This is a genomic window from Pseudomonas sp. MWU15-20650 (assembly GCF_023242475.1).
In the GTDB taxonomy this organism is placed as follows: domain Bacteria; phylum Pseudomonadota; class Gammaproteobacteria; order Pseudomonadales; family Pseudomonadaceae; genus Aquipseudomonas.
On the sequence record NZ_JALJFG010000024.1, the window covers coordinates 1 to 94,042 of the forward strand.

The 94,042-nt window shown below is 61.5% G+C and carries 86 protein-coding genes and 1 pseudogene; 59 read left to right on the forward strand and 28 right to left on the reverse strand.

The window, feature by feature from the left end; translation table 11 throughout:
- Positions 1-89 precede the first annotated feature (89 nt).
- Positions 90-1,583 (reverse strand): CoA-acylating methylmalonate-semialdehyde dehydrogenase, encoded by a 1,494-nt coding sequence (locus tag M5B43_RS17920; RefSeq protein WP_248751341.1) that lies wholly within the window; start codon positions 1,581-1,583, stop codon positions 90-92.
- A gap of 39 nt (positions 1,584-1,622) precedes the next feature.
- Positions 1,623-2,972: an aspartate aminotransferase family protein gene (locus tag M5B43_RS17925; protein WP_248751342.1), complete on the reverse strand. Its 1,350-nt coding sequence runs from the start codon at positions 2,970-2,972 to the stop codon at positions 1,623-1,625.
- Between the two features lie 126 nt (positions 2,973-3,098).
- Between M5B43_RS17925 and M5B43_RS17930 the strand changes: the two genes are divergently transcribed.
- The 6 genes from M5B43_RS17930 to M5B43_RS17955 all read left to right on the forward strand — a co-directional run bounded on the left by M5B43_RS17930 (position 3,099) and on the right by M5B43_RS17955 (position 9,088).
- Positions 3,099-4,019: a LysR family transcriptional regulator gene (locus M5B43_RS17930; RefSeq protein ID WP_248751343.1), complete on the forward strand. Its 921-nt coding sequence runs from the start codon at positions 3,099-3,101 to the stop codon at positions 4,017-4,019.
- Between the two features lie 87 nt (positions 4,020-4,106).
- Positions 4,107-5,501: a nucleobase:cation symporter-2 family protein gene (locus tag M5B43_RS17935; RefSeq protein ID WP_248751344.1), complete on the forward strand. Its 1,395-nt coding sequence runs from the start codon at positions 4,107-4,109 to the stop codon at positions 5,499-5,501.
- 87 nt (positions 5,502-5,588) lie between these two features.
- On the forward strand, positions 5,589-6,248 hold the full coding sequence (locus M5B43_RS17940; protein WP_248751345.1) for a TetR/AcrR family transcriptional regulator: 660 nt from the start codon (positions 5,589-5,591) through the stop codon (positions 6,246-6,248).
- Positions 6,249-6,260: 12 nt separating this feature from the next.
- Positions 6,261-6,842, forward strand: coding sequence for a YigZ family protein (locus M5B43_RS17945; protein WP_248751346.1), 582 nt, complete (start codon positions 6,261-6,263; stop codon positions 6,840-6,842).
- 55 nt (positions 6,843-6,897) lie between these two features.
- The gene (locus M5B43_RS17950; protein ID WP_248751347.1) at positions 6,898-7,584 is read left to right on the forward strand and encodes an SDR family oxidoreductase; all 687 of its coding nucleotides are present in this window, start codon (positions 6,898-6,900) and stop codon (positions 7,582-7,584) included.
- Positions 7,585-7,729: 145 nt separating this feature from the next.
- Positions 7,730-9,088 (forward strand): 8-oxoguanine deaminase, encoded by a 1,359-nt coding sequence (locus M5B43_RS17955; RefSeq protein ID WP_248751348.1) that lies wholly within the window; start codon positions 7,730-7,732, stop codon positions 9,086-9,088.
- Between the two features lie 60 nt (positions 9,089-9,148).
- On the opposite strand, the gene M5B43_RS17960 is transcribed toward M5B43_RS17955, so the two are convergent.
- Complete coding sequence (locus M5B43_RS17960; protein ID WP_248751349.1) at positions 9,149-10,240, reverse strand: calcium:proton antiporter; 1,092 nt, start codon at positions 10,238-10,240, stop codon at positions 9,149-9,151.
- A 194-nt stretch (positions 10,241-10,434) separates the two neighbouring features.
- Here M5B43_RS17960 and M5B43_RS17965 point away from each other — a divergent pair, with 194 nt between their 5' ends.
- Positions 10,435-11,388, forward strand: a complete 954-nt coding sequence (locus M5B43_RS17965) for an adenosine deaminase (RefSeq protein WP_248751350.1) — start codon at positions 10,435-10,437, stop codon at positions 11,386-11,388.
- Positions 11,389-11,464: 76 nt separating this feature from the next.
- On the opposite strand, the pseudogene M5B43_RS17970 reads toward M5B43_RS17965, so the two are convergent.
- The 3 genes and pseudogenes from M5B43_RS17970 to M5B43_RS17980 form a co-directional block, all read right to left on the reverse strand.
- Positions 11,465-11,766 (reverse strand): annotated as a pseudogene (locus M5B43_RS17970) (hypothetical protein); the annotation flags it as partial.
- Positions 11,767-11,779: 13 nt separating this feature from the next.
- Positions 11,780-12,475, reverse strand: a complete 696-nt coding sequence (locus M5B43_RS17975; RefSeq protein ID WP_248751351.1) for a helix-turn-helix transcriptional regulator — start codon at positions 12,473-12,475, stop codon at positions 11,780-11,782.
- A 137-nt stretch (positions 12,476-12,612) separates the two neighbouring features.
- Positions 12,613-13,539, reverse strand: coding sequence for a LysR family transcriptional regulator (locus tag M5B43_RS17980; protein ID WP_248751352.1), 927 nt, complete (start codon positions 13,537-13,539; stop codon positions 12,613-12,615).
- A gap of 118 nt (positions 13,540-13,657) precedes the next feature.
- Here M5B43_RS17980 and M5B43_RS17985 point away from each other — a divergent pair, with 118 nt between their 5' ends.
- The 3 genes from M5B43_RS17985 to M5B43_RS17995 all read left to right on the forward strand — a co-directional run bounded on the left by M5B43_RS17985 (position 13,658) and on the right by M5B43_RS17995 (position 15,318).
- Positions 13,658-13,951 (forward strand): putative quinol monooxygenase, encoded by a 294-nt coding sequence (locus tag M5B43_RS17985; protein ID WP_248751353.1) that lies wholly within the window; start codon positions 13,658-13,660, stop codon positions 13,949-13,951.
- 24 nt (positions 13,952-13,975) lie between these two features.
- The gene (locus M5B43_RS17990) at positions 13,976-14,989 is read left to right on the forward strand and encodes a zinc-binding alcohol dehydrogenase family protein (protein ID WP_248751354.1); all 1,014 of its coding nucleotides are present in this window, start codon (positions 13,976-13,978) and stop codon (positions 14,987-14,989) included.
- Between the two features lie 146 nt (positions 14,990-15,135).
- Positions 15,136-15,318 carry a hypothetical protein gene (locus M5B43_RS17995; protein ID WP_248751355.1) on the forward strand — a complete coding sequence of 61 codons (183 nt, stop codon included), beginning with the start codon at positions 15,136-15,138 and terminating at the stop codon, positions 15,316-15,318.
- A gap of 8 nt (positions 15,319-15,326) precedes the next feature.
- Here the strand turns inward: M5B43_RS17995 and M5B43_RS18000 are convergent, their stop codons facing one another.
- Both M5B43_RS18000 and M5B43_RS18005 read right to left on the reverse strand, forming a co-directional pair.
- Positions 15,327-16,520 (reverse strand): multidrug effflux MFS transporter, encoded by a 1,194-nt coding sequence (locus M5B43_RS18000; protein WP_248751356.1) that lies wholly within the window; start codon positions 16,518-16,520, stop codon positions 15,327-15,329.
- 87 nt (positions 16,521-16,607) lie between these two features.
- Positions 16,608-16,805, reverse strand: coding sequence for a cation transporter (locus tag M5B43_RS18005; RefSeq protein WP_248751357.1), 198 nt, complete (start codon positions 16,803-16,805; stop codon positions 16,608-16,610).
- 146 nt (positions 16,806-16,951) lie between these two features.
- On the opposite strand from M5B43_RS18005, the gene M5B43_RS18010 reads away from it, so the two are divergent.
- The 3 genes from M5B43_RS18010 to cueR all read left to right on the forward strand — a co-directional run bounded on the left by M5B43_RS18010 (position 16,952) and on the right by cueR (position 19,998).
- Entirely contained in the window at positions 16,952-17,332 is a 381-nt protein-coding gene (locus tag M5B43_RS18010; protein WP_248751358.1) for a hypothetical protein, read from the forward strand.
- A 66-nt stretch (positions 17,333-17,398) separates the two neighbouring features.
- The gene (locus tag M5B43_RS18015; RefSeq protein WP_248751359.1) at positions 17,399-19,600 is read left to right on the forward strand and encodes a heavy metal translocating P-type ATPase; all 2,202 of its coding nucleotides are present in this window, start codon (positions 17,399-17,401) and stop codon (positions 19,598-19,600) included.
- A complete protein-coding gene (cueR, locus tag M5B43_RS18020; protein ID WP_248751360.1) occupies positions 19,597-19,998 on the forward strand; it encodes a Cu(I)-responsive transcriptional regulator in 402 nt (133 codons plus the stop codon). Before M5B43_RS18015 ends, cueR begins: the two co-directional genes overlap by 4 nt.
- A gap of 138 nt (positions 19,999-20,136) precedes the next feature.
- On the opposite strand, the gene M5B43_RS18025 is transcribed toward cueR, so the two are convergent.
- Positions 20,137-21,036, reverse strand: a complete 900-nt coding sequence (locus tag M5B43_RS18025; protein WP_248751361.1) for a PA4780 family RIO1-like protein kinase — start codon at positions 21,034-21,036, stop codon at positions 20,137-20,139.
- Positions 21,037-21,170: 134 nt separating this feature from the next.
- A complete protein-coding gene (locus M5B43_RS18030) occupies positions 21,171-22,448 on the reverse strand; it encodes an acetyl-CoA C-acetyltransferase (protein WP_248751362.1) in 1,278 nt (425 codons plus the stop codon).
- A gap of 113 nt (positions 22,449-22,561) precedes the next feature.
- Here M5B43_RS18030 and M5B43_RS18035 point away from each other — a divergent pair, with 113 nt between their 5' ends.
- The 4 genes from M5B43_RS18035 (at position 22,562) to M5B43_RS18050 (ending at position 28,708) form a co-directional block, all read left to right on the forward strand.
- Positions 22,562-23,914 (forward strand): 3-oxoacyl-ACP reductase, encoded by a 1,353-nt coding sequence (locus tag M5B43_RS18035; protein ID WP_248751363.1) that lies wholly within the window; start codon positions 22,562-22,564, stop codon positions 23,912-23,914.
- A 2-nt stretch (positions 23,915-23,916) separates the two neighbouring features.
- The gene (locus M5B43_RS18040) at positions 23,917-24,765 is read left to right on the forward strand and encodes a MaoC/PaaZ C-terminal domain-containing protein (RefSeq protein WP_248751364.1); all 849 of its coding nucleotides are present in this window, start codon (positions 23,917-23,919) and stop codon (positions 24,763-24,765) included.
- A gap of 301 nt (positions 24,766-25,066) precedes the next feature.
- Positions 25,067-26,854, forward strand: a complete 1,788-nt coding sequence (locus M5B43_RS18045; protein WP_248751365.1) for a collagen-like triple helix repeat-containing protein — start codon at positions 25,067-25,069, stop codon at positions 26,852-26,854.
- Between the two features lie 171 nt (positions 26,855-27,025).
- Positions 27,026-28,708, forward strand: coding sequence for a POTRA domain-containing protein (locus M5B43_RS18050; RefSeq protein WP_248751366.1), 1,683 nt, complete (start codon positions 27,026-27,028; stop codon positions 28,706-28,708).
- 108 nt (positions 28,709-28,816) lie between these two features.
- Here the strand turns inward: M5B43_RS18050 and M5B43_RS18055 are convergent, their stop codons facing one another.
- Positions 28,817-29,221 carry a response regulator gene (locus M5B43_RS18055; protein ID WP_248751367.1) on the reverse strand — a complete coding sequence of 135 codons (405 nt, stop codon included), beginning with the start codon at positions 29,219-29,221 and terminating at the stop codon, positions 28,817-28,819.
- Positions 29,222-29,278: 57 nt separating this feature from the next.
- Positions 29,279-29,467, reverse strand: coding sequence for a Flp family type IVb pilin (locus M5B43_RS18060; RefSeq protein WP_248751368.1), 189 nt, complete (start codon positions 29,465-29,467; stop codon positions 29,279-29,281).
- Positions 29,468-29,797: 330 nt separating this feature from the next.
- Here M5B43_RS18060 and cpaB point away from each other — a divergent pair, with 330 nt between their 5' ends.
- Genes cpaB through M5B43_RS18100 form a run of 8 tightly spaced genes read left to right on the forward strand, consistent with a single transcriptional unit; the run spans position 29,798 to position 37,231 of the window.
- The gene (gene cpaB / locus M5B43_RS18065) at positions 29,798-30,724 is read left to right on the forward strand and encodes a Flp pilus assembly protein CpaB (protein WP_248751369.1); all 927 of its coding nucleotides are present in this window, start codon (positions 29,798-29,800) and stop codon (positions 30,722-30,724) included.
- 15 nt (positions 30,725-30,739) lie between these two features.
- Positions 30,740-31,969, forward strand: a complete 1,230-nt coding sequence (locus tag M5B43_RS18070; protein ID WP_248751370.1) for a type II and III secretion system protein family protein — start codon at positions 30,740-30,742, stop codon at positions 31,967-31,969.
- Complete coding sequence (locus M5B43_RS18075; protein WP_248751371.1) at positions 31,966-33,159, forward strand: pilus assembly protein; 1,194 nt, start codon at positions 31,966-31,968, stop codon at positions 33,157-33,159. The genes M5B43_RS18070 and M5B43_RS18075 overlap by 4 nt, the downstream gene beginning before the upstream one ends.
- Complete coding sequence (locus tag M5B43_RS18080) at positions 33,156-34,424, forward strand: CpaF family protein (RefSeq protein WP_248751372.1); 1,269 nt, start codon at positions 33,156-33,158, stop codon at positions 34,422-34,424. The genes M5B43_RS18075 and M5B43_RS18080 overlap by 4 nt, the downstream gene beginning before the upstream one ends.
- Before the next feature lie 13 nt (positions 34,425-34,437).
- The gene (locus M5B43_RS18085) at positions 34,438-35,319 is read left to right on the forward strand and encodes a type II secretion system F family protein (RefSeq protein WP_248751373.1); all 882 of its coding nucleotides are present in this window, start codon (positions 34,438-34,440) and stop codon (positions 35,317-35,319) included.
- 1 nt (position 35,320) lies between these two features.
- Positions 35,321-36,214, forward strand: coding sequence for a type II secretion system F family protein (locus tag M5B43_RS18090; RefSeq protein WP_248751374.1), 894 nt, complete (start codon positions 35,321-35,323; stop codon positions 36,212-36,214).
- A 10-nt stretch (positions 36,215-36,224) separates the two neighbouring features.
- On the forward strand, positions 36,225-36,959 hold the full coding sequence (locus M5B43_RS18095; RefSeq protein ID WP_248751375.1) for a tetratricopeptide repeat protein: 735 nt from the start codon (positions 36,225-36,227) through the stop codon (positions 36,957-36,959).
- Positions 36,960-36,961: 2 nt separating this feature from the next.
- Positions 36,962-37,231, forward strand: coding sequence for a DUF3613 domain-containing protein (locus tag M5B43_RS18100; RefSeq protein ID WP_248751376.1), 270 nt, complete (start codon positions 36,962-36,964; stop codon positions 37,229-37,231).
- Between the two features lie 15 nt (positions 37,232-37,246).
- On the opposite strand, the gene M5B43_RS18105 is transcribed toward M5B43_RS18100, so the two are convergent.
- Both M5B43_RS18105 and M5B43_RS18110 read right to left on the reverse strand, forming a co-directional pair.
- Positions 37,247-38,029: a response regulator transcription factor gene (locus M5B43_RS18105; RefSeq protein ID WP_248751377.1), complete on the reverse strand. Its 783-nt coding sequence runs from the start codon at positions 38,027-38,029 to the stop codon at positions 37,247-37,249.
- A 126-nt stretch (positions 38,030-38,155) separates the two neighbouring features.
- Positions 38,156-38,629: a prepilin peptidase gene (locus tag M5B43_RS18110; RefSeq protein WP_248751378.1), complete on the reverse strand. Its 474-nt coding sequence runs from the start codon at positions 38,627-38,629 to the stop codon at positions 38,156-38,158.
- Positions 38,630-38,701: 72 nt separating this feature from the next.
- Here M5B43_RS18110 and M5B43_RS18115 point away from each other — a divergent pair, with 72 nt between their 5' ends.
- The gene (locus M5B43_RS18115) at positions 38,702-39,142 is read left to right on the forward strand and encodes a TadE/TadG family type IV pilus assembly protein (protein ID WP_248751379.1); all 441 of its coding nucleotides are present in this window, start codon (positions 38,702-38,704) and stop codon (positions 39,140-39,142) included.
- Positions 39,139-41,871, forward strand: coding sequence for an ATP-binding protein (locus tag M5B43_RS18120; protein WP_248751380.1), 2,733 nt, complete (start codon positions 39,139-39,141; stop codon positions 41,869-41,871). Before M5B43_RS18115 ends, M5B43_RS18120 begins: the two co-directional genes overlap by 4 nt.
- Here M5B43_RS18120 and M5B43_RS18125 read toward each other — a convergent pair.
- From M5B43_RS18125 to M5B43_RS18145, 5 genes are all read right to left on the reverse strand, one after another.
- Positions 41,868-43,850, reverse strand: coding sequence for a pilus assembly protein TadG-related protein (locus tag M5B43_RS18125; protein WP_248751381.1), 1,983 nt, complete (start codon positions 43,848-43,850; stop codon positions 41,868-41,870). The two genes, M5B43_RS18120 and M5B43_RS18125, sit on opposite strands and share 4 nt — an antisense overlap.
- Before the next feature lie 188 nt (positions 43,851-44,038).
- The gene (locus M5B43_RS18130; RefSeq protein WP_248751382.1) at positions 44,039-44,596 is read right to left on the reverse strand and encodes a DUF4136 domain-containing protein; all 558 of its coding nucleotides are present in this window, start codon (positions 44,594-44,596) and stop codon (positions 44,039-44,041) included.
- A 44-nt stretch (positions 44,597-44,640) separates the two neighbouring features.
- Positions 44,641-45,243, reverse strand: coding sequence for a DUF4136 domain-containing protein (locus tag M5B43_RS18135; protein ID WP_248751383.1), 603 nt, complete (start codon positions 45,241-45,243; stop codon positions 44,641-44,643).
- A 24-nt stretch (positions 45,244-45,267) separates the two neighbouring features.
- Complete coding sequence (locus M5B43_RS18140; protein ID WP_248751384.1) at positions 45,268-46,017, reverse strand: methyltransferase; 750 nt, start codon at positions 46,015-46,017, stop codon at positions 45,268-45,270.
- Positions 46,010-46,318, reverse strand: a complete 309-nt coding sequence (locus M5B43_RS18145) for a MazG-like family protein (RefSeq protein ID WP_248751385.1) — start codon at positions 46,316-46,318, stop codon at positions 46,010-46,012. Before M5B43_RS18145 ends, M5B43_RS18140 begins: the two co-directional genes overlap by 8 nt.
- A 162-nt stretch (positions 46,319-46,480) precedes the next feature.
- Between M5B43_RS18145 and M5B43_RS18150 the strand changes: the two genes are divergently transcribed.
- Positions 46,481-46,771: a hypothetical protein gene (locus M5B43_RS18150; protein WP_248751386.1), complete on the forward strand. Its 291-nt coding sequence runs from the start codon at positions 46,481-46,483 to the stop codon at positions 46,769-46,771.
- Positions 46,772-46,774: 3 nt separating this feature from the next.
- Complete coding sequence (locus tag M5B43_RS18155; RefSeq protein ID WP_248751387.1) at positions 46,775-48,118, forward strand: MATE family efflux transporter; 1,344 nt, start codon at positions 46,775-46,777, stop codon at positions 48,116-48,118.
- 175 nt (positions 48,119-48,293) lie between these two features.
- Here M5B43_RS18155 and speA read toward each other — a convergent pair whose 3' ends face one another.
- The 4 genes from speA to M5B43_RS18175 all read right to left on the reverse strand — a co-directional run bounded on the left by speA (position 48,294) and on the right by M5B43_RS18175 (position 52,579).
- Positions 48,294-50,207: an arginine decarboxylase gene (gene speA / locus M5B43_RS18160; protein ID WP_248751388.1), complete on the reverse strand. Its 1,914-nt coding sequence runs from the start codon at positions 50,205-50,207 to the stop codon at positions 48,294-48,296.
- Positions 50,208-50,417: 210 nt separating this feature from the next.
- Positions 50,418-50,789 carry a translation initiation factor Sui1 gene (locus tag M5B43_RS18165; protein ID WP_012722004.1) on the reverse strand — a complete coding sequence of 124 codons (372 nt, stop codon included), beginning with the start codon at positions 50,787-50,789 and terminating at the stop codon, positions 50,418-50,420.
- Between the two features lie 183 nt (positions 50,790-50,972).
- Complete coding sequence (locus tag M5B43_RS18170) at positions 50,973-51,509, reverse strand: NUDIX hydrolase (RefSeq protein WP_248751389.1); 537 nt, start codon at positions 51,507-51,509, stop codon at positions 50,973-50,975.
- A 2-nt stretch (positions 51,510-51,511) separates the two neighbouring features.
- Positions 51,512-52,579, reverse strand: a complete 1,068-nt coding sequence (locus M5B43_RS18175) for a DUF2333 family protein (protein WP_248751390.1) — start codon at positions 52,577-52,579, stop codon at positions 51,512-51,514.
- A gap of 298 nt (positions 52,580-52,877) precedes the next feature.
- Here M5B43_RS18175 and M5B43_RS18180 point away from each other — a divergent pair, with 298 nt between their 5' ends.
- The 13 genes from M5B43_RS18180 (at position 52,878) to M5B43_RS18240 (ending at position 69,726) form a co-directional block, all read left to right on the forward strand.
- Positions 52,878-54,548 (forward strand): PleD family two-component system response regulator, encoded by a 1,671-nt coding sequence (locus M5B43_RS18180; RefSeq protein ID WP_248751391.1) that lies wholly within the window; start codon positions 52,878-52,880, stop codon positions 54,546-54,548.
- A 53-nt stretch (positions 54,549-54,601) separates the two neighbouring features.
- Entirely contained in the window at positions 54,602-56,563 is a 1,962-nt protein-coding gene (locus tag M5B43_RS18185; protein WP_248751392.1) for a methyl-accepting chemotaxis protein, read from the forward strand.
- Positions 56,564-56,858: 295 nt separating this feature from the next.
- Positions 56,859-57,314, forward strand: coding sequence for a type II 3-dehydroquinate dehydratase (gene aroQ, locus M5B43_RS18190; protein ID WP_248751393.1), 456 nt, complete (start codon positions 56,859-56,861; stop codon positions 57,312-57,314).
- 24 nt (positions 57,315-57,338) lie between these two features.
- Positions 57,339-57,797 (forward strand): acetyl-CoA carboxylase biotin carboxyl carrier protein, encoded by a 459-nt coding sequence (gene accB / locus M5B43_RS18195; RefSeq protein WP_248751394.1) that lies wholly within the window; start codon positions 57,339-57,341, stop codon positions 57,795-57,797.
- A gap of 17 nt (positions 57,798-57,814) precedes the next feature.
- Positions 57,815-59,176 carry an acetyl-CoA carboxylase biotin carboxylase subunit gene (accC, locus tag M5B43_RS18200; protein ID WP_248751395.1) on the forward strand — a complete coding sequence of 454 codons (1,362 nt, stop codon included), beginning with the start codon at positions 57,815-57,817 and terminating at the stop codon, positions 59,174-59,176.
- A gap of 190 nt (positions 59,177-59,366) precedes the next feature.
- The gene (prmA, locus tag M5B43_RS18205) at positions 59,367-60,245 is read left to right on the forward strand and encodes a 50S ribosomal protein L11 methyltransferase (RefSeq protein ID WP_248751396.1); all 879 of its coding nucleotides are present in this window, start codon (positions 59,367-59,369) and stop codon (positions 60,243-60,245) included.
- A 30-nt stretch (positions 60,246-60,275) separates the two neighbouring features.
- Positions 60,276-61,532: a DUF3426 domain-containing protein gene (locus M5B43_RS18210; protein ID WP_248751397.1), complete on the forward strand. Its 1,257-nt coding sequence runs from the start codon at positions 60,276-60,278 to the stop codon at positions 61,530-61,532.
- 185 nt (positions 61,533-61,717) lie between these two features.
- Positions 61,718-62,731, forward strand: coding sequence for a tRNA dihydrouridine synthase DusB (dusB, locus tag M5B43_RS18215; protein ID WP_248751398.1), 1,014 nt, complete (start codon positions 61,718-61,720; stop codon positions 62,729-62,731).
- Entirely contained in the window at positions 62,728-63,048 is a 321-nt protein-coding gene (gene fis / locus M5B43_RS18220; RefSeq protein ID WP_002555375.1) for a DNA-binding transcriptional regulator Fis, read from the forward strand. Before dusB ends, fis begins: the two co-directional genes overlap by 4 nt.
- A gap of 81 nt (positions 63,049-63,129) precedes the next feature.
- Positions 63,130-64,737, forward strand: a complete 1,608-nt coding sequence (gene purH, locus M5B43_RS18225; protein ID WP_248751399.1) for a bifunctional phosphoribosylaminoimidazolecarboxamide formyltransferase/IMP cyclohydrolase — start codon at positions 63,130-63,132, stop codon at positions 64,735-64,737.
- Positions 64,738-64,833: 96 nt separating this feature from the next.
- On the forward strand, positions 64,834-66,126 hold the full coding sequence (gene purD, locus M5B43_RS18230) for a phosphoribosylamine--glycine ligase (protein WP_248751400.1): 1,293 nt from the start codon (positions 64,834-64,836) through the stop codon (positions 66,124-66,126).
- A gap of 115 nt (positions 66,127-66,241) precedes the next feature.
- Positions 66,242-69,013: a hybrid sensor histidine kinase/response regulator gene (locus M5B43_RS18235; protein WP_248751401.1), complete on the forward strand. Its 2,772-nt coding sequence runs from the start codon at positions 66,242-66,244 to the stop codon at positions 69,011-69,013.
- A gap of 116 nt (positions 69,014-69,129) precedes the next feature.
- Positions 69,130-69,726, forward strand: a complete 597-nt coding sequence (locus M5B43_RS18240; RefSeq protein WP_221809711.1) for a MarC family protein — start codon at positions 69,130-69,132, stop codon at positions 69,724-69,726.
- Here M5B43_RS18240 and M5B43_RS18245 read toward each other — a convergent pair.
- The 5 genes from M5B43_RS18245 to cobG form a co-directional block, all read right to left on the reverse strand.
- Positions 69,723-70,502: a hypothetical protein gene (locus M5B43_RS18245; RefSeq protein WP_248751402.1), complete on the reverse strand. Its 780-nt coding sequence runs from the start codon at positions 70,500-70,502 to the stop codon at positions 69,723-69,725. The genes M5B43_RS18240 and M5B43_RS18245 overlap by 4 nt on opposite strands.
- 237 nt (positions 70,503-70,739) lie before the next feature.
- Positions 70,740-72,377, reverse strand: coding sequence for a precorrin-3B C(17)-methyltransferase (gene cobJ / locus M5B43_RS18250; protein ID WP_248751403.1), 1,638 nt, complete (start codon positions 72,375-72,377; stop codon positions 70,740-70,742).
- The gene (locus M5B43_RS18255; protein ID WP_248751404.1) at positions 72,377-73,108 is read right to left on the reverse strand and encodes a precorrin-2 C(20)-methyltransferase; all 732 of its coding nucleotides are present in this window, start codon (positions 73,106-73,108) and stop codon (positions 72,377-72,379) included. The genes cobJ and M5B43_RS18255 overlap by 1 nt, the downstream gene beginning before the upstream one ends.
- On the reverse strand, positions 73,108-73,734 hold the full coding sequence (locus M5B43_RS18260; protein ID WP_248751405.1) for a precorrin-8X methylmutase: 627 nt from the start codon (positions 73,732-73,734) through the stop codon (positions 73,108-73,110). The genes M5B43_RS18255 and M5B43_RS18260 overlap by 1 nt, the downstream gene beginning before the upstream one ends.
- Entirely contained in the window at positions 73,727-75,073 is a 1,347-nt protein-coding gene (gene cobG / locus M5B43_RS18265) for a precorrin-3B synthase (protein WP_248751406.1), read from the reverse strand. Before cobG ends, M5B43_RS18260 begins: the two co-directional genes overlap by 8 nt.
- Before the next feature lie 38 nt (positions 75,074-75,111).
- Between cobG and cbiE the strand changes: the two genes are divergently transcribed.
- From cbiE to M5B43_RS18350, 17 genes are all read left to right on the forward strand, one after another.
- Positions 75,112-76,317 (forward strand): precorrin-6y C5,15-methyltransferase (decarboxylating) subunit CbiE, encoded by a 1,206-nt coding sequence (gene cbiE / locus M5B43_RS18270; RefSeq protein WP_248751407.1) that lies wholly within the window; start codon positions 75,112-75,114, stop codon positions 76,315-76,317.
- A complete protein-coding gene (locus M5B43_RS18275) occupies positions 76,314-77,033 on the forward strand; it encodes a cobalt-precorrin-6A reductase (RefSeq protein ID WP_248751408.1) in 720 nt (239 codons plus the stop codon). Before cbiE ends, M5B43_RS18275 begins: the two co-directional genes overlap by 4 nt.
- A gap of 245 nt (positions 77,034-77,278) precedes the next feature.
- Positions 77,279-77,671 (forward strand): DUF2946 domain-containing protein, encoded by a 393-nt coding sequence (locus M5B43_RS18280; protein ID WP_248751409.1) that lies wholly within the window; start codon positions 77,279-77,281, stop codon positions 77,669-77,671.
- Between the two features lie 47 nt (positions 77,672-77,718).
- Entirely contained in the window at positions 77,719-78,201 is a 483-nt protein-coding gene (locus tag M5B43_RS18285) for a copper chaperone PCu(A)C (RefSeq protein WP_248751410.1), read from the forward strand.
- Positions 78,202-78,211: 10 nt separating this feature from the next.
- Positions 78,212-78,625, forward strand: a complete 414-nt coding sequence (locus M5B43_RS18290) for a DUF2946 domain-containing protein (RefSeq protein WP_248751411.1) — start codon at positions 78,212-78,214, stop codon at positions 78,623-78,625.
- A gap of 93 nt (positions 78,626-78,718) precedes the next feature.
- A complete protein-coding gene (locus M5B43_RS18295) occupies positions 78,719-80,779 on the forward strand; it encodes a TonB-dependent copper receptor (RefSeq protein ID WP_248751412.1) in 2,061 nt (686 codons plus the stop codon).
- A gap of 116 nt (positions 80,780-80,895) precedes the next feature.
- Positions 80,896-82,278, forward strand: a complete 1,383-nt coding sequence (locus tag M5B43_RS18300) for a PepSY domain-containing protein (protein WP_248751413.1) — start codon at positions 80,896-80,898, stop codon at positions 82,276-82,278.
- A 153-nt stretch (positions 82,279-82,431) separates the two neighbouring features.
- On the forward strand, positions 82,432-84,540 hold the full coding sequence (locus M5B43_RS18305) for a TonB-dependent receptor (RefSeq protein ID WP_248751414.1): 2,109 nt from the start codon (positions 82,432-82,434) through the stop codon (positions 84,538-84,540).
- 57 nt (positions 84,541-84,597) lie between these two features.
- A complete protein-coding gene (locus M5B43_RS18310) occupies positions 84,598-85,386 on the forward strand; it encodes an ABC transporter ATP-binding protein (protein ID WP_248751415.1) in 789 nt (262 codons plus the stop codon).
- Positions 85,383-86,330 (forward strand): ABC transporter substrate-binding protein, encoded by a 948-nt coding sequence (locus tag M5B43_RS18315; protein ID WP_248751416.1) that lies wholly within the window; start codon positions 85,383-85,385, stop codon positions 86,328-86,330. Before M5B43_RS18310 ends, M5B43_RS18315 begins: the two co-directional genes overlap by 4 nt.
- On the forward strand, positions 86,327-87,337 hold the full coding sequence (locus M5B43_RS18320; RefSeq protein ID WP_248751417.1) for an iron ABC transporter permease: 1,011 nt from the start codon (positions 86,327-86,329) through the stop codon (positions 87,335-87,337). Before M5B43_RS18315 ends, M5B43_RS18320 begins: the two co-directional genes overlap by 4 nt.
- Before the next feature lie 186 nt (positions 87,338-87,523).
- The gene (gene urtA / locus M5B43_RS18325; RefSeq protein WP_248751418.1) at positions 87,524-88,789 is read left to right on the forward strand and encodes an urea ABC transporter substrate-binding protein; all 1,266 of its coding nucleotides are present in this window, start codon (positions 87,524-87,526) and stop codon (positions 88,787-88,789) included.
- A 138-nt stretch (positions 88,790-88,927) separates the two neighbouring features.
- Positions 88,928-90,430, forward strand: coding sequence for an urea ABC transporter permease subunit UrtB (gene urtB, locus M5B43_RS18330; protein ID WP_248751419.1), 1,503 nt, complete (start codon positions 88,928-88,930; stop codon positions 90,428-90,430).
- On the forward strand, positions 90,430-91,497 hold the full coding sequence (urtC, locus tag M5B43_RS18335; RefSeq protein WP_248751420.1) for an urea ABC transporter permease subunit UrtC: 1,068 nt from the start codon (positions 90,430-90,432) through the stop codon (positions 91,495-91,497). Before urtB ends, urtC begins: the two co-directional genes overlap by 1 nt.
- The gene (gene urtD, locus M5B43_RS18340; protein WP_248751421.1) at positions 91,494-92,327 is read left to right on the forward strand and encodes an urea ABC transporter ATP-binding protein UrtD; all 834 of its coding nucleotides are present in this window, start codon (positions 91,494-91,496) and stop codon (positions 92,325-92,327) included. The genes urtC and urtD overlap by 4 nt, the downstream gene beginning before the upstream one ends.
- 12 nt (positions 92,328-92,339) lie before the next feature.
- Positions 92,340-93,038: an urea ABC transporter ATP-binding subunit UrtE gene (urtE, locus tag M5B43_RS18345; RefSeq protein ID WP_248751422.1), complete on the forward strand. Its 699-nt coding sequence runs from the start codon at positions 92,340-92,342 to the stop codon at positions 93,036-93,038.
- Between the two features lie 42 nt (positions 93,039-93,080).
- A complete protein-coding gene (locus M5B43_RS18350; protein ID WP_248751423.1) occupies positions 93,081-93,920 on the forward strand; it encodes an urease accessory protein UreD in 840 nt (279 codons plus the stop codon).
- Positions 93,921-94,042: the final 122 nt, after the last annotated feature.

The following is a 94,042-nucleotide window of genomic DNA, read 5'->3' on the forward strand; positions in this document are numbered from 1 at the left end:
CTTCTTTTTCACATTTGTGTCATATCAGTCAAAAAAGCCCCAGAAACGCGAAAGCCGGCCCCTTGGGGCCGGCTTTCTACTCAGCGAGTTTAAAGGCTAGGGAAGGCAAATTGCGACGCTTCATGGCTGGCCCGCTGCGGCCAACGCTGAGTGATTGCCTTACGACGAGTATAGAAACGCACGCCATCCGGCCCGTAGGCATGCAAGTCGCCAAACAGAGAACGCTTCCAACCACCAAAGCTGTGGTACGCAACCGGAACCGGCAGCGGAACGTTAACCCCCACCATCCCGACTTCAATCTCATCACAAAACAGACGTGCAGCCTCACCGTCACGGGTGAAGATACAGGTGCCATTGCCGTATTCGTGATCATTGATCAGTTGCATCGCAGCTTCCAGGCTATTGACCCGAACCACACACAACACCGGCCCGAAGATCTCTTCCTTATAGATACGCATCTCAGGAGTCACGCGGTCAAACAGGCTGCCACCGAGGAAGAAACCGTCCTCATGCCCGGCAATACTCAAGCCGCGACCGTCGACCACCAGCTCAGCGCCTGAAGCCACACCGTCTTCTATATAGCCACTGACCTTATCTCGCGCCTGACCAGTCACCAATGGCCCCATATCCAGGCCGCAAGAAGTACCCGCACCAATCTTCAATGCCTTGACCTGCGGTACCAGCTTGGCGATCAACGCATCCGCCACCTGGTCGCCCACGCACACGGCCACCGAGATCGCCATGCAACGCTCGCCACACGAACCGTAAGCAGCCCCCATCAAGGCACTGACCGCATTATCCAGATCCGCATCCGGCATCAGCACCGCATGGTTCTTCGCACCACCCAACGCCTGTACGCGCTTACCGCGCTTGGTTGCTTCGGAATAGATGTACTCGGCAATCGGCGTCGAGCCTACAAAACTCAGGGCTTTTACTTCCGGCGCTTCGATCAATGCATCCACCGCGCCCTTATCCCCGTGCACCACACTCAGGACGCCTTTAGGCAACCCGGCCTCCTGCAACAACTGCGCGATCAGCAGCGTCGAACTAGGGTCTCGCTCCGAAGGCTTGAGGATGAAACAGTTACCGCAGACGATGGCCAGCGGATACATCCACAGCGGCACCATCGCCGGGAAGTTGAACGGTGTAATACCGGCCACCACACCCAGCGGCTGGAAATCCGACCATGCATCAATGTTCGGTCCCACATTGCGGCTGTATTCGCCCTTCAGAATCTCCGGCGCCGAGCACGCATACTCGACGTTCTCGATCCCGCGCTTAAGCTCACCCGCGGCGTCTTCCAACGTCTTGCCATGCTCTTCGCTGATCAACTGCGAGATGCGTGCTTCGTTCTGCTCCAGCAATTGCTTGAAACGAAACATCACCTGCGCACGCTTGGCCGGCGGCGTAATGCGCCACGCCGGAAACGCCGCCTTGGCCGAGTCGATAGCACTCTGAATGGTGTCGCGGCTGGCCAATGGCACTTGGTGAATCACTTGGCCGGTGGACGGGTTGTACACGTCGGCAGTGCGGCCGGTATCGTTGACCAACTGGCCATTGATCAAATGCTGGATGAGGCTCATGCAGGGCTCCTGAAAAGTTGTTCTATATAGAAGGAGAAATCAGTCGATCTTGTTCAGCACTTCGCCGACCGCATCAAACAGGCGGTCCAGGTCCTGCGGCTTGCTGTTGAACGTTGGCCCGAACTGCAGGGTGTCACCGCCAAAGCGCACGTAGAAACCGGCTTTCCACAGGGCCATGCCAGCCTCGAATGGACGTACGATGGCATCCCCGTCACGCGGGGAAATTTGGATCGCACCCGCCAAGCCGTAGTTACGAATGTCGATCACGTTCTTGCTGCCCTTCAAGCCGTGCAGTGCATTTTCAAAGTGCGGAGCTACTTCGGCTACGCTCTGCACCAGGTTTTCTTTCTGCAATAAATCCAGTGCCGCCAGGCCAGCTGCACAAGCAACCGGGTGCGCTGAGTAGGTGTAGCCGTGGGGGAACTCCACTGCGTACTCCGGCGTCGCCTGGTTCATGAAGGTCTGATAGATCTCGCTGCTGGCAATCACGGCGCCCATCGGGATCGCGCCGTTGGTGACTTGCTTGGCAATGCACATCAGGTCCGGGGTCACGCCGAAGCTGTCGGCACCGAACATCGCCCCGGTACGGCCGAAACCGGTGATCACTTCATCGAACACCAACAGGATATTGTGCTGGTCGCAAATCTCACGCAGGCGCTTGAGGTAACCCTGCGGCGGTACCAGCACACCAGCGGAGCCAGCCATTGGCTCGACAAAGACGGCGGCGATGTTCGACGCATCATGCAGTTCGATCAGTTTGAGCAGCTCATCGGCCAAGGCGATACCGCCCTGCTCCGGCATGCCACGGGAGAAAGCATTGCTTGCCAGCAAGGTATGAGGCAGATGGTCAACGTCCATCATCGCCTGACCAAAAAGCTTACGGTTGCCGTTGACGCCACCCAGGCTAGTACCCGCGATATTCACCCCGTGATAGCCACGGGCGCGGCCAATCATCTTGGTCTTGGTGGCTTGGCCTTTCAGGCGCCAGTAGGCCCGCACCATCTTCACGGCAGTATCGGCGCACTCAGAACCCGAGTCGGTAAAGAACACATGGTTCAGGTTACCCGGGGTCAGGTCGGTGATCTTTTCCGCCAACTGGAAGGACAGCGGATGACCGTATTGGAAGCCCGGGGAGTAGTCCAGGGTGCCCAATTGCTTGGCGACGGCCTCCTGGATTTCCTTGCGCGTGTGCCCGGCGCCACATGTCCATAGGCCCGACAACGAGTCGTAGACCCTACGGCCCTTGTCATCGATCAACCAACTGCCTTCAGCCCCGACGATCAAGCGTGGGTCACGCTGAAAGTTACGGTTGGCGGTGTAGGGCATCCAGTGAGCGTCCAACTTCAGTTGGCTGGCCAGGGACGATGGGGCGTTTTCGGGCATGTTCATCAGCAAAACCTCGCAAGGCAAAAGGCAGCGTAGGGATTGAAAAAGCGTTGTTGCGGCTAAATTGCCACGGGGATAAAGTCGGTGAAATCCAACTCTTCTAACCTTCAGTCAGGCCTTTACTAAACTATGAGCAGCCGCCGTCCCGACCCTTTGGCGCAAGTCAGCGACTTCGATATTCGCTTGCTGCGCATCTTTCGCAGCGTGGTGGAATGCGGCGGCTTCTCGGCGGCGGAAACCGTACTTGGCATCGGGCGCTCCGCCATCAGCCAGCAGATGAGCGACCTTGAACAACGGCTCGGGCTAAGGCTCTGCCAACGCGGTCGCGCCGGGTTCTCCCTGACCGAAGAAGGCCGCGAGGTCTATCAGTCAGCCCTGCAACTATTGAGTGCCCTGGAAAGCTTTCGCACCGAGGTCAACGGTTTGCACCAGCACTTGCGCGGTGAACTGATCATCGGCCTCACCGACAACCTCGTCACCCTGCCCCATATGCGCATAACCCATGCACTGGCGCAGTTGAAGGAGCGCGGCCCGGACGTGCAGATCCAGATCCGCATGATCGCCCCCAATGAAGTGGAGCAAGGTGTGCTCGATGGTCGCCTGCACGTCGGCGTGGTCCCCCAGGCCAGTGCGCTGTCGGGCCTGGAGTACCAACCGCTGTACAGCGAACGCTCGCTGCTTTACTGCGCCGTCGGCCACCCGCTGTTTTATGCCGATAACAAACAACTCGACGACGAACGCATCGACAGCCAGGACGCCATCGCCCCCACCTTTCGCTTGCCCGCCGAGATCCAGGCCCATTACCAGGCGCTCAATTGCACCGCCAGCGCATCGGACCGCGAAGGCATGGCATTCCTGATTCTCACCGGTCGCTATATCGGCTACTTGCCTGACCACTACGCCAGCCTCTGGGTGCAACAAGGCCGGCTACGCGCGCTGAAACCCACTACACGTTTTTACGATTTGAGCCTGGCATCGGTCACGCGCAAGGGTCGTCGCCCTCATTTGGTGCTGGAAAGCTTCCTGGAAAGCCTGGCCGCAACCCGCTAACCCGGGCCTCTCGGAAAAAGTTGAGCAGATGGACAGCTTTTTGCAAGGCACCAGGACCTTGAACCGTCCGCCTCGAGTTGACCCGCCATGCCACCAGAAGCCTCCAGCCCAAGCGACCTGATCTACGGCCTCAATGACCGCCCCAAACCACTGCCTGCCCTATTGGCCGCCCTGCAACATGTGCTGGCCGCATTCGTCGGCATCATCACCCCGCCGCTGATCATCGGCTCTACCCTGGGCCTCAGCGCCCACCTGCCCTACCTGATCAGCATGGCACTGATGGTCTCCGGCGCAGGCACGTTCATCCAGGCACGCAGGCCGTTTGGTATCGGTGCCGGAATGATTTGCCTGCAGGGCACCAGCTTTGCGTTCCTCGGTGCAGTGCTGTCTGCCGGTTTTCTGGTGAAACAACGCGGCGGGAGCCCGGAGGACATCCTGGCGATGATCTTTGGCGTGTGCTTTTTCGGCGCCGCAGTGCAGATCATCTTGAGCCGCTTCATTGGCCAACTGCGCCGAGTGATAACGCCCTTGGTGACCGGAATTGTCATCACGTTGATCGGCATCAGCCTGATCAAGGTGGGTATCACCGACCTCGGCGGCGGTTTCAACGCACCCGACTTCGGCGCCCCCACCAACCTGGCACTCGGGTTGTTCGTGGTATTGACGATCATCTTGCTCAACCGCTCGAACACCCCATGGGTACGCCTCTCGGCCATCATCATCGGCCTGGCCCTGGGCAGCCTGGCAGCGTGGTTCAGTGGCAAACTCGTTCCACAAGCATTACCCAACCTGCCTTTGATCAGCCTGCCCACACCCTTTCGTTTTGGTTTCAACTTCGACTGGAGCGCCTTCCTGCCGATCGCGCTGATTTATCTGATCAGCAGCATCGAAACCGTCGGCGACCTCACCGCCAATTGCATGATTGCCCGCCAACCCATCAGCGGCCCCTCTTATATCAGCCGGCTCAAGGGCGGCGTATTGGGCGATGGCGTGAGCTGCATGATCGCCGCCACCTTCAGCGCATTCCCCAACACCACCTTTGCCCAGAACAATGGCGTGATCCAACTCACCGGCGTGGCCAGTCGTTATGTGGGCTTATACATCGGCGCGCTGCTGTTCTGCCTCGGCCTGTTTCCACTGATCGGCGCTGTGCTCCAGCAAATTCCAAAACCGGTGCTGGGCGGCGCGACTCTGGTGATGTTCGGCAGTGTGGCCGCCGCAGGTGTACGGATCCTCGCCCAGGCGCCGCTGGACCGACGCAGCATGCTGATCATCGCCACTTCGTTCGGGGTCGGCCTGGGTGTCGCCGCTCAACCCAACCTGCTGCACTTGATGCCGACATGGGTACAGAACCTGTTCGACTCCGCCATCACCAGCGGCGGCCTGACCGCCATCGCGTTGTGCCTGTTATTGCCAGAAACCAAGGCAACCCGCGTCGCCGCAAACCACCCGACGCAAAGCGACACCCTGGAACCGCTTTGACGGTTTTATTGCATCGGGACTTGTCTGGGGCTTGAGGGTGGGTTATCTGTGCACACATCGTCTCTATCGATCTGCACGGAAACCTCCATGAGCCTCGAAGTTCCTGCCCACAGCAACCACGCCGGTAAACCCGCCAGCCGTATTCGGCAAAAGAACGAACAAGCGATTCTCCAGGCTGCTGAAGACGAATTCGCGCGCCATGGCTACAAGGGCACCAGCATGAACACCATTGCTGCCAGTGCCGGGCTGCCCAAGGCCAACTTGCACTACTACTTCACCAACAAGCTGGGCCTGTACATCGCCGTGCTCAGTAACATCCTCGAACTGTGGGACAGTACCTTCAACGCACTGACCGCCGAGGACGACCCGGCCGTCGCACTCACCCGCTACATCCGCACCAAGATGGAATTCTCGCGGCGCCAACCACAAGCCTCGCGGATCTTCGCCATGGAGATCATCAGCGGCGGCGAGTGCCTCACCGAATATTTCAGCCAGGACTATCGCGCCTGGTTCAGTGGCCGGGCGGCAGTGTTCCAAGCCTGGATCGACGCCGGCAAAATGGACCCCATCGACCCCGTGCACTTGATCTTCCTGCTGTGGGGCAGTACCCAGCACTATGCCGACTTCGCCACCCAGATCTGCCGAGTCACCGGTCGCACCAAGCTGACCAAGCAGGATATGGAAGACGCCGGTACCAACCTGATCCATATCATTCTCAAAGGCTGCGGCATCAAGCCAGCCCTATAAACGAAGCGAGTTATGTCTTTTACGCTGACAGGCCTTTGCGAATTTCGTGAAGAAATACGCAAAAGCCGCTTTATCACCTTGGCGACGCCTATCACCAGCCCGCAGGACGCCCAGGCGTTTTTCGAGCAGCACAGCGACCTGAACGCCACGCACAACTGCTGGGCCTGGAAGCTGGCCGACCAGTACCGCAGCAACGACGACGGCGAACCCGGTGGCACCGCCGGCCGACCGATCCTTGCGGCCATCGAGGCACAGGGTTTTGATCAGGTCGCGGTGCTGGTGATCCGCTGGTACGGCGGGATACAACTGGGTACCGGTGGGCTGGCCCGCGCCTATGGCGGCGGCGCGAATAAGTGCCTGCAAAATGCCGAGCGCATCGAACTGATCAGCCGTGTACCGCTGAGCTGTGCCTGTGGATTCTCGGAGCTGAACCTGGTGAAACTGCGCGTCGCAGAACTCGGCGGGTTGATAGTGGAAGAAACTTTCACCGCCAACGGTGTGCAGCTGCAGCTTGCACTGGGAGAGGCACACATCGACACCCTGCAAACCCAGCTCGCCGACCTGAGCCGTGGACGCATCCTGCTGCAACGCTGAAACTGCTACTGTTATGCGCTGAACTCCCTGAACCGCGACTTCAAAGGAAGCCCTCATGTCTACGCCAAAAACCGCACTGATCATCGGCGCCTCGCGCGGGCTGGGCCTTGGCCTGGTCAAGCAACTGCTCCAGGACGGCTGGGACGTGACCGCCACCGTACGCGACCCGAACAAGGCCGACGCCCTGAAAGCCGTTGGCCCGGTGCATATCGAGAAACTCGACATGGACGACCAGCAAGCCGTGATCGCCCTGGCCCAACGTTTGAAAGACCGTACCTTCGACCTGCTGTTCGTCAACGCCGGCGTCAAGGGCCCCGCGAACCAGGAGCCTGGCCACGCCACCCTGGCGGAAGTCGGCCAGCTGTTTTTCACCAACGCCGTGGCGCCGATCAACCTGGCCCAGCGCTTTGTCGGGCAAATCCGCAAAGACAGCGGCGTGCTGGCCTTCATGAGTTCGGTATTGGGCAGCGTGACCATTCCCGACGGGTCGGACCTGGCGTTGTACAAGGCCAGCAAGGCTGCACTCAACTCAATGACCAACAGCTTTATCACTCAACTGGGCGATCACAAGCTGACAGTCCTGTCGCTGCATCCGGGCTGGGTGAAAACCGACATGGGCGGCGAAAACGCCCACATCGATGTCGAGACCAGCGTGCGCGGCCTGGTGGATCAAGTGAACGCCTACACCGGCAAAGGCGGTCATCATTTTGTGGACTACAAGGGCGATACCATCGCCTGGTAAGCCACAAGGGATCGTTATCGACCGATTGCCGTCGATAACGATCCACGCGTAGACTGCCACCTCGCCCTAACCGGCGACCCTGGATCAGCAGACAGGGCAACACTGAGCTGGCAAACCTGAACCCATCATTCAGAGGAGCCGGCCAATGCCTGCGACCCGTATCTGGTTAAAAAACCCTCTCGCGATTTTCACTGCCAATGGCCTCGACGCCCGTGGCGGCCTGGTGCTGCAAGACGGTGTCATCACCCAAGTGCTGGCCCTGGGGCAGGAACCCGCACAACCGTGTGCGCACGTGTTCGATGCCCGAGAGCATGTTGTCCTGCCTGGGCTGATCAACACCCACCACCACTTCTATCAAACCCTGACCCGCGCCTGGGCGCCGGTGGTCAATCAGCCGCTATTCCCTTGGCTCAAAACCCTGTACCCGGTATGGGCGCGGCTCACCCCGGAAAAACTTGCCCTGGCCACCAAAGTCGCGCTGGCTGAATTGCTGCTCTCCGGCTGCACCACGGCGGCCGATCACCACTACCTGTTCCCCGACGGCCTGGAAAATGCCATCGATGTGCAAGTCGACAGCGTGCGCGAACTGGGCATGCGCGCCATGCTCACCCGCGGTTCCATGAGCCTGGGCGAAGCCGATGGTGGCCTGCCACCACAGCAGACCGTGCAACAAGGGCAGGTGATCCTCGAAGACAGCCAACGCCTGATCCGCGACTACCATCAACGGGGTGACGGCGCGCACATCCAGATTGCCCTGGCGCCATGCTCGCCGTTCTCCGTCACGCCCGAAATCATGCAAGCCAGCGCCGAGCTGGCCAACAGCCTGGATGTGCGCCTGCATACCCACCTGGCAGAAACCCTCGACGAGGAGGACTTCTGCCTGCAGCGCTTCGGCCTGCGTACCGTGGATTACCTCGACAGCGTCGGCTGGCTCGGCCCCCGCACCTGGCTGGCCCATGGTATTCACTTCAACCCGGACGAAATCGCGCGCCTGGGCGCCGCCGGCACCGGCATCTGCCATTGCCCAAGCTCGAACATGCGTCTGGCATCAGGCATCTGCCCAACCCTGGACCTGCTCGCTGCCGGTGCGCCCATTGGCTTGGGCGTAGACGGTTCGGCGTCCAACGATGCATCGAACATGATTTTGGAAGCGCGCCAGGCCCTGTACATCCAGCGCCTGCGTTACGGCGCAGAAAAGATCCCCCCCGAAGGCGTATTGGGTTGGGCGACCAAGGGTTCGGCGCAGTTGCTGGGCCGTACGGATATCGGGGAATTGGCCGTAGGTAAACAGGCTGACCTGGCGCTGTTCAAGCTCGATGAGCTGCGCTTCTCCGGCAGCCACGATCCGATTTCAGCGCTGCTGTTGTGCGGTGCGGATCGAGCGGATCGAGTGATGATTGGCGGCCAGTGGCGGGTCATCGACGGCCAAGTCGAGGGCCTGGACCTCAAAGGCTTGATCGCCGACCACACCCAGGCGGCTCGGCAGTTAATCGCCGGAACCTAAGCCGAACAGCGGTCAAACTGTGCGAGGGGGCAAGCCCCCGCACATTGGATTCTGCGGGGCTTATAGGCCCAACAGCGACAACATGATAAAAGTCGCAAACAACACAAAATGGGTCATCCCTTCGATGGCGTTGGTTTCGCCATCGTTGAGGTTGATCGCGCTGACGATCAGCGTGATCAGCACCATCACCGTTTGCACTGGCGTCATCGCCATCTGGAACGGCTGGCCGGTGTAGAGCGCCATGGCCTCCATCACCGGCACCGTCAGAATCACCGTCGACAACGATGCGCCCAGCGCGATGTTCACCACTGACTGCATGCGGTTGGCCAACGCAGCGCGCAGCGCCGTCAAGATCTCCGGCGCGGCCGAAATCGCCGCGACCACAATCGCCGTGATCACCGGTGGCGCGCCCGTGCCTTCCAGGCCCAGGTCGAGGGTCTTGGACATCACCTCGGCCAGCGCGCCAATCACAACGACCCCAAACACCAAGCTACCGATAGAGAAAGCCAGGTTGATCGGTGGTGCGTGCTCTTCTTCCGGCAGTTTTTTGCGGCGTTTTTCCGGGTAGCTGTAACTGAAGAAGTAACTGTGTGGCCCGACCTGCATGCGCAGGAACAAGGTGTAAAGCAACACCATCGCGCCAATGGTGAAGGCCGAGTAAATTTTCCAGTCGGCTTGGGGGATGAATTCCGGCACCACCATCGACACCCCCATGGCCGTGAGGATCATCACGCTGTAGCTGCGCGCAGAGTCATCGTTGTAGGGCTGTTCGCCATGCTTGATCCCGCCCATCAGCGCAGCCAGGCCAAGGATGCCATTGATGTCGAGCATCACCGCCGAATAGATAGTGTCGCGCACCAAGGTCGGCGAGGGCTCGTTACTCATCATGATCGCCAGGATCACCACTTCCACCAGTACGGCGGCGAGGGTCAGGATCATGGTGCCGTAGGGGTCGCCGACCTTTTCCGCCAGTTGCTCGGCGTGATGGGCAACGCGCATGGACGCCACCACGATAAACGCGATCAGTACCACGCCGCCGAGCAATGCCACCCGTTGCCCACTGTTGAGCATCCAGTGTTCCAACGGGTAGGCGGCGATGGCAGCAATCAGCGCCAGCAGCATGAATTTTTCTTGCTTGAGAGATGTGAGCATTCCGGGCCTTTTCGTACAGCTGATCAGTCATTGATGGAGTAAAGACTACGTCACCTTGCTAACGTTTCGTTACACCTTAGTTCACACGGCCCTTGCATAACTTGAAGCGAATACTCTCCTGCTGGTCAGGTTTTGCCGATTATTTCAGCCATGGCCTGTAGAATGCCGCCATTGCACCTGATGAGATTTTAGAAATGTACGATTGGCTCAACGCCCTGCCCAAGGCTGAATTGCACCTGCACCTGGAAGGCTCGCTGGAGCCTGAGTTGCTGTTCGCCTTGGCCGAACGCAACAAGATTGCGCTGCCGTGGAACGACGTCGAGACCCTGCGCAAAGCCTACGCCTTCAACAACCTGCAAGAGTTTCTCGACCTGTATTACAAAGGCGCCGATGTGCTGCGCACGTCCCAGGATTTCTACGACCTGACCTGGGCTTACCTGCTGCGCTGCAAACAGCAGAACGTGATCCACACCGAACCGTTCTTCGACCCGCAAACCCACACCGACCGTGGTGTGCCGTTCGAGGTGGTACTGAACGGCATCGCTGCGGCGCTTAAAGATGGTGAGCAGCAGTTGGGCATCACCAGCGGTTTGATCCTCAGTTTCCTGCGCCATTTGAGCGAAGACGAAGCCCAGAAAACCCTCGACCAGGCCCTGCCGTTCCGTGACGCATTCGTGGCCGTGGGCCTGGACAGTTCGGAAATGGGTCACCCGCCAAGCAAATTCCAGCGCGTGTTCGACCGTGCCCGCCACGAAGGCTTCCTTACCGTGGCCCACGCCGGCGAAGAAGGCCCGCCCGAGTACATCTGGGAGGCCATCGACCTGCTGAAAATCCAGCGTATCGACCATGGTGTACGCGCCATCGAAGACGAGCGTCTGATGCAGCGCATCATCGACGAGCAAATCCCGTTGACCGTGTGCCCGCTGTCCAACACCAAGCTGTGTGTGTTCGACGACATGGCCCAGCACAACATCCTCGACATGCTCGAGCGCGGCGTGAAAGTGACAGTGAACTCGGATGACCCGGCGTACTTCGGCGGCTATGTCACCGAGAACTTCCATGCGCTGTACACCGCCCTGGGCATGACCCAGGACCAGGCCAAACGCCTGGCACAGAACAGCCTGGATGCGCGGTTGGTAAAACCTTAACGGGATCAGCGCGATCCAACCTGTGGGAGGGAGCTGGCTTGCTCCCACAGGTATCCCGCGTGAGCCCTTGGATTTCGCTGAGTTCCTCCAGCGTCTTGCCCTTCTTCTCCATCCCGAACACCCACACCACCAAGGCCGCCACCGCAAAACACAGTGCGCCCAAGGCAAACACCCCGCCGCCCAACAAGGTCACGACGCATACCGGTTTACGTCCCCAGCGCTCAACCAGCCAGGCTGCCATCAGAAAGCCGGGAATACCCCCTGGGAAATGACCACCGTGTCATACACCGACTGGGTCACAGCAAAGCCCGATTGCTGCAACAGTGCACTCAGCCACGACGTCAGCCCATAGACCCCCAGCAAGACAAAGAACCACACGACGCCAACGGACCTAGGAGCTTTCGGGCGCCGCCATTCGAGCGATGTGCTCGAGCCCCGCGTCGTTGACCAGCAAGGCGCAGGACTCGTTGATCACACTGATCCAGTTAGACTGCAGGAACAGTTGCAACAACCCCGCGCCCAGTGCACCGCCCAAGTGCGGTTGCTGCTGGCTCCAGTCGAAACAGTCGCAGACCAATGGCGACGCCAGCGCCTGGGTAAAAATGCCCAGGCTCGCCAAACGCTGCGCGCCCTTGACTGTCACCTCTGTGCGCTGCTCATGGCGCTCGATCCAGCCGGCCTCCATCATCCGCTGATACAGCTGGGCCGCAAGTTCGCCACCCAGGTGCCCATGGCACAAGCGCGCACGTCGCAACAGCGGCGGCGCCACCAGCATCAGGGGCATAGCGCCCGGTGTACTGCGTACCGCGCTGGCCATGGTGGTACTGGCCAGCGCATCAATGGCAGCACTGACATCTGCCGCGGCCACGCGAAACAAACGCTTGCCACGCCGAGCCTCGGTCCGCAGCAGCCCACTCCCGGCCAGCCGCGCCAAATGCGCATTGGCTGATGCCGGCGACAACCCGGCAAGCGTCGCCAACTCTTCTGAAGACTTCGCCGAACCGTCCATCAAGGCCCAGAGCATGGCCGTGCGTTTGGGCTCGGCGAGCAAGCTGGCGATATGACTGATGCAAGGTGCTGCTTCCATGTACTCACTCCCTGTTAAATCACTTGTCTGCTGCGGTTGGCGCCAAAGTATAGGTGCGCACACCGCCGGTTCCGCGGCGTCTGACAGTGCAGAGAGGGACAAACCCTGAGTGAAATTTCCTGTAGTCGTGGAAGCTATTAAGTGGAGGCCAATCGATCCGGCCTTTGCGCAGTCAATGTCGCACAGCGAGACACAAGCATTTCCCGCAGCAGGTTAATGGGTTTGCTCAATTGCGCACGGTGGGCACACAGCAGATTAAGCGGTGTACGCTCTCCCCGTAGTTCCGGCAGCAGCAACCGCAAACGCCCCGCCATCACATCGCTGCTCACATCCAGCCAGGATTTGTAGGCAATGCCCACCCCCGCCACCGCCCAGCGACGGACAACGTCCGCGTCATCACTGAAGCGATCACCGCTGACCGTCAGGCTCACCTCACGCTTGCCGTCGTGAAAACTCCAGCGGTCATGCACGCGGCTGCCGAGCATGTACAACAGGCAATTGTGCTGGGCCAGTTGCTCCAGGTGACGCGGTTCGCCATGGCGGGCCAGGTAGCTGGGCGCCGCGCAGAGCACACGAAGGTTTTGCGGGGCGATGGGCAGCGCAATCAGGCTGGAGTCTTCTGGCTCGCCATAGCGCAGGGCGATATCCACCGGCTGACGGAACAGGTCGGCAATGCGATCGCCCAGCAACAGGCGCACGGTCAGTTGTGGGTATTCACGCTGGAACTCATCCAACCACGGCAACAGCTGGTTGCGACCGAAATCCGACGGGGCCGACAGCTGCAGTACGCCGCTGACGTGATCCTGGCCACTGGCCAATAGGCGTCGCCCCTCGTCCAGCGAACTCAACGCAGCGCGGGCGTACTCCAGGAAGCCCTCACCTTCGGCAGTCAAGCGCAGGCTGCGAGTGGAACGCGCCAGCAAGCGCGTGCCCAGTTGCTGTTCAATACGCTTCAACGCCGCACTGGCCACTGCCGGCGACAGGTCCATGACCCGTGCCGCCGCCGACAAACTGCCCAAGTCCGCCGCACGCACAAACAACTGCAAATCATCAAAACGCAGCATGCATTTCTGCCCATTATCAAAATTTCATTGAAACAGACTGCTGTTTTAGCCGCTTTTATCGGTGCGGGAAATACCTAATCATCTGCTCATGCCGTTTATCACGAGTCAGGAGTTGAATATGTCCGCTGCCTTTAACGTCATCGCCACGCTGATTGCCAAGCCCGGCCAACAGGCCACCCTCGAACAACTGCTGCGCGGCCTGCTGGAGCCCACTCGTCTCGAAGCCGGTTGCGAGCAGTACGACCTGCACCAAGACCTGCAACACCCCGAGACTTTTTACATGCTCGAACGCTGGAGCGACGACGCGGCACTGGCCGACCATGACCAGAGCGCGCATATCCAGAGCTTTCGTGCCAAGGCCGCAGAGGTGATCGAACACTTCGCCCTCAAGCGCCTGAAATTTATTGCCTGATCACCGCCCTTTTTCGGAGCCCCCATGAAAGCCGTTGCCTACTACGCCTCACTGCCCATCAACGACCCAGAATCCCTGCAAGACATCGAACTGCCAGAGCCGGTGGCCGGCCCACGCGACCTGCTGGTGGAAGTCAAAGCCATCTCGGTCAACCCGGTGGACACCAAGGTCCGCCAGAACGTCGCCCCGGAAAACGGCGCCGCCAAGGTGCTGGGGTGGGACGTGGCCGGTGTGGTCAAGGCCGTCGGTAGCGAAGTGACGCTGTTCAAGGCCGGTGACAAGGTGTTCTATGCCGGTTCATTGGTACGCCCGGGCGGTAACAGCGAACTGCACACCGTTGACGAGCGTATCGTCGGCCATATGCCCAAGAGCCTGGGCTTTGCAGAAGCAGCGGCGTTGCCGCTGACCGCCATCACGGCCTGGGAGTTGTTGTTCGAGCGCTTGCAGGTGCGTGAAAGTAAAGAAGATGAGGGCCAGAGCCTGCTGATCGTCGGCGCCGCCGGTGGCGTGGGTTCGATCCTCACCCAACTGGCCAAGCAACTTACCGCGCTGAACGTCATCGGTACCGCCTCGCGCCCGGAGACTCAAGAATGGGCCAAGACGCTGGGCGCCGACCTGGTGATCGACCACAGCCAACCGCTGAGCGAAGCGCTGAAACAGGCCAGCCACCCGCACGTGACCCATGTCGCCAGCCTGACCCAGACTGACCATCACCTGGATCAGTTGGTGGAAGCGCTGCAACCCCAAGGCAAACTGGCCTTGATTGACGATCCCAAGGCACTGGACGTGAGCAAACTCAAGCGCAAGAGCCTGTCGCTGCACTGGGAGTTCATGTACACGCGCTCGATGTTCGAGACGCCGGACATGATCGAGCAGCACAACCTGCTCAACCGTGTGGCCGAGTTGATCGACGCCGGCACCCTGAGAACCACGGTGGGCGAGCACTTCGGTGTGATCAATGCGGCGAACCTGCGTCGTGCCCACGCGCTGCTGGAAAGTGGCAAGGCCAAGGGCAAGATCGTGTTGGAAGGCTTCTGAAAAAACGTCTGTCAGTGTCGTCCATTATTCATGTGAGTCATGGACGACACCATTAGTCCGAGAGTTGACCTTTGTCATATTTGTGAGCGCATTCGGGTTTATATTGGCCGCCTTTGCCACGATTCTTTTACGTGAGGAAGTCAGCAATGAAGATCCTGATAAAAGCGTTAGCAAAATCCCCAGGCAATAAATGGCAAGTTCGCCTCGACGGCGACGCCTTCACCTTCCGCAGTGAGGCCGAGGCCCGCGCCTTCGCCGAGACCCTGCAGGCCCGGATCCAGGCGCCCCACCGCATGCCTTCAAGCCAGCAGCGCGCCACCGCTGGCTGATTCACCGATCAGACCTGCGCCTGTGCGGCCCTTGCCCGTTGCAGGCGCTGGGTCAACGTCGCGATCGTCACCGCCAACACGCCGCACAAGCTGATGACCATGGCCATCGGCATCGCCGTGCCATCGTGCAACACGCCAACCAGCGACGCAGCTCCCGCCGCCACGCCGAACTGAATACAACCCAGTAACGCCGAAGCGCTGCCGGCCCGTGCGCCCTGCCCGCTCATGGCACAGGCCGAGGTATTAGGCAAAATGCAGCCCAGGCTTGCGATACAGATAAACAGCGGCACCAGCAACGGCCACAGGGCCTCGGTGCGCAGCGCTGCAATCCCCAACAGCGTCAATGCCGCCAGCACATAGACCCACACCGTACGCGACAGCAAAAACGCCGGGCCGCGCTTGGCCAGCAATCGTGCGTTGAGCTGCGCCACCAGGATAAAGCCCGCAGCGTTGGAGCCGAACAACCAGCCGTAATGCTCGGCAGGCACGCCATAGAGTTTGATAAAGACGAAGGGGGAGCCGGCAATGTAGGCAAACATCCCGGCAATCGAGATGCCGCCGGTCAAGGCATAACCCAGGTAGACCCGGTCCGACAAGAGCGAGCCGTAACGGCGCAACGAGCCAGACAATGGTTGACGCGGCTGATGGGCCGGGAAAGTTTCCGGCAGCCCGACGGCCACGGCGATGGCCGCCATCACGCTGAACAGCGACAGCGCCAGGAAAATCGATTGCCAGCCCCACACTCCGACCATCACCCCGCCCGCCAACGGTGCCAGGATCGGCGCCAGGCCGGTCACCAGCATCAGTTGCGAATACACCTTGGCGGAGCCCACGGCATCGCACTTGTCACTGACCACCGCCCGGGAAATCACCATGCCCGCGCAGCCGCCCAGGGCCTGCACAAAGCGCGCACCGATCAGCCACTCCAAGGTCGGCGCATACGCACAGGCGAAGGACGCCAGGGTAAACAGGGTCACGCCGCTAAGCAGCGGCACGCGCCGGCCAAAGCGGTCCGCCAGCGGGCCATAGATCAATTGGCCGATGGCCAGGCCCGCGAAATACACCGCCAGGGTCAGCTGGATATGCCTTTCGTCGGTCGCAAAGGCCGTGGCCATCGCCGGGAAGCCCGGCAGGTAGAAGTCGATCGCCAACGGCGCGAAGGCGCTCAAGGCGCCCAATATCAGGATTATGCGAAGGTTCATCAGACACCCAAGTGAGTCGGCAGCCCGACAGTCTAGCCGCGCTTGGGTGCCGTGAACATTACGATAGCTCGCTAACTATCAGAAAATTCAAGCCAGCTTGACGGTATAACCCTCTTCGGTGATCACATGGATCACCTCCTCCGGGGACAGGCGGCTTTCCACGCCCACTTCCTTTGCCGCCAGGTTGACGTTCACACTCGCCGCCGGGTCCAGGCTCTGTACCGCCTGGGTCACCGCCCGCACGCAATGGCCGCAGGTCATTCCTTCCACACTGAATATTTGCATGACATGACTCCCTTAATGAGGTTGAACCGAGTCTCGACCTTGCCACGATGGCAAGGTCAAGGCTTAAAATATCGGCCGGGCTGGTATTCGGTCGCGGCGTCGGCCAAGCTTCATCACTCTTAGATTTGAACCACGGAGCATTCGCCATGCGCTGGTCGTTTTTTGCCCTTGCCGGCCTGATGAGTTTGTCTGCCGCTGCGCCCCTGGCCAGTGCCGCTGAAGACTATGCGGTGCTGATCATTTCCCGCGAACGCCTGGAAGTGCCCACCAACTGTGAGATCGGCCTCTACATTCAAGACCAGTTGGCCGGGCGCCTGTTCCAGGAACAAGCCACCTCGTTCAACCTGCCTGCGGGCAATGTGTCGCTGCGCTTGAAGCTGCTGCCAGGCCAATCGGCTGGTTGCCTGCCGGGCATGCTCGCGCCACCGGCGCAGAACATCACGTTGAAGGCCGGTGACGTTCGCAAATTGCGGATCACCCAGGGCCCGGACGGTATGTACCTCAAACCCGCGGCATTGGAATACTAAAGGCGCTTGACCTTCCCCACAGGTCAAGGTTGATCCTTGGGGCAACTTCTTCTGGAGGACTGCCCCATGAATGGATCCACCACGTTTGACCTGCCCATCAGCGGCATGACCTGTGCCAGCTGTGCCGGCCGTGTCGAGCGCGCGCTGGGCAAGGTGCCGGGGGTGCAAAGCGTCAGCGTCAACCTGGCCAACGAACGCGCCCACGTCGAAGTGTTGGGCCAGTTGGACCCCGCCGTGCTGATCGCCGCCGTCGACAAGGCCGGCTATACCGCCACCCTGCCCCAAAGCGAAACGGCGACCGCAACCGATCAAGCCCAGCGCCTGCACCGTGAGCGTTGGTCGCTGGTGCTGGCGATTCTGCTCGCGTTGCCTCTGGTGCTGCCGATGCTGGTGGAACCTTTCAGCCTGCATTGGATGCTCCCGGCCTGGGTGCAATGGGCCCTGGCCACACCGGTGCAATTTATCTTGGGTGCGCGCTTCTATATGGCTGCGTGGAACGCCGTGCGGGCAGGCGCCGGCAATATGGACCTGCTGGTGGCCATCGGCACCAGCGCCGGCTATGGCCTGAGCCTGTATGAATGGCTCACCGCCGCCCCCGGCACAATGCCGCACCTGTACTTCGAAGCCTCAGCGGTGGTGATCGCACTGGTGCTGCTCGGCAAATACCTGGAAAGCCGCGCCAAACGCCAGACCGCCAGCGCCATCCGTGCCCTTGAGGCCCTGCGTCCGGAGCGCGCCATCCGGGTGAATGAAGGCCGTGAAGAAGATGTCGCCATTAACGCCTTGAAGCGGGGTGACCTGGTGCTGGTCAAACCCGGCGAACGCTTCCCGGCGGACGGTGAAGTGGTGGACGGCCAAAGCCATGCCGATGAAGCGCTGATCAGCGGCGAAAGCCTGCCGGTGCCGAAACAGCCGGGCGATACGGTCACCGGCGGCGCCATCAACGGCGAAGGTCGCTTGCTGGTACGCACCCAGGCCCTGGGTGCGCAAAGCGTACTGGCACGGATCATCCGCCTGGTCGAAGACGCCCAGGCCGCCAAGGCACCGATCCAGAAACTGGTGGATAAAGTCAGCCAAGTGTTCGTACCGACAGTGCTGGTGCTGGCGTTGATTACCCTGGTGGGCTGGTGGCTGTACGGCGCTCCGCTGGAGGCGGCGATCATCAATGCGGTCTCGGTACTGGTGATCGCCTGCCCTTGCGCCCTGGGCCTGGCCACACCCACTGCGATCATGGCCGGCACGGGCGTGGCAGCGCGCCACGGCATTCTGATCAAGGATGCTGAAGCATTGGAACGCGCCCATGCCGTGAGCGCCGTGGTGTTCGACAAGACCGGCACCCTCACCTCCGGCGCGCCCAAAATTGCCCACTTGGCGGCGCTGGATGGCAATGAGGCCCTGCTGCTGCAACAGGCCGGCGCCTTGCAACGCGGCAGTGAGCACCCGCTGGCCAAGGCCGTGCTGGATGCCTGCAATGAACAAGGTTTGAACGTGGCCGATGTGAGCGCCAGCCAGGCCCTGACCGGGCGCGGCATTGCCGGCACCCTCGACGGTCGGCAACTGGCGCTGGGCAATCGGCGTTTGCTGGAAGAAACAGGCTTGAGTGCGGGCGAACTGAGCCATCGCGCCAACGCCTGGGAAGCCGAAGGCCGAACCTTGTCCTGGCTGATCGAACAAGGTGCGCAACCGCGTGTGCTGGGGTTGTTTGCCTTCGGTGACACCCTCAAGCCAGGCGCACCGGAGGCCGTGCAACAACTCAAGGCGCAACACATCAGCAGCCACCTGCTCACGGGTGATAATCGCGGCAGCGCCCGGGTCGTCGCAGAGGCGTTGGGCATCGACGATGTACATGCCGAAGTGTTGCCCGCCGAAAAAGCCGCCACCGTCGCCGAGTTGAAAAAAACCGGCGTGGTAGCAATGGTCGGCGACGGCATCAACGATGCACCGGCCCTGGCCGCTGCCGATATCGGTATCGCCATGGGCGGCGGCACTGACGTGGCCATGCACGCCGCCGGTATCACCTTGATGCGGGGCGACCCACGCCTGGTGCCGGCGGCCCTGGAGATCAGTCGCAAGACCTACGCGAAAATTCGCCAGAACCTGTTCTGGGCCTTTGTGTACAACTTGATCGGTATTCCCCTGGCCGCATTCGGCTTGCTCAACCCCGTACTCGCGGGCGCGGCCATGGCCTTGTCGAGTGTCAGCGTGGTGAGCAATGCCCTGCTGTTGAAAACCTGGAAACCCAAGGACCTGGAGGATCAACGTCCATGAACATCGGCCAAGCCGCACGCTCCAGCGGGCTGAGCGCAAAGATGATTCGCTACTACGAGTCCATCGGCCTGCTCAAGGCAGCCCCTCGCACCGACAGTGGCTATCGCGTGTACGGCCCCGACGACCTGCACACCCTGGCGTTTATCAAACGCTCGCGGGACCTGGGGTTTTCATTGGAAGAAGTCGGCAAGTTGCTGACCCTGTGGCAAGACCGGCAGCGGGCCAGCGCCGATGTAAAAGCCTTGGCGCGCCAGCATATCGAGGAGCTGAACCAGAAGATTCTGGAGCTTGGGCAATTGCGCGATACGTTGCAGGATCTGGTAGAGCACTGCCAGGGCGATCATCGGCCCGATTGTCCGATTCTCAAGGAGTTGGCGTCGGGGAACTGCTGTGCCTGATGCTCTGGCTCGATACACACAATCCAAATGTGGGGGGCTTGCTCCCGATGGCGGTGGTTCAGTTAAAGATCCTGAAACTGACACACTGCTATCGGGAGCAAGCCCCCTCCCACATTTTTAACCTCATCTATCCTGAGATCACTGCATCCAAGGCGGAGGCGGTGGCTCGTCCGGCACTTTGCTCGGTGGCGCATCATCGGCCGCACGAATCGCCTGGCGGCGCTCTTCATCCAGCCGCGCCGCTTCGATCTCGCGGATCACACCGCCCACATCCGCCAGTTCTTCCGGCTCGTCGAACTCGCCAGTCAGGAGGCTGGCCGGGTGCAACGTGCCGGCTTCGTACAACGCCCACATCTCTTTGGCGTACTTGGTCTTCTTCAACTCCGGGGCAAAGCGCCCGAAGTAGGAAGCCATGTTACCCACATCCCGCTCCAGCATGCTGAATGCGTGGTTGTTACCCGCCGCATCCACCGCCTGGGGCAGGTCGATGATCACAGGGCCCGTCGGTGTGAGCAGTACGTTGAACTCGGACAAGTCACCGTGCACCAAGCCGGTACACAGCATCAGTACGATCTGGGAGATCAGGAAGGCGTGGTATTCGCGCGCCTGGTCCGGGTCCAGTACCACGTCATTCAAACGCGGCGCCGCATCACCGTACTCGTCAGCCACCAGTTCCATCAGCAGCACGCCTTCCAGGAAGTCGAACGGCTGGGGCACACGAACGCCCGCACCGGCCAGACGGAACAACGCCGCTACTTCGGCGTTCTGCCAGGCATCTTCGGTTTCTTTCTTGCCGAACTTGGAGCCCTTGGCCATAGCCCGGGCCTGGCGGCTGTTCCGGACCTTACGGCCTTCCTGGTATTCGGACGCCTGACGAAAACTTCGTTTGTTCGCCTCCTTGTAAACCTTGGCGCAACGCAGTTCGTTGCCGCAGCGCACCACATAAACAGCTGCTTCTTTACCACTCATGAGTGGGCGCAGCACTTCGTCGACCAGACCGTCTTCGATCAGGGGTTCAATGCGTTTAGGAGTCTTCATCAGCTTTTATTGTGGGTCCTGTATTACCAAACACGCGTGTGGCACTCGTTATACGGCAATCGGCTCGCCGGTGGGAGGGGCTACCGACCTCTGACCACCCAAGAATGCATCTAATAGGCCAATTTTCCTGAAATTCAACGCTCGATGATCGCCGTTACCCCTTGCCCACCCGCGGCGCAGATCGATATCAGCCCACGCCCCTTGCCTGCTGCAAACAATAGCTTGGCCAGGTTGGCGACAATACGCCCACCGGTCGCGGCAAACGGATGCCCCGCCGCCAGGGAACTGCCCTTGACGTTGAGCCGGCTACGGTCGATGGCGCCCAACGGCGCGTCCAACCCCAGGCGCGTCTTGCAGTAGTCTGCATCTTCCCAAGCCTTGAGCGTGCACAACACTTGGGCAGCAAAAGCCTCATGGATCTCGTAGTAATCGAAGTCCTGCAGTGTCAGACCGTTCCTGGCCAGCAAGCGCGGTACCGCATACACCGGTGCCATCAAGAGACCTTCGGCACCGTTGACGAAATCCACTGCCGCCGCTTCGCCGTCCCGCAGGTACGCCAGGATCGGCAAGCCACGCTCCTTGGCCCATGCCTCACTGCCCAGCAGCACCAGCGATGCACCATCGGTGAGCGGTGTGGAGTTACCGGCAGTGAGCGTGCCCTTTTCACTGTGCTCGAAGGCAGGCTTGAGGCTGGCGAGTTTTTCCAGGGTCAGATCGGGGCGCAGGTTATTGTCACGCGTCAGGCCGAGAAACGGCGTGAGCAAATCGTTGTGCCAACCCTCGGCGTAGGACGCTGCCATTTTCTGATGGCTTTCCAGGGCCAACCGGTCCTGGTCGGCACGGGGAATATGCCAAGTCTGCGCCATCAATTCGCAGTGCTGGCCCATGGACAAACCGGTGCGGGGTTCGCCGTTGCGCGGCAGCTCCGGCTTGAGGTGATGGGGACGAAGTTGTAACAGGAGTTTTAATTTATCCGCCAGGGACTTGCTGCGGTTGGCTTGCAGCAAGATCTGGCGCAACCCTTCATTCACACCAATCGGGGCATCGGAGGTGGTATCCACCCCTCCGGCAATCCCGCATTCAATCTGGCCCAGGGCAATCTTGTTGGCCACCAGCAAAGCCGCCTCAAGCCCGGTGCCGCAGGCTTGCTGGATGTCATACGCCGGGGTTTGCGGTGACAGGCGCGAGCCTAGCACGCATTCACGGGTCAGGTTGAAGTCGCGCGAATGCTTGAGCACCGCGCCGGCAGCCACCTCGCCCATGCGTAGGCCATGCAGGTTGTAGCGCTCGATCAGGCCCTCCAGTGCAGCCGTCAGCATCGCCTGGTTACTCGCCGTGGCGTACGGGCCATTGGAGCGGGCGAAAGGAATGCGATTACCGCCAATGATCGCGACACGGCGCAATTGAGTCATGGAAAGCTCCCTGTAGTTTGTGGGTGGAATCATCAAGCCTAGCCTAGGCTGATCGAACGACTACCGCCCCGGGGTGGTCAACCCTTTGAACCCCAGCCTTCGGAGAGCGTTCCATGTCTGACCGTTATATCGACTTCGCCAACTCAAGCCTCGGCCATCGTCTGGTCGCCGCCATTGGCCTGCCGTCGCCGGTACGCCTGGAACGCTGGCAGGCCGGACGCCTGCGCCCGGTCGAAGGCGCACTGTTACTGGGCGGCGGCACACTGGCGGCCAAGGTGCTGGCATTCGCCAATAGACTCACCGACGCCGTTTACAGCTACGGCCCCGACCCCTTGACGGCACCCGCCTGGATTCCCGGGCACGGCCCCAAACTCAAGGCCGTGGTGTTCGACGCCAGTGCCTTGCAACACACCGATCAGCTCAAGCAACTGCGCGAGTTCTTCCAGCCGCTGCTGAAAAACCTCGACCACAGTGCGCACCTGGTGATCCTCGGCCGTGCGCCGGAAAGCCTCGGCGATCCCTTTGCGGCCAGCGCCCAGCGTGCCCTGGAGGGTTTCAGCCGTTCTCTGGCCAAGGAGTTGCGAAGCGGCGGCGTGTTGCAATTGCTCTACGTAGGTGAGGGTGCTGAGGATCAACTGGAAGGAGCGCTGCGGTTTTTCCTGTCGCCCAAAAGCGCTTACATCTCGGGCCAAGTGATTCGCCTCACAGCCTGCGACACTCCCGTCTCGGACTGGACTCGCCCTCTGGCGGGACGCAAGGCCCTGGTCACCGGTGCCGCCCGCGGGATTGGTGCATCCATCGCCGAAACCCTCGCCCGCGACGGTGCCGATGTGATCCTGCTCGATGTGCCCCAGGCCAAGGCTGACCTTGAAGCCCTGGCCGCGCGCCTGAATGCACGCACGGTGGTGCTGGATATCTGCGCCGACGACGCCGCTGGCCAACTGATCGAGCATCTGCCGGAGGGTCTCGACATTCTGGTGCACAACGCCGGTATCACCCGCGACAAAACCCTGGCCAACATGACCCCGGAATACTGGGACGCCGTGCTGGCCGTCAACCTCAATGCCCCACAAGTGCTGACCAAGGCCCTGCTCGACAGCGGCACCCTGCACGACAACGCGCGTGTGGTGCTACTGGCGTCCATCAGTGGCATCGCCGGTAATCGCGGGCAGACCAACTACGCCGCGAGCAAGGCCGGCTTGATCGGCCTTGCCCAGGCATGGGCGCCGTTGCTGAAGGAACGTGGGATCAGCATCAATGCCGTGGCGCCCGGTTTTATCGAAACCCAGATGACCGCGCATATCCCATTCGCCCTGCGTGAGGCCGGGCGGCGCATGAGTTCATTGGGCCAAGGGGGCTTGCCGCAGGACGTGGCCGAGGCAGTGGCCTGGCTCAGTCAACCAGGTTCCGGCGCCGTGAGCGGCCAGGCGCTGCGAGTGTGTGGGCAAAGTCTTTTAGGAGCGTAAGCATGCAATGGCAGACGTTAGACCGCACACCGTTTCTAGCACCGCTGTACTGGCGCGCGGCGCTTAAACGCAAGATCACCGGCAGCACATTGCCCGAACAGGGGTTGCGCTGCCGGGCCAGCGTCGACCCCAAGGCTGTCGCGGCCTATCGCAAGGTCTGTGGCTTTGCCGAGGGGCCCATGCTGCCGGCCACTTATCCACACGTCCTGGCGTTCGGCCTGCAACTGCAACTGCTGACCGCCAAGACGTTTCCGTTCCCACTGTTAGGGCTGATCCACCTGAGCAACCGCATCCGTATTCATCGCCCCTTGGGCAGCGTAAGTGACCTGACCATCGGGGTGTACGCGCACAACCTCAAGCCTCATGCAAAAGGCGCGACCTTTGAGATAGTCACCGTCGTCGAGGATAGCCTGGGCCTGCTATGGGAAGCCCAGAGCCAGATGCTGTGCCGTGGCGTGACACTGGAAGGCACGACAGCAGACGACACACGACAACCCCCGCCGCCACTCAGTGAACTGACACGCTGGACAGCGCCGGCCAATATCGGCCGGCGCTACGCCCGAGTGTCCGGCGATTACAACCCGATCCACCTGAGCGCACTGACGGCCAAGTTATTTGGCTTCCCACAAGCGATCGCCCACGGGCTGTGGAACAAGGCTCGTACTCTCGCGGCCATGGGTGAGCATCTGCCTGTCGCCAATGTTGAAATCGAAGTGGAGTTCAAGAAGCCTGTCCGCCTGCCCAGCGAAGTGAGTTTACTTTGCAGTGCCCCTGGCTCCAGTGGCGAGTTACTGTTGAAGGGGTCAGGGGATATTCAACATATGCTCGGAAAGTGGCAACCGCTCACCTGATACAGGCTGATTAATTGTATATATACACCTTAAGTTATAGCGGACCGACCAAGGTCCGTTTTTTATTCAACCTGCTGATTAGCATCAAATAAATATTCCTTGATAGTTCCCACCTACACCCTTGGCATTAGTCATTTAGCCGCCCCACCCGCTGTGTATATAAATCGTTAATACCAAGTTGAGCGTTGCGGGAAAAAGTGCCTGGGTCTGTGATAGCCACACGGACAAACGTATCGCTATCCGCAGAAATAGCGAATGTTTGAAAACAACCAAGGTTGTACCAGGTGCAAGGAACTCAATCATGAAAACTCAAGTAGTGTTTTGGAAAGCAAGTACCGCGCTGGCCCTGATCATGGCGATGAGCCTTGCAGGCTGCAGCAGCGGTGGTGGCGGGCATCACAGCAGCGTTTCAGCCTCCTCTCCGGACGCTGGCGCGGGCAGTGGTGGCGGCGGTACTGGTGGTGGCACTGCCGGCGGCACGGATGGCGGTACCGGTGGTGGCACTGCCGGCGGCACGGGTGGCGGTACCGGTGGTGGCACTGCCGGCGGCACGGGTGGCGGTACCGGTGGTGGCACTGCCGGCGGCACGGGTGGCGGTACCGGTGGTGGCACTGCCGGCGGCACGGGTGGCGGTACTGGCGGTACAGGTGGTGGTACTGGCGGCACGGGTGGCGGTACTGGCGGTACAGGTGGTGGTACTGGCGGCACGGGTGGCGGTACTGGCGGTACAGGTGGTGGTACTGGCGGCACAGGTGGTGGTACTGGCGGCACAGGTTCGATAACTCCCCCCTTGGTCACCGGCCAAATTGTCGGCACGCTCGGCACCACCGTGGGTAACGTCGGCACCGCTGTCGGTGATATCGGCTCGACCTTGAACGGTGTGCCCATCGTCGGCGTGACGGCTGGTGGCCTGGTCACTGCAACTGGCAACGCCGTCACCAGCATCGGTAGCGGTGTGACATCAGGCCTGGGCTCGTTGGGCACTGATAGCAACTCCCTGGGTAAAACGGTTGCCGGCGTCGGCACGGGCGTGGCCGCACTGGGCACCGGTGTTTCGGGCGCAGGCCAAACCCTGGGGACCACACTTGGCGGCGTCCCTGTGGTCGGCGGCTTGACTGGCGGTGTCGGTACTGCAGTGGGTGGCGTAGTGGGTAATGTTGGCCAAGCCGTCACCATGCTTGGCGATACGCTCAGCACCGCAAGCACCACTGGGCCACTGGGTTCGCTGACTAATACCGTAGGCAGCAAAGTCTTGGTACCGGTGGTATCGCTGGTGGAAAACACCACCGGCAACCTTGGCACTGCCACTGGCCTGGGTAGCCCGGTCAATGGCTTATTGAACAAAGTCGGCGCCACCGTCAGCGGTCTGGGTGGTCAGGTCGCCAGCACTGGCGGTACAGGCAACCCCGTCACCACGCTCGTTGGCGGTACGTTGACCGGCGTCGGCGGCGTACTCGACAAGTCGGGTGGCTATGTCGCACCCGCCGCGGGTGGCTCCGCTCCCGGCCTGCCGGAACTGGTGGGTGGCGTGGTGGCCAACGTGGGTAACGGCCTGAATGCCGGCAACACCAACGGCACCGTCAGTGCAGCGGGTGTCACCGGTGGTGCACTGGGCAACACCGTTGCCTCCCTCGGTACCGTGATCGGCGGGAGTGGCGTCGCCAATACCGCAGCCACTGCACCGGTAGCAGGTCTGGCCACTAACGTGGGTGCAGCCCTGAACCCAGTAACGTCCGGTGTCACCAGCCTGACGCAAAACGTCGGCACCGCCACAGGCGTTGGCGCTCCCGTCAACGGTTTGGTCACTCAAGTCGGCGGGGCTGTCAGTGGCTTGGGCACTAACCTGACCGCAGCGAATGCCAACCCGGTTACCAATACCCTGGGCACCACCGTGACCGCCGTCGGCAACACCGTCAGCTCGGTGGGTGGGTTGGTCACCGGCGGCACCGGCGGCACCAGCGGCGGCCTGTTGGGTGGCCTGAACATCGGCGCCAGCGCATCGGCCGGCGGCAATGCCAGCACCACGGGTGGCACTGCAACAACAGGTGGCCTTGGTGGCCTGCTCGGGGGCCTGACCGGCAAAAAATAGAATTGCACCTGGCCGATTAGACGGCCTCCCCTACAGCGCCTACGCTTGGTTGAGATGAGAGATTCCAATGGGTCTCTCATCTTTTTTATGGCTGATCATTGGCCTTCCCGAACCGCGTCCGAGAACGCGACGGGCCCGAAACGCTGCTGCAGTTTGACCATGGAGTGTCCTATGCGCGTGTTGACGCCGTTGTTATTGCTCACCCTCAGTGCTTACGTCCAAGCCGAGACCCTTCCCAACTTCCTGAACAGCAACGACACCATCCGCAACCTACCGGTGCCTAACCTGCCAGCGGACGCCTATCGACCGGTCACACCACAAACCCAAATGCCGCAAACACCGCCTACCGCCGGCCAGCCGTTGTTGATGGATACCAAGGTCACCATCCGCAAGCTGCAGATCGAAGGAGGAACGATCTACCCGCTCACCGAGACAGCCAAGGCGTACCAGGCGTTGATTGGCCATGAGACCAACCTCGCGCAACTGATCGAAGCTACCCGTAGCATCACCCGTCGCTACCAGGAGGATGGCTACCTGCTGTCCTACGCGTTCCTGCCGCAGCAGAACTTCGAAAACGGCCTGGTCCGCGTCGTACTGGTAGAGGGGTACATCAAGGATTACCAACAAACTGGCGACATCGGCTCGGTGTCGGCCTACGTTGATAAACTGGCCAATAAACTCCTGGGCGAGCGCCCACTGACGCGCAAGACCTTCGAGCGCTATACCACGCTCATGAGCCGTATCCCCGGCCTCACCGTACAGGCGCAAGTGCCCCCACCGGGCACCACCGATGGCGCCACGCACATGCAGATCCAGGCCAGCCGCAAGCCCTTCACGACCAGCATGAGCCTGGTCGACGAAAACCGTGGCGGCCTGCAAGCCTTGCTCACGGCCACCAGCAACTCCCAGACATCCATGGGTGAGCAGCTCAACGTCAGTGGCCTGTTCCCGCCCGGCAACGACAGCGAGCACTACTACCGCCTGGGCTACAGCCAGTTCATCAATGCCGAAGGCAGCCAACTGATACTCGCCGCCGAGCGTTATCGCGCCGACCCCAACAGTAACGTGCAACTGGACGGCGGCTTCGAACTCAAGCCGCACCAGTCGATCGATCGTTACTCCGTCGGCCTGAGCCATCCGCTGATCGCCTCACCTACCGAGTCGTTGACCCTGGGCACGCGCCTGTACGCGGTGGACCAAACCACGCGCTATCAACTGGTGGGCTACCCCAACCGCTTCGACATCGAAACCAACTTGCGCGCCCTGGCCTTCGAGGGTGACTGGCGTAAATCCGACCCTCGACAATTGCGCATCCTCAGTGCCGGCCTGTACCAAGGCATCAACGGTTTGGGCGCCACGACCCGCAGTGATCTTGGAGGGTTAAGTCCAGACCTGGATTTCTTCCGCCTGCGCCTCTCGGGCGTGCAAAGCGACAAGTTCTTCGACAACTGGCAAGGCGTACTCTCAGGCGCGTTCTACTGGAGCAGTAACACCCTGCCCGACAGCGAGCGCGCCACCTTCGGCGGGCAGAACTTCGGCCGTGGCTACCCCGACGACCAGGGCTCGGGAGACAAAGGCTGGGGCGTGGCGTACGAGGTCAACTACAGCTTCAACCGCGCCGGGGATTGGGTAAAGGTCGTGCAACCCTACGTCGTACTCGACCGCGCCAAGACCTGGTTCAACGAACTGCCGGTCAAGGGCAACGACATGTCATCGGCAGCAGTGGGCCTGCGCTTTGGCGACAACAAGTACTACAACATCGCCCTGGAGGCGGCCAAGCCGATGTCGGACATCGCCCTGGACAGCTACAACCGGCGGCCGCGGTATACGTTGAGTTTCAGCTACCAGCTGTAGTGAGCGGGCTTGGTCAGTTAAGCGCTAGAGCGAGCAACCGGTAACCTGTGGCGAGGGAGCAAACTCCCTCGCCACAGTAGTCTTAACTGGCGGGTATTGGGGACGCGCCTACAGGGGGGATACTTTCAGGGGGAAAAGGTTGTTGAGGGTATCGATCAACCGCACCAGGTAGATGGGCTTGCGAAACAGGTCCAGCACCTGCAAGCGCAGCATGTCGCTGACGTCATCCATTTCGGCATGGCCGGACATCACAATCACCGGCAAGTGTTGGCGGTCGGTGTGCTCACGCAGGCGCTTGATCAGGGAGATGCCACTTTCCTCAGGCATGCGCAGGTCGGTGATGATCAGCGCGATGTCCGGGTGCAAGGTCAATTCCTGCAACGCGCAGGTCACGGAGGTGGCGGTATAACAAATGAAGCCCTCGTTCTCCAGCGACTCCGCCAGTTCAACGAGGGCATCTTCTTCGTCGTCCACCAACAGGATCTGTTGGCGAAAAGGTACAGCAGCATTCATGAGCGATTCCTAATGTGGCCAGTCACTGACGAGTGTGCCCATACGGGGCTGTGACGGTCACTTAAGTGCGTTTTCGACTTTCAGGAAGAACGCCGTAATTTGCGGCGATAGCGTAGTCCCAGCGGCCAATACTATCAGCGCAACAATCGCCACGAGAATGAGATATTCAATTGCGGTGGCGCCGTCTTTGCGATGAAAAAGCAACTGGAGTTGAAAGTGAAGCTTCATCAAGAAAGCGAAGATCATACGACTTCTCCTATGGCGACCCGGCGCCCTATCACGGTGCTGCACAGTAATTGCGATGTGCCATCTGAGCATTGTCAACAAACCTCGCCCTCACAACTGTAAGAACTGATTAATCACAAAGTAGTGGTGGCTTTTCTGGCGTCGTAAATCCGTGATTTGAAAGACTGCCTTTACGCGACGGAGAAATCTTTCTGTCAGTAATGGCATTTTGTCCTAACTGAACTACCTTCAAATAGCGAAATAGTTAGTCCACCGTTCATAGCAGTCGGGTTGCGTAGTTGACCTGTTCGGATCGACGGGTTGGGGAGCAACAGGATAGGGAGAGCCGTCATGAACACGCGTCTGAGTATGATACTGGCGGGCGTACTCTTGGTGGGTGCGCTGTTCGCCGGTTATTGGGGGGTGGTCCTCAGCCGTCAGCCTGCTCTGTCGCCGCCTCCGCCACCACAGGCTGCACCTGTCGAAAACGCCGTTGCCGTAGTCGAAGACCAGACCCGCCAACCCGTGGTGGTGCTGGCACACGATGTGCCCCCTTTCGTTGCCCTGAATGCCGCTGACCTTAGCGTCGAAAAGCTGCGCACGGTGCCGGCTGGCAGCTTAACCAGCGTTGACCAAGCCATCGGGCGCATGCCATGGCGCGCACTGCGCGCCGGTACCTGGCTCAATGACGAAAGCTTCACTGCCGGCGGCCCGTTGGCCCGCATGATTCGACCGGATGAACGCGCCCTGGCCGTCGCCGTCGATGAGGTGATTGGCGCGGCCGGCCAGCTTAGCCCCGGCGACTATGTGGACGTGCTGCTGTACCTGCGCCAGGACGCCACCAACCTCGAGCAATCGGCCCAAGTGGTGATTCCCGCCATCCGCTTGCTCAGCGTCGGCGATCAAATGGGCCTGACCAACGACGGTACTCCCGCGTCCCCTCCGGCCATGACGGCTGAAGAAAAAGCCCAACGCCACGCCCCCTCTCGCACCGTCGTACTGGCCGTGCCCGAGCCACTGTTGAGCCGACTGATGCTTGCCTCCCAGGCAGGCACCTTGCGCCTGGCCGTGCGCAGCGCCGACGAACGCTTGTTGAGCCACTACTGGGCCGGCGAAAGCGACGCGCCGGGCAAGCTGCAAAGCACCAACCGCGACCTCTACCAGTTCACCCAGCTGGCCTTCGCCCACGCCCCGAAAAAGGTGGCCCAGAGCAACCCGCGCCGTTCCGGTGTCGAGGTGATCCGGGGCAATCAAGCAACCCAACAGACGCCCGACTGAACAAGGATACTGTGCATGAGCCGACGTTTAGTACCGGTGTTCACGCTGAAAATCGCCTGTGCCCTGATGCTGTCGAACGTGTCTGTGGGCCTGGCCGTGGCCGCCCCTGGCAATTGCGGCAGCCTGGGCCAACTGCCTGCCGCACTCTCGGTAGGCGAGGGCTTGCAACAGGAATTGCAATCGCCGGTCGCGATTACACGCCTGGCCATCGGCGACCCGAAAATCGCCGATGTCCACCTCAATGGCGACCGTGGTTTTCTGCTGACCGGTGTCGCCTCCGGCACCACCAGCCTGATGGTCTGGACCGCCTGTTCCACTACACCTCGCCAGAGCATGGTGTTCGTCAAAGGCAAGGCAACATCAGCTCTCACCAGCCTCGCGCTTTCGCCTTCCGACGATCCGACGCTGCCCAGCCAGGTGCAGACCGACATTCGTTTTGTCGAGGTCAGCCGCACCAAGCTCAAGGAAGCCAGCACGTCGATCTTCGGACGCGGTGGCAACTTCCTGTTTGGCAGCCCCAGCACTGTGTCGAATCCGGTGAGTACGCCCTTTCGCGGGAACCTCCCGGTCAACGGCGACACCTTCAATATCGGCTTCGGCGGCGGGCGTGTCTCGGCGATGATCAACGCCCTGGAAAGCAGCGGCTTTGCCTACACCCTGGCACGCCCAAGCCTGGTGGCCATGAGCGGTCAGAGCGCGACATTCCTGGCTGGCGGCGAGGTGCCGATCCCGGTGCCCAGCAGTGGCAGCAACAGCATCTCCATCGAGTACAAGGAGTTCGGGATTCGCCTGACCCTGACCCCCACCGTGATCGACCACAATCGCATTTCCCTCAAAGTGGCACCGGAAGTCAGCCAGTTGGACTACACCAACGCCGTGATCATTCAAAACATCACGGTGCCGGCCCTGACTGTTCGCCGTACCGACACCAGCGTCTCCCTGGCCGACGGTGAAAGCTTCGTGATCAGCGGCCTGATCAGCAGCACCAATAACACCAACATCAGCAAGTTTCCGGGCCTGGGTGACATCCCGATCCTGGGCGCGTTCTTTCGCGACTCCTCCGTCAACCGTCAGGACAAAGAACTGTTGATGATCGTCACGCCGCACCTGGTACAACCGTTGGCGGCCAATGCCCAACTGCCGTCCCTGCCGGGCGAGAAGCTGCGTAACTACGACCCCAACTGGTACCGCCTATACTTCCTGGAAAATGGCAATTTCGACCGACTCAATGGGTTGTCCCAATGAGCGATAGCCTGAGCCAGACGTTTCTGGCAATCACGCGTAACACCACCGACCTGGAATGGCTGCAGGGCGCGCTGGCACCGCTCGGCCAAGTGGTCAGCGCCGGCAGCGGCACCCTGGACGAGTTGCTGGCCCTGGTCGACGTGACCTTCTCCAACCTGGTCTTCATCGGCCTCGACCGCGAGCACGTGGTCGCCCAAAGTGCGCTGATCGAAGGCGCCCTGGAAGCCAAGCCGATGCTGGCCATCGTTGCCCTCGGCGACGGCATGGACAATCAACTGGTACTGAACGCAATGCGCGCCGGCGCCCGGGATTTTGTCGCCTACGGCTCACGCTCCAGCGAAGTGGCCGGGCTGGTGCGTCGCCTGAGCAAGCGCCTGCCCCCGGTCACCACCAACACCCAACTGGGTGGCCTCACCGTGTTGTACGGCACCCAAAGCAACGCCGACGGCGCGCTGTTGGCCAGCCATATGGCACTGGTCGTACAAAAGAGCGGCCAACACACCCTGTTATTGGACCTGGGCTTACCCCGAGGTGACAGCCTGGCGCTGCTGGGGTTGGAAAGCTCATTCAATTTCGGCGACGCCTTGCGCCACCTCCGGCGGCTGGATACCACCTTGATCAACAGCGCCTTCACCTCGACTGAAGAGGGCCTGCGCATCCTCGCCTACGCCCCCAATGATGAGCCCCTGGAGCGCACCAGCGCCGCCGAGCTGTACATGTTGCTCAGCGCACTGCGCCAACACTTCCAGCACATTGTGGTGAACCTCACCGGCCAGCCGGACAGCGAAGCCCTGCGCACCTTTGTCAGCCACTGCGACAAGCTGTTGTGGTGCACGGATCAAAGCGTGCTGGACTGTCGTCGCAACCTTGCCGTGCTGAACCAATGGCGGGAAAAAGGCATGAAGCTGGAGCACGCCAAACTGTTGGTTGATCGCTATATCAAAAGCTGTGCGCCCGATGCCGAGGCCCTCAGCAGAAGCTTTGGCCTGGACGTGATTGCCGTGCTGCCATTGAGCCCGGAGGTACGCCTGAACGCTAAGAACCAGGGGCAAACCCTGTTCGCCGTGGCCCCGCGAGAACCCCTGACGCACGGCCTGAAAACCCTCGGCGAGCGCTTGGCAAAACGTTCGGAAAGCATTAAGGCACCCTCTGCCAACTGGCTTGAACGCCTGTTGAGAACCGGCAAATGAACAGCGACAAACTCTTCGGTGCCCCAGCGCGCGGCCTCGGTGGCAACACCGATCACGACGGCCTGAAGCTGGTGCTGCATCGTTACATCATCGACGCCATCGAAGAGTCCGGGAAGAACCTGCTGGAAGGCTCACGCCAGCTGTTGGCGCAATTTGTCATCGACAAGGTGGCCGAATACATCAACCGCATGCACCTGGCGATTTCCCGTTATGAGATGGAGCGCCTGGCCGAAGAAATCGTCGACGAACTGACCGGCTTCGGCCCACTCGAAGTGCTACTGCGCGACCCCTCCGTGACGGAGATCCTGGTCAACGGCCCGCACCGGGTATTCATCGAACGTGACGGCCTACTGCACCAGAGTGACCTGCGCTTTATCGACGCCCATCATGTAGAGCGCGTGATGCAGCGCATTCTTGCGCCCCTGGGGCGGCGTCTGGATGAGTCCTCGCCGATGGTCGATGCGCGCTTGCCCGACGGCAGCCGGGTCAACGCGATCATCCCGCCGATCGCCCTGGACGGGCCATGCCTGTCGATCCGTAAATTTCGCAAGGACATGCTCAAGAGCAGCGACCTGGTGGCCATGCAGACCATCGACCAGAACATCTTCGATTTTTTCCAGGAAGCCGTGGGCAAGCGCTGCAACATCCTGATCAGCGGCGGTACCGGCACCGGTAAAACCACGCTGCTGAACATCCTCAGCCAATTGATCAACCCCCATGAGCGCCTCGTCACCATCGAAGACGTGGCCGAACTGCAACTGGGGCACCCCCACGTAGTACGCCTGGAAACCCGCCCGCCGAACGCCGAGGGCCACGGCGAGGTCAAGGCCAGCGACCTGATCCGCAACGCCCTGCGGATGCGCCCCGACCGCATCATTCTCGGCGAGATCCGCGGCGTCGAAGTGCTCGATGTGCTGACCGCCATGAACACCGGCCACGACGGTTCCATGAGTACCGTGCACGCCAACAACGCCGCCGACGCCCTGCTGCGCCTGGAGACCCTGGTGGGTTTGACGGGCCGCGTGGTGGCGGAAAAAACCCTGCGGCAAATGATCTGCGCAGCGCTGGATGTGGTGATCCAACTGACCCGCCTGCCGGATGGTCGTCGTTGCGTCAGCGAAGTGGTCGAGGTGGTGGGCATCCGTGAAGACGTGTACGTGACCAATACCCTGTTTCGCCATGACCGGCGCACCGGCTTCGGCTTCCTGCGCGAGGCGGTCAACCCTGCCGGCGAAAAACTGCGCCGCGAACCGGCATTGCCTTGAAGGGGGCGCAACCATGACTGGGGCCATCCTGCTGTTCATCTGCGTGATCCTCATCGGCCTGTCGATTCGGTCCTTTCAAAACGGCATGCGTCGCGCCCAGACCGAACGCGTGCTGGGCCGGCTCGCCGAAGGCCAGCCGCAGCTCACCGAAGAGGGTGGCCAATGGAACGGCGTGGAACGGATGTTCCTGCGCGCAGGCTTGGGCAAGCCCAGCGACAGCCTGGGCCTGTGGCTGGCGATATGGGGCCTGGGCGCGGTGCTGGGGTTGTTGGCTGCCGGCTGGGGTGGCCTGCTGGTGATGCTGGTCGTGCCGCCGTTGCTGCTGCGCCTGTACATCGCCTGGCGCTACCAACGGCGTATCAAGCGCATGATCGAACAACTGCCGCAATTGCTCGACCACACTGTGCGCAGCCTCAAGGCCGGGCGTACGCTGGCGGATGCGGTCATGGGCGGCATTGAAGTGACCGAAGACCCGCTCAAACATGCCATGGGCCGGATTCAACGCAACGTCCAGTTGGGTATCAGCCTGCCGGAATCCACCCACGACTTCGCCGAGTTCTACGAGCGCGACGAGTTTCGCCTGTTCGCCTTAGGGTTGAAGGTCAACCACCGCTATGGCGGCAACGCCAGCGAACTGCTGGAAAACCTGATCAAGATGATCCGCGAGCGCGAGCAGGCTGGCCGCCAACTACGCGCCTTGACCGGCGAGACCCGGGTGACGGCCTATGTCCTCACGGCCCTGCCGATTTCAATGGTGGGCTACTTCCTGGCGGTCAACCCCGCGTACCTGATGACCATGTGGAACGACGGCACCGGCCGCATGCTGTTGTTCGTGGCCCTGGGCATGCAGGTGCTGGGCTGCTTCACCTTGTGGCGTATGTTGCGGAGCGTGTGAGATGGCGATTTCACTACTGATCAGCGCGATATTGTTCCTGGCTGCACTGATGCTGGTGCTGGCCAACCTGATGAAACACCGGCGCGGCCAGCGCCTGGTTGCCCAACGTTTGCAGGGCCAGATGGGTGACGAACACAAGTTCGGCACGCTGATGCAGCAACTGGGCAACAGCCAGCTCGCGCAACGTTCGGTCAGCCTGGACAACGAAACCCAGACCCTGCTCAACCGCGTCGGCTGGCGCAAATCCAGCCAGCGCTCGATGTTCGCCGCCTTCCAGATCGGCACCCCCTTGGTGCTGCTGGCCCTTGCCATCGTGACCCAGCAGTTGCTGTTTACCAAGGTGGCCTCACCGTGGCTGGTGCCCCTGATCGCCCTGGGCATTGGTTACCTGCTGCCCAAGCGCATCCTTGCCGGCGTCGCCAAAAGCCGGCAGCAACGCATCTCCCAGGAGGTCTCGACCTTCATTCCGCTGCTGCGCATCCTGTTCGAATCCGGCATGGCCGTTGAACAAGCACTGCGTGTGCTGAGTGTCGAGGCGCAGCGCCTGCTGCCGGCCTTGACCCACGAACTGCGCCTGATCCTGACCCGGGTCGACTCCGGCCTGGATCTGAGCGAAGAACTGGGCAAGACCGCCAGGTTGCTGGCCGTGGATGAATTCACCGACACCGGCACCATCCTCCAGCAACTGGTCCACCAAGGCGGCGGCGCGATGAAATCGTTGCTGGCCCTCAAGCAACTGCTCGACGACCGTCGCCTGACGCGGGTGCAGGAGTTCGTTTCGAAAATGTCGGCGAAGATGTCGGTGGTGATGATGGTGTTTTTGTTTCCCGCCTTGCTGATCGTGCTCGGGGGGCCGGCGTTCATCGGCATCTCCCGGGCGTTGAGTCACTTATAAGGAGCGCCCGATGAAAGCCTTGATAGCCGGTTTGAGCCTATTGCTGCTCGGTGGCTGTGCCACCAACGGCCAACCCCCATGGGGCGCCCTGACGGCCACCGGCAGTTGCCCCAAGCCCGGCGCCGACCAGGAATTGTCGTTGAACCTGGCCGATGAAATGGCCAACGACGGCAAGCTACACGCCAGCCTGGCCAACCTGCAGGGTTTGCCGGCCAACTTGCCCCAGGTGCGCCTGCGCCAGGCCAAGGCTTACCGTTTGCTGGGACGCAGCGAGGCAGAACCGTTGTATCGCAGCCTGATCGGCACCTGCATGGCCGCCGAAGGCGAACACGGCCTGGGCCAACTGGCCTCGGCCAAGGGCGAAAACGGCCAAGCCATGGCCCACTTGCAACGCGCGGCACGCCTGGCGCCCACCGACGAGAAAATTCGCAACGACCTGGGCGTGGTGTACCTCAACCAGTTGCGCGTGGAAGACGCTCGCTTTGAATTCATCACCGCCATGGAGCTCAAGCAGAGCGACCCGCTGGCGGCGATCAATCTGGTGACGCTGCTGATTTATCAGGACAACTGGAAGCAGGCCGCACAACTGGTCAGCCAGATGGGCCTGAACCCCGACCAGGTCACCGAGGCGCAGGCCCGGGCAGAGAAACTCAAAGGCTCAAGCGCCCCCGTCGCCAAGGCAGAGGCCAGTGCCAAGAATCAGGTCGCCACGGTCAGTGATGCGCCCAGCAACCCGAGGAATTGATGATGAAAGTGCCTTGTCTCACCTGCCTGGCAATACTGGCCTTGCCCATGAGCGTCATGGCCATCGAACCCGGTCCCTCATCTGCACAGCAGGCCGCCACCGAGAACTGGCTGACGTTGCAGTCCAGTGGGAGAGTGGCCTCGACCACCCCCCAGAAAGCCTCCGCCGCCGAACGCGATCAAGCCGCCCAGCGCTTGCTGGAAAGCTACAAGCATCCGATCCCGGAGTATTTCGATCAAAAGGCGGGTGGGCAAACCGGCGGCAAGAACTAGCTGCCGGTTGGGGCTTCAGTGGGCCGTTACCCGCTGGCGCATCGCCGAGTTATTGGGCGACAGCGCCAGCGCCAACTGCGTGCGGTTATGCATGTGGGTCAAGCGCAGCACCTGGGACACATACAGCTTGACGGTGTTCTCGGTGATACCCAGTTCACAGGCAATCTGATAGTTGGTTTGCCCCTTCCCTACCAGCCGGGCAACGTCCAATTGGCGCGGTGACAGTGGGTTGAAGATTGCCGGGATTTCCACCGGCCCACCCTCCTCGGTCGCCACGTCTTCGCCCGTCGGCCCTGGCGGGCTGCGGCGCACCTTGTCGAGGTCCTGATACAGATCGTTGATCGACTCGGAAAGAAATTGCAGCTTCTGGTTCAAGTTCCCCAGTTGCAGCTCCTTCTTGCGTTCCTGCAACGCTGCTTCCTGGCGCTGCAAGCCTTCGAGCAACTCGTCCAGGTTGATGGGTTTCTGATAGTAATCCGCGATCCCGGCACGCAGGGCCTTGATCACGTCCTGCTTGTCAGCGCGGCCAGTCAACATGATCGCCTCGAAAATCCGGTGCTTGCCGGCAACCTTTTGCAAGGTCTGCACTAACTCGATGCCATCCATGTCGGGCATATGCAGGTCACACAACACCAGGCCGATCTCGGCGTCTTCGCTGAAACGCTTCACGGCCTGCGGGCTGGATTCACACGGGACACAGCGGAACCCGCTGCTTTCAAGAAATTCACAGAGCTCTTCTACGATCAAAGGTTGATCGTCGACCACGAGCACTTTTACTGCAGAGTTAAACTTGTTCACGCGCGACTCCATGCCTTGCAAGCCAAAAGATTGACCGATCCTTAACGACGAATTTTCCTACATAACTGTGTATTAAACGTAGACGTACTTTCCGACTATGTACATAGCGTTAATACCCGATGACGACTAATGGATCCAAAACCAGAAAACGGCGAAACCCAAGAGCAAAAACGGCGCGAAGGGGAGTTTTCTTGACGGGTCCGGCGCCAGGTAGCCCATGTGGTGTTTAAGCCCTTGACTCATAAGCGGCCAAAGCCTTGGCACAACCAGAAGCCAGAGTAAATTGGCTATCGCAGCCCCCACAAACGACCCCAGCAGGTAATCGGCATTGGAGGCCAGCGCAAAGGCCCCGAGCAACTTGACGTCCCCAGCCCCCAGGCGGCCCAAGGCGTAGCCGGGCAAGGTCAGCAACAGCGCCAGAACAAACGCCCAGGCCCCCTGCCCGAAGGAAGCGCCGAGCCAGGTGCTACCCGTCCATAGCAGGTAGATCAACGCCAACAGGGCCGCCCCCAGCGTCAGGCGATTGGCGAGCAAGCGCTGCCGAACGTCTTGCACCGCACACAGCCCCAACCACAACAGCACCACCGCACCCTGGATCACGTAAAAAACATCCCTTTTTGCCGATTGATTCTATGCTGATATCAAGTAGTAGCCGTCAGGGTAGACGCGGTGATGAAAACTAGCCTCCCCAGCAAGCAAAAAGGTACGGCAGCAATTGAGTTCATTGCTGTGTTCGTGATTTTTTTCGCCGTGTTCTACGGCATGGTGAGCTATAGCCTGCCGTTGTTGTTGTTGCAGTCGTTTACCCAGGCGACCGCTGAAGCGGTGCGCCAGAGCGTGGGGCTGGACCCCACCATGCAAGGCTACAATGCCGCCGTGGTGAATACCGCCAACACCGCAGTCGCCACCCGCTTGGGGTGGATCCCAGCGGCCTACAACTTCAACGCGGCCACGCAAGTCAGCACGACCTTCGTCAACAACCTGCTGACGGTGAAGATCAACTACCCCTCGGCCAATCTCCAGGCAGTGATGCCCTTTATTGTCCTGCCCGGCATTGGCACTGTGCCGCAATTGCCAACGGTGCTGCAGGCCCAGTCGAGCCTGCAATTTTGACCTCGGGGGACAAACTCTTCGGGCGCCTGCTCGGCCGTGCCGCCGCGCTGTCCATCGAAGCGCCCGCGCCCCCTTGCGCCGGGTTGCAGGTGCAGCTGGACGTTCAAGGTCGCGTGCTCGACATCAGCGGCACCTTGCGTGCTCAGTTGGCGCCACACGCAGCGTCGTCACCGTTGCAAGCCTTGTTGTGCCCTCCCGGCGCCTTGGCGGTCGAGGGGGTCCCCGCCGATTGGCAGCGCCACAGCCTGGATCTGGACTTCCAGGGCATCGGCGGGCAAACCCTGCACACCCGAGGCACGCTTGAAGCACACGACCACGGGTGGCTGCTGCACGCCGTGGACATCGGCGACTTGCTCAACGGCCGGCACTTGGCCGAGCAGCGCGAGCAGAATCAACAGTTGGCCAGCCTGGTGAGTGAGCATCTGCGCGTGTGCAGCCTCAGCCGCCTGCCCGAGGTGTTCAACGAGCAGTTGAGCAGCGTGGCGCAACGCTGGCGCATTCCCTGCGTGGCCCTCGCGTTGCTGGATCAGGAAGACCTGGGCTGGGTGATCTACAGCCAGTACGCCAACCATGACGCGCCGCTGTTCTGGCACAGCGGGCAGCGTCTGGGCACCTGCCTGGACAGCCTCAATGGCACCACACCGCTGAGCTTGCAAGCCCCCTATGGGCGAGGCGAGCATCCGCGCTTGCACAGCGTGTTTGGCAATGCCGATGGCTTCCTCGTGCCGTACCGCGATGGCCAGGGCGTTGCCGCGTGGCTGCTGTGCGGTGCCTACAATGGCCAACCGCACACCCGCGACCGCGACTGGCTGAACCTCACGGCCGCACTCGCCGCGCCGCTGCTCAGCCGCCTGCGCGAACAGCGCCACCACCAACAACTGGAGCGCCTGGAAGCCCTGCAAGGCTTGTTGGGCACCGGCTGGTGGGAATTGTTGCCGGCCAGCGCGGAAATCCAGCTCGCTGCGCAGTTGATGCGCAACCTCGGCTCGGAGGAAGGGCCGACCCGACAGCCCCTGACCACCTGGCTGAACCTCATCCACCCCGCCGACCGCCAGGAGCTGCATAGCCGCCTGCGCGACCTGCAAAGCCTTGGCAAACCCCTGCTTGCCAGCGTCCGCATCAACCGCAGCGACAGCAGCCAGGCGCCGACCTGGTACCGCGTGCAGGGGCAAGTGCTGGGCGATGGTGAAGAGCGCCGCTGCATCGGGTTCATGCTGGATATCAGCGACATCAAGAACCAGCAACTGCAAGCCGATGCCGCCCACGCTCGCCTGGACAACCTGATCGCCAGCTCACCGGCGGTGATCTATGTGCAGCGCTATGTGAACGGCGCCCTGCAACCGGTGTTTTTCAGCAACAGCTTGCTCCCCCTACTCGGCCGCACCCTCGCCGAATGCACCCACGACAGCCTGGTGCAATGGGTGCACCCCGATGATCGCGACCTGTACTTCCAGCGCACCCGCCAACTGCTGCGCGAAGGCAGCGTGCGCAGTCGCTACCGGGTCCAGGACAAACAGGGCAATTACCACTGGCTGCTCGATGAGGCCAAGCTGCTGCGCGATGACCTCGGCCTGCCAGTGGAGGCCGTCGGCCTGTGGCTGGACGTCACCGATGCCACCCTGGCGGCGCAACAGGTCAAGGACAGTGAAGAGCGCTACCGGATACTCGTGGAAGACTCCCCGGCGATGATCTGCCGTTATCGCCCGGACCTGACCCTGACCTTTGGCAACACGCCACTGGCCAACTACCTGGAGTGCCACCCCAGCCAACTGCCGGGGCTGAACCTGGGGGACTGGTTATCGGCCGAACAACGCGCAGCGTTTGCGCAGCGCGTGCACCAATTGACCCCGGAGTTTCCCGTCAGCACAGCGGAAATCAGCCTGCAACTGCCGGGACGAGAGCATGCCTGGTGGGTGTGGTCGGACCGCGGCGTCTTCGATGCACACGGCGCCCTGCTGGAGGTGCAGGCCGTGGGCCGCGACAACACCGAGGTGCGGCGTTCCCAGCAGCAACTGACCCAGAGCGCAAAAATGGCCACCCTCGGCGAAATGGCCACCGGCCTGGCCCATGAGATCAACCAGCCGCTGAACGTGATGCGCATGGCTATCGTGAATGTGCTCAAGCGCCTGGGCAATGGCGACGCACAGATCGATTACCTGACGGAAAAACTCCAGCGCATTGATACACAGGTACAGCGGGCCGCGCGGGTGGTTGACCATATGCGCGTGTTCGGCCGTCGCTCGGAAGTCGAGCAGCAACCCTTCGACCCGGCGCAGGCGCTGGAAGGCACCCTGTCGCTGCTCAGCGAGGGCCTGAGCGGCAAAGGCGTGGAGGTACGCCTGAGCCAGGCAGAGGTGCCAGTGCAGGTCACAGGCTACGTCGACCAGCTTGAGCAAGTGCTGATCAACTTGATGGTCAACGCCCGCGACGCACTGTTGAGCCAACGCGAAAAGAACCCCGGACTGCGCCCATGGATTGCAGTGCACACCGAACACGACAGCCGGCATGTGCGCCTCTGGGTCGAAGACAATGGCGGCGGTATCGACCCCCGTTTACTCGAGCGAATTTTCGAACCGTTCTTCACCACCAAACCGATTGGCGTGGGCACCGGCCTGGGCTTGTCGGTGAGCTACGGCATCGTGGAAAACATGGGCGGGCGCCTGAGCGTCAGCAACGGTGAGCACGGCGCGCGGTTCTGTGTGGAACTGCCCAGGGCCATCGACGCTTAGATCACCAGGTAGGCTTCGCCGGTCTGGCCGCAGGTCAGGTTGGCACCGACGTTCACATTCGCCAGGCTGATGCCCAGCATGTTCAGCAGGTTGTTGAGAATCGGGTTGAGCAGTGGACCGAGCAGGTTATCCACCACCGGCGTGACGATGGCGCTGACGCCGCTGAGCAGCGATACCGTGTTGGCGATCAGGCTGCCCAATGGATTGCTGCCCACCGGTTGGTAAGCCGTAATGCTCACGCCGTTGAGAGCGGTGGTAAGTCCACTTACCAAGTCGGTAGCCGGGAGCGTAGCCTGATAGAACGGTGTTAGCCCCACGTTAGGTGGTATGGCATACGGCGTCGTACTGGAAAACACCAGGGATTGGGTGCTGTTGCTCCCTGCAATAGAGCTTTGCACCTTGATCGCAATTCCCCCAGCAGCAAACGGCACACGGGCACCACAACTGCCGATACCAAGGATTTCATGGCAAGTCTTGGTACCGATATCGACCAGCGTCAAGGGCGACACGGTCATAGGCTGAGTGGTGGAAAAAGCATAGTCGATAGTGCCTACATTCAACGAGGCTAACGAGGAGGTGGTGTTGGCCGTGAGGCTCTTGGTCCCGGCACTGCCCGTCGGACAACTGTAAGCGCTGACATAACTGCTGGCCCCACCGGCATCCAGCACGATGTTGAGCGGCAGATTGCCCTGCATCAACAACAAATCCAACTGCTGGCACCCCGCCCCCAACAGACACAACGCCGAGTTCAGCGTGGTCACCAGGTTCAAGCTCAACAAGCCGTTGACCACCGGCGTCAGCGGCCCCACCAGATTATTCACCGCCGTGGTCAGCCCCGACAAACTACTCAGTATTGGCAGACTGACCGTCACCTCGGTGCGCACTTGGGCGGTGCGCACATAAATCCCATTCGGGCCCATCGGGTTGGCCACTGCCAGCGCCGGGTTACCGATCGCCGACAACTGCGGCGGCTCGATCACCTTGACCTGGGTGATGATGTTCGCCAGCCCCAGCAGGCTTACCGGCAAGGTCGCGCCTACCGCACTCTGGCTATTGGAGAGTTGCACCACGCCCTGGATCAGTTGAAACACCTGGAGGTTGGCATTCAACGCCGCAGCCGTGGTGCCCGCCTGCAGTTGCAGGATCTGCCCGAGGGTCAGGGGCGCCTGGTTGATCGCGGCGACTTGCAAGTTACCCAGGGCGGTCAACACATCGGCTGTGGCGCCGTTGGCGGTCAGCACGGTGATGGCGGCCTGAATCAGCTGAGTCGCGGTGACGTGGGTGTTGAGCAATTGGGTGTAGTTACCGGCGGCCACATTCAGGTTGATCGCCAGTTGGTTGAGGTAACTGAGCAGGTTGATATTGGTATTGAGCAGGCCATTCCAACCGGCAACGGTCAGGTTGACGTTACCGCCGAGCAACCCACTGAACAGCGGGTTCAACAAGCTCGCATTGGCGGTATTGACGCTGGCCAGCGTGCTGTTGATGGTCAACTGCGCCAGCGAGGGGGCGGGCATCGCCGCCACGGCGGTCGCCGTCAATACCGTGTTCAGGCTCACCGGGGTGCCGGACGTCAGCGCCCAGGCTCCGGCTGCAATGCTGGTTGGAACGGTGTTGCTGACCACCACCTGAATCGCGGACGACAGCGCCGGGTTTGCACTGAACGTGCGCATGCCCGAAGCACCGGTAGCCACCGAGCCACAGGTGGTCACCAGGGTATTACCGTTACCCACCACAAAATGATTACGCGCCACACTCTGTGCAGCGAAGGCCGCCGCGCTCGAACCGGCCAGGCAGGTGCCGCCGCGGCTGACGGCCTCCAGCGCCGCGGTGTCCGCCACGCTTTGCAACTGACGCTTGGCCAGGTACAAACGGCCGCTGTCGATCACCAGCAATGTACACACCAACGCCAGTACCAACACGCCAACGGCCATGATGCCGATTGCACCACCTTGTCTGGAACGCAGTCGGGGAGACATCGAGCACTCCTGTGCCGGCGGGTTGCCGAGCGCTTACTCTCCTGGGGTTTAGCTGAGTGTAGACAAGGGCTGGAAGTGGTGAAGATCAAATGCGGCGAGGGAGCTGAACGGGTCAAGAAACCCGGGCGACAGTTGCGCCGCCTTCGGGAGCAAGCCCCCTCCCACAGGGGGCATGGGGTGATCGTTAGTCAGTGTGGCGGGTAGTTGGCGAGGATTTTGGTCACCGTGTTACGGATGGCATTACTGCGATCCTGCGGATTCGGTGTGCTGGCCATCATCTGCTCGTCGCTGCCACGCCACACCAGCTTGCCGTCCTTGCCGTCCAGCAGGTCGATCTGCAGGGTCGCCACCTTGTAGGTGATGTTGCGCGTTTCGTTGTACATCGGCCCACCCCAGTAGCCATTCCAGGGGCCACCCCAAGCGCCGCCGTAGTTAGTGGTGACTTGTTGCTGGCGGTCTTCGACGATCAGGTACGCCTGCACGTTCAAGTCGGCCTTGGTGCCGGCCGCGGCTGGACGCAGGCCGCGCTGGTCAAGTTGTTCGCCTACCGCCTGGCGGACGCGCTGTTCGGTCAGGTCACTCTTGATCCGGGGGTCATCGGGACGATACTGCAACGCCGGCTCTTTCCAGGCCCAACTGCGGTATGCAGCGAAGTCGCGGCTGGCGTCGAAATCGTGATTGACCTGACTGGTCTGGCAACCGCCCAGCAACACAACAACAGCAAGTGCAGCAATGCGACGAAGCATGGTTTATCTCCAAAAGACGGCTGAGCCTGAGATGAGAATAGCTGCTAACTGGGCGGATAGGCAGTCATTGCCTTCTGCATCGCTTCGCGCAATGCATCAGCGCGTTCGCTCAGGCTGCCCTGGCTGGTGGTTTCGGCGCTGGTGCTCCAGACGGGCTGACGAGTACGAGCATCGAACAGGCTGATGCGTGCCACCGCAACCGTTACCTCATAGGTGCGCACCACCGGCACCGTGTTGTACATGCCATAGCCGTTGCCATAGCGGTTATAGCCGCCATAGCCGTAGCCATAATCGTCCTGGACCTGGCGCAGGCGTTTTTCCAGGCGCACATCAGCGCTCACCAGCAGGTCGGGCATACGGTTGTCATGCAGGGGGCGCAAGCCACGCTGGTCGAGGGCGCCGCTGACCGCTTCGGCTATCTGCGCCGAGTCGGCCCAAGCCGAGCCTGCCGGCAGTTGGCCGTTGAGCCAGCCCCAACTGCGGTAGGCGCCGTAGTCGCGCACCGGCGCCGGGTAGGCACTGGCATCAAAGGTATTGGCCGCCTGGGCAGGCGCCGGCGGCATGGGCGCCGAAGCGGCCACGTAGGGATTGGGGCTGGAACAAGCCCCCAGACCGAGGGACAACACGATCAAACCGAGACGACGCATTTTGACCTCCGCAAACTGGGCCGCTTAAACCGGACGGCAAATCCAGTGCAAATAACGCCCAAGTCCGGCAAAGCTTGGGTGACGACGGTGAGCGAGTTCCATCTCCAACAAATCCTGTAAATCGGCGCGGGCCTGGAATTCCACCGGCATATAGTCGTGGAACACCCGCACACCACTTTGGCTTTCGACCTGCCACAACCCCTCGAGCCGCGCCGCCAACTCCCTTGGGTCGAGGGGCTGCTGCGGCGTGAGGCTCTGCTTTTCGCCGGCCATATCGTTCTTGCGCATTTTGCGGAAGTGGCCTTTGAGCAGGTTGCGGTAAATCAACGCATCACGGTTGTAGAACGCCAACGACAACCAGCCACCGGGTACCGTCAACTGGTGCAGCACCGGCAGGATCGCATGGGGTTCGGCCAGCCACTCCAGTACCGCGTGGCACAGCACCAGGTCGTAGGGTTCGGTGAGCTGGCCGAGCAGGTCTTGCCACGGCGCATGGATAAAGGTCGCCGTCTGCCCGGCATCGGCGAAGCGTTGGCGCGCGCCCTCGAGCATCGGTTCGGCGGGCTCGGCCAGGGTCACCTGGTGGCCACGCTCGGCCAGCCACAGCGACATATGCCCCAGGCCCGCGCCGATATCCAGCACGCGCAACGGGCGCTCGGGCAGCGCTTCGAGCAGGTCGGCCTGGAGCACCGCCAGGCGAATCGCGCCTTTGGCGCCCCCATAGATTTTCTCGGCAAAGCGCGTGGCCAACTGGTCGAAATGACGATCACTCATGGGCAAACCGCCGTTCGCTGTCGGCCAGTTTGGCGCGCACCACCTCATTCATATCCAGGCCCAGCTCACTGCACAGCAACAGCAGATACAGCACGATATCGCCGACTTCCTGGCCGGCGTGGGCGAGTTTGTCGGCGGGTAACTGGCGCGACTGGTCTTCGGTCAGCCATTGGAAGATTTCCACCAGCTCAGCCATTTCCACGCTGGCGGCCATGGCCAGGTTTTTCGGGCTGTGGAACGGCTTCCAGTCGTTGGTATCGCGGATACGGTGCAGGCGTTCGGTGAGGTGTACGAGGTTCATGACAGGCTCCTGAAGGCGTATAGCTTCGGGCGGATGATTAGCGAAGGCAAGTGATTCCCTGCACGCCGTAAACCTCTATGCTAGAAGGGAACTCGCCTGCGCCAATAACGACCAAAGGCTCAGGTCCGGCAGCTACGCCTACCTTTTCATCAGGACACACACATGCAAACAGATTTTTTCGGCTGGCTGGGTCTTAAAATCGGCCAGATCATCCACTTTATCGTCGAGTTGTTCAGCGGGCTGTTCAACACGCTGTCCCATGCCGGCGGCGACTTTGTCGACGGGCTGGCCAAATCCCTGGGCATGGACACGTCGATCATCAGCATCATCACCCTGCTCATCGGCCTGATGCTGCTGTACTCGGCGGTGCGCGCGTTTATGCGGGCCTCGATCATCATGGGGATCATCTGGTTGATGCTGGGCCTCTGGCTGCTCAGTTGGGTCGTGCATTAATACTTGAAAACGCACACCTTACTCACCGACTGGCGCGACCGCCCCACCCATCGACGCGTCTGGTCCCTGGCCGCGCCGATGATTTTGTCCAATATCTCGGTGCCGCTGGTCGCCCTGGTCGACAGCATGGTCATCGGCCACCTGCCCCACGCTCACCAATTGGGTGCCGTGGCGGTGGGGGCCAGCCTCTATACCTTCCTGGCCTGGGCCATGGGCTTTCTGCGCATGGGCGCAACCGGTTTCGCCGCACAAGCCGCCGGGCGCGGTGACGGCGCCGCACTCCGGCAAATCCTGCTGCAAGGTCTGTTGCTGGCGCTGGGCTTGGCGATGCTATTGGGCACAGTGGGCATTCCGCTGAGCCATCTGGCATTGGAGTGGATGCAACCGTCCCCCGAATTGAATCAACTGACCCGCGAGTTTTTCCACACCCGCTTGTTCGGCTTGCCCGCCGCACTGGCCAGCTATGCCTTGGTCGGCTGGTTCCTGGGCACACAGAACGCCCGCGCGCCGTTGGCGATTCTGTTGACCACCAACCTGGTCAACATCGCGCTCAACCTTTGGTTCGTTCTCGGCCTGGACTGGGGCGTGGTCGGCTCCGCACGCGCCTCGGTAGTCGCCGAGTGGACCGGCGCCCTGCTCGGCCTGGCCCTCACGCAAAAAGCCCTGCGCGCCTATCCCGGGCATATCGCCTGGGTTGCATTAAGGCAATGGCAAAGCTGGCGCCCGCTGCTGGCAGTGAACCGCGATATCTTCATCCGCAGCCTGGCGCTGCAATCGGTATTTTTCATGATCACGGTGCAAGGCGCACGCTTGGGCGATGCCACGGTGGCGGCCAATGCCCTCTTGCTCAACGGCCTGCTGCTGACCGCCCACGCCCTGGACGGCTTGGCACACGCGGTAGAAGCGTTATGCGGGCACGCCATCGGCGCCCATGATCGCCAGGCGTTGCGCCGTTCATTGGTGGTTGCCTGCGGCTGGTCATTGATCGCCAGTGTAGGGTTCGCCTTGCTGTTCACCTTTGCCGGGCACCTGTTTATCGCCCTGCAAACCGATATCCCCAGCGTGCGCGAAACCGCCGACGTTTACCTGCCTTACCTCGCGGTACTGCCCTTGATTGCGGTGTGGAGTTACTTACTGGACGGGCTATTTATCGGCGCCACCCGCGCGCGGGAAATGCGCAATGGCATGCTGCTGACGGTGGTTATTCTGCTGCCGTTTGCCTGGCTGTTGCAGCCGTACGGCAACCACGGTTTGTGGATAACTTTCCTGCTGTTCATGGTGGTGCGCAGCCTGACGTTGTGGGCGATTGCCTGGCGCTTGAATCGGCAAGATCAGTGGCTGGGATAAATGTGCTCGGCAATGGCCGAGATCATTCAGCCCCGCTAAAACTTCAGGACTCGCAGTGATCAAAATGTGGAAGGGGGCTTGCTCCCGATCGCGGTGTATCAGGCAACTGAATTGCGACTGATCTACCGCTATCGGGAGCAAGCCCCCTCCTACACTGACGCTCTGTCGACTGTGCTTACGACGACAGGTACGAAGAACGTGTCAGCCCCAGGCGCAACGCATCCAGGAACTGCGTACGCTCACTGGCGCTGATCTTCGCGCTCGCGCATTTGTCGCGGTAATGAGTCATCAACTCCTCCGGCGACAAGTGCACATAGCGCAGCATGTCTTCGATGGTGTCGTGGGTCTCGATACCGGCGCTGTACACCGAACCGTCTTCACGCTGGTAGATGTTCACCGAGTCGGTGTCGCCGAAGAGGTTGTGCATATCACCGAGGATTTCCTGGTAAGCGCCCACCAGGAAGATGCCCAGCAAGTAGTCTTCCCCCTCATTCAAGGCGTGCACCGGCAAGCTGGTCTCGATGCTCTGCTCGTCAACGTATTGCTTGATCTTGCCGTCAGAGTCGCAGGTCAGGTCTTGCAGCACGGCGCGGCGCAGCGGCTCTTCGTCAAGACGGTGCAGCGGCAGGATCGGCAATACCTGGCCGATGGCCCAAGTGTCCGGCAGGCTCTGGAATACCGAGAAGTTGCAGATGTACTTGTCGGCCAGCTTGTCGTTGAGTTCGTCCAGCACTTGGCGGTGCGAGCGCTGGCGAGCTTTCAACGAGTTGTGCAGGCGGCGGCACACGGCGAAGTAGCACTGTTCGGCCAGGGCCTTTTCCGCCAGGGTCAGTTTGCCATCGGCGTACTGGGTAGCCACGTCGCTCATGTAGTGAGTGGCACGCCAGTAGGTTTCAGTGACCATCTCGATGTCGGTCGGGCCGAGCAGGTCCACCAGCCACTGCACGGTTTCCGGCAGGCTTTCCTTGTTTTCGATGAACGGGATTTCGTCGTTGTGCTTCTCGACGTCAGTCACCTGCACCACCAGCATGGCGTGGTGGGCGGTCAGGGAACGCCCGCTTTCGGAGAAAATGTTCGGATGCGGCAGGCTCTGCGCATCGCAGAATTCCTTGAGCATGCCCACCACCACACCGGCGTAGTCGTCCATGTCGTAGTTGATCGAGCTGGCGTTACGCGAGTGGGTGCCGTCGTAGTCCACGCCCAACCCACCGCCCACGTCGATGTGGTCTACCGGCAGGCCGAGGTTACGCAGTTCGCCGTAGTAACGGATGGCTTCCTTGAAACCGTGCTGGTAGTCGGCCAGGTTGGCGATCTGCGAGCCCATGTGGAAGTGCAGCAAGCGAATGCCCTGGTCCAGGCCCGCAGCGCGGAAGCGCTCGACCACCGACAGCAACTGCGCCGCCGACAAACCGAACTTGGATTTCTCGCCACCGGTGTCCGCCCATTTGCTCGATGCCAACGACGACAAGCGCACGCGCAGGCCAACCTGCGGCTTGACCTTGAGGCTCGCCGCCTCTTCGATCACCAGGCCCACTTCGGACTCTTTCTCGATCACGATAAAGACGTTGTGGCCGAGCTTCTGGCCCATCAGCGCAAGGCGGATGAATTCGCGGTCTTTATAGCCGTTGCAGACGATGGTACCGCCCTTCGGCGCCAACGCCAGCACGGCCAGCAGTTCAGGCTTGGAGCCCGCTTCCAGGCCGATGGAAACGTTCTGGGTGGCGATGATGTTCTCGATCACCGCTTCTTGCTGGTTCACCTTGATCGGGTACAGCGCGGTGTACTTGCTCTGGTATTCCAGGCGTTCGATGTTGGAATCGAAGGCGCCGGTCAGTTGGCGTACACGGTCTTGCAGGATGTCGGGGAAACGCACCAGCAGCGGCAACGACAGACCGCTTTTGCGCAGTTCATCAACTTGCTCGTACAGATCGACGGGTGTGCTGTTCGGGCCGTTCGGACGAACTTCAACGCGACCGGCATCATTGATCGCGAAATACCCGGCCCCCCAATGGCGAATTCCATAAACACTGCGGCTGTCCGCAACTGTCCATTGGCTGCCATCGTCTTTGCGTGTGCGTCGTACGGACATCGAAGTCCCCTATAAATGAAGTCGAAGGCACCGCCCCTATCAGAGGCTGGCGCAGTCTAAAGAATGAAAATGACGATTTGCCTGTAAGGGAGGTAGACCCCACTCGCAGGACAGAGTTTAGACACCGGTCAGGAACAGGCTCTGTGAAAACCATGGAGACGACAGTTCGCGTTCAGCAAACGGCGATCGGGGTGGGTTTCACAGAGGCTGCTAGCCGCCGGATTTCTTCGCCTTGTACCCAAGCTTGATCAGCTCGGCCAACAGCAGTTCGACGTGATCGCCCTGAATCTCGATGACGCCGTCTTTCAACGCGCCACCGGTGCCACAACGTTTTTTCAACGTCGTGGCCAGCTCCTTCAGGGCCTCTTCGGCCAGGGGCACGCCGGTGATAGTCGTCACCGTCTTACCGCCACGGCCTTTGCTCTCGCGTCGCACGCGGGCAATGCCATCGCCTTCAGGGATCAGGGTCTGTTTGCAGGTACACGAATCCACGGGCTGACGACAGTCCGGGCAGTGTCGACCTGCGTCGGTGGAAAATACCAGGCCACCCAAGGCGGCGAAGGATGCGGCTTTTTTGGCCACCGGCAATCCTCTTCGGAGGATGAAGACTGATCGGTGCTCGCCAAGGAGGGTCACCGACCGCGAAGCCCCACTCAGGCAGGGGCAGCGCTACCGAACCGTAAAGATGGTTCGGGTGAAAAGTCGCGCAGTGTAACGGCAAAAAGCCGACTTGCTAAGAGCCAAATGGCGCCAATTTATGCAACTTTAGCGACGCGAGGCCAGATAGCGGCGCAAGCCCTCTTGCGCGTCCGGGCAATAAGGCTTTTGCTCGGCTTCCTGCAAGACGGTTTCAAGGGGTAAAAAGCGTGCTTCCATGACTTCTTCGGGCTGCAAACGCAACGGACCATCCCAAACAGCCGAGTACGACTTGCACCAGAGCCGGCTGTCGCCATCCTGGAAATAGAAGTGGTCATGTTCGACCAATTCCACGCCACCCACCCCGAGTTCTTCTTCCAACTCACGGGCCGCCGAATCGGCGTAGCTCTCCCCGGCCGCCACCATCCCGCCCGCCGCCGTGTCCCAGAACCCGGGATACAAGGCTTTGCTCAGGGTGCGCCGATGCACACACAGCAAGCCGGCCGAATTGAACAGGAAGATAAAGGTGCATCGGCCGATCAGGCCGCGCTGGCGAAGGTCGGACCTGACAAGGTGACCGAGCAGGTTGTCCCGCTCGTCGACCCAGCAGATCAGTTCTGCATCAGAGGCCGCGCGGTGCGCGGCCTCCTTTCGAGTAACGTCCATCATCAACCCTGGTTGAGGAGCTGACGCAAGTCGATCACTGCAGCGTTTGCCCGGGAAATGTAGTTGGCCATGACCAGCGAGTGGTTGGCGAGGATGCCAAAGCCGCTGCCGTTAAGAATCATAGGGCTCCAAACCGGTTCCTGCGAGGCTTCCAGCTCACGAATGATCTGGCGCACGCTGACGGTAGCGTTTTTCTTGGCCAGCACATCGGCAAAGTCGACCTCGATGGCGCGCAGCAGGTGGGACAAGGCCCACGCCTGGCCACGGGCTTCGTAGAACACGTTATCGATCTGCATCCATGGGGTTTCCACCACTTCTTCATCAACCTGCGGCACTTCGCCCGGGGCCAGCGTCTCGGTTTTCAGCGCCGTGTTCAGCTTGACCCGGCCAACGCTGGCCGACAGGCGTTGCGACAACGAACCCAGGCGGGTGGCGACATCGCCCAGCCAGTTGTTGAGGTTATCGGCGCGGGCATAGAACAACGCACCTTTCTGATTCGGGTCGGACAGCCGGGCTTCGTAGCGGCTCAGGGAATTGATGCCTTCCTGATATTCCGACTCACTGGATGGCAGCACCCAACTCTTGTTGTCGAAGTTGAAGCGCGGCTCGGCCTTGGCCAAATCAGCGTCTTCAGCCGACTGCGACTGGGAACGGGCGAAGTCTTTGCGCAGGGCTCGGGTCAGGTCACGCACCTGCACCAGCACGCCGTACTCCCAGCTCGGCATGTTGTCCATCCACAAGCCCGGTGGGAAACGGTCGTTGGAAATGTAGCCACCGGGTTTATTCAGCAAGGTGCCGACCACGGTCTTGAGGGTTTCGACGGTGGTGAAACCCACCACCATCTGCTTGCCTTCCTTCTCGGCGGCAAGCTGGGCGTTTTGCTGGACCGGAAACAGCGCCGGTTCTTCGCTCCAGTACCAACCCAGGGCACCGGTGACCAACAGGTACAAGCCGATCACGCTAAGCAAGGCTCGGCTCATCAGCAGGTTGCGAAAGTAGCCGCGGTTGGCCGACTTGGGCTCAGGAGCGGGGCCTTTTGCACTGCCTGCACGGTTTTTCCAGTCCAGCATGGCGATATCCTTTCAATCACTTGAGTTCATGCACATCAATTGTCCGGGTGCGTTCAGACATTCCGACCACAACCCTACCCCATCGTGCCCATCGGCGCGGGCTTTTAAGCGAAAGTGGCGCACAACGGGTGTTCGACTATAAAGGATGCACGCTTTTTACGCTGCGCGACCGACAGGTCGATAACTGAATAACACCAACTCGTACTTAATTGACGTATGACACTCATGTAACAGAAAAGAGGTGCTAGCATAGAGCCATCAGTCGATCTCAGCATGCACCCTCACTAGTAGTCAGGATATGACCGAGCCAGAAGACCCCAGCCGTGAGCGCCTCAAGCACCATTTTGCCCAGCGGGTAATTCATCAGGCACGTCAAATTCTTGAGATCTGGCAGCGCCTGCAGCGCAGCGAATGGTCGAACGCCGACTTTTCTGAACTCAGCGAAGCCAACTTGCGCCTGCTGCGTTTTGCCGAACGCTTCGAACAGCCGGAACATGGTCAACTGGCGCAACACATCGGCGAATCCCTGAAGGCTGTGGACGAAAACCGCGGCCGACTGAGCAGCCAACTGATCACCGAACTCAATCGCTTGATGCAACGCCTGTCCCGCACCGGCCTGCGCCAGGGCGATCAGCTTGATCAAACCTTCCTGCCGCCGATGCGCAAGCCCATCTACGTGATGCTCGCCGACCACGACCGCGCCGAGCGCCTGGCCAAACAGCTGGAATTCTTTGGCCTGAGTGCTCAATCCCTGGACAGCGTAGCGGCCTTCCGCGCCTCGATGGCCGAGCGCCTGCCGTCGGCGATCGTGATGGACGTGGACTTTTGTGGGGCCGGCCTGGGTCTCCGGCTTGCCGCCGAAGCCCAGGAGGGCCTGGAGCAAAAGCTGCCGCTGTTGTTTTTCAGCCTGCATGAAACCGACACCCCCACCCGCCTGGCCGCCGTGCGCGCCGGTGGCGAAGAGTTCCTGACCGGTACGCTGGAAGCCTCAAGCCTGCTGGAAAAAATTGAAGTGCTGACCTGCGTCGCCCAGTACGAACCCTATAAAGTACTGATCATTGACGACTCGCGGGCCCAGGCACTGCATACCGAACGCCTGCTCAACAGCGCCGGTATCGTCACCCGCACGCTGATCGAGCCGATCCAGGCCATGGCCGAGCTGGCGGATTTCCAGCCCGACCTGATCATCCTCGATATGTATATGCCGGCCTGCACCGGCACCGAGCTGGCCAAGGTGATTCGCCACAACGACCGTTATATGAGCGTACCGATCATCTATCTGTCGGCCGAAGACGACCTGGACAAACAGCTGGATGCGATGAGCGAGGGCGGTGACGACTTTCTGACCAAGCCGATCAAGCCGCGCCACCTGATCACTACCGTGCGTAACCGTGCGGCGCGGGCACGCAATTTGAAGGCACGAATGGTGCGCGACAGCCTGACAGGGCTGTACAACCACACCCATATCCTGCAATTGCTCGAAGACTGCAGCTTCCGCGCACGCCGCGAGAACAAGCCATTGAGCTTTGCCATGCTGGATATCGACCATTTCAAGCGGGTCAACGACAGCCATGGCCACCCCATGGGCGACCGCGTGATCAAGAGCCTGGCACTGTTTCTCAAGCAGCGCTTGCGCAAGACCGACTATATCGGCCGCTACGGCGGTGAAGAGTTCGCCATCGTGATGCCCGACACCGACCTGGAGTCGGCCTGCAAAGTACTGGATGAGATTCGCGGGCGCTTTGCGGAAATCCACTACCCGGCCCAACCCCAGGATTTGTGGTGCACCTTCAGCGCAGGGTTGGTGGAGCTGTGCGACGATTCCGACAGCCTGATGATGGCCGCCCAGGCCGATGAGGCGCTGTACCGCGCCAAAGGTGCGGGACGCAACCGTGTACAAGCTGCGCGCACATCAAAGCAAAGTGCCATCTTTTCACCAGAATCCACCGATTCCGTCATAACTCTGTAACGCAAACGCAATAACTTCAGGCACTTATCTTTTGCTGTTGGTTGAAACCACGCATGCGCCTGAAGCTGCTGACCAATCTCAATACTCTCCTGCTGGTGGCTGTGTGCCTGGCCCTTGGGGCGACGCTGTGGTGGTCGCAACGGGCGCTGGAGCGTCCGTATGGGTTGATGGAGCGCTACCTGGGACTGTCCCAGACCTTTCAGAACCAGGCCGCGCGCAATATCGACGACTACCTGGCCAGTGGCGATGCCTTGCGCCTGAGCAGTGCCAGCCAAAGCTTGGAAAGCCTGCTGCTGCACCTCGATGAGTTACCTCCCGAGCTGGCGCAAAACCTGCGCCCCAGCCTGGTGGACCTGGATACCTTCGGCAAGACCGACCTGCTCGCTGCCGGCAAGCTGGCCGGCGACCCGCAAGCGCTGCTGTTGCAAGCCGAGCGCGAGTTGGGAGCGAACCTGGAGCAACTGAGCCAGTACGCCATCGGCGTCAATTCCGCCGACGCGGCGCGCTACTTGCCGCCGCTGCTGGCCGCTTCGCAACACGTGGGCAAACTGTCTCTGGCTCGCGACAAGCTGGTCAGCAGCGGGCGCGCAGAGCTGGCCGATGATGTAGAGCGTGAAATCGCCAGCATCCGCACCCAGGCCGATCTACTGGCGCAACTGCCACTGTTGGGCGTCAAGGCGAGCACCGAATCCAACACCGACGATTTTTCAGCCCTGATGGGCCTGGAAAACACTGAAAAAACTGAAGTTCAGGACACCGGCGTCGACCTCAAGCGCGACCTCAACAGCCTGCTGACCCGCTACCCCGCGGAACTCAAACGCACCCGCGAGCAGATCCAGCAACGCGCCGACCTCGCCGCCAGCACCCACTTGAAAATCGCCAGTGTGCAGCAAGCCATCGCCGGCCTGGAGCCGGTGGTACGCGCGCAACACGCCAAGATCCAGGGCGAAGTGCGCTTGATGCAAGGCGTGATGATTGGCCTGATCCTGTTGATCGCCCTGCTGATCGACACCCTGCAACGACGCCTGGCGCGGGTGCTGACCAACCTGGCACCGGCCTTGTCCACCTGGGCCGAAGGGGACTTCAGCCAGCCGATTGCCTTGGGCAAGACCAACCGTGAGCTGCACGACATCGAGGCGTCCCTTAACCGCCTGCGCGCCTACCTCGTGGACTTGGTGGGCACCATTCGCGGCAATGCCGAGGAAGTCGCCGGCAGCAGTCGCGCCCTGGCGCAGCTGAGCAGCGGCCTGCACGACGGCGCCGAACGCCAGGCCGGGGACACCGCACAGATTCGTGACTCGTTGGGCGAGCTGGAAGCAACTATTCAACAAGTGGCCGGCGATGCCAGCCAGGCCGCCGGTGCCAGCCGCAGCGCTGGCCAAGCGGTAGAACAAGGTCAACGGGTAATCGGCCTGAGCCTGAACGGGTTGCATGCGCTGGTGGGCGAAGTGCAGCAAAACGCGCAGATGATTGAAAAACTCGCCGAAGAATCCGCCACCATTGGCGGCGTGCTGACGGTCATTCGCTCGATTGCCGACCAAACCAATCTGCTGGCCCTCAATGCCGCCATCGAAGCCGCCCGCGCCGGTGAAGCCGGGCGAGGCTTTGCCGTGGTGGCTGATGAGGTACGCTCCCTGGCCCAGCGCACCGCCGGCGCCACCGCCGAGATCCAGGGCCTGATCGCCGGCCTGCAAACCGCCGCCCACCAATCGGTGCAAGGCATGCGCGCCCAAGTCGAACACGCCGAAGCCACCGCCCAGCAAGCCCAGGCAGCGGATGGCGCGCTGGATGAAATCGTCGGGGCAATCCAGACCATTTCCGATACCGCTGTGCGCATTGCCGATGTGACCGCGCAGCAAAGTGGCGCCGTCAGTGAGATTCGCGATAACAGCGAGCGGATTCATCAATTGGGTGAGGACAATTTGCTGCGCATTGGCCAGGGCCGAAGCCAGGGAGAGCACCTCCTGGTGCTGGGTGGGCAGCTCAATACGGCTGTGCAGGCATTCCGCGTCTGAGCTGGTCTGCCCCCTATGGAGATCAAAATGTGGGAGGGGGCTTGCTCCCGATTGCGGTAGGTCAGGTACACATTCCTACACTGACACACCGCTATCGGGAGCAAGCCCCTCCCACATTTGAACTTCATTGGATTCAAGTCTGTGTTACCAATGACCGGATCCCGGGGCCCAGTCACAAATTTTGCGCAATCCTCGCTAATCGTGCTGGCTACTGCATAGAACTGGACAGTCACAAAGGCTTTGCGGCATAGTCGCCGGGTTCTGCCGTACCCACATCAATAACAAGGAACAGCCGATGGCGACCTTACTGGTTCTTCACGGACCCAACCTGAACCTGCTCGGCACCCGCGAACCGGGCGTCTACGGGGCAGTGACCCTGGAACAGATCAACCTCGATCTGGAACGACGGGCGCGTGAAGCCGGCCACCATTTGCTGTACCTGCAAAGCAACGCCGAGTACGAATTGATTGATCGCATCCATGCCGCGCGTAGCGAAGGCGTGGACTTTATTCTGATCAATCCCGCCGCTTTTACGCATACAAGCGTTGCATTACGTGACGCGCTGCTGGCGGTGAGCATCCCATTCATCGAAGTGCATTTGTCCAACGTGCACAAACGCGAAGCTTTCCGCCATCACTCTTACTTCTCCGACGTAGCGGTAGGCGTGATCTGCGGCCTTGGCGCCAGCGGTTACCGACTGGCCCTGGAGGCCGCCCTGGAACACATTGAACAACCGGCCAAGCGCCCCTGACCGACCCTTGGGAGTTGATGATTCATGGATATCCGTAAAGTTAAGAAACTGATCGAACTGCTGGAAGAATCCGGTATCGACGAGCTGGAAATCAAGGAAGGCGAAGAGTCCGTACGGATCAGCCGCCACAGCAAGACCCCGGCCCAACAGTTCTACGCCCCGCAAATGCAGGCCCCGGCTCCAGCCGCTGCCGCACCTGCTGCTCCTGCTGCCGCGGCACCTGCTGCTCCAGCCGCACCCGCGCTGAACGGTTTCGTGGTCAAGTCGCCAATGGTCGGTACGTTCTACCGCACCCCGGCACCGACTTCGCCAGCCTTCGTTGAAGTCGGCGCAACCGTGAAAGTGGGCGACACCATCTGCATCGTTGAAGCGATGAAAATGATGAACCACATCACCGCTGAAAAAGCCGGCGTCATCGAATCCATCCTGGTAGAAAACGGTCAGCCGGTTGAGTACGACCAGCCGCTGTTCACCATCGTTTGAACCGCGGAGCGCCTTCGATGTTGAAACCTGCGAAGAAACTGCAAAAAGTCCTGATCGCCAACCGCGGCGAGATCGCGCTGCGTATCCTGCGCGCCTGTAAGGAAGAGGGCATCAAGACCGTCGCTGTTTACTCGACGGCCGATACCGAATTGATGCACGTGAAACTGGCGGACGAAAGCATTTGTATCGGCCCGCCATTGGCCACGAACTCGTACTTGAAAGTCTCGAACATCATCGCCGCGGCAGAAGTGACCGGCGCTGATGGCATCCACCCGGGCTACGGCTTCCTCGCGGAAAACGCCGACTTCGCCGAACAGGTGGAGAAATCCGGGTTTGCCTTCATCGGCCCGAAAGCCGAAACCATTCGCCTGATGGGCGACAAGGTATCGGCCAAGGACGCCATGATCGCAGCCGGCGTGCCAACCGTTCCTGGCTCCGACGGCCCACTGCCTGAAGACGAGGCAACCGCACTGCGCATTGGTCGCGAAGTCGGTTACCCGGTGATCATCAAGGCCGCCGGCGGCGGCGGTGGTCGCGGCATGCGCGTGGTGCACAAGGAAGAAGACCTGATCGAAGCTGCCAAGCAGACTCGCTCGGAAGCTGCCGCCTGGTTCGGCAACCCGATGGTCTACCTGGAAAAGTACCTGACCAACCCACGTCACGTGGAAGTCCAGGTGCTGTCCGACGGCCAGGGCCATGCCATCCACCTGGGCGACCGCGATTGCTCGCTGCAACGTCGTCACCAGAAGGTACTGGAAGAAGCTCCGGCACCTGGCCTGGATGAGAAAGCCCGTCAGGAAGTCCTGGCTCGCTGCGTCAAGGCGTGCATCGACATCAACTACCGCGGCGCCGGTACGTTCGAGTTCCTCTACGAGAATGGCCGCTTCTACTTCATCGAGATGAACACTCGCGTGCAGGTAGAGCACCCCGTCTCCGAGATGGTGACTGGTATCGATATCGTCAAGGAGATGCTGAGCATCGCCGCCGGTAACGTGCTGTCCTTCACCCAGGACGACGTGAAGATCCACGGTCACTCCCTGGAGTGCCGGATCAACGCCGAAGACCCGAAAACCTTTATCCCGAGCCCAGGCCTGGTCAAGCATTTCCATGCACCAGGCGGCAACGGCGTACGCGTCGATTCGCACCTGTACAGCGGTTACAAGGTTCCGTCCAACTACGACTCGCTGATCGGCAAGCTGATCACCTGGGGCGCCACCCGCGACGAGGCCATGGCCCGTATGCGCAATGCCCTGGACGAAATCGTGGTAGACGGCATCAAGACCAATATCCCGCTGCACCGGGACCTGGTTCGCGATGAAGGCTTCTGCGAAGGTGGTGTGAACATTCACTACCTGGAACACAAGCTGGCCAACCAGTAAGTGCTCCACCCAACAAAGCCGCCTTCGGGCGGCTTTGTTGTTTCTGCACACCCGTTTTCCAGGATGAACACAGTCCCACATTTGTTCAGCATTCACTCAGTAATGTCGTCTTATGCTGCCCGCTCGCGTAAACTTGCGCGCTTTCGCGGCCCGACCTGGCCGCACATTCATTTTTTCAAAGGTGCCCGCCATGCCTTGGCTGCAAGTCCGTCTCGCCATCAGCCCAGAACAAGCCGAAACCTACGAAGACGCTTTCCTCGAAGTGGGCGCGGTCTCGGTGACCTTCATGGACGCCGAAGACCAACCGATCTTCGAACCCGAGCTCAACACCACCCCACTGTGGTCCCACACCCATTTACTGGCCCTGTTCGAAGACGGCACCGACGCCGCCGCCGTGCTGGCCCATATGGAACTGCTCACCGGCGGCCCGTTGCCGGAGCACCACAGCGAAGTCATCGAAGACCAGGACTGGGAACGCAGCTGGATGGACAACTTCCAGCCGATGCGCTTCGGCCAGCGCCTGTGGATTGTGCCGAGCTGGCACGCCGCACCGGAACCCGACGCCGTCAACCTGCTGTTGGACCCGGGCCTGGCGTTCGGCACCGGCACCCACCCTACCACCGCCCTCTGCCTGGAATGGCTGGACGGCCAGGACCTGGCCGGCTGCAACGTGCTGGACTTCGGCTGCGGCTCGGGGATCCTGGCGATTGCCGCCCTGCTGCTGGGCGCCAAGGAAGCCGTTGGGACCGATATCGACGTACAGGCCCTGGAAGCCTCCCGTGATAACGCCGGGCGCAACAACATCCCTGAAGGCAAATTCCCACTGTACTTGCCCGAGCAATTGCCCCAAGTGCAAGCCGACGTGCTGGTGGCCAATATCCTCGCAGGGCCGCTGGTGGCCCTGGCGCCACAGCTGTCCGGCCTGGTCAAGCCGGGCGGTCGCCTGGCGCTGTCGGGCATCCTTGCCGAACAAGGTGAAGATGTTGCCGCGGCCTATGCCCAGGATTTCGAACTGGACCCGATCGCCAACCGTGATGGCTGGGTACGCATCAGTGGTCGTCGGCGCTAGAATGAGCGCTTGTCTGAATCGGATGGCCGCATGACCGACAGTTTCGTCACCCAGTGCCCGCATTGCCAAGCCCGCTTCCGCGTCAGCCACGCCCAACTGCGCGTGGCCCGCGGCGTTGTTCGCTGCGGCTCGTGCCTGCAAGTGTTCAACGCCGCCCGCCAATTGCTGGAGCAGCGCGCTCACACACCGGAACCTGAATCGCCGGCGGCCGTTGAGCCTGCTGCACAGGCCACTCCCGAGGCGGCCTCCCAAGCGCCGCGAGCAATCAGCCAGAAGCAGTGGACTGCCGAAGAGCTGGACCTGGACAACCTGGACCTGGATGAAGAGCTGGCCAAGCTGGAGCGCCGCGAGATTCAGCACACCCAGCCGCCCGGTGCAGAGCGCCGCCACACAGGCGCCGACCGCCGGCAAAAGGAAGAGTCCCTCAGCGCCAGTCGCGATACGGTCAAGGCCGAAGAAGAAAAATGGGCCGCCAGCCTGTTCAGCGAGCCTCCCGAAGAGCGCACGCACACGCCGCAAGACGAATCTGAACCGACCAAGACACCTGCGGCCAAACAGCGCACCGAACCGTCCATGTCGCACCACGCCGACGACTTCGATGACGTACCGCCGCTGCGCTCTGCCCCTGATGACGACCTCGACCCGCCTGTGACCCCGGTCACCGACGAACTGGATGAGCCTGAACCCGAAGAGCCCCCGCAGCCACGCCGCAAACGCACGCGTCCACAAGCCGGCCATCACAACGACCTGCTTCAGGACCTGGAAGACGACCCCCTGCATCTTTATGCACAGAAGCGTCCGTCAGGCTGGGGCCGTCGCTTAATCTGGACAGTGTTAGTGCTGCTCGCCGCCGCGGGCCTGGCAGGCCAGTACATCGCCTACCAATTCGACGACCTGGCCCGCCAGGACGCCTACCGCCCGTGGTTCCAGGAACTGTGCCCGAAATTGGGCTGCACCGTACCGTCGCGAGTGGACATTGCCCATATCAAGAGCAGTAACCTGGTCGTACGCAGCCACCCCGAGTTCGCCGGGGCGCTGGTGGTGGATGCGATCATCTATAACCGTGCGACCTTCTCCCAGCCCTTCCCGCTGCTGGAACTGCGTTTTGCCGACTTGAACGGCAGCCTGATTGCCAGTCGTCGCTTCAAACCTACCGAATACCTCAGCGGTGAATTGGCCGGCGTCAGCGAAATGCCCTCGCAGACACCGATCCACATCTCCCTGGACATCCTTGATCCCGGCAATAAAGCCGTGAATTACAGCCTGAGCTTCCATTCCCCCGAGTAAAGTGGCGCACCTACCGAGGTTTGACGGCGGATTATTGACTCCACCGCCGCCGACCAAACCGACGGCGATAAAAAAATAACTGTTCAGATTTTATCCAATTCAGCCTTTATCCAGTCATCGAGAGCGGGTATCATGCCAACCCTTTTTCGAACTCTAATGATCCGGCCCCACAACAGGGAAGTCCTATGTCGGCGGTACGCATCGGCCCATACACATTGCCAAACGGCTTGATCCTCGCCCCGATGGCGGGCGTCACCGACCAGCCCTTTCGTCAGCTGTGCAAACGTTTGGGCGCGGGTCTAGTAGTCTCTGAAATGGTCACCAGCGACATGAGCTTGTGGAACACCCGCAAATCGCGGATGCGCATGATCCACGAAGGTGATCCCGAGCCCCGCTCGGTACAGATCGCCGGTGGTGATGCTCAGATGCTGGCGGATGCGGCCCGGGCCAACGTGGAGTTGGGGGCACAGATCATTGATATCAACATGGGCTGCCCGGCCAAAAAGGTCTGCAACAAGGCCGCCGGTTCCGCGCTGTTGAAAGATGAGCAGTTGGTCGCCGAGATCCTGCGGGCCGTTGTTGCCGCAGTGGATGTGCCGGTCACCCTGAAGATTCGGACCGGTTGGGACCGGGACAACAAGAATGGCCTGACGGTGGCGAAGATTGCCGAACAGGCAGGTATTACAGCGCTGGCGGTGCATGGCCGTACCCGCGCCGACCTTTATACCGGTGAAGCCGAGTACGACACCATTGCCGCGATCAAGCAGGCGGTGTCGATTCCGGTGTTTGCCAATGGCGATATCGACTCGGCCGAGAAGGCCCGGCGCGTGCTGCACGCAACCGGTGCCGATGGCTTGTTGATTGGCCGGGCCGCCCAGGGGCGTCCATGGATTTTTCGTGAGATCGAGCATTTTCTGCGTACCGGCGACGTGTTGCCGGCACCGGAGCTGATCGAGGTGGAACGTATTCTGCTAGAGCATCTGGCCGCCCTGCACGCCTTCTATGGAGACGTGATGGGAGTACGCATTGCTCGCAAGCATGTCGGCTGGTATCTCGCAACCTTGCCGGGCGCCAGGGAGTTTCGCGCCCACTTCAATCGTTTGGATGATACGCAAGCACAGGTCGCCACCGTTCGAGAGTACTTCAGCGAGCGTGAAAAGAGCCTGAGGACAGGGGACGCAGAGGGGGTGGCCGCATGACGATGATGACCGAGACTTTAGTGAGTGGAACAACACCCGTGAGCGACAACGTCAATTTGAAACAGCACCTCAACACGCCGAGCGAAGAAGGCCAGACCCTTCGCGGCAGTGTCGAGAAGGCGCTGCACAATTATTTCGCCCACCTAGAGGGCGCCTCCGTCACGGATGTGTACAACCTGGTGCTCTCCGAAGTCGAGGCGCCGTTGCTCGAAAGCGTGATGAACTACGTCAAGGGCAACCAGACTAAAGCCAGTGAGCTGCTGGGCCTCAACCGTGGCACCTTGCGCAAAAAGCTCAAGCAATACGATTTGCTGTAAGCATTCAATCAAACCAGAAAGGCGCCCGCGTAAAAACGGTCGCCTTTTTTGCTGACTCCTTTGCTTTTGATGGAAATTGAAATGACCGACCAGACTACCCGCCTGCCGATCCGCCGCGCCTTGATCAGTGTTTCCGACAAGACCGGGATCCTCGAATTTGCCCGGGAGCTGGAAGCCCTGGGCGTGGAAATCCTCTCCACGGGCGGGACCTTCAAACTGCTGCAGGACAACGGCGTGGCCGCAGTAGAAGTCGCGGACTACACCGGTTTCGCAGAAATGATGGACGGTCGGGTCAAGACCCTGCATCCGAAAATCCACGGCGGTATCCTCGGCCGTCGCGGTATCGACGATGCCATCATGAACGAGCACGGCATCAAGCCGATCGACCTGGTGGCCGTTAACCTCTACCCGTTCGAAGCCACCATCAACAAGCCCGGCTGCGACCTGCCGACCGCTATCGAAAACATCGATATCGGCGGCCCGACCATGGTTCGCTCTGCGGCCAAGAACCACAAAGACGTGGCCATTGTGGTCAACGCCAGCGACTACGCTCAGGTGCTCGAAAACCTCAAAGCCGGTGGCCTGACCTACGCCCAGCGTTTCGACCTGATGCTCAAGGCGTTCGAACACACCGCCGCCTACGACGGCATGATCGCCAACTACATGGGCACCGTGAACCAGGCCGCCCAGACCCTGAGCACAGAAGGCCGCAGCCAGTTCCCGCGCACCTTCAACAGCCAGTTCATCAAGGCCCAGGAAATGCGCTACGGCGAGAACCCGCACCAGAGCGCGGCGTTCTACGTAGAAGCCAAACCGGCCGAAGTCGGCATCGCGACGGCGACCCAACTGCAAGGTAAAGAACTCTCCTACAACAACGTGGCTGACACCGACGCCGCGCTGGAATGCGTGAAGAGCTTCGTCAAACCCGCCTGCGTGATCGTCAAGCACGCCAACCCGTGCGGCGTGGCCGTGAGCCCGGACGCTGAAGGCGGTATTCGCCAAGCGTACGAACTGGCCTACGCCACCGACACCGAATCCGCCTTCGGCGGCATCATCGCGTTCAACCGCGAGTTGGACGCCGAGACCGCCAAGGCCATCGTCGAACGTCAGTTCGTCGAAGTGATCATCGCACCAAGCGTCAGTGAAGAAGCCCGTGCCATTGTTGCCGCTAAAGCCAACGTGCGCCTGCTGGCGTGCGGCGAGTGGTCGGCTGAACGTGCCGCTGCCTGGGACTACAAGCGCGTCAACGGCGGCTTGCTGGTACAGAGCCGCGATATCGGCATGATCGGCAGCGCCGACCTGAAAGTAGTGACCAAGCGCGCACCGACCGAGCAAGAGATCAACGACCTGATCTTCGCCTGGAAAGTGGCCAAGTACGTTAAATCCAACGCCATCGTCTACGCCAAGAACCGCCAGACCATCGGCGTCGGCGCCGGCCAGATGAGCCGCGTGAACTCGGCGCGTATTGCCGCGATCAAGGCAGAACACGCAGGCTTGCAGGTTGCAGGTTCGGTGATGGCTTCCGATGCATTCTTCCCGTTCCGTGACGGCCTGGACAATGCGGCCAAGGCGGGCGTGACTGCGGTGATCCAGCCAGGCGGCTCGATGCGTGATGCTGAAGTGATTGCAGCGGCTGATGAAGCCGGCATCGCGATGGTCTTCACCGGCATGCGCCACTTCCGTCACTGATCCAGCTCGTTCGAAATGTGGGAGGGGGCTTGCTGCCTCCCACATAAAGCGCACTTGCGGCGCCTCACAGAATTTGCTTCATCCGAGGTTTTTGAAATGAATGTTTTGATCATTGGCAGCGGTGGCCGTGAACACGCCCTGGCCTGGAAAGTTGCCCAGGACCCGCGCGTCCAGAAAGTGTTCGTCGCCCCCGGCAACGCCGGTACCGCGATTGAAGCCAAGTGCGAAAACGTCGCCATCGACGTATTGGCCCTTGAACAGCTGGCTGACTTCGCCGAGAAGAATGTCTCCCTGACCATCGTCGGCCCGGAAGTCCCATTGGTTGCAGGCGTCGTGGACCTGTTCCGCAGCCGCGGCCTGGATTGCTTCGGCCCGACCGCTGGCGCGGCTCAGTTGGAAGGTTCGAAAGCCTTCACCAAGGATTTCCTGGCGCGCCACAAGATCCCCACCGCCGACTACCAGAACTTCACCGAGATCGAGCCGGCCCTGGCTTACCTGCGTGAAAAGGGTGCGCCGATCGTGATCAAGGCCGACGGCCTCGCTGCCGGTAAAGGCGTGATTGTCGCCATGACCCTGCAGGAAGCCGAAGATGCCGTGCGCGACATGCTCGCCGGCAATGCCTTTGGTGACGCCGGTTCGCGTGTCGTCATCGAGGAGTTCCTCGACGGCGAAGAAGCCAGCTTTATCGTGATGGTCGACGGCAAGAACGTACTGCCGATGGCCACCAGCCAGGACCACAAGCGCGTCGGCGACGGCGACAGCGGCCCGAATACTGGCGGCATGGGCGCTTACTCCCCTGCCCCGGTCGTCACCGCCGAGGTCCACAAGCGTGTGATGGACCTGGTGATCTGGCCAACCGTGCGCGGCATGGCCGATGAAGGCAATGTCTACACCGGTTTCCTCTACGCCGGGCTGATGATCGACAAAGCCGGTAACCCGAAAGTCATCGAGTTCAACTGCCGCTTTGGCGACCCGGAAACCCAACCGGTGATGCTGCGCCTGCAATCGAGCTTGGTGCTGCTGGTGGAAGCCGCCCTGGCCCAGGCCCTGGACAAGGTTGAAGCGCAATGGGATCCACGTCCAAGCGTCGGCATTGTACTGGCCGCCGGTGGTTACCCTGCCGACTACGCCAAGGGCGATGTGATTGAAGGCCTCGATGCGGCTGCTAAGCTGGAAGGCAAGGTGTTCCATGCGGGCACCGCGCTCAAGGATGGTAATGTTGTAACCGCAGGTGGCCGTGTGTTGTGCGCCACTGCGATGGGTGCCAGTGTCGATGCCGCGCAACAGCAGGCTTACAAGCTGGCTGCAAAAATCGACTGGAAAGGCTGCTTCTACCGCACGGACATTGGCTACCGCGCCATTGCCCGGGAACGAGGTGAGAACCAGTAAGTAGCTACAATCCAGTAGCTATCCGTTCGGCTAGGCAAGGGCCTCTGGCCCTTGCCGTACACATGTCGCCCCGCGCATAGTTAACCCGTGCATCAACCTACGAAGGGATTTCGCCGTGCGCTGGCTCAGGATCGCCATAGGTTTCACAGTCAGTCTGCTGACACTGCTCTGCTTGTTCCCGGCCCAGGCCGCCGCGCAAGGCAGTGGCTGGTCAGTATTGCTTGATGAACAGGCCGACCTGCAACTGAGCGACATCCGTTCTGCCCGCTATACCAATCAATTCAGCCCCATCGAACTGGACCGGATTACCGCTGCGGAGCCGGACGGTGCGTTGTGGGTACGCTTCAGGCTGCAACCCGGCAAGCACGAACAAGTGCTGCGGGTCTTCGCCCCGGACCTGTCCCACCTGAGCCTCTACGTGCTGGACGGCGACACCCTGGTGGAACAGCAAACCACCGGCACGCGCCAGCCCCAGGCCGAGCGCCCGCTGCCGAGCAGCGACTTCATGCTGCCGATGCCCCAGAGCCAGAGACCCCTCGAGGTGTACTTGCGCCTGGTCTCCGAACACGAGCTGCGCCCTTACATCACCCTGGAGCCCGCGGTGCTGGCCGCTGCCGACCAGAACCAGACGCTGATCTACGGCCTGCTGTTCGGCGTGTTGCTGATGCTGATCCTGCACAACCTCACGCGCTTCGCCTACCACCGCTCGCGCAGCAGCTTGTGGCTGGCCGCCTGCGAATTCCTGCTGATGCTCAGCCTGGCGCTGTTGCTCAACCTGGTAGGGCCATGGCTGCCGAACTGGCATGCGATCCAGACCCCGGGCGCCTACCTTGCCCTGCTGCTGACCGCACCGTGCGGGTTGATGTTTGCCTATCGCTTCTTCATGCCCCTGGGCCCACACCCGCTGAACAAACTGTTGATGGCCGACATCCTGCTGATCGTGCTCTGCGGCCTGTTGCTGTTGTTCGTCAATACCCTGCCGCTGAACATCATCACCTATGCGCTGGTAGCGCTGGCCGGCCTGAGCATGCTGTTTATCTCGGCCTATCACTGGCAAAAAGGCTACCGCCCGGCCCGCTTGTTCGTGGCGGCGATGGTGGTGTTCAACATCGGCACCCTGATCATCCTGCCGGCCCTGCTTGGCCTGACACTGGTGGCGCCACAAGGTCTGATCGTGACCCTGCTGAGCTTCATCTGCCTCAGCGGGCTGTTGATGAGCCTGGCGCTTGGCGAGCGTCAACGCGCAATCGTTGAAACCCGCTTCAGCCTGAGCCGTGACCTGGCGGCCAGCAACGCCGAGATCGCCGCCAAGGCCGAGTTCCTGGCGAAGATCAGCCATGAAATCCGCACCCCCATGAACGGTGTGCTGGGCATGACCGAGCTGTTGCTGGGTACGCCCTTGTCGGTCAAGCAACGCGATTACGTGCAGACCATCCACAGCGCCGGTAACGAACTGCTCACACTGATCAACGAGATCCTCGATATTTCCAAGCTCGAATCCGGCCAGATCGAACTCGATGATGTGCAGTTCGACCTCAATGCGTTGATCGAAGACTGCCTGAGTATCTTCCGCGCCAAGGCCGAACAGCAGAACGTCGAGCTGATCAGTTTCATCCAGCCCCAGGTGCCGCGCGTGATCAGCGGTGACCCGACACGCCTGCGCCAGGCATTGTTGAGCCTGCTGGAAAATGCCCTGCACAAAACCGATGAAGGCGAAGTGTTGATCGTTGTCGCCCTGGACGAGCGCAGCACCAAGCCACGCCTGCGCATTGCCGTGCAAGACAGCGGCCTGCCGATGGAAGCCGTCGAGCGCGACGCCCTGCTGCACAGCGAACTGCACAGCAAGAACTTCCTCTCGGCGACACGTTTGAGTGGCCATTTGGGCCTGGTCATCGCCCGCCAACTGATCCTGTTGATGAACGGCGAATTCGGTATCAAAAGTGGCAGCCACCAAGGCAGCACCCTGTGGCTGACCCTGCCGCTGGACCCGGAACGCCTGGAACACCCGACCTCCGACCTCGATGGGCCGCTCAAAGACGCGCGGGTCCTGGTGGTGGACGACAACGACACCTGCCGCAAAGTGCTGGTGCAGCAATGCACGGCCTGGGGCCTGAACGTCAGCGCCGTGCCTTCCGGTAAAGAGGCGCTGGCCCTGCTGCGCACCAAGGCACACCTGCGCGATTATTTCGACGTGGTGCTGCTGGACCAGAACATGCCTGGCATGACCGGCATGCAACTGGCGGCGAAGATCAAGGAAGACCCGAGCCTGAACCACGACATCCTGTTGATCATGCTCACCGGCATCAGCAACGCGCCCAGCAAGATCATCGCGCGCAACTGCGGGATCAAGCGCATCCTCGCCAAACCGGTGGCCGGCTATACGCTCAAGACCACCCTGGCTGACGAACTGACCCAACGCAGCAAAGGCGTGGCCCCACCACGCCCGGTGACCAGCGCCCCCACGGCGGTCAGCGTTCCCAGCGACTTCCGTATCCTGGTGGCCGAAGACAACAGCATCTCCACCAAAGTGATTCGCGGCATGCTCGGCAAGCTCAACCTCAACCCGGATACCGCCAGTAACGGCGAAGAAGCGCTGCAAGCGATGAAAGCCCAACGCTACGACCTGGTGTTGATGGATTGTGAAATGCCCATCCTGGATGGTTTCTCCGCCACGCAGCAACTGCGAGCGTGGGAAGTCAGCCACCAACGCGTACGCACGCCGGTCGTGGCACTCACGGCGCACATCCTCTCGGAACACAAAGAGCGCGCACGCCAGGCCGGCATGGACGGGCATATGGCCAAGCCGGTGGAACTGTCACAGTTGCGTGAGCTGGTGGACTATTGGGTGGCGCAGCGCCAGCAACGCCCGGAACACGCCCCATCCTGACCTGAAATACACTCTCGCTGTGGCTATCTCAATGTGGGAGGGGCAAGCCCCCTCCCACATTTGATTCGCGCCGCCTGATAGACTGCCTGCACTTCCACCGCCCGCGAGCCGCGCCCATGCTCCATGTGTTATTCAGCGTTTACCTGAAGATGCTGGTGCTCTACAGCCCGTTCTTTGTGCTGTCCTGCTTTATCAGCCTGACCCGTGGTTATTCCAGCAAGGAGCGTCGACGCCTGGCCTGGAAAGTCGCGTTGGCGACCCTGGTATCGAGCGTGCTGCTCTACCTGTTCGGCCGGGTGATTTTCAGCGTCTTCGGCATTACCGTGGACGCCTTCCGCATCGGCGCCGGCAGCGTGCTGTTTATCTCCGCCCTCGGCATGGCCCAGGGCAAGTCGGCGGTCCAGACCGACAACGTGCAGCAGGATGTGACCATCGTGCCGCTGACCATCCCTCTCACCGTCGGCCCCGGCACCATCGGGGCGTTACTGGTGATGGGCGTTAGCCAACCGCATTGGGATGACAAGCTCACCGCCATCCTCAGCATTGCCTTGGCCAGCTTCACGGTGGGCGTGGTGCTGTACTTGTCCAACCGTATCGAACGCATTCTTGGCGACCAGGGCTTGCAGATTGTCAGCCGCTTGATGGGGTTGTTCGTGTGCGCACTGGCCGCGCAAATTATCTTTACCGGCGTGCGCGGCTACCTGGTGCCTTAGATCCGGTATTTGGCAATGGCCAGTTGCACCTTGTCGCCCGCGCTCTCACGCATCAACTGGATGGTTTTTTCGTTGACCAGCGAGGTATTCAGCACCAGGCAGGTCTGCCCGCTGAAAGCCTCGAACGAGGCACTGTCCCACTCCAGAAATGGCAAGCCCACTTGCTTGCTGACCCCATGGGTGCTGTAGGTCACCAGCACCATCATCAATTCCCCGTCCGTTTCCGCGCAGGACGCCAAGCCGAAATCACCGCCCTGGTGCACCGAGCAATTACGTTTGAACACGTCGAAGGTGGCCGGTTGTTGCTTCAATGCCTCCAGCGCATCAGCGGCCAGTTTCGGCAGTGCGGTGAGCAGCGGCCCCGACAGTGACATCGACGCCAATATCGAGGCGATGATATTGAGTGCCGCCAGTTGCACGGTCAGGCCCTTGCCCGAGCGGGAGATCCGTTCAAAGCGGCTACGCACCGGCAGCCATCCCAAGCTGATCATCACCTTGATGAATTCGTCGTACCAAGCCTCGGTACCGCGTTGCACCTTCAACACATCACTCACATAACTGCTGGCCAGCAGGTAGCTTTTACGGATGTACTCCCGGTTCAAACCGGACAGCCCCTCGGCAAACGAAATCACACTGTTGTTGACGACGGCCGCATTGCTGTCGTCCTCGGCATCCAAGGGTAAAGCGGCCTGCCCCCCTGGCGCCCCCGGTAATTTGTAGGCGGCAATCAACTTGCGCCTTTTTGTATTATTGATCCTTCTGTGATGTCGCTCCATTTTCTGTTCTCCACAAACACCCCCACATGGGGCTTGCCTCCACACTAGTCCAGTGATGCGTGAGCTTTCCAGGCGACAAACATCCCTTGGCCGCCCCCCCCCAAAACCACCGCCCAGCAATCACAAGGCGCAGCCAGAAGGCTTCCGGATTTCATCGCGTAAAAAAGAAAAAGCCCCGAACAACAGCAGGTGATTCCCTGAGTCATTCGGAGCTTTCCGGCCGCTGACCTGCCGTTTTCAGGAGGTGGGTTTTTCGCCGTACCAACGGGGTGTATAGACCCATTCACCCCCACCGGCACGTGCGAATGTGCACGTGGTGGACGAGCCGATCAGCACCATGGTGCGCATGTCCACCTGGTCCGGGGTAAGGTGCCCCAGCGTGGTAACGCGCAGCGTCTGGCCCGGGCGGCCGATGTCGCGGCCCAGCACCACGGGCGTTTCAGGCGTGCGGTGCAGCGCGACGATCTCCAGGGCGCGCCCCAGCTGCCAAGGGCGCGAACGAGAGATCGGGTTGTAGAACGCCAAGGCCAGGTCGGCTTGGGAGGCGAGGTCCAGGCGTTTTTCGATGATCGACCAGGGCTTGAGGTTGTCCGACAGCGACATCACACAAAAATCATGGCCCAGCGGCGCCCCCGCCTGGGCGGCGGTGGCAAGGGAGGCCGAGACACCCGGCAGGATTTGCAGGTCGACTTGATGCCAGGCCGGGTCAGCAGACTCGTGCAGGGCTTCGATCACCGCAGCCGCCATGGCAAACACGCCCGGATCACCGGACGACACCACCACCACCGAACGCCCCTGCGCAGCCAACTCGAAGGCGTGACGCGCCCGCTGCATTTCTTCGCGGTTGTCGGTGCAGTGCTGCACTTGGTCGTCCCGGAATGGCCCGGCCATGCGCACGTAGGTTTCATAACCCAGCACATCGGTGCAACGCGCCAATTCAGCCTTGACGGCCGGCACCATCAGCTCGGCGGCACCGGGGCCCAGGCCGATCACGGCGAGACGACCACGGGGGCGACCCACCTGTGACAGGTCCAAGGGCTGCTCGGCAACGGTAAGGGTGATGTCTGCAACAGGCGCCACTTGGGCAAAACGCAGCGGTACACCCAACGCCAACGCGGCGTCATGCAACGACGCTTCGGCCATCTGCATGTCGCTGGCCAACAGGCACGCCAGGGATTGCACAGCGATCCCCGCCTCGTGCAATGCCGTGCGTACACGCTCGGCCAACTGCGCACCGGGTTTGCAGGTAACGTACACGTTCTTCGGATAAATCAGCAGTTCATTGGCTGCCGGCACCCGCTCGGCGCTGCCCACATGAATCGCCAGACGCGCGTGCTGATCCTGGGGCAGGTTGGCCTGGTCCAGCCATGGCGCAGCACCTTCGATACGCACGCTCTCGCCGGCCAACAGGTCCGAGACAAAGCGCTTGCCCAGTTCAAGATCCGCCAGCTGATACCCCGCCGGTGGGTTGAGCAGGCAGGTGCCAAAGCGCAGCTCGCCGCTGGTGGTGATTGCAGCCGCCACACCCAGTGCCGCGGCGATGTCCCGCGCCATGACATTCACACCGCCAAGGCCACCGAGCAGCGGCACCACGGCACTACCGTCTTCAGCAACGGCCAGCACGGCGGGCTCCTCGCCTTTCTCCAGCAGCAGCGGCGCAAGGGTGCGAATCACAATACCGGCGGCGCACAGGGCAACCAACGGCGTGCCCTGTTGATACAGCTGGCGCAGGGTCGCGCCGAACTCGGTGTACGCCTGGTCCGCGCCCTCAACCCGTCCGGCCAGGCCGTGGATCGATGCGCCAGGGTAAACCTGCTGGATCTTGCGAGCAGTCGCCAAGCTGCCTTGGCCCAGAATGACAATCGCCGGGGTCATCAACCTTGCCACCGTTCACCGGGTACGATGATCAGCGAGAAATACGGCGAAGACGCCGGGTCAACCTGGTCCAGCGGCACAATCTTCTGATTGGCCATGGTGGCGCGCTCCACATACAACGCGCGCTCGGCCAGGCCAAGCTCTTCGAGCACTTGGCGCACTTTCGGGAAGTTGCGGCCCAGCTTCATGATCACCGCCGCGTCGGCATCCGCCAGGCGCCGCTTGAGGTCGTCATGGGGCAGTACGCCCGAGAGCACCGACAAGCTCTGGTTGCGATACACCAGCGGCGCGCCGAGTACCGAGGCGCCACCCAGCATCGAACACACGCCCGGAATGACCTGGGCTTCATAGCGCTCGGCCAGGCGGTCATGCAGGTACATGTAGGAGCCGTAGAAGAACGGGTCGCCTTCGCAGATCACCGCCACATCGCGGCCCGCATCCAGGTGCGCCGCCACGTCGAGGCTGGCGCTGTCGTAGAAGTCGCTGATCACTTGCTCATAGGACAGCGGTGCCGGCAAGACTTCGGTGGTCACCGGGTACACCAGCGGCATCAGGGTTTGCTGGGCCACCAAGTGGTCTTCAATGATGCCGAAGGCGTTGCCCTTCTTGCCCTTGGCCACGAAGTACGCCACCACCGGAGACTCGCGTAGCAGGCGCAGGGCCTTGAGGGTGATGAGTTCGGGGTCACCCGGGCCTACGCCCAGGCCAATCAAACGTCCGCGTACCGGCATTATTCGACCTCCGTGGCCAGGGCGTTTACTGCCGCGGCAGCCATGGCACTGCCGCCCAGGCGACCTTGCATGATCACGAACGGCACCCCCCGGCTATCGGCAGCGAGCATCGCCTTGGATTCGGCGGCCCCCACAAACCCCACCGGGAACCCAAGGATCAATGCAGGTTTCGGTGCGCCGGCGTCGAGCATTTCCAACAGGTAGAACAAGGCGGTCGGCGCGTTGCCGATCACCACCACACTGCCTTCCAGATGCGGGCGCCACAGTTCCAGGGCCGCAGCGGAACGGGTGTTGCCCAGTTCTCGCGCCAACTGCGGCACGCTGTCGTCGCGCAAGGTGCAGATCACCTCGTTGTTGGCCGGCAGGCGCGCACGGGTCACGCCTTCGCAGACCATCCGCGCATCACACAGGATCGGCGCACCGGCCGCCAACGCATCGCGCCCGGCCTTGCCGGCGCCTGCGGAGAACTGCAAGCCGTCGACCGCCTCGACCATGCCGCACGCATGAATCACCCGCACCGCGAGTTTTTCCAAATCAGCCGGGATACGCTCCAACTTGGCTTCCGCGCGAATAATGGCGAAGGAGTTGCGATAGATCTCCTGACCGTCGCGGATGTAATCAATCATCGGTGTTGCTCCGTGAGCGTGCGCGCAACAGGGCGCCCGCCGCTTCAATAGAAAGAGTGCGTGCGTGCAGCCGGCCAAAACCTTGTTGGGCTGCGTCGCGAAAATAGAGGTCGTAGTGGCCGGGGCTCACCGCCAGCAAGGTGACCGGCGCGGTGTGCGCAGCGGCGCAGGAGCGCGGGCAGCCGGACAGGTGCACGTCAACGCCAGGTTGCAAGGCGGCCAGTTGCACCGCATCGGCCTTGGTATCGGCCTGGCCTTTGCCACAGCCGCTGGAGCCGGTGCAGGCGATCATCCGGGCCAGCGGTTGGTCGATCGAACAGAGAAAACCCAGTTGTGCCAAACGCTCGGTCACGGCGACAGGGCGTTCAATATTGGGCAGCAGCACGCCCTGCCAAGGTGTGAAGCGCAACGTCCCGTCGCCGTACTCGCAGGCCAACTGAGCGGCGCCTTTGAGCATGTTTGAATCCAGGCGGCCCAATGGCGCGAGTGCCGCGACGTAGAACTGGTTTTTCTGCGGCTGTGGATAACTCCCCAGGTGCAGCCACGCGCCACTGGCCGGACGTTGGAAGCCATCAGCCGGCAGCAGCGGCAAGTTCAGGCGGCTCAATACGTTATCCACAGGCAGATGGCGCATGCGCGTTTGCTCTGGCGTCGCCTGGTCGAGAAACGCTTCCAGTACCGCCACCACCAGTGCGTGACCCTGGTCCAACGGCACCGCCGCCACCGGCGCATCCAGGCCCGGGCAGCCGGCCAGGCCAAACGCCAACAGCGTCTGGCCATTGCGTGCGAACGCCGACAACCACAGGTCATGGTGATGTTCGAGCATCGCCAGGTCCTCACCGCCATCCAGTTGTATCGCGAACTTGGCCGACAGCTCGTGGAACCGCGCCTGGTTTTGCAAGGTGTCGAGAATCTGCGCGGCCAGCGGGCGGGTGTCGAACCACATCTGTGGGTCGATCCCGGCGCTGGGGCTGAGCATCAGGTTGCGCACGTCGTCGCCGGCGGCGTTATTCGGCCCTAGGTCGGCGGCCAATAGCATGGCGATCAATGCGTCTTGCTCGGCACCGATCCCGCGAATCTGCAGGTTGGCGCGGTTGGTCGCCTCGATCACCCCGCCCGCATACGCCTGGGCCGCGTCCGCGACGGCGTGGGCCTGGGTGGCGGTGATCGAACCTCCCGCCAATTTGATCCGGCAAATGCCGCCGTCCAACGCCTGGACAATACGCAGCAACCCCGGACAGGCCGAGGGGCGCAAGGTATTCACAGTAGGTATTGGGTTCACGGGGCTACCGGTTGACGGGTAAAGGCGCGGTATTATGCCTGCTTTGTCCGGCGGCATGAAAAGCCTGCCCGTCGGATGTCGTTCAAGGAATTGATATGTCGCCCTGGCTGACGGTTGTAGGCATCGGTGAAGACGGCTTCAAGGGGCTAGGCAGGAATGCCCGGCATGCCCTGCTGCGCGCCTCGCGGATTATAGGCGGCCAACGCCAGTTGGACCTGTTGCCCGTGTGTATTCGTGGCGAGCGCCAGCTGTGGCCGAGCCCGTTTTCCCTGGAGCCGCTGCTGGCGCAACGCGGTACACCTGTGTGCGTGCTGGCCAGTGGCGACCCGATGTTCTACGGCGTAGGCGCCAGCCTGGCGCGGCAGGTGGCGGCTGAAGAGCTGCTGGTATTGCCGGCGCCGTCGTCGGTGTCATTGGCCGCCTCGCGGTTGGGATGGCCGTTGCAAGAGGTGGTGACGTTATCCGTAGTGGCGCGGCCATTGGCGGCGATCAATGCGCACCTGGCCTGCGGTGTGCGCTTGCTGGTGTTGAGCAATGATGGCAGCAGCCCTGCTTCGATTGCGGCGCTATTGGTTGAGTCGGGGTTTGGGCCCAGCCGGTTGACGGTGTTTGAACACCTGGGCGGCGCGAGTGAGCAGCGCATCGACGGGTTGGCGCAGTCATGGGCGCACACTTCGGTTGCCGATTTGAACCTGGTCGCCATCGACTGCCTGGCCGACGCGAAGACTCCACGCCTGTCGTGCCTTGCCGGCCTGCCGGATTCTGCGTTCAAACACGACGGCCAACTGACCAAACGCGACGTACGCGCCATCACCCTGGCCCGCCTCGCGCCCCTGCCCGGCGAACTGCTGTGGGATGTAGGCGCGGGCAGCGGCTCCATCGGCATTGAATGGATGCGTGCTCATCCAAGTTGCCGTGCATTGGCGATTGAAGCGGATGCCGGCCGCCAAAGCCTCATCGAACACAACCGCGACGCCCTCGGCGTACCCGGCCTGCAACTGATTCGCGGCAAGGCCCCGGACGCATTGCAAGGCCTGGAAGCACCCGACGCGATCTTCATCGGCGGCGGCGTCACCCGCGACGGCGTGCTCGACACGTGCTGGCAACACTTGCGCCCCGGTGGTCGCCTCATCGCCAATGCCGTGACCCTGCAAAGTGAAACGGCCTTGATGAACTGGCGCGCCCAACACGGCGGCGAGCTGACGCGCATACAGGTGGCACAGGCGCAGCCGCTGGGGGAATTTGACACGTGGCGCCAGGCACTGCCGATCACCTTGCTGGAAGTGGTCAAGCCCGTATGAAACGGATGCTGCTGCTGGGCGGCGTGACCGAAGCGCTGGCGATCGCACGGACCTTGGGGCCGGAGCACGTCTACAGCCTGGCGGGCGTGGGCCGCGTGCCGACCGACCTGACGTGCCAGGTGCGTGTCGGGGGCTATGGCGGGGTCGAAGGGCTGGCGCAGTTTGTTCGCGATGAACACATCAGCCTGATCCTCGATGCCACGCACCCGTACGCGGCGCAGATCAGCCACAACGCCGCCCAGGCTGCGAGGGTGTGCGGTGTGCCGTGCTGGGCGTTGCGGCGCCCCGCTTGGCAACCCCAGGCGGGAGATGACTGGCGTGAGGTCAGTGACTGGGCCGAGCTGATCGAGACGTTGAAACCCTTCAAGCGCCCGTTGTTCACCTTGGGTCGCGAACCCTTGCAGCATCTCGATGAAATCCCCGCCGAGCAGTTCTGGACCTTGCGTGCACTGGAGGTTTATCCGGGGAATGAGCGCTGTGAAGTGATCGGCGCACGTGGGCCGTTTCTGATTGAAGACGAGCGCGTGCTGTTTGAACGGCGCCGGGTTGATGTGCTGATCAGTAAAAACAGTGGCAGCACCGCCACCGAGCCGAAGCTGGAAGTGGCGCGCGAGCGTGGGGTGCCGGTGTTGGTGTTGAAGCGGCCGGTGTTGGCTGCGGTGGATCGAGAGTTTATGAGCGTAGCCGCCGTGTTGCAGGCGATCACCTCTTTCTAAGTGTGGGAGGTGGCCTGCTCCCGATAGCGGTGGATCAGCCAATAAATGAGCGACTGACACCCCGTAATCGGGAGCAAGCCCCCTCCCACATTTGGACTGCGTTGTCTTGAAGATCGGCATCCCCTCGATTCCCCGTCTATCCTCAAACCCAGCACTGCGACACCAAACCACACCGCCACTTTTTACTTATCCCCCCCGATCAGGCTAAATACCCCCTGATCGCTTAACCCTACGGATTATCCGCCATGGCCCGTCAACGCTTCGCAATTGCCTGGATCGCCTGCCTTGCAGTGCTGTTCAATGCCTTTGCCATGCCGATGGCCAGTGCGATGCAGCAGTCGCAGGACCCTGTGCAGCAATTGCTGTGGGGCAGTTTCTGCTCGTCCAATGGCACCAGCCTGAAATCCATTGCCCTGGGCAAGCTGGAGATTCCGGCGCCGCAGGACGACCACTCCACCATGCAGCATTGCTGGTGTTGTTCGGGCTCGGCGCCGCTAGTGGCGTTGCCGGGGCATGTGCCGCAGTTGTATGTCACACGGTTCGGGGCGGTGCAAAACCTGCCGCCGCCCTCGTTGCAACCCCCTACACCGCGCCAGCAATGGCCGAGCATTAACCCCCGCGCCTCCCCAACGGTCTGACCGTCTTCGCAAGTGAACTGCGTTTAGAACCGTTCTGGAGAACTGCCATGCTCAAATCTTCCCTGCTTCTGGCTGCGTTGCTGCTGCCCGTGTGCGTTGCTGCCAATGCCGATGACTACAAGGCCGGCAACCTGCTGGTCAGCGATCCTTGGTCCCAGGAGCTGCCGCCCAACGCCCCGACCGTCGCGGCGTACTTCGTGATTCATAACACCGGCACTACCCCGGACCGCCTGCTCAGTGTCTACACGCCAGTGGCGGACAAGGCTGAGCTGCATGAGCATGTGATGCAGGGCGACTTGATGAAGATGCAGCAAGTGCCCAGCGTTGCCGTACCGGCCAAGGGCGATTTGACCTTCGCGCCGATGGCCTACCACGTGATGCTGCTGGGCCTCAAAGACCGCAGCCTGCTGGCCGATGGCAAGCACTTCCCCCTGACCCTGACCTTTGAGAAAGCGGGCAAGGTCGAGGTGCAAGTGTCGGTGCAAAAAACGCCGCCGATGGCTGGCCACGAGTCTATGCATACCCCATAAGCACACCTCGATGGGCGCCCCTCGCGCCAGGTTGACCCCGCACCGTCGCAGGCCCATGGGCTTGATGCGCGGCAGTTGGATCAGCCTGTTCGCCATGCTGATGATTTTTATCGGTCCGCTGATTTCTCAAGCGATGCCGATGGATCATCACGCCGGTATGTCGATGAACATGTCCATGGACATGCCCGGCGAACATGGCAACTCCCATCACAAAAAAGCCCCCGGCGAACATCACGCACTGTGGGCAAAGTGCGGCTATTGCGATCTGCTCTTCAGTTGCCCGGCACTCCCGGGAAGCGTGTCCTATGTCACGCTCGGGACACCGCCACCGGCTAACGCGCTCACCCCTGCCACGCGCCTGGGCCACGCCCGGCAAAGCATCTTCCCCGGGGCCCGCAGCCGCGCGCCGCCCATCGCTTCGTAAGTACTTCACAGCGTTACTTCACCCCGGCCGACTTTAGACAGACAGCCGCAGGCTGCTGGCCGTGTTGTTTACGATTGATTGATGGAATTTGTCATGTCCAGGTTTTCTGCTGACACCCGTTTGGGAAGTACCCCCGTGCTCGCCGTTCTGTGCGGCGCACTGTTGATGCCGCACGCCCACGCCGACGAGCATGAGTTGAGCCCCACCGTGATCACCGCGATCGCGCCCAGCTCACCGCTGACCGTGGTCACCAACCCGAAAGATCCACGCCAACCGGTGCCCGCCAGCGATGGTGGCGACTACCTCAAGACCATCCCCGGCTTTGCCCTGGTACGCAACGGCGGTACCAATGGCGACCCGGTGCTGCGCGGCATGTTCGGATCACGCCTGAATATCCTCACCAACGGCGGCATGATGCTCGGCGCGTGCCCAGGGCGGATGGACGCACCTACCTCGTACATTTCGCCGGAAACCTACGACAAACTCACCGTCATCAAGGGCCCGCAAACCGTGCTGTGGGGCCCGGGCGCGTCGGCCGGCACGATCCTGTTCGACCGCGAGCCCGAGCACTTCGGCGAGCTGGGCACGCGGGTCAACGCCAGTGTGCTGGCCGGTTCCAACGGCCGCTTCGACAAGGTCATCGACGCCGCTGCCGGCGGGCCCTTGGGCTACGTGCGAGTCATCGGCAACCAGGCCCATGCCGATGACTACAAGGACGGCAACAACAAAACCGTCGCCTCGCGCTACGACAAGTGGAATGGCGATGTGGCGGTTGGTTTCACCCCCGACGCCGACACCCTGCTGGAGCTCACCGCCGGCCGTGGCGATGGTGAAGCGCGCTACGCCGGGCGCGGCATGGACGGCTCGCAGTTCCTGCGCGAAAGCCTGGGGCTGCGCTTCGAGAAGTCCAACATCGGTGAAGTGCTGGACAAGGTCGAGGCCCAGGTCTACTACAACTACGCCGACCACGTGATGGACAACTACAGCCTGCGCGTACCGTCAGGCACCGGAATGATGGCGGGGCCGATGGCCTCGAACGTCGACCGCCGTACCCTCGGCGCGCGGATCAAGGCGACCTGGCGCTGGGCCGATGTGCAACTGATCGGTGGCCTGGATGCGCAGACCAACGAACATCGCCAGCGCAGCAGCATGGGCATCGACACCTACAAGGACCTGCCCCGCAACAAGGACGCCAACTTTCACAACTACGGTGTGTTCGGCGAGTTGACCTGGTACGCCGCCGACGATGACCGCCTGATCACCGGCGCACGCCTGGACCGCGCCTCGGCCAAGGATTTCCGTCAACGCACCGGCTCAGGAATGATGTCCAGCCCCAACCCGACCGCCGACGATACCCGTGCCGATACCTTGCCCTCGGGTTTTGTGCGGTATGAGCATGACCTGGCCGACACCCCGACCACCGTCTATGCCGGCTTGGGCCATGCAGAACGCTTCCCGGATTACTGGGAGCTGTTTTCCCCCAACACCGGGGCGCTCGGTTCGGTGAATGCGTTCGATGGCGTGAAGCCTGAGAAGACCACCCAGCTCGACTTCGGCGCGCAATACAAGACTGCCGACCTGGAAGCCTGGGCCTCGGGTTACATCGGGCGGGTGCAGGACTTCATCCTGTTCGACTACAAGCCCGGCATGATGGGCACCACCTCCCAGGCGCGCAACGTCGATGCTCGCATCATGGGTGGCGAACTGGGCACGGCGTACAAGCTGACCTCCCACTGGAAAGCCGACGCCACCCTCGCCTACGCCTGGGGCAAGAACACCAGCGACGGCAAGGCGCTGCCACAGATGCCACCGCTGGACGCACGTTTTGGCCTGACCTACAGCGAAGATGACTGGAGCGCCGGTGCCTTGTGGCGCGTGGTCGCAGCACAAAACCGCATCGACCAGAACAAGGGCAACGTAGTCGGCAAGGACTTCGACAAGAGCGCCGGCTTTGGCGTGTTCTCGCTGAACGCGGCGTACCGCATCAATAAAAACTTCAAGGTCAGCACCGGCGTCGACAACCTCTTCGGCAAAGCCTATGCCGAGCACTTGAACCTGGCCGGCAACGCCGGGTTCGGCTACCCGGCCAACGACCCGCAAGCCATCAAGGAGCCGGGGCGCACCCTCTGGACCAAGGTGGACATGAGCTTCTAACTGCATCGAGGGCAAGTACCGTCCCACACTTGGAACACACTCCAACTGTGGGAGGGACCTTGCCCCGATGGCGCCCTGATTGACACAAGAAAACCAAAAGCCTTGCGGAGCCCCTGATGACCACTCAAAAAATCTCCTTCTACAACCTGGCCTGGCGTTGGCACTTCTACGCCGGGCTCTTCGTCGCCCCCTTCATGGTGCTGCTGGCCCTCACCGGCATCATCTACCTGTTCAAACCCCAGCTCGACCCACTGATGTATGGCGACCTGCTCAAGGTGCAAAGCGCCGAGCATGCCTTGAGTGCCGATGAGCAGTTGCAACGCGCCCAGGCAGCCTTCCCCCAAGGCAAGATCAGCAAGTACCTGCCGCCTGCCGACGCCACCAGCAGCGCGCAGTTCGTGATGCACAACAATGGCCGTGAAGTGACGGTGTTCGTCGACCCGTATCGCGGCACCGTACTTGGCGAACAGGATGCCCAATACAACCTGCAAGCCATCGCGCGCGCACTCCATGGCGAGCTGATGATCGGCACTGTGGGCGATCGCCTGGTCGAACTCGCCGCTGGCTGGGGCGTGATGCTGGTGGTGTCCGGCGTGTACCTGTGGTGGCCGCGCGGCAAGTCATCGGCGGGCGTGTTATGGCCACGTTTTAGCAGCCGTGGCCGCGTGTTCTGGCGTGACATGCATGCGGTCACCGGCTTCTGGGGCGCGGCGTTTTTACTGGTGATGCTGCTCAGCGGCATGACCTGGACCGGCTTCTGGGGCAAGCAATACGCCGAACTGTGGAATACCTTCCCGGCGCCCATGTGGAACAACGTGCCGCAGTCCGATCAACAGGCCCGCGTCCTCAACACAGCCAGTCAACAAACCGTGCCCTGGGCCATGGAAAACACACCGATGCCGATGTCCGGCGAACACGCCGAACACATGAACCATGGCGCTATGCACGCAGGGCCTGCGGCGCCCACCGTACGCCTGCAACAGGTGGTCGACCTGGCCAATGCCCGCAAGGTGCAGCCTGGCTACAGCATCACCTTCCCCACCACCGCCACAGGCGTGTTCACGGTCGCCGTGTTCGCCGACGACCCACGCAACGACGCCACCTTGCATGTAGACCAATACACCGGCAAGGTCCTCGCCGATGTGCGTTGGGAGCACTACAACACCGTCGCGCGCGCCACCGAAACCGGGGTGATGCTGCACGAAGGCAAGCTGTTCGGTTGGGTCAACCAACTGATCGTGCTGCTGATCTGCTTGATGATTCTGCTCAGTGCAGTCAGCGGCGTGGTGATCTGGTGGAAGCGCCGGCCACAAGGCGGTCTGGGTGTGCCACCGCTGCGTCATGACTTGCCGAAATGGAAAACAGCCATGGTGATCATGCTCGGGCTGGCGATCATTTTCCCGTTGGTGGGCGCGTCGCTGATCGGGGTGTGGGCGCTGGATCGCCTGGTGCTGTCACGGCTGTTCTCGCAACGTGAATCAGCCTCAGGTTCAACGTGAAATAGGCGAGATGTCCTATCTAGAGGCGTTATGTAGTCTTACGCAGGCTTTCGCCCATGCCGCAGAAAGTGTTAACTTATAACACTTTCTACATAATCTCAGCTCGCCGCGCCCGGCGGCGAGCACCGCCTCGAAAAAGCGATTTTCCGTCCGATGAACAAGTACCTTGCGTCTGGTCTGTGCCTGCTCGCCCTGCATACCAACGCCCAGGCCCTGACCCTGCCCGCCAGCCCCATCACGGCCCCCGCAGTGGATGACGAACGTGTCGACCTGAACACCCCGACCACTGCCGGTTCGCGCCTGAACCTCACGGCGATGCAAACCCCCGGCAGCGTTGAAAGCCAGACCGGCGCGCAGATCCGCGAACGTGGCGACGCCAGTGTGCAGGACGCCATTTCCCGCGCCACCGGCATTACCCGCACCGGCACCCCGGGTGACGGCGGCACCTCGCTGCAAGCCCGTGGTTTTACCGGCCAGAGCTCGGTGATGCAGCTGTACGATGGCAACCGCATGTACACCGGCATGGGCACCTCGACCTTCCCGGTGGACACCTGGGCAGTGGAACGGGTGGACGTACTGCGCGGCCCGGCGTCGGTGCTGTATGGCGAAGGCGCTACCGGTGCGGTGGTCAATACAATCTCGAAAAAGCCTTTTGAAGGCGACATCGAAAACCATATCCGCCTGGGCTACGGCTCCTACGACCGCCAGCAACAAGCTCTCGACAGCGGTGGTTCGCTGACCGACACCTTGAGCTACCGCCTGAACCTCAACCGCCTGCGCAGCAATGGCTTCATCGACCGTGGTGACTCCAGCAGCGACTTCATCAGCGGCGCCCTGCGCTGGCAAGCGGCAGACAACCTGAGTTTCACCCTGGCCAGCGACTACGGCGACCAGCGCCCGCAAAACTACTTCGGCACCCCGCTGATCAACGGCCAGTTGCACAAGGGCCTGCGCGACAAGAATTACAACGTCAGCAACGATACCCAGCACTACAACGACCAGTGGACACGCCTGACCAGCGAGTGGCAGCTCAACGACAACATCAGTGCCACCAACGAGCTCTACTACCTGAAAAACCAACGCCGCTGGCAGAACGCCGAGAACTATAACTTCACCAACGGCCAACTGACCCGCAGCGGTAACTTTGGTATCAAACACAATCAGGAACAGGTCGGTGACCGCCAGACTTTCACCTTCGAGCACACCCTGTTCGGCCTCGACAGCCAGACGGTGGCAGGCGTTGAATACAACCGTATCCGTTTCCGCTTGGCGAGCAACTCACCGTTTGATGACGTACTGAGCGCAGGCCAGCCCATCGACCTGTACCACCCGGCAGCCACGCCGTTTGCCAGCAAAGACCCGTTCAAGCCCGTGTTCGCCACCACCACCAAAACGGTCGCCGGCTTCGCTGAGAACCGCCTGCAACTCACCGATAAACTGGCGCTGATCACTGGCATCCGCCGCGACTACGCGCACATCGACCGTGACGACCTGCGCACCGGCAGCCACTCCGACAAGACCCTCACCGGCAATAACTGGAAAGCCGGCCTGGTCTACGCACTTACGCCGCAAACGTCCCTCTACGGCCAGTACGCCACCAGCACCGACGGCGTCGGCGGCCTGATTTCCCTGAGCCCGAGCCAGCAGCAGTTCGACCTGTCCACGGCCAAGCAAACCGAGATCGGCCTCAAGCAAGCCTTCTGGGACCAGCGTGGCGAATGGACCCTGGCCGCGTACCACATCGTCAAAAAGAAACTGCTCACCGACGTGCCGGGCGACCCGGACCTCAAGCAGCAAGTCGGCCAGCAAACCGCCAACGGCCTGGAAGCCAGCCTCGACCTGCAACTGCCCCATGCCTGGCAGTTGCAAGCCAACGCCGCCATCGTGCGAGCACAGTACGACGACTTCAAACAGGACGTCGGCGGCGTACAGGTCTCCCGCGACGGCAACCGCCCAGTGGACGTACCGCGCCGCACGGCCAACCTGTGGCTGAGCAAGGCCGTGACCGACAACGTTCGTGCCGGTGCTGGTGTGCGTTACGTCGACGCACGCTATGCCGACATGGCCAACCAGAACGAGCTGCCGAGCTACACCGTGGTCGATGCGACCTTGTCGTGGAAAGCCATGCGCAACACCACCCTGGGCCTGCAATTGAATAACCTGTTCGACCGCACCTACGCCGTCAGCCAATACAACGATGGGCAGCAGTGGATTCTGGGTGAACCACGCTCGCTCTTCGTCACCGCGGACTACACCTTCTAACTGAAATAACACGAACCCCCTCCCACTTTTTACTCGGTGTTGGACTTGAGCGCATTGATGACCTCACTCACCCTCACACAGCTCGGCTGGAGCCCACCCGGCCACGACCACTGCCTTCACCAGTTCCAACTGCGTGACGCCAGCCTGCAGGTCGATGCGGGGGAGTTTGTCGGGCTGATCGGCCCCAACGGCAGCGGTAAGACCAGCCTGTTGCGCTGTGCCTATCGGTTCAGCAAACCGGAACACGGCGACGTGTTGCTCGCGCACCAGAACGTCTGGAAGCAAAGCGCCAAGTGGTGCGCGCAACGCATCGCCGTCGTGCTGCAAGAGTTCCCCGATGCCTTCGGTCTGCGTGTGGATGAAGTGGTTGCCATGGGCCGCACGCCCCACAAGGGGTTGTTCGACAGCGATACGCTGCACGACCAGCAACTGATCCGCCAAGCGTTGAAGTCCGTCGGTATGCAGCATTTCGAGGACCACGCCTTCGCCACCCTGTCGGGCGGTGAAAAACAGCGCGTGATTCTCGCCCGCGCCCTGGCCCAGCAACCGCAACTGCTGATCCTCGACGAACCAACCAACCACCTCGACCCGCGCTATCAGCTGGAGCTGTTAAGGCTGGTCAAGCACCTGAACATCGGCACCCTGGCCAGCATCCACGACCTGAACCTGGCCGCCGCATTCTGTGATCGCCTGTATGTGATCAACCACGGGCGCATCGTCGCCAGCGGCACGCCCCACCACGTGTTGACCACCGCGTTGCTGCGCGACGTGTTTGGTGTCGAGGCACTGATCGACCCCCACCCCTTGTCCGGCTACCCCCGAATCACCTGGATAACCCAACCATGACCCTGCGTGCCCTGCTGTCTCTTGTTCTGTTGCTCGGTACTGCCCAAGCGTTCGCTGAGGCCACCCATTACCCGGTGACCCTCAAAAGCTGCAACCGCAACGTGACCTTCCAGGAGGCGCCGAAACACGCAGTCAGCCATGACATCAACATGACCCAGATGATGCTTGCCCTGGGCCTCAGATCCCACATGGCCGGCTACAGCGGCGTCACCGGCTGGAAGTCGGTGACACCAGAGATGGCCGAGACCCTCGATGGCCTGCCGGAACTGGCGAGCAAATACCCCTCGGTGGAAACCCTGCTCAATGCCAACGTGGATTTTTTCTTCGCCGGCTGGGACTACGGCATGCGCGTGGGCGGCGACCTCACGCCGCAAACCCTGCAGCCGTTGGGTATCAACGTGTACGAACTGAGCGAATCGTGTGCGTTCGTGATGAAGCGCCCCGCCGCCACACTCGAAGACACCTATAACGACCTGCGCAACCTGGGCAAGATCTTCGACGTGCAGGACCGTGCCCACACCCTGATCACCCAGATGCAGGCGCAGGTGGCCGAGGTGCAAAAAGACCTGCCGGCCGACAAGCCTCGCGTGTTCCTCTATGACAGCGGTGAAGATCGCGCCATGACCTCGGGCCGTCTGGGCATGCCCCAGGCGCTGATCAAAGCGGCCGGCGGACGCAATATCCTCGACGACGTAGACGCCAGTTGGACCCGGGTCAACTGGGAGACCGTGGTGGAACGCAACCCGCAGGTCATCGTGATCGTCGACTACAGCGAAATCACTGCCGAACAGAAAGCGCAATTCCTGCTGGATAACCCGGCCCTGCAATCGGTGGACGCCATCAGGAACCAGCGCTTTATCGTGATCCCGTACGTGCAGGCCACGCCGGGTATCGACAACGGGCTGGCGGTAGAAGCCTTGGCCAAAGGGTTCCACGGCGAATGATCAACCGTCGCTACGCCCTGCTGTTGAGTGCCCTTGGTGCGTTATTGCTGGTCTCTTGCGTGATCTCGCTGGGGTTCGGCTCGGCGCGGGTGCCCGTGGACGTGGTGTGGCGGATCTTGCTGAACAAGACGTTCGGCATCGGTGACGTGAATTGGCCTGCGGGGCAGGAACATATCGTCTGGCTGATCCGCGTGCCACGCATGCTGCTCGGGGCCTTGGTGGGTGCCGGGCTGGCGTTGATTGGTGCAGTGTTGCAGGCCGTGACGCGTAACCCGTTGGCCGATCCGCACCTGCTGGGCGTGACCTCCGGCGCCACCCTCGGCGCGGTGATCGTGGTGCTGCATGTGGGCGAAGTCATCGGCCTGCTGACCCTGCCCATAGCAGCCTTCATCGGCGCGCTGCTGAGCATGCTGGTGGTGCTGGCTGTGGCCAGTCGCAACGGCCGCCTGGAAAGTGATCGCCTGCTGCTGTGCGGTGTGGCGGTATCGTTCGTGATGATGGCGGTGGCCAACCTGCTGCTGTTCATGGGCGACCATCGTGCCGCGTCGGCAGTGATGTTCTGGATGCTCGGCGGCTTGGGGCTGGCCCGCTGGGAGCTGCTGGCAATTCCCGCCGCCACGCTGCTGCTGGGGTTGCTGTTGCTGCTCGGCATGGCCCGCCCGCTCAACGCCTTGATGGCCGGCGAGCAGACCGCCGTGACCCTTGGTTTGAACGCACGCAATGTGCGCTTGAAAGTCTTCCTGGTCGCCTCGCTGATGACCGGCGTGCTGGTGTCCATCAGCGGCTCTATCGGCTTTGTCGGGCTGATGGTGCCGCACATCGCCCGGCGCCTGGTAGGCGCCGAACACCGCCGTTTACTGCCGGTGTGCGTGCTGCTGGGCAGTGTGTTCCTGGTGTGGGTCGATGTCGCGGCACGCACGCTGATCGCCCCGCAAGACCTGCCCATCGGGGTGGCGACAGCGGCGATTGGCGGGTTGTTTTTTATTGGCTTGATGCGTCGGCGCTGATCACGCCCCGTTGTAGCGCATCGCGACGCACCTGATAGCCACACCTGCCATCTCATGGTGCGCACCCCGAGCCCGGCGATGGGCGAAACGACCATTTCAGGCCATTTCGCGACTAGGCACAGCGCTTGCAATCACCACCTCGACTTGTCCCCCTCATAACAATGTTGAGTTCACGGAGACTGCACCATGAAGCGTCGTAGCTTGCTCAAGGCTTTTACTTTGTCGGCATCCATTGCTGCCATGGGCTTGACCTGGACCGTCCAGGCCGCCGAGACCATCAAGGTCGGCATCCTGCATTCGCTGTCCGGGACCATGGCGATTTCCGAGACCTCGCTTAAAGACATGGCGTTGATGACCATCGACGAGATCAACGCCAAGGGCGGTGTGAACGGCAAGCTACTCGAACCGGTGGTGGTGGACCCGGCATCCAACTGGCCGCTGTTCGCCGAGAAGGGCCGGCAGCTGCTGACCCAGGACAAGGTTGCCGTGGTGTTCGGCTGCTGGACGTCGGTGTCGCGCAAATCCGTATTGCCGGTGTTCGAAGAACTCAATGGCTTGCTGTTCTACCCGGTGCAATACGAGGGCGAAGAAATGTCGCCGAACGTGTTCTACACCGGTGCAGCGCCAAACCAGCAGGCGATCCCGGCCGTGGAATACCTGATGAGCGAAGAAGGCGGCGGCGCCAAGCGCTTCTTCCTGCTCGGCACCGACTACGTGTACCCGCGCACCACCAACAAGATCCTGCGCTCGTTCCTGCATTCCAAAGGCGTCGCGGATAAAGATATTGAAGAGGTCTATACCCCGTTCGGCCACGCCGATTACCAGACCATCGTCGCCAACATCAAGAAGTTCTCCGCTGGCGGCAAGACCGCTGTGGTCTCCACGGTGAACGGCGACTCCAACGTGCCGTTCTACAAAGAGCTGGCCAACCAGGGCCTGAAGGCCACCGATGTGCCGGTGGTCGCGTTCTCGGTGGGTGAAGAAGAACTGCGCGGCATCGACACCAAGCCGCTGGTGGGCAACCTCGCGGCGTGGAACTACTTCCAGTCCGTGGAAAACCCGGTGAACCAGAAGTTCGTCGCTGATTGGAAAGCCTACGCCAAGAAACACAACCTGCCAGGCGCGGACAAAGCCGTGACCAACGACCCGATGGAAGCCACCTACGTGGGCATCCATATGTGGGCCCAGGCGGCGGAGAAAGCCAAGTCCACCGACGTCGACAAAGTGCGTGAAGCCCTGGGCGGCCAGACCTTCGCCGCACCGTCGGGCTTCACCCTGACCATGGACAAGACCAACCACCACCTGCACAAGCCGGTGATGATCGGTGAGATCCAGGCGGATGGGCAGTTCTCGGTGGTGTGGCAGACCCAGGAGCCGATCCGGGCCCAGCCGTGGAGCCCTTACATCCCGGGCAATGACAAGAAGCCGGACTACGCGGTGAAGAGCAACTAAAGCCCCACTCGGTTTGAATGTGGGAGGGGCTTGCTCCCGATTGCGGTGCTTCAGCCAGCACATGCAGTGCCTGACACCCGGCTATCGGGAGCAAGCCCCCTCCCACACTTTGATCGTGAATGATCAGGACACTTGCTTATGCCCACTGCCCTCAATCGCTATTTCTTGATTCTGCTGCTGTTGCTGCCTTTTGCTGCTCACGCCAGCGACGCCGAAGACTTTCTCAACGCCAACCCGATGCAACAAGCCAAGCTGCTCCAGGACTGGGCTGCCCAGCCGGACCCGGCGCGCATCGAACTGGTCGACGCCCTGCAACAAGGCCAACTCACGGTCAACGGCGAAACCAAGACCGTACGCCTGAACAACCGTCTGCGCGGCCTGATCGACAACGTACAAGCCAGCCAGCAACTGCTCGCCGCTGACCCCAAGGTACGTTTGGCCGCCGCGCAAACCCTGCAAAAAAGCGCGCAACCTGCGCAGCTCAAATTCCTCGATCAGCAGGTCGCCACCGAAACCAACGAGGCGGTGCACACCGCCCTCAGCCTGGCCCTGGCCAACCTGCAACTGGTGGACACCGACCCGGTCGTGCGCCTCGCCGCTGTGCGCTTGCTCGGCGGCACCGGCGACCCACTGGCCCGCACCCGCCTTGAAGCGCTGCTGGCGCCCGGCGTGGAAAACGACGCCGCCGTGCACACCGCCGCCGAGACCAGCCTGGCCCAGGTCAAACGCAAACTGATGTTCGGCGAAATCCTCGGCCAAGCCTTCAGCGGCATGTCCCTGGGTTCGATCCTGCTGTTGGCGGCACTGGGTTTGGCGATCACCTTCGGCCTGCTCGGCGTGATCAACATGGCCCACGGCGAGATGCTGATGCTCGGCGCCTACTCGACCTACGTGGTGCAACTGATGATGCAGCGCTACGTGCCCGCAGCCATCGAGTTCTACCCGCTGATCGCGCTGCCGGTGGCGTTCTTCGTCACCGCCGCTATCGGCATGGCCCTGGAGCGCACGGTGATTCGCCACCTGTACGGTCGGCCGCTGGAAACCCTGCTTGCCACCTGGGGCATCAGCCTGATGCTGATCCAACTGGTGCGCCTGGTGTTCGGTGCGCAGAACGTCGAAGTCTCGAACCCCGCTTGGTTGTCTGGCGGCATTCAGGTGCTGCCCAATCTCGTGCTGCCTTACAACCGCATCGTCATCATTGCCTTCGCATTGTTCGTCGTGGTGCTCACCTGGCTGCTGCTGAACAAGACGCGCCTGGGCCTCAACGTGCGCGCCGTCACCCAGAACCGCAACATGGCCGCCTGCTGCGGCGTACCCACAGGCCGAGTGGACATGCTCGCCTTTGGCCTCGGTTCCGGTATTGCAGGTCTTGGCGGCGTGGCGCTGAGCCAGATCGGCAACGTCGGCCCCGACCTGGGCCAGAGCTACATCATCGACTCGTTCCTGGTGGTGGTGCTCGGTGGCGTCGGCCAGTTGGCCGGTAGCGTCATGGCCGCCTTCGGCCTGGGAATTGCCAACAAGATTCTCGAACCCCAGATCGGCGCCGTGCTCGGCAAGATCCTGATCCTCGCGCTGATCATTCTGTTTATCCAGAAACGCCCGCAAGGACTCTTCGCACTGAAAGGACGGGTGATCGACTGATGAACCAGCCATTGATGCTCACGGCCACGCAAAAGGCCGGCCCCAAAGTCACGATGGCGCTGGGCGCGGTGATCCTGATCCTGCTGCTCGTGCTGCCACTGTGTTCGCTGTTGTCTGCGGACAACCCGCTGCATGTGTCGGCCTACACCTTGACGCTGGTGGGCAAGATTCTCTGCTATGCCATCGTCGCCCTCGCGCTGGACCTGGTGTGGGGCTACGCCGGGATGTTGTCCCTGGGCCACGGGTTGTTTTTCGCCCTGGGCGGTTATGCGATGGGCATGTACCTGATGCGCCAGGCGTCCGGCGATGCGTTGCCGGCGTTCATGACCTTTTTGTCGTGGACCGAATTGCCGTGGTATTGGGTCGGCACCCAACACTTCTGGTGGGCGCTGTGCCTGGTGGTGTTGGCACCCGGCCTGCTGGCCCTGGTGTTCGGCTTCTTCGCCTTCCGCTCGCGGATCAAGGGCGTGTATTTCTCGATCATGACTCAGGCCCTGACCTTCGCCGGCATGCTGCTGTTTTTTCGCAACGAAACCGGGTTCGGCGGCAACAATGGCTTTACCAATTTTCGCAGCATTCTCGGCTTCGGCATCACCGAACCGGGCACGCGGGCGGTGTTGTTCGTGGCCACGGTGCTGCTGCTGGTGGCGAGCCTGTACATCGGTTGGCGCCTGGCGCAGAGCAAGTTCGGCCGAGTCCTGACGGCTTTGCGCGACGCCGAGAACCGCCTGATGTTCTGCGGTTATGACCCGCGTGGCTTCAAGCTGTTTGTATGGGTGTTGAGCGCCGTGTTGTGCGGGCTTGCCGGTGCGCTGTATGTGCCGCAGGTGGGCATCATCAACCCCAGCGAAATGTCGCCGACCAATTCCATCGAAGCCGCCGTGTGGGTGGCATTGGGCGGGCGTGGCACGCTGATCGGGCCGTTGCTCGGTGCCGGCGTGGTCAATGGCATGAAGAGCTGGTTCACCGTGGCCTTCCCCGAATACTGGCTGTTCTTCCTCGGGGCGCTGTTCATCATCGTCACCCTGTACCTGCCCAAGGGCGTTATCGGCCTGCTGAAGAAATGAGGAACGTCATGCTTGAACCTATTTTCGATGCGGGCAGCGGCCGCGATGCGATTGGTATTGGCCAGGCGGCCGGCAAGGGGCTCAACACCCGCCACGGCACGATCCTGACCCTGGAAGACATCAGCGTCAGCTTCGACGGTTTCAAGGCGCTCAACGACCTGAACCTGTACATCGGCGTCGGGGAATTGCGCTGCATCATCGGCCCCAACGGCGCGGGCAAGACCACGTTGATGGACGTGATCACCGGCAAGACCCGGCCCAGTCACGGCAAGGCGTGGTTTGGCGAAACCCTCGACTTGACCAGCATGAGCGAAGTACAGATCGCCCAGGCCGGTATCGGCCGCAAATTCCAGAAACCCACGGTGTTCGAAGCCCTCAGCGTCTTCGAAAACCTGGAGCTGGCGCAGAAGACCGACAAGTCCGTATGGGCCAGCCTGCGTGCGCGCCTGAGCGGTGAGCAGAAAGACCGTATCGACGAAGTCCTCGACACCATCCGCCTCACGGCGTCAGCGCAGCGAGCGGCCGGCTTGCTGTCCCACGGCCAGAAGCAGTTCCTGGAAATCGGCATGCTGCTGATGCAAGACCCGCAACTGTTGCTGCTGGACGAGCCGGTGGCAGGCATGACCGACGCCGAAACCGAATTCACCGCCGAGCTGTTCAAGCGCCTGGCGGGCAAGCACTCGCTGATGGTGGTGGAGCACGACATGGGCTTTGTCGGCTCGATTGCCGACCACGTGACCGTGCTGCACCAGGGCAGCGTATTGGCCGAAGGGTCGCTGGAACAGGTGCAGGAAAATGAGCGGGTGATCGAGGTTTACCTTGGCCGCTAAGGAGAAGTGAACATGCTGCAAGTCGACAAACTGCACCAGTATTACGGCGGTAGCCACATCCTGCGCGGGCTATCCTTCGACGTGAAGATCGGCGAAGTCACCTGCCTGCTCGGGCGTAATGGCGTGGGCAAGACCACCCTGCTCAAATGCTTGATGGGGCTGCTGCCGGCCAAAGAAGGCGCGGTGAACTGGGAGGGCAAGGCCATTACCGCGTTCAAGCCGCACCAGCGCGTGCAGGCCGGTATTGCCTACGTGCCCCAGGGCCGGGAAATCTTTGGTCGCCTGACGGTGGAAGAAAACCTGCTGATGGGCTTGTCGCGCTTTCCCGGCGCCGAAGCCAAGCAAGTGCCCGCCTTCATCTACGAACTGTTCCCGGTGTTGCTGCAAATGAAACATCGGCGCGGCGGCGATTTGTCTGGCGGCCAGCAGCAACAGCTGGCGATTGGTCGCGCCCTGGCCAGCCGCCCGCGCCTGTTGATTCTCGATGAGCCCACCGAAGGCATCCAGCCGTCGGTGATCAAGGAAATCGGCGCGGTGATCAAAAAACTCGCGGCACGCGGCGATATGGCGATCCTGCTGGTGGAGCAATTTTACGACTTCGCCGCCGAACTGGCCGACCAGTACCTGGTGATGTCACGGGGTGAAATCGTGCAGCACGGTCGTGGGGAAAATATGGAAAGTGAGGGGGTACGCGGGCTGGTGACGATATAGGTTACGGTCTAATCTGTAGCGTCCTAACGATAAGCACACACCATGACACTGCCCGTTTCTCCTGCCCTGTTCACCCCACGCTGGCATGCTGAGCTCGAGCTCGGCTACGCGCGTTTCGGCGAGACAACGCGCCCGGTGATGCGCCGCCATCTCGGCCCGCTGCGGGTACAAAAGCATTTGTATGCCGAAGGCCCCGAGGTGTGCCAGCACATCATCGTGCACCCGCCCGGCGGGATTGCCGGCGGTGACCGCCTGGACATCCGTGCCCACGTAGGCGCCGGTGCCTGGGCACAATTGACCAGCCCCGGCGCGGCCAAGTGGTACCGCGCCAGTGGCCCGGCGTATCAAACCCTCGAATTGACCGTGGAAGCGGGCGCCACCCTCGAGTGGCTGCCCCAGGAAACCATCGTCTTCAGCGCCGCCCAGGCTGAACTCGCCACGCGTATCGACCTGCAAGGTGATGCCCGCCTCTTCTACTGGGACGTGGTCGCCCTCGGTCGCCCGGCCAGTGGCGAGCGCTTCGACCTCGGCCACTTTCAATCACACCTGGATATTCGCCGCGACGGCCAGTTGCTCTGGCATGAGCGCCAGCGCATTGTGGGCGCCGATGGGTTGCTGGGTTCGCCCATCGGGCTGGATGGGCAGCCGGTGTTTGCCACGTTGCTGGTGACGGGTGAGATCGAACCTGAATTACTTGAACAATGCCGCTCACTGCCCCACGGGGTGCGCGGTGATTTGACCCAATTGCCTGGGCTGCTGGTCGCCCGTTGCCTGGCCAGTGAAGCGCTGCTGGCGCGGGGTTGGTTGATTGATTTATGGAAATTGCTGCGCCCGGCCATAGTGGGCCGAGAAGCGGTAGCGCCGAGAATCTGGAGCACATGAAGATCAACATGTGGGAGGGGGCTTGCCTGCTAATGCCAGTCAGTTAAGAAGGAACACTATCACTGTGGCGAGCGGGCTTGTCCCGCGTAGGGCTGCGTAGCGGCCCCAAAAGCTGTCTCTGC

Excerpts from the sequence above, each read along its gene's own strand:
- M5B43_RS17920 (WP_248751341.1), bottom strand. The coding sequence starts at position 1,583 with ATGAGCCTCATCCAGCATTTGATCAATGGCCAGTTGGTCAACGATACC.
- M5B43_RS17925 (WP_248751342.1), bottom strand. The coding sequence starts at position 2,972 with ATGAACATGCCCGAAAACGCCCCATCGTCCCTGGCCAGCCAACTGAAG.
- M5B43_RS17930 (WP_248751343.1), top strand. The coding sequence starts at position 3,099 with ATGAGCAGCCGCCGTCCCGACCCTTTGGCGCAAGTCAGCGACTTCGAT.
- M5B43_RS17935 (WP_248751344.1), top strand. The coding sequence starts at position 4,107 with ATGCCACCAGAAGCCTCCAGCCCAAGCGACCTGATCTACGGCCTCAAT.
- M5B43_RS17940 (WP_248751345.1), top strand. The coding sequence starts at position 5,589 with ATGAGCCTCGAAGTTCCTGCCCACAGCAACCACGCCGGTAAACCCGCC.
- M5B43_RS17945 (WP_248751346.1), top strand. The coding sequence starts at position 6,261 with ATGTCTTTTACGCTGACAGGCCTTTGCGAATTTCGTGAAGAAATACGC.
- M5B43_RS17950 (WP_248751347.1), top strand. The coding sequence starts at position 6,898 with ATGTCTACGCCAAAAACCGCACTGATCATCGGCGCCTCGCGCGGGCTG.
- M5B43_RS17955 (WP_248751348.1), top strand. The coding sequence starts at position 7,730 with ATGCCTGCGACCCGTATCTGGTTAAAAAACCCTCTCGCGATTTTCACT.
- M5B43_RS17960 (WP_248751349.1), bottom strand. The coding sequence starts at position 10,240 with ATGCTCACATCTCTCAAGCAAGAAAAATTCATGCTGCTGGCGCTGATT.
- M5B43_RS17965 (WP_248751350.1), top strand. The coding sequence starts at position 10,435 with ATGTACGATTGGCTCAACGCCCTGCCCAAGGCTGAATTGCACCTGCAC.
- M5B43_RS17975 (WP_248751351.1), bottom strand. The coding sequence starts at position 12,475 with ATGGAAGCAGCACCTTGCATCAGTCATATCGCCAGCTTGCTCGCCGAG.
- M5B43_RS17980 (WP_248751352.1), bottom strand. The coding sequence starts at position 13,539 with ATGCTGCGTTTTGATGATTTGCAGTTGTTTGTGCGTGCGGCGGACTTG.
- M5B43_RS17985 (WP_248751353.1), top strand. The coding sequence starts at position 13,658 with ATGTCCGCTGCCTTTAACGTCATCGCCACGCTGATTGCCAAGCCCGGC.
- M5B43_RS17990 (WP_248751354.1), top strand. The coding sequence starts at position 13,976 with ATGAAAGCCGTTGCCTACTACGCCTCACTGCCCATCAACGACCCAGAA.
- M5B43_RS17995 (WP_248751355.1), top strand. The coding sequence starts at position 15,136 with ATGAAGATCCTGATAAAAGCGTTAGCAAAATCCCCAGGCAATAAATGG.
- M5B43_RS18000 (WP_248751356.1), bottom strand. The coding sequence starts at position 16,520 with ATGAACCTTCGCATAATCCTGATATTGGGCGCCTTGAGCGCCTTCGCG.
- M5B43_RS18005 (WP_248751357.1), bottom strand. The coding sequence starts at position 16,805 with ATGCAAATATTCAGTGTGGAAGGAATGACCTGCGGCCATTGCGTGCGG.
- M5B43_RS18010 (WP_248751358.1), top strand. The coding sequence starts at position 16,952 with ATGCGCTGGTCGTTTTTTGCCCTTGCCGGCCTGATGAGTTTGTCTGCC.
- M5B43_RS18015 (WP_248751359.1), top strand. The coding sequence starts at position 17,399 with ATGAATGGATCCACCACGTTTGACCTGCCCATCAGCGGCATGACCTGT.
- cueR (WP_248751360.1), top strand. The coding sequence starts at position 19,597 with ATGAACATCGGCCAAGCCGCACGCTCCAGCGGGCTGAGCGCAAAGATG.
- M5B43_RS18025 (WP_248751361.1), bottom strand. The coding sequence starts at position 21,036 with ATGAAGACTCCTAAACGCATTGAACCCCTGATCGAAGACGGTCTGGTC.
- M5B43_RS18030 (WP_248751362.1), bottom strand. The coding sequence starts at position 22,448 with ATGACTCAATTGCGCCGTGTCGCGATCATTGGCGGTAATCGCATTCCT.
- M5B43_RS18035 (WP_248751363.1), top strand. The coding sequence starts at position 22,562 with ATGTCTGACCGTTATATCGACTTCGCCAACTCAAGCCTCGGCCATCGT.
- M5B43_RS18040 (WP_248751364.1), top strand. The coding sequence starts at position 23,917 with ATGCAATGGCAGACGTTAGACCGCACACCGTTTCTAGCACCGCTGTAC.
- M5B43_RS18045 (WP_248751365.1), top strand. The coding sequence starts at position 25,067 with ATGAAAACTCAAGTAGTGTTTTGGAAAGCAAGTACCGCGCTGGCCCTG.
- M5B43_RS18050 (WP_248751366.1), top strand. The coding sequence starts at position 27,026 with ATGCGCGTGTTGACGCCGTTGTTATTGCTCACCCTCAGTGCTTACGTC.
- M5B43_RS18055 (WP_248751367.1), bottom strand. The coding sequence starts at position 29,221 with ATGAATGCTGCTGTACCTTTTCGCCAACAGATCCTGTTGGTGGACGAC.
- M5B43_RS18060 (WP_248751368.1), bottom strand. The coding sequence starts at position 29,467 with ATGATCTTCGCTTTCTTGATGAAGCTTCACTTTCAACTCCAGTTGCTT.
- cpaB (WP_248751369.1), top strand. The coding sequence starts at position 29,798 with ATGAACACGCGTCTGAGTATGATACTGGCGGGCGTACTCTTGGTGGGT.
- M5B43_RS18070 (WP_248751370.1), top strand. The coding sequence starts at position 30,740 with ATGAGCCGACGTTTAGTACCGGTGTTCACGCTGAAAATCGCCTGTGCC.
- M5B43_RS18075 (WP_248751371.1), top strand. The coding sequence starts at position 31,966 with ATGAGCGATAGCCTGAGCCAGACGTTTCTGGCAATCACGCGTAACACC.
- M5B43_RS18080 (WP_248751372.1), top strand. The coding sequence starts at position 33,156 with ATGAACAGCGACAAACTCTTCGGTGCCCCAGCGCGCGGCCTCGGTGGC.
- M5B43_RS18085 (WP_248751373.1), top strand. The coding sequence starts at position 34,438 with ATGACTGGGGCCATCCTGCTGTTCATCTGCGTGATCCTCATCGGCCTG.
- M5B43_RS18090 (WP_248751374.1), top strand. The coding sequence starts at position 35,321 with ATGGCGATTTCACTACTGATCAGCGCGATATTGTTCCTGGCTGCACTG.
- M5B43_RS18095 (WP_248751375.1), top strand. The coding sequence starts at position 36,225 with ATGAAAGCCTTGATAGCCGGTTTGAGCCTATTGCTGCTCGGTGGCTGT.
- M5B43_RS18100 (WP_248751376.1), top strand. The coding sequence starts at position 36,962 with ATGAAAGTGCCTTGTCTCACCTGCCTGGCAATACTGGCCTTGCCCATG.
- M5B43_RS18115 (WP_248751379.1), top strand. The coding sequence starts at position 38,702 with ATGAAAACTAGCCTCCCCAGCAAGCAAAAAGGTACGGCAGCAATTGAG.
- M5B43_RS18125 (WP_248751381.1), bottom strand. The coding sequence starts at position 43,850 with ATGTCTCCCCGACTGCGTTCCAGACAAGGTGGTGCAATCGGCATCATG.
- M5B43_RS18130 (WP_248751382.1), bottom strand. The coding sequence starts at position 44,596 with ATGCTTCGTCGCATTGCTGCACTTGCTGTTGTTGTGTTGCTGGGCGGT.
- M5B43_RS18135 (WP_248751383.1), bottom strand. The coding sequence starts at position 45,243 with ATGCGTCGTCTCGGTTTGATCGTGTTGTCCCTCGGTCTGGGGGCTTGT.
- M5B43_RS18140 (WP_248751384.1), bottom strand. The coding sequence starts at position 46,017 with ATGAGTGATCGTCATTTCGACCAGTTGGCCACGCGCTTTGCCGAGAAA.
- M5B43_RS18145 (WP_248751385.1), bottom strand. The coding sequence starts at position 46,318 with ATGAACCTCGTACACCTCACCGAACGCCTGCACCGTATCCGCGATACC.
- M5B43_RS18150 (WP_248751386.1), top strand. The coding sequence starts at position 46,481 with ATGCAAACAGATTTTTTCGGCTGGCTGGGTCTTAAAATCGGCCAGATC.
- speA (WP_248751388.1), bottom strand. The coding sequence starts at position 50,207 with ATGTCCGTACGACGCACACGCAAAGACGATGGCAGCCAATGGACAGTT.
- M5B43_RS18170 (WP_248751389.1), bottom strand. The coding sequence starts at position 51,509 with ATGGACGTTACTCGAAAGGAGGCCGCGCACCGCGCGGCCTCTGATGCA.
- M5B43_RS18175 (WP_248751390.1), bottom strand. The coding sequence starts at position 52,579 with ATGCTGGACTGGAAAAACCGTGCAGGCAGTGCAAAAGGCCCCGCTCCT.
- M5B43_RS18180 (WP_248751391.1), top strand. The coding sequence starts at position 52,878 with ATGACCGAGCCAGAAGACCCCAGCCGTGAGCGCCTCAAGCACCATTTT.
- M5B43_RS18185 (WP_248751392.1), top strand. The coding sequence starts at position 54,602 with ATGCGCCTGAAGCTGCTGACCAATCTCAATACTCTCCTGCTGGTGGCT.
- aroQ (WP_248751393.1), top strand. The coding sequence starts at position 56,859 with ATGGCGACCTTACTGGTTCTTCACGGACCCAACCTGAACCTGCTCGGC.
- accB (WP_248751394.1), top strand. The coding sequence starts at position 57,339 with ATGGATATCCGTAAAGTTAAGAAACTGATCGAACTGCTGGAAGAATCC.
- accC (WP_248751395.1), top strand. The coding sequence starts at position 57,815 with ATGTTGAAACCTGCGAAGAAACTGCAAAAAGTCCTGATCGCCAACCGC.
- prmA (WP_248751396.1), top strand. The coding sequence starts at position 59,367 with ATGCCTTGGCTGCAAGTCCGTCTCGCCATCAGCCCAGAACAAGCCGAA.
- M5B43_RS18210 (WP_248751397.1), top strand. The coding sequence starts at position 60,276 with ATGACCGACAGTTTCGTCACCCAGTGCCCGCATTGCCAAGCCCGCTTC.
- dusB (WP_248751398.1), top strand. The coding sequence starts at position 61,718 with ATGTCGGCGGTACGCATCGGCCCATACACATTGCCAAACGGCTTGATC.
- fis (WP_002555375.1), top strand. The coding sequence starts at position 62,728 with ATGACGATGATGACCGAGACTTTAGTGAGTGGAACAACACCCGTGAGC.
- purH (WP_248751399.1), top strand. The coding sequence starts at position 63,130 with ATGACCGACCAGACTACCCGCCTGCCGATCCGCCGCGCCTTGATCAGT.
- purD (WP_248751400.1), top strand. The coding sequence starts at position 64,834 with ATGAATGTTTTGATCATTGGCAGCGGTGGCCGTGAACACGCCCTGGCC.
- M5B43_RS18240 (WP_221809711.1), top strand. The coding sequence starts at position 69,130 with ATGCTCCATGTGTTATTCAGCGTTTACCTGAAGATGCTGGTGCTCTAC.
- M5B43_RS18245 (WP_248751402.1), bottom strand. The coding sequence starts at position 70,502 with ATGGAGCGACATCACAGAAGGATCAATAATACAAAAAGGCGCAAGTTG.
- cobJ (WP_248751403.1), bottom strand. The coding sequence starts at position 72,377 with ATGACCCCGGCGATTGTCATTCTGGGCCAAGGCAGCTTGGCGACTGCT.
- M5B43_RS18255 (WP_248751404.1), bottom strand. The coding sequence starts at position 73,108 with ATGCCGGTACGCGGACGTTTGATTGGCCTGGGCGTAGGCCCGGGTGAC.
- M5B43_RS18260 (WP_248751405.1), bottom strand. The coding sequence starts at position 73,734 with ATGATTGATTACATCCGCGACGGTCAGGAGATCTATCGCAACTCCTTC.
- cobG (WP_248751406.1), bottom strand. The coding sequence starts at position 75,073 with ATGCCGCCGGACAAAGCAGGCATAATACCGCGCCTTTACCCGTCAACC.
- cbiE (WP_248751407.1), top strand. The coding sequence starts at position 75,112 with ATGTCGCCCTGGCTGACGGTTGTAGGCATCGGTGAAGACGGCTTCAAG.
- M5B43_RS18275 (WP_248751408.1), top strand. The coding sequence starts at position 76,314 with ATGAAACGGATGCTGCTGCTGGGCGGCGTGACCGAAGCGCTGGCGATC.
- M5B43_RS18280 (WP_248751409.1), top strand. The coding sequence starts at position 77,279 with ATGGCCCGTCAACGCTTCGCAATTGCCTGGATCGCCTGCCTTGCAGTG.
- M5B43_RS18285 (WP_248751410.1), top strand. The coding sequence starts at position 77,719 with ATGCTCAAATCTTCCCTGCTTCTGGCTGCGTTGCTGCTGCCCGTGTGC.
- M5B43_RS18290 (WP_248751411.1), top strand. The coding sequence starts at position 78,212 with ATGGGCGCCCCTCGCGCCAGGTTGACCCCGCACCGTCGCAGGCCCATG.
- M5B43_RS18295 (WP_248751412.1), top strand. The coding sequence starts at position 78,719 with ATGTCCAGGTTTTCTGCTGACACCCGTTTGGGAAGTACCCCCGTGCTC.
- M5B43_RS18300 (WP_248751413.1), top strand. The coding sequence starts at position 80,896 with ATGACCACTCAAAAAATCTCCTTCTACAACCTGGCCTGGCGTTGGCAC.
- M5B43_RS18305 (WP_248751414.1), top strand. The coding sequence starts at position 82,432 with ATGAACAAGTACCTTGCGTCTGGTCTGTGCCTGCTCGCCCTGCATACC.
- M5B43_RS18310 (WP_248751415.1), top strand. The coding sequence starts at position 84,598 with ATGACCTCACTCACCCTCACACAGCTCGGCTGGAGCCCACCCGGCCAC.
- M5B43_RS18315 (WP_248751416.1), top strand. The coding sequence starts at position 85,383 with ATGACCCTGCGTGCCCTGCTGTCTCTTGTTCTGTTGCTCGGTACTGCC.
- M5B43_RS18320 (WP_248751417.1), top strand. The coding sequence starts at position 86,327 with ATGATCAACCGTCGCTACGCCCTGCTGTTGAGTGCCCTTGGTGCGTTA.
- urtA (WP_248751418.1), top strand. The coding sequence starts at position 87,524 with ATGAAGCGTCGTAGCTTGCTCAAGGCTTTTACTTTGTCGGCATCCATT.
- urtB (WP_248751419.1), top strand. The coding sequence starts at position 88,928 with ATGCCCACTGCCCTCAATCGCTATTTCTTGATTCTGCTGCTGTTGCTG.
- urtC (WP_248751420.1), top strand. The coding sequence starts at position 90,430 with ATGAACCAGCCATTGATGCTCACGGCCACGCAAAAGGCCGGCCCCAAA.
- urtD (WP_248751421.1), top strand. The coding sequence starts at position 91,494 with ATGAGGAACGTCATGCTTGAACCTATTTTCGATGCGGGCAGCGGCCGC.
- urtE (WP_248751422.1), top strand. The coding sequence starts at position 92,340 with ATGCTGCAAGTCGACAAACTGCACCAGTATTACGGCGGTAGCCACATC.
- M5B43_RS18350 (WP_248751423.1), top strand. The coding sequence starts at position 93,081 with ATGACACTGCCCGTTTCTCCTGCCCTGTTCACCCCACGCTGGCATGCT.